Source organism: Micromonospora sp. DT48, from assembly GCF_049844495.1.
Classification (GTDB): Bacteria; Actinomycetota; Actinomycetes; order Mycobacteriales; family Micromonosporaceae; genus Micromonospora.
Genome location: NZ_JBNCLE010000007.1, coordinates 344,405 through 440,678 on the forward strand (window position 1 = coordinate 344,405; position 96,274 = coordinate 440,678).

96 protein-coding genes, 1 tRNA gene and 2 riboswitches (1 of these 99 only partly in view) are annotated in these 96,274 nt (G+C 72.1%); of the genes, 48 read left to right on the forward strand and 49 right to left on the reverse strand.

Annotated features, from left to right (window positions below):
* The 5 genes from ACLQ2S_RS09625 to ACLQ2S_RS09645 all read right to left on the reverse strand — a co-directional run.
* A protein-coding gene (locus ACLQ2S_RS09625; RefSeq protein ID WP_425701535.1) for an FtsX-like permease family protein crosses the window boundary here: on the reverse strand, window positions 1–1,256 show its beginning. It extends 1,426 nt beyond the left edge of the window; only the first 1,256 of its 2,682 coding nucleotides appear in the window; it begins with the start codon at window positions 1,254–1,256; its stop codon lies off the left edge, out of view.
* A 49-nt stretch (window positions 1,257–1,305) separates the two neighbouring features.
* Complete coding sequence (locus tag ACLQ2S_RS09630) at window positions 1,306–4,503, reverse strand: FtsX-like permease family protein (protein WP_425701536.1); 3,198 nt, start codon at window positions 4,501–4,503, stop codon at window positions 1,306–1,308.
* A gap of 107 nt (window positions 4,504–4,610) precedes the next feature.
* Window positions 4,611–5,321 (reverse strand): thymidine kinase, encoded by a 711-nt coding sequence (locus ACLQ2S_RS09635; protein ID WP_425701578.1) that lies wholly within the window; start codon window positions 5,319–5,321, stop codon window positions 4,611–4,613.
* A 122-nt stretch (window positions 5,322–5,443) separates the two neighbouring features.
* On the reverse strand, window positions 5,444–6,838 hold the full coding sequence (locus tag ACLQ2S_RS09640; RefSeq protein ID WP_155216302.1) for an MFS transporter: 1,395 nt from the start codon (window positions 6,836–6,838) through the stop codon (window positions 5,444–5,446).
* Window positions 6,839–6,858: 20 nt separating this feature from the next.
* Window positions 6,859–7,629 (reverse strand): glycerophosphodiester phosphodiesterase, encoded by a 771-nt coding sequence (locus ACLQ2S_RS09645; protein WP_425701537.1) that lies wholly within the window; start codon window positions 7,627–7,629, stop codon window positions 6,859–6,861.
* 392 nt (window positions 7,630–8,021) lie between these two features.
* Here ACLQ2S_RS09645 and ACLQ2S_RS09650 point away from each other — a divergent pair, with 392 nt between their 5' ends.
* Both ACLQ2S_RS09650 and ACLQ2S_RS09655 read left to right on the forward strand, forming a co-directional pair.
* A complete protein-coding gene (locus ACLQ2S_RS09650; RefSeq protein ID WP_425701538.1) occupies window positions 8,022–8,435 on the forward strand; it encodes a hypothetical protein in 414 nt (137 codons plus the stop codon).
* A 1-nt stretch (window position 8,436) separates the two neighbouring features.
* Window positions 8,437–8,880, forward strand: a complete 444-nt coding sequence (locus tag ACLQ2S_RS09655) for a hypothetical protein (protein WP_425701539.1) — start codon at window positions 8,437–8,439, stop codon at window positions 8,878–8,880.
* Window positions 8,881–8,882: 2 nt separating this feature from the next.
* Here the strand turns inward: ACLQ2S_RS09655 and ACLQ2S_RS09660 are convergent, their stop codons facing one another.
* Complete coding sequence (locus tag ACLQ2S_RS09660) at window positions 8,883–9,662, reverse strand: lysophospholipid acyltransferase family protein (protein WP_425701540.1); 780 nt, start codon at window positions 9,660–9,662, stop codon at window positions 8,883–8,885.
* 176 nt (window positions 9,663–9,838) lie between these two features.
* Here ACLQ2S_RS09660 and ACLQ2S_RS09665 point away from each other — a divergent pair, with 176 nt between their 5' ends.
* The 4 genes from ACLQ2S_RS09665 to ACLQ2S_RS09680 all read left to right on the forward strand — a co-directional run bounded on the left by ACLQ2S_RS09665 (window position 9,839) and on the right by ACLQ2S_RS09680 (window position 14,023).
* Window positions 9,839–11,242 (forward strand): cytochrome ubiquinol oxidase subunit I, encoded by a 1,404-nt coding sequence (locus ACLQ2S_RS09665; RefSeq protein WP_309222946.1) that lies wholly within the window; start codon window positions 9,839–9,841, stop codon window positions 11,240–11,242.
* Window positions 11,243–11,257: 15 nt separating this feature from the next.
* The gene (gene cydB / locus ACLQ2S_RS09670; protein WP_309222945.1) at window positions 11,258–12,256 is read left to right on the forward strand and encodes a cytochrome d ubiquinol oxidase subunit II; all 999 of its coding nucleotides are present in this window, start codon (window positions 11,258–11,260) and stop codon (window positions 12,254–12,256) included.
* A 79-nt stretch (window positions 12,257–12,335) separates the two neighbouring features.
* Complete coding sequence (locus tag ACLQ2S_RS09675) at window positions 12,336–12,803, forward strand: OsmC family protein (RefSeq protein WP_425701541.1); 468 nt, start codon at window positions 12,336–12,338, stop codon at window positions 12,801–12,803.
* 53 nt (window positions 12,804–12,856) lie between these two features.
* A complete protein-coding gene (locus ACLQ2S_RS09680; protein WP_425701542.1) occupies window positions 12,857–14,023 on the forward strand; it encodes a GNAT family N-acetyltransferase in 1,167 nt (388 codons plus the stop codon).
* A gap of 50 nt (window positions 14,024–14,073) precedes the next feature.
* Here ACLQ2S_RS09680 and ACLQ2S_RS09685 read toward each other — a convergent pair whose 3' ends face one another.
* Both ACLQ2S_RS09685 and ACLQ2S_RS09690 read right to left on the reverse strand, forming a co-directional pair.
* Window positions 14,074–14,784 (reverse strand): hypothetical protein, encoded by a 711-nt coding sequence (locus ACLQ2S_RS09685; protein ID WP_425701543.1) that lies wholly within the window; start codon window positions 14,782–14,784, stop codon window positions 14,074–14,076.
* Between the two features lie 72 nt (window positions 14,785–14,856).
* Window positions 14,857–15,318, reverse strand: coding sequence for a peroxiredoxin (locus ACLQ2S_RS09690; RefSeq protein ID WP_425701544.1), 462 nt, complete (start codon window positions 15,316–15,318; stop codon window positions 14,857–14,859).
* A gap of 143 nt (window positions 15,319–15,461) precedes the next feature.
* On the opposite strand from ACLQ2S_RS09690, the gene ACLQ2S_RS09695 reads away from it, so the two are divergent.
* The 4 genes from ACLQ2S_RS09695 (at window position 15,462) to ACLQ2S_RS09710 (ending at window position 19,327) form a co-directional block, all read left to right on the forward strand.
* Window positions 15,462–16,190 (forward strand): SDR family NAD(P)-dependent oxidoreductase, encoded by a 729-nt coding sequence (locus tag ACLQ2S_RS09695; protein ID WP_425701545.1) that lies wholly within the window; start codon window positions 15,462–15,464, stop codon window positions 16,188–16,190.
* 142 nt (window positions 16,191–16,332) lie between these two features.
* The gene (locus tag ACLQ2S_RS09700) at window positions 16,333–17,121 is read left to right on the forward strand and encodes a hypothetical protein (RefSeq protein ID WP_425701546.1); all 789 of its coding nucleotides are present in this window, start codon (window positions 16,333–16,335) and stop codon (window positions 17,119–17,121) included.
* A 2-nt stretch (window positions 17,122–17,123) separates the two neighbouring features.
* Window positions 17,124–18,323 (forward strand): FAD-dependent oxidoreductase, encoded by a 1,200-nt coding sequence (locus ACLQ2S_RS09705; protein WP_155216286.1) that lies wholly within the window; start codon window positions 17,124–17,126, stop codon window positions 18,321–18,323.
* Between the two features lie 83 nt (window positions 18,324–18,406).
* Window positions 18,407–19,327, forward strand: coding sequence for an IclR family transcriptional regulator (locus ACLQ2S_RS09710; RefSeq protein ID WP_309222943.1), 921 nt, complete (start codon window positions 18,407–18,409; stop codon window positions 19,325–19,327).
* Here the strand turns inward: ACLQ2S_RS09710 and ACLQ2S_RS09715 are convergent.
* Window positions 19,258–19,878 (reverse strand): cysteine hydrolase family protein, encoded by a 621-nt coding sequence (locus ACLQ2S_RS09715; protein ID WP_155216283.1) that lies wholly within the window; start codon window positions 19,876–19,878, stop codon window positions 19,258–19,260. The two genes, ACLQ2S_RS09710 and ACLQ2S_RS09715, sit on opposite strands and share 70 nt — an antisense overlap.
* Before the next feature lie 172 nt (window positions 19,879–20,050).
* Here ACLQ2S_RS09715 and ACLQ2S_RS09720 point away from each other — a divergent pair, with 172 nt between their 5' ends.
* From ACLQ2S_RS09720 to ACLQ2S_RS09795, 16 genes are all read left to right on the forward strand, one after another.
* Complete coding sequence (locus ACLQ2S_RS09720; RefSeq protein WP_155216281.1) at window positions 20,051–20,836, forward strand: ABC transporter ATP-binding protein; 786 nt, start codon at window positions 20,051–20,053, stop codon at window positions 20,834–20,836.
* A gap of 22 nt (window positions 20,837–20,858) precedes the next feature.
* Entirely contained in the window at window positions 20,859–21,731 is an 873-nt protein-coding gene (locus ACLQ2S_RS09725) for an ABC transporter permease (RefSeq protein WP_309222942.1), read from the forward strand.
* 117 nt (window positions 21,732–21,848) lie between these two features.
* Complete coding sequence (locus tag ACLQ2S_RS09730; RefSeq protein WP_155216279.1) at window positions 21,849–22,922, forward strand: ABC transporter substrate-binding protein; 1,074 nt, start codon at window positions 21,849–21,851, stop codon at window positions 22,920–22,922.
* Complete coding sequence (locus ACLQ2S_RS09735; RefSeq protein WP_155216277.1) at window positions 22,919–24,649, forward strand: thiamine pyrophosphate-dependent enzyme; 1,731 nt, start codon at window positions 22,919–22,921, stop codon at window positions 24,647–24,649. The genes ACLQ2S_RS09730 and ACLQ2S_RS09735 overlap by 4 nt, the downstream gene beginning before the upstream one ends.
* Window positions 24,642–26,066, forward strand: a complete 1,425-nt coding sequence (locus ACLQ2S_RS09740; protein ID WP_155216275.1) for an aldehyde dehydrogenase family protein — start codon at window positions 24,642–24,644, stop codon at window positions 26,064–26,066. The genes ACLQ2S_RS09735 and ACLQ2S_RS09740 overlap by 8 nt, the downstream gene beginning before the upstream one ends.
* Window positions 26,053–27,297, forward strand: coding sequence for an MFS transporter (locus tag ACLQ2S_RS09745; protein ID WP_155216273.1), 1,245 nt, complete (start codon window positions 26,053–26,055; stop codon window positions 27,295–27,297). The genes ACLQ2S_RS09740 and ACLQ2S_RS09745 overlap by 14 nt, the downstream gene beginning before the upstream one ends.
* An 86-nt stretch (window positions 27,298–27,383) precedes the next feature.
* Complete coding sequence (locus ACLQ2S_RS09750) at window positions 27,384–28,595, forward strand: CaiB/BaiF CoA transferase family protein (protein ID WP_155216271.1); 1,212 nt, start codon at window positions 27,384–27,386, stop codon at window positions 28,593–28,595.
* Between the two features lie 39 nt (window positions 28,596–28,634).
* Window positions 28,635–29,486 carry a cyclase family protein gene (locus ACLQ2S_RS09755; RefSeq protein ID WP_155216818.1) on the forward strand — a complete coding sequence of 284 codons (852 nt, stop codon included), beginning with the start codon at window positions 28,635–28,637 and terminating at the stop codon, window positions 29,484–29,486.
* Complete coding sequence (locus ACLQ2S_RS09760) at window positions 29,479–30,903, forward strand: MmgE/PrpD family protein (RefSeq protein WP_425701547.1); 1,425 nt, start codon at window positions 29,479–29,481, stop codon at window positions 30,901–30,903. The genes ACLQ2S_RS09755 and ACLQ2S_RS09760 overlap by 8 nt, the downstream gene beginning before the upstream one ends.
* Before the next feature lie 41 nt (window positions 30,904–30,944).
* Window positions 30,945–32,411 (forward strand): dihydroorotase, encoded by a 1,467-nt coding sequence (locus ACLQ2S_RS09765; protein WP_155216266.1) that lies wholly within the window; start codon window positions 30,945–30,947, stop codon window positions 32,409–32,411.
* Entirely contained in the window at window positions 32,408–33,274 is an 867-nt protein-coding gene (locus ACLQ2S_RS09770) for an HpcH/HpaI aldolase/citrate lyase family protein (RefSeq protein WP_309222941.1), read from the forward strand. The genes ACLQ2S_RS09765 and ACLQ2S_RS09770 overlap by 4 nt, the downstream gene beginning before the upstream one ends.
* A 77-nt stretch (window positions 33,275–33,351) precedes the next feature.
* Window positions 33,352–34,197: an FAD:protein FMN transferase gene (locus tag ACLQ2S_RS09775; protein ID WP_155216264.1), complete on the forward strand. Its 846-nt coding sequence runs from the start codon at window positions 33,352–33,354 to the stop codon at window positions 34,195–34,197.
* Entirely contained in the window at window positions 34,194–34,709 is a 516-nt protein-coding gene (locus ACLQ2S_RS09780) for a flavin reductase family protein (protein WP_155216261.1), read from the forward strand. The genes ACLQ2S_RS09775 and ACLQ2S_RS09780 overlap by 4 nt, the downstream gene beginning before the upstream one ends.
* Before the next feature lie 28 nt (window positions 34,710–34,737).
* Window positions 34,738–35,580, forward strand: coding sequence for an alpha/beta fold hydrolase (locus ACLQ2S_RS09785; RefSeq protein ID WP_425701548.1), 843 nt, complete (start codon window positions 34,738–34,740; stop codon window positions 35,578–35,580).
* Window positions 35,577–36,311: an alpha/beta fold hydrolase gene (locus ACLQ2S_RS09790; protein WP_155216257.1), complete on the forward strand. Its 735-nt coding sequence runs from the start codon at window positions 35,577–35,579 to the stop codon at window positions 36,309–36,311. Before ACLQ2S_RS09785 ends, ACLQ2S_RS09790 begins: the two co-directional genes overlap by 4 nt.
* Window positions 36,308–37,519 carry an LLM class flavin-dependent oxidoreductase gene (locus tag ACLQ2S_RS09795; RefSeq protein ID WP_155216255.1) on the forward strand — a complete coding sequence of 404 codons (1,212 nt, stop codon included), beginning with the start codon at window positions 36,308–36,310 and terminating at the stop codon, window positions 37,517–37,519. The genes ACLQ2S_RS09790 and ACLQ2S_RS09795 overlap by 4 nt, the downstream gene beginning before the upstream one ends.
* A 7-nt stretch (window positions 37,520–37,526) precedes the next feature.
* Here ACLQ2S_RS09795 and ACLQ2S_RS09800 read toward each other — a convergent pair whose 3' ends face one another.
* Window positions 37,527–38,279 (reverse strand): FadR/GntR family transcriptional regulator, encoded by a 753-nt coding sequence (locus tag ACLQ2S_RS09800; RefSeq protein ID WP_425701549.1) that lies wholly within the window; start codon window positions 38,277–38,279, stop codon window positions 37,527–37,529.
* A 123-nt stretch (window positions 38,280–38,402) separates the two neighbouring features.
* Window positions 38,403–38,771: an ArsR/SmtB family transcription factor gene (locus ACLQ2S_RS09805; RefSeq protein WP_425701550.1), complete on the reverse strand. Its 369-nt coding sequence runs from the start codon at window positions 38,769–38,771 to the stop codon at window positions 38,403–38,405.
* Between the two features lie 74 nt (window positions 38,772–38,845).
* Here ACLQ2S_RS09805 and ACLQ2S_RS09810 point away from each other — a divergent pair, with 74 nt between their 5' ends.
* Window positions 38,846–40,159: an FAD-dependent oxidoreductase gene (locus ACLQ2S_RS09810; RefSeq protein ID WP_425701551.1), complete on the forward strand. Its 1,314-nt coding sequence runs from the start codon at window positions 38,846–38,848 to the stop codon at window positions 40,157–40,159.
* A 77-nt stretch (window positions 40,160–40,236) separates the two neighbouring features.
* Here ACLQ2S_RS09810 and ACLQ2S_RS09815 read toward each other — a convergent pair whose 3' ends face one another.
* Window positions 40,237–40,653 carry a hypothetical protein gene (locus ACLQ2S_RS09815; RefSeq protein WP_155216247.1) on the reverse strand — a complete coding sequence of 139 codons (417 nt, stop codon included), beginning with the start codon at window positions 40,651–40,653 and terminating at the stop codon, window positions 40,237–40,239.
* 727 nt (window positions 40,654–41,380) lie between these two features.
* Between ACLQ2S_RS09815 and ACLQ2S_RS09820 the strand changes: the two genes are divergently transcribed.
* Both ACLQ2S_RS09820 and ACLQ2S_RS09825 read left to right on the forward strand, forming a co-directional pair.
* The gene (locus ACLQ2S_RS09820) at window positions 41,381–42,379 is read left to right on the forward strand and encodes a tyrosine-type recombinase/integrase (RefSeq protein WP_425701552.1); all 999 of its coding nucleotides are present in this window, start codon (window positions 41,381–41,383) and stop codon (window positions 42,377–42,379) included.
* Between the two features lie 50 nt (window positions 42,380–42,429).
* Window positions 42,430–42,515: riboswitch (ZMP/ZTP riboswitch) on the forward strand.
* Window positions 42,516–42,538: 23 nt separating this feature from the next.
* The gene (locus ACLQ2S_RS09825; protein ID WP_155216816.1) at window positions 42,539–43,402 is read left to right on the forward strand and encodes a bifunctional 5,10-methylenetetrahydrofolate dehydrogenase/5,10-methenyltetrahydrofolate cyclohydrolase; all 864 of its coding nucleotides are present in this window, start codon (window positions 42,539–42,541) and stop codon (window positions 43,400–43,402) included.
* Here the strand turns inward: ACLQ2S_RS09825 and ACLQ2S_RS09830 are convergent.
* Window positions 43,386–44,165 (reverse strand): endonuclease/exonuclease/phosphatase family protein, encoded by a 780-nt coding sequence (locus ACLQ2S_RS09830; protein WP_309222939.1) that lies wholly within the window; start codon window positions 44,163–44,165, stop codon window positions 43,386–43,388. The two genes, ACLQ2S_RS09825 and ACLQ2S_RS09830, sit on opposite strands and share 17 nt — an antisense overlap.
* Window positions 44,166–44,342: 177 nt before the next feature.
* Between ACLQ2S_RS09830 and ACLQ2S_RS09835 the strand changes: the two genes are divergently transcribed.
* The 3 genes from ACLQ2S_RS09835 to ACLQ2S_RS09845 are packed head-to-tail and all read left to right on the forward strand — an operon-like array spanning window position 44,343 to window position 46,549.
* Window positions 44,343–45,122: a TSUP family transporter gene (locus tag ACLQ2S_RS09835; protein ID WP_309222938.1), complete on the forward strand. Its 780-nt coding sequence runs from the start codon at window positions 44,343–44,345 to the stop codon at window positions 45,120–45,122.
* Between the two features lie 33 nt (window positions 45,123–45,155).
* Window positions 45,156–45,932 carry a GNAT family N-acetyltransferase gene (locus ACLQ2S_RS09840; protein WP_155216244.1) on the forward strand — a complete coding sequence of 259 codons (777 nt, stop codon included), beginning with the start codon at window positions 45,156–45,158 and terminating at the stop codon, window positions 45,930–45,932.
* Window positions 45,933–45,979: 47 nt separating this feature from the next.
* Window positions 45,980–46,549, forward strand: a complete 570-nt coding sequence (locus ACLQ2S_RS09845; RefSeq protein ID WP_425701553.1) for a GNAT family N-acetyltransferase — start codon at window positions 45,980–45,982, stop codon at window positions 46,547–46,549.
* Here the strand turns inward: ACLQ2S_RS09845 and def are convergent.
* Entirely contained in the window at window positions 46,532–47,038 is a 507-nt protein-coding gene (gene def / locus ACLQ2S_RS09850) for a peptide deformylase (protein ID WP_155216240.1), read from the reverse strand. The two genes, ACLQ2S_RS09845 and def, sit on opposite strands and share 18 nt — an antisense overlap.
* A 53-nt stretch (window positions 47,039–47,091) precedes the next feature.
* Window positions 47,092–48,300, reverse strand: a complete 1,209-nt coding sequence (locus ACLQ2S_RS09855) for a chorismate-binding protein (RefSeq protein WP_309222937.1) — start codon at window positions 48,298–48,300, stop codon at window positions 47,092–47,094.
* Between the two features lie 96 nt (window positions 48,301–48,396).
* Between ACLQ2S_RS09855 and ACLQ2S_RS09860 the strand changes: the two genes are divergently transcribed.
* Entirely contained in the window at window positions 48,397–48,597 is a 201-nt protein-coding gene (locus ACLQ2S_RS09860) for a DUF5999 family protein (protein WP_093402410.1), read from the forward strand.
* Between the two features lie 99 nt (window positions 48,598–48,696).
* Here the strand turns inward: ACLQ2S_RS09860 and gcvP are convergent, their stop codons facing one another.
* The 12 genes from gcvP to ACLQ2S_RS09920 form a co-directional block, all read right to left on the reverse strand.
* Window positions 48,697–51,519, reverse strand: a complete 2,823-nt coding sequence (gene gcvP, locus ACLQ2S_RS09865) for an aminomethyl-transferring glycine dehydrogenase (protein ID WP_425701554.1) — start codon at window positions 51,517–51,519, stop codon at window positions 48,697–48,699.
* Window positions 51,520–51,596: 77 nt separating this feature from the next.
* A riboswitch (glycine riboswitch) is annotated at window positions 51,597–51,692 on the reverse strand.
* A gap of 54 nt (window positions 51,693–51,746) precedes the next feature.
* Window positions 51,747–52,607: an NAD-dependent protein deacetylase gene (locus tag ACLQ2S_RS09870; protein WP_425701555.1), complete on the reverse strand. Its 861-nt coding sequence runs from the start codon at window positions 52,605–52,607 to the stop codon at window positions 51,747–51,749.
* Window positions 52,608–52,735: 128 nt separating this feature from the next.
* Window positions 52,736–53,326, reverse strand: coding sequence for a MerR family transcriptional regulator (locus ACLQ2S_RS09875; RefSeq protein ID WP_155216234.1), 591 nt, complete (start codon window positions 53,324–53,326; stop codon window positions 52,736–52,738).
* 204 nt (window positions 53,327–53,530) lie between these two features.
* Window positions 53,531–53,995 carry a bifunctional nuclease family protein gene (locus ACLQ2S_RS09880; RefSeq protein WP_092375678.1) on the reverse strand — a complete coding sequence of 155 codons (465 nt, stop codon included), beginning with the start codon at window positions 53,993–53,995 and terminating at the stop codon, window positions 53,531–53,533.
* Window positions 53,996–54,168: 173 nt separating this feature from the next.
* Complete coding sequence (locus ACLQ2S_RS09885; protein WP_155216232.1) at window positions 54,169–54,873, reverse strand: MerR family transcriptional regulator; 705 nt, start codon at window positions 54,871–54,873, stop codon at window positions 54,169–54,171.
* 50 nt (window positions 54,874–54,923) lie between these two features.
* Window positions 54,924–55,376, reverse strand: coding sequence for an oxoglutarate dehydrogenase inhibitor Odhl (gene odhI / locus ACLQ2S_RS09890; protein WP_093402417.1), 453 nt, complete (start codon window positions 55,374–55,376; stop codon window positions 54,924–54,926).
* Between the two features lie 218 nt (window positions 55,377–55,594).
* Window positions 55,595–55,975 (reverse strand): glycine cleavage system protein GcvH, encoded by a 381-nt coding sequence (gcvH, locus tag ACLQ2S_RS09895; protein ID WP_309222935.1) that lies wholly within the window; start codon window positions 55,973–55,975, stop codon window positions 55,595–55,597.
* Window positions 55,976–56,030: 55 nt separating this feature from the next.
* The gene (locus ACLQ2S_RS09900) at window positions 56,031–56,966 is read right to left on the reverse strand and encodes a DUF881 domain-containing protein (protein ID WP_309222934.1); all 936 of its coding nucleotides are present in this window, start codon (window positions 56,964–56,966) and stop codon (window positions 56,031–56,033) included.
* 9 nt (window positions 56,967–56,975) lie between these two features.
* A complete protein-coding gene (locus tag ACLQ2S_RS09905) occupies window positions 56,976–57,308 on the reverse strand; it encodes a small basic family protein (RefSeq protein ID WP_093402419.1) in 333 nt (110 codons plus the stop codon).
* Window positions 57,305–58,225: a DUF881 domain-containing protein gene (locus ACLQ2S_RS09910; protein ID WP_155216228.1), complete on the reverse strand. Its 921-nt coding sequence runs from the start codon at window positions 58,223–58,225 to the stop codon at window positions 57,305–57,307. The genes ACLQ2S_RS09905 and ACLQ2S_RS09910 overlap by 4 nt, the downstream gene beginning before the upstream one ends.
* Window positions 58,222–58,887, reverse strand: coding sequence for a CDP-alcohol phosphatidyltransferase family protein (locus ACLQ2S_RS09915; RefSeq protein WP_155216226.1), 666 nt, complete (start codon window positions 58,885–58,887; stop codon window positions 58,222–58,224). The genes ACLQ2S_RS09910 and ACLQ2S_RS09915 overlap by 4 nt, the downstream gene beginning before the upstream one ends.
* A gap of 262 nt (window positions 58,888–59,149) precedes the next feature.
* On the reverse strand, window positions 59,150–59,572 hold the full coding sequence (locus tag ACLQ2S_RS09920) for an SAM-dependent methyltransferase (protein ID WP_425701556.1): 423 nt from the start codon (window positions 59,570–59,572) through the stop codon (window positions 59,150–59,152).
* A 229-nt stretch (window positions 59,573–59,801) separates the two neighbouring features.
* Here ACLQ2S_RS09920 and ACLQ2S_RS09925 point away from each other — a divergent pair, with 229 nt between their 5' ends.
* Both ACLQ2S_RS09925 and ACLQ2S_RS09930 read left to right on the forward strand, forming a co-directional pair.
* Window positions 59,802–60,014: a phosphatidylethanolamine-binding protein gene (locus ACLQ2S_RS09925; RefSeq protein ID WP_155216222.1), complete on the forward strand. Its 213-nt coding sequence runs from the start codon at window positions 59,802–59,804 to the stop codon at window positions 60,012–60,014.
* Window positions 60,011–60,475: a hypothetical protein gene (locus ACLQ2S_RS09930; protein ID WP_309222933.1), complete on the forward strand. Its 465-nt coding sequence runs from the start codon at window positions 60,011–60,013 to the stop codon at window positions 60,473–60,475. The genes ACLQ2S_RS09925 and ACLQ2S_RS09930 overlap by 4 nt, the downstream gene beginning before the upstream one ends.
* Before the next feature lie 6 nt (window positions 60,476–60,481).
* Here ACLQ2S_RS09930 and ACLQ2S_RS09935 read toward each other — a convergent pair whose 3' ends face one another.
* Complete coding sequence (locus ACLQ2S_RS09935) at window positions 60,482–60,682, reverse strand: hypothetical protein (RefSeq protein WP_230462423.1); 201 nt, start codon at window positions 60,680–60,682, stop codon at window positions 60,482–60,484.
* A gap of 128 nt (window positions 60,683–60,810) precedes the next feature.
* Between ACLQ2S_RS09935 and ACLQ2S_RS09940 the strand changes: the two genes are divergently transcribed.
* Window positions 60,811–61,458, forward strand: coding sequence for a hypothetical protein (locus ACLQ2S_RS09940; protein ID WP_155216220.1), 648 nt, complete (start codon window positions 60,811–60,813; stop codon window positions 61,456–61,458).
* 6 nt (window positions 61,459–61,464) lie between these two features.
* Here the strand turns inward: ACLQ2S_RS09940 and ACLQ2S_RS09945 are convergent, their stop codons facing one another.
* The 9 genes from ACLQ2S_RS09945 to ACLQ2S_RS09985 all read right to left on the reverse strand — a co-directional run bounded on the left by ACLQ2S_RS09945 (window position 61,465) and on the right by ACLQ2S_RS09985 (window position 71,516).
* Window positions 61,465–61,650 (reverse strand): hypothetical protein, encoded by a 186-nt coding sequence (locus ACLQ2S_RS09945; RefSeq protein ID WP_155216218.1) that lies wholly within the window; start codon window positions 61,648–61,650, stop codon window positions 61,465–61,467.
* Between the two features lie 82 nt (window positions 61,651–61,732).
* Window positions 61,733–61,930, reverse strand: coding sequence for a hypothetical protein (locus ACLQ2S_RS09950; RefSeq protein WP_425701557.1), 198 nt, complete (start codon window positions 61,928–61,930; stop codon window positions 61,733–61,735).
* A 45-nt stretch (window positions 61,931–61,975) separates the two neighbouring features.
* Window positions 61,976–63,730 carry a selenocysteine-specific translation elongation factor gene (gene selB, locus ACLQ2S_RS09955; RefSeq protein WP_425701558.1) on the reverse strand — a complete coding sequence of 585 codons (1,755 nt, stop codon included), beginning with the start codon at window positions 63,728–63,730 and terminating at the stop codon, window positions 61,976–61,978.
* 2 nt (window positions 63,731–63,732) lie between these two features.
* Complete coding sequence (gene selA / locus ACLQ2S_RS09960; protein WP_155216212.1) at window positions 63,733–65,037, reverse strand: L-seryl-tRNA(Sec) selenium transferase; 1,305 nt, start codon at window positions 65,035–65,037, stop codon at window positions 63,733–63,735.
* A gap of 20 nt (window positions 65,038–65,057) precedes the next feature.
* Window positions 65,058–65,153: transfer RNA gene (locus tag ACLQ2S_RS09965), tRNA-Sec, on the reverse strand.
* A 55-nt stretch (window positions 65,154–65,208) separates the two neighbouring features.
* Window positions 65,209–66,228: an NrfD/PsrC family molybdoenzyme membrane anchor subunit gene (gene nrfD / locus ACLQ2S_RS09970; protein ID WP_309222932.1), complete on the reverse strand. Its 1,020-nt coding sequence runs from the start codon at window positions 66,226–66,228 to the stop codon at window positions 65,209–65,211.
* Window positions 66,225–67,259: a 4Fe-4S dicluster domain-containing protein gene (locus ACLQ2S_RS09975; protein ID WP_155216210.1), complete on the reverse strand. Its 1,035-nt coding sequence runs from the start codon at window positions 67,257–67,259 to the stop codon at window positions 66,225–66,227. The genes nrfD and ACLQ2S_RS09975 overlap by 4 nt, the downstream gene beginning before the upstream one ends.
* Entirely contained in the window at window positions 67,259–70,525 is a 3,267-nt protein-coding gene (gene fdh / locus ACLQ2S_RS09980) for a formate dehydrogenase (protein WP_425701579.1), read from the reverse strand. Before fdh ends, ACLQ2S_RS09975 begins: the two co-directional genes overlap by 1 nt.
* 403 nt (window positions 70,526–70,928) lie before the next feature.
* Window positions 70,929–71,516: a hypothetical protein gene (locus ACLQ2S_RS09985; protein ID WP_425701559.1), complete on the reverse strand. Its 588-nt coding sequence runs from the start codon at window positions 71,514–71,516 to the stop codon at window positions 70,929–70,931.
* Between the two features lie 485 nt (window positions 71,517–72,001).
* Between ACLQ2S_RS09985 and ACLQ2S_RS09990 the strand changes: the two genes are divergently transcribed.
* Both ACLQ2S_RS09990 and ACLQ2S_RS09995 read left to right on the forward strand, forming a co-directional pair.
* Entirely contained in the window at window positions 72,002–72,343 is a 342-nt protein-coding gene (locus ACLQ2S_RS09990) for a hypothetical protein (RefSeq protein WP_155222101.1), read from the forward strand.
* Window positions 72,340–73,011 (forward strand): nucleotidyl transferase AbiEii/AbiGii toxin family protein, encoded by a 672-nt coding sequence (locus ACLQ2S_RS09995; RefSeq protein WP_309223920.1) that lies wholly within the window; start codon window positions 72,340–72,342, stop codon window positions 73,009–73,011. Before ACLQ2S_RS09990 ends, ACLQ2S_RS09995 begins: the two co-directional genes overlap by 4 nt.
* Window positions 73,012–73,048: 37 nt before the next feature.
* On the opposite strand, the gene ACLQ2S_RS10000 is transcribed toward ACLQ2S_RS09995, so the two are convergent.
* Both ACLQ2S_RS10000 and ACLQ2S_RS10005 read right to left on the reverse strand, forming a co-directional pair.
* Window positions 73,049–73,951, reverse strand: a complete 903-nt coding sequence (locus ACLQ2S_RS10000) for an SDR family oxidoreductase (RefSeq protein WP_425701560.1) — start codon at window positions 73,949–73,951, stop codon at window positions 73,049–73,051.
* 154 nt (window positions 73,952–74,105) lie between these two features.
* On the reverse strand, window positions 74,106–75,266 hold the full coding sequence (locus ACLQ2S_RS10005; RefSeq protein WP_309223918.1) for a geranylgeranyl reductase family protein: 1,161 nt from the start codon (window positions 75,264–75,266) through the stop codon (window positions 74,106–74,108).
* Window positions 75,267–75,471: 205 nt separating this feature from the next.
* Between ACLQ2S_RS10005 and ACLQ2S_RS10010 the strand changes: the two genes are divergently transcribed.
* Both ACLQ2S_RS10010 and ACLQ2S_RS10015 read left to right on the forward strand, forming a co-directional pair.
* The gene (locus tag ACLQ2S_RS10010; protein WP_155222099.1) at window positions 75,472–75,708 is read left to right on the forward strand and encodes a hypothetical protein; all 237 of its coding nucleotides are present in this window, start codon (window positions 75,472–75,474) and stop codon (window positions 75,706–75,708) included.
* Window positions 75,709–75,742: 34 nt separating this feature from the next.
* Window positions 75,743–77,203, forward strand: a complete 1,461-nt coding sequence (locus tag ACLQ2S_RS10015; RefSeq protein WP_425701561.1) for an MFS transporter — start codon at window positions 75,743–75,745, stop codon at window positions 77,201–77,203.
* Window positions 77,204–77,211: 8 nt separating this feature from the next.
* On the opposite strand, the gene ACLQ2S_RS10020 is transcribed toward ACLQ2S_RS10015, so the two are convergent.
* The 7 genes from ACLQ2S_RS10020 to ACLQ2S_RS10050 all read right to left on the reverse strand — a co-directional run bounded on the left by ACLQ2S_RS10020 (window position 77,212) and on the right by ACLQ2S_RS10050 (window position 83,794).
* Window positions 77,212–77,910, reverse strand: a complete 699-nt coding sequence (locus tag ACLQ2S_RS10020) for a hypothetical protein (RefSeq protein WP_309223917.1) — start codon at window positions 77,908–77,910, stop codon at window positions 77,212–77,214.
* Between the two features lie 221 nt (window positions 77,911–78,131).
* Window positions 78,132–78,803, reverse strand: coding sequence for a DUF3626 domain-containing protein (locus ACLQ2S_RS10025; protein ID WP_425701562.1), 672 nt, complete (start codon window positions 78,801–78,803; stop codon window positions 78,132–78,134).
* Window positions 78,804–78,868: 65 nt separating this feature from the next.
* Window positions 78,869–79,498, reverse strand: a complete 630-nt coding sequence (locus ACLQ2S_RS10030) for an MBL fold metallo-hydrolase (RefSeq protein WP_155222097.1) — start codon at window positions 79,496–79,498, stop codon at window positions 78,869–78,871.
* Entirely contained in the window at window positions 79,498–80,583 is a 1,086-nt protein-coding gene (locus ACLQ2S_RS10035; RefSeq protein ID WP_425701563.1) for an S-(hydroxymethyl)mycothiol dehydrogenase, read from the reverse strand. The genes ACLQ2S_RS10030 and ACLQ2S_RS10035 overlap by 1 nt, the downstream gene beginning before the upstream one ends.
* Window positions 80,584–80,750: 167 nt before the next feature.
* A complete protein-coding gene (locus ACLQ2S_RS10040) occupies window positions 80,751–81,605 on the reverse strand; it encodes an SDR family NAD(P)-dependent oxidoreductase (protein ID WP_155222096.1) in 855 nt (284 codons plus the stop codon).
* Window positions 81,598–83,082, reverse strand: coding sequence for a flavin-containing monooxygenase (locus tag ACLQ2S_RS10045; protein WP_425701564.1), 1,485 nt, complete (start codon window positions 83,080–83,082; stop codon window positions 81,598–81,600). Before ACLQ2S_RS10045 ends, ACLQ2S_RS10040 begins: the two co-directional genes overlap by 8 nt.
* 61 nt (window positions 83,083–83,143) lie before the next feature.
* Window positions 83,144–83,794 carry a phosphotransferase gene (locus tag ACLQ2S_RS10050; RefSeq protein ID WP_425701565.1) on the reverse strand — a complete coding sequence of 217 codons (651 nt, stop codon included), beginning with the start codon at window positions 83,792–83,794 and terminating at the stop codon, window positions 83,144–83,146.
* A gap of 109 nt (window positions 83,795–83,903) precedes the next feature.
* On the opposite strand from ACLQ2S_RS10050, the gene ACLQ2S_RS10055 reads away from it, so the two are divergent.
* The 4 genes from ACLQ2S_RS10055 to ACLQ2S_RS10070 are packed head-to-tail and all read left to right on the forward strand — an operon-like array spanning window position 83,904 to window position 89,945.
* Window positions 83,904–84,548, forward strand: a complete 645-nt coding sequence (locus ACLQ2S_RS10055) for an ATP-binding cassette domain-containing protein (RefSeq protein WP_425701566.1) — start codon at window positions 83,904–83,906, stop codon at window positions 84,546–84,548.
* Complete coding sequence (locus ACLQ2S_RS10060) at window positions 84,545–85,819, forward strand: extracellular solute-binding protein (RefSeq protein ID WP_196222651.1); 1,275 nt, start codon at window positions 84,545–84,547, stop codon at window positions 85,817–85,819. Before ACLQ2S_RS10055 ends, ACLQ2S_RS10060 begins: the two co-directional genes overlap by 4 nt.
* On the forward strand, window positions 85,816–87,579 hold the full coding sequence (locus ACLQ2S_RS10065; protein WP_425701567.1) for an ABC transporter permease subunit: 1,764 nt from the start codon (window positions 85,816–85,818) through the stop codon (window positions 87,577–87,579). Before ACLQ2S_RS10060 ends, ACLQ2S_RS10065 begins: the two co-directional genes overlap by 4 nt.
* Window positions 87,576–89,945: a tetratricopeptide repeat protein gene (locus ACLQ2S_RS10070; RefSeq protein WP_425701568.1), complete on the forward strand. Its 2,370-nt coding sequence runs from the start codon at window positions 87,576–87,578 to the stop codon at window positions 89,943–89,945. Before ACLQ2S_RS10065 ends, ACLQ2S_RS10070 begins: the two co-directional genes overlap by 4 nt.
* Before the next feature lie 81 nt (window positions 89,946–90,026).
* Here the strand turns inward: ACLQ2S_RS10070 and ACLQ2S_RS10075 are convergent, their stop codons facing one another.
* Window positions 90,027–90,569: a MarR family winged helix-turn-helix transcriptional regulator gene (locus ACLQ2S_RS10075; RefSeq protein WP_155222089.1), complete on the reverse strand. Its 543-nt coding sequence runs from the start codon at window positions 90,567–90,569 to the stop codon at window positions 90,027–90,029.
* A 102-nt stretch (window positions 90,570–90,671) separates the two neighbouring features.
* Between ACLQ2S_RS10075 and ACLQ2S_RS10080 the strand changes: the two genes are divergently transcribed.
* From ACLQ2S_RS10080 to ACLQ2S_RS10090, 3 genes are all read left to right on the forward strand, one after another.
* Entirely contained in the window at window positions 90,672–92,261 is a 1,590-nt protein-coding gene (locus tag ACLQ2S_RS10080; protein ID WP_425701569.1) for an LLM class flavin-dependent oxidoreductase, read from the forward strand.
* 163 nt (window positions 92,262–92,424) lie between these two features.
* Complete coding sequence (locus ACLQ2S_RS10085) at window positions 92,425–92,931, forward strand: DUF1772 domain-containing protein (protein WP_425701570.1); 507 nt, start codon at window positions 92,425–92,427, stop codon at window positions 92,929–92,931.
* 112 nt (window positions 92,932–93,043) lie between these two features.
* Window positions 93,044–93,913: a pentapeptide repeat-containing protein gene (locus ACLQ2S_RS10090; RefSeq protein WP_155222087.1), complete on the forward strand. Its 870-nt coding sequence runs from the start codon at window positions 93,044–93,046 to the stop codon at window positions 93,911–93,913.
* 60 nt (window positions 93,914–93,973) lie between these two features.
* On the opposite strand, the gene rnhA is transcribed toward ACLQ2S_RS10090, so the two are convergent.
* A complete protein-coding gene (gene rnhA / locus ACLQ2S_RS10095; protein ID WP_155222086.1) occupies window positions 93,974–94,453 on the reverse strand; it encodes a ribonuclease HI in 480 nt (159 codons plus the stop codon).
* 117 nt (window positions 94,454–94,570) lie between these two features.
* Here rnhA and ACLQ2S_RS10100 point away from each other — a divergent pair, with 117 nt between their 5' ends.
* Entirely contained in the window at window positions 94,571–94,840 is a 270-nt protein-coding gene (locus tag ACLQ2S_RS10100) for a GNAT family N-acetyltransferase (protein ID WP_155222085.1), read from the forward strand.
* On the opposite strand, the gene ACLQ2S_RS10105 is transcribed toward ACLQ2S_RS10100, so the two are convergent.
* Complete coding sequence (locus ACLQ2S_RS10105) at window positions 94,755–96,011, reverse strand: lycopene cyclase family protein (RefSeq protein WP_155222084.1); 1,257 nt, start codon at window positions 96,009–96,011, stop codon at window positions 94,755–94,757. The genes ACLQ2S_RS10100 and ACLQ2S_RS10105 overlap by 86 nt on opposite strands.
* Window positions 96,012–96,274 lie beyond the last annotated feature (263 nt).

Here is a 96,274-nt window from a genome sequence, read left to right on the forward strand (position 1 = left end):
ACGGTCAGCCGCCGCACCGACGGGCGTCGCCAGGCGACGTCGGCGCGCCCACCGACCACCCCGACCCGCCGCTGCGAGTGCATCGCCAGCACCGGCACCACCACGGTGGTCAACACCGCCACCACCAGCACCGGCCACGGGAACGTCCCCTCAGGGCCGGGCACCCTGGTCCCGACGAACCAACCGACCAGCACCGCCAGCGGCTGCACAGGCGCCGACTCGGCCAGGGTCCGCGACCCGATGGCGGTCAACGCGGCACCCCGGGCCCGCAGCAACGCGAACTCGTCACGCCGCCGCAGCACCGTCAACCGGGCGGCCAACAGGATCAGCCCCAACAGGCTGGCGACCAGACCCGCCTGCACCACCGCGAGCAGGGCCTGCACGGCGTGCAACTGGTCGGCGAAGCGCGACAACGCGCCGTCCAGCGACGTCTGCACGGTCGCTCCCGATCCCCACGACATGCGGCGCGCCTCGGCCACCGCCGCCGTCACCGACTCCAGCGTCGCCGACTCCAGCCGCCGCTCGTCGAGGCGGTACCGCCAGCCGCTGACCGTGGACACCCCGGTACCGGCGGCCACGACGTCCACACCGACCCAGTCGGTCACCCCGGCCACCACGTACGGCTCACCGTCCAGCGCCGGGGTCACCGGCTCCAGGGCGTACCCCAGGTCGTCCCAGACCGGGTCGGCGACGTCACGTGGCGCGAACACCCCGACGACCTTTGCGCCCGCCTGCCCGTCCCGCCCGGCGAAGGAGAGCCGCTGCCCGACGCGCAACGACAGCGTCTCGGCCACCGCCGTGGAGACGACCACCTCCGCCGGCCCGCCCGGACGGGTGCCCGGCCACCGCCCGGCGGTCAGTTCGGCCGCCTCCTCGACACCGGTCTGGGCCCGCAGCCCGAACATCTTGCGCGCCCCGCCGTCCATCGGCGGGGCGTCGCCGACGGCGATCAGGTGTTCCTCGTCCAACGACGCCGCGTACCAGCGACGGTCCACCAGGTTCGGCAGCGGCGACGGCAACTCGGCGGCATACCGGTCCAGGTCGGCCTGCCCGGTCGCGGCCGGTGCGGGCCGCTCCACCGCCAACGACACGTCACGAACCAGGTGCGGCAGACCGGCCACGTCCGCGCGCAACCCCCGGTCGGCGTACTCGCCGGTCAGCCGGGGAGCGGCGGTCAGCAGCAGCGCCGCCACCAGTCCCAACACCGCCAGCAGGACCGCCTGCCCGGCGTACGCCCTGATCCGCCTCGCGGTCACTGGATCGGCCTTTCGTTCGCGACTGCGGGACGCGGTGCGCTGCTCACGGTCACTGGTCCTCCCCGGCGCGCAGGTGCGCGGCGGTGAGCCGTCGCCGCACGCTGACCGACACGGCGGCGCTGAACGCCAGGGCCAGCGCCAGCAGCCCGATGCCGGTACCCAGCACCGGCGGCCAGTCGACGCTGAGCAACGGTGGGGGGTCGGGGCGGTCCGCCGAGGCGGTCAGGATCACCAGCGGGGCCATCGTCGCCGCCACGGCGACCCCCACCGCCAGCCCCACCAGCACACCCATGCCGGCCAGGAACGACTGCTCGGCCAGCAGCGACCGGGCCACCAGGCGGTGCCCCGCGCCGAGGGTGTGCAGCACCGCCAGTTCCCGGGCCCGCCGTCGGGCCGTAGCGCTGACGTCCACGGCCACACCCACCGCGGCCAACAGCACGGCGGCGACAGCGGCGACGAAGAGCGCGCCTCGGGCACCCACGCCGAACGGGTCGCGAGCCAACTCGTCGGCGACGTCCTGACGATCCAGCACGGCCAGCTCACCGAGCGCGGCGGCGGCGGTGGCCACCTGTGCCGCCGCACCGGGCCGGGCGGCGACCCACCACTCCTGGGGCGCGCGGACGATGCCCCGCTCGTGGAACAGTCGGTCCCGCAACGACGGCAGGTCGACCAGCAACGCGGCGTCGGCCACATCGCCGGGCAGACCCGCCACCCGGTCCACCACGACGACGTCGACCTCGCCGCCACCCAGGAACAGTCGGGTCTGCGCCCCGACGTCGACGTGCAGCAGGTCCAGCGCCGCACCCGTGGCGACCACCGGTACCCGCTCGGTGCCGGCCGCCGTGGTGACGGCCAGCTGCATGGGGATGTCCCGGACCTGCCAGCCCACCGACACGTCCCGTTCGTAGCGTCCGGCCAGGGTGGTGCCGGAAACCGTCGACGCGGCGGCGGTGCCCGCCCGGTCGACCAGCTGCCACGGGCCGGCCAACTCCACCGGGGTGCCGGTGGTCGAGTCCGGGCTGGCCCGCAGGTTCGACAGCCGCCAGTCGAGGCTCAGCCGGGGGCCGGCGAAGGTGTCGGTGGTGAAACCGGCCAGCCGCCACGGCTCGTCGCCGGCCGGCAGCTCGACGGAGAACCGCAGCGGCTCGCCGTCCCAACCGGTGGTGCCCAAGGTCAGCCGGTGGTATTCCCCACGGGCGTCGGCGAGCACCACGTCGTGGCGGATGCGCGTGCCGTTGTCGACGTCGCTGCGGGTACGCAGCTGGCCGGTCAGTCGCCGGGTGCCCACCGGCAGCAGGGTCTGCGGTGCCTGCGCCCGCGCGGCGGCGAGGCCGCCGAGCAGCCGGTCGGTGGAACCACCGGCCAGGTCGGGACGCAGCCGCAGCACCGAGGTCGCGGCCTCGGCGTCCATCGCCAGCATGGTGGCCGGTTCCACGCCGGAGCCGAGCCGCACCGGCTCCCGCCAGACCGGCAGCACCGATCCGGCTCCCGGCAGGTCGGCGAGTTGGTCGGCGCGGTCGTCGGGGGCGCTGCCCTTGACCTCGGTCAGGCGCAGGTCGGCGCCGACCCGGTGGGCGGCCTGGTCGTCGAGGGACCGTTGTGACGTCCCGGCGAGCGACCAGGCGAGGGTGCCGACCGCCACGGCGAGGGCGAGCAGCAGCACCGGGCCGGCGTGCGGGCGTCGACCGGCCTGCCAGGTGCCGAGCAGGACGCCGGTCCACGGCCTGCGGTCCAGCCAGCGTTCCGCCAGCCGGACCAGCGGCGGCAGCAGCCGCAACGCGAGGACCGCGCCGGCCAGCACACCGATCGTCGGCGCGGCGGCCAGCAGCGGGTCGACGCCCAACTCGCCGCCCCGAGAGCGCGACAGCGGCGAGGAGTACCTGCTGAGCTGGTACCAGCCCAGCAGGGCCAGGCCGACCGGCAGGATGTCCACCCCGGCGCGCTGCACCAGACCGCGCCGGCTCGGGCGGGATCGGCTGGCCAGCTCGGCGACGTAACTGTCGCCCCGGCGCAGGCTCGGGCCGATCATCGCCACGGCGCAGCCGGCGGCGGCGAGCCCGGTCACCAGCCACACCAGCGGGTCGCCCGAGGGCGTCGGGCGGAACGACACGGCGGCGAGTCCGGGCACCCGGTCGGCCAGCCCCAGCAACGCCAGGACGAGCGGCGGGGCCAGCAGCACGGCCGGTAGGACGACCAGGGTGGCCTCCCGGGCGGTCAGCCCGGCAAGCTGCCAGCGGGCCGCGCCCCGCGCCCGCAGCAGCGCGGTCTCGCCCCGCCGGTGCTCGGTGAGCAGGATCGCCACGAGCAGCAGCGCGTACCCGCCGAGCACCACCACCAGCAGCATCGGGGTCACCAGGGCGGAGCGGCCGACCAGGGTGGCCTGTTGCAGGCGGTGCACCAGGGCGACCAGATCACTGCTGGCCACCGCGGACTCGCCGAGCCCGGCCTCGGCCGGGGTGCTGGTGGTGATCCGGTCGGCGGCGTCGGCGAGCCGGTCCAGGGCGTTCGGGCCGACCCCGGCCAGGTCGGGTTCGACCAGCCAGCCCGCGGAGGAGTTGGCCAGGAAGTGGGTGACGAAGTCGTCGCGGGACACCGTCATCGGACCGTAGGTGGCCGCCTGCGGCAGCGAACCGACGGTCGTCTCCGGCGCCAGCCGCCAGTACGCGGCATCCGGGTCGACGGGGGCGAACACGCCCGTCACGACGACCTCGGTGACCGTGCCGCTGAGGCCGTCGGTGATCGGGATGCGGTCACCGACGCCCACCCGCAGGGTCACCGCCGCCACCTCGGCGATCGCGGTCTGCACCGGACGGGCCCCGGCGCTCGGCCACGTGCCGGAGACCAGCCGGGCATGCTCGGGCAGGTCGCCGAGGAACATCACCGACGCGTAGGTGGCTCCACTGCGGTCGGCGACGGCGTCGCCGGTGTCACCACGCAGCTGCCGCCCGGCCGCGTACCCGGCGGTGCTGACCCGAGCCGGCAGACCGGCCAGGTCGGCCGCGACCCGCTCCCGCAACGCACCGTCGCGTTCCCGCAGCGCCTCCTCGGTGCGTCCGGCGGAGGCGCGGACCAGGATCGACCGTTCCTCGGCGGTGGCCGCAGCCAGCACGTTGCGGGTGCCGGAGTCGACGACGTCCCGGTTGTACGCCGCCAGGCCGGTGAGCGCCACGGTGGCCACCAGCGCCACTCCCGTGGCCGCCAGCAGCAGGCCCTTCGTGGCGCGGGCACGCCGCAACACGAACCTCATTCGTCCAGTACCCCCGCTGATGTGCGGGCCGGCGCGGCCCCTGTCTGCTTCCGTCATGCATCAGAAGGGGACGGCGCCGGGGAATGGTTCGCGTGGTGATCGTTTCGTTATTCGGGGCGGGTGCGGGGCGTGGCACCGCGCGGGCCGAGGTCACCGGCACGGTGGTGCCGCCGGCAGAGCACCTGGTAGCGCACGTCGGCGGTGTCGACGGTGTCGCCGATGACGACCTGTTCGCCCTCCCGGGCCACCCGCCCGTCGGCGACGCGGGCGTTGAGCAGACCCTCCCGGCCGCACCAGCAGAGCACCTCGACCTGGATCCGGGCCACCGAGTCGGCGAGTTCGAACAGCCGCTGCGCCGCCGGGAACAGGTGGGAGCGGAAGTCGGTGGCCAGGCCGAAGGCGTACACGTCGACGTCGTAGCTGTCGACCAGGTCGGCCATCTGCTCGACGTGCTCGACCGCGTAGAAGCTGGCCTCGTCACAGATCAGGTAGTCCACGCGTACCCCGTCGGCCCACGCGTCGCGTACCAGCGTGCGCAGGTCCAGCGAGTCGGTCACCTCGATGGCCTCGTGGGCCAGCCCGATGCGGGTGGTCACCTGCGGGCCGAGGGACCGGTCGATGCGGGTGGTGACCAGTCCCCGGCGTCCCTGCCGGGCGTGGTTGTAGTTCATCTGCAGCGCCATCGTGGACTTGCCGCAGTCCATCGGCCCCCAGTAGAACCTCAGCGCGGCGGCGTGCGCCGGTCGCCCGTCCACGCCCCGGGCGGCGACACACCCGGCCGGGTTGTCGCCCTCACCGGGCAGCGGCGTGCGGGCCAGGCAGGTCGGTACGGCATCGTCGGTCGTCACGGACCGGCAGCCTAGTGCGGGGTGCCCGCCGTACGCGCGGCTGGCCCGCCGCTGGTGTCGATCATCGCATCGGCGACGGCGGGCCAGGCGGCTCAGAGCACCCGGGGTGGGGTGTTGCCGGCGGCGATGATGGCCCGGCGCATCGGCACCGCCAGCAGCAGCAGGAAACCGACCACGAAGAAGATCAACAGGGATACCAGGCCGACCCGGTAGGAGTTGGTGAGCTGGAACACCAGCCCGAACGCCAACGGGCCGAGCCAACTGGTGCCCTTGTCGCTGATCTCGTAGAAGCCGTAGTACTCGCCCTCCTTGCCGGCCGGGATCAGCTGGCTGAACAGTGACCTGCTCAGCGCCTGGCTGCCGCCCAGGACCAGACCGATGGCCGCGCCGAGCGCCATGAACGGCAGCGGCGCCTCGGCCGGCAGCCGGAACGCCGCGACGATCACGGCGGTCCACAGCACCAGGCTGAGCAGGACCGTCTTCCAGGCCCCGATCCGCCCGGCCAGGGCACCGAGCCCCAGCGCGCCGCCGAAGGCCAGGAACTGCACCAGCAGGATCGTCACGATCAGGGTGCTCTGGCCCAGCCGCAGTTCCTCGGTGCCGTACTGGCTGGCCAGGGTGATGACGGTCTGGATGCCGTCGTTGTAGACCAGGAACGCCAGCAGGAAGAACAGCGTCAACGGGTACGCCTTGATCTCCCGCAGGGTGCGACCGAGCTGCCGGAACCCGTCGGTGAGCACGTTGCCCCCGCCGCCGGCGGCCAACGCGGCGGCGGTCGGGTGCTCCCGCAGCCAGCGCAGCGGCACCAGCGTGAACGCCGCCCACCACAGCCCGGCCGAGACGATGGACCAGCGGGCCAGATCCAGGGTGCGTTCGGCGGTGCCGTCGCCGAACGACTGCACCGCGACGAGGTTCAACGCCAGCAGCAGACCGCCGCCCAGGTAGCCCAACGCCCAGCCCCGGCTGGATATCGCGTCGCGCTCGTCCGGTCCACCCAGTTGCGGCAGGAACGAGTTGTACACCACGATCGCCGCGCCGAAGCTGATATTGGCGATCATGAACAACGCGCCGCCGAGCAGGTACCGGTCCCCGGTGACGAAGAGCATCCCGATGGTCGCGGCGGCACCGGTGAACGCGGTGGCGGCCAGGAGCCGCTTCTTGTGCAGTGACCGGTCGGCGATCGCGCCGATCACCGGCAGCACGAAGACCGTCAGCAGCACCGACAGGGAGATCAGGTACGGGTAGTAGGAGCCGGCGGCGACCTTGATGCCCAGCGGGTACACGTACCCGACGCACTCGTCCGCGCCGAGTTCACACCCGGCGGCCACCTCCGCGACGCTGGTCAGGAACGGTCCGAGGAAGACCGTGATGACGGTGGTCTGGAAGGCCGAGTTGGCCCAGTCGTAGAAGTACCAGCCGGTGCGTTCGCGTCGGGTGCTTCGCGGTGGTGGGATGTCCTGCGACGCCGGGGTGACCGTCTCGGCCATGGGGTCCTCCGCCCAGGTGTTCAGGCGGCCCAGTGGCCGCGGCTGCGGTAGACGTCGCGCAGCACGCCGACGTGGTCGGTCATGATGCCATCAACTCCAAGATCAAGTAACTCGTGCATCTCGGTGGGTTCGTCGATCGTCCATACGTGCACCTGGAGACCGAGCCGGTGGGCCGTGCGCAGCAGCCGACGGTCCACCACCGGCACCCGGCCGTAGCGCACCGGCAGCTGCGCGGCCACCACCGACGGCGGCAGCCGCAGCGGCCGACCGGTCCACGAGGCCCACCGCAGCCGGGCCACGCCGCGCATGCCGAGACCGGTGGCGACCCGCCCGCCGGTCAACGCCCGCAGCCTGGTCAGCCGGGCGTCGCTGAACGAGGCCAGCAGCACCCGCTCGGCGGCGTCGAGCCGCTCGACCGTGGTCACCGTGGGCGTCACGCCCCGGTCGGACTTGACGTCGATGTTGAACCGCACCTGCGGCCACGCGCCGAGCACCTCGTCCAGGCGGGGCACCACGGCGGAGCCGCCGACGCGTACCGTCGCCAGGTCCGCCCAACGCATCGCGTCCACCCGGCCACGCTGCCCGGTGAGCCGCTCCAGGGTGTCGTCGTGGAACACCACGGCCACCCCGTCACGGGTGCCGTGCACGTCCGTCTCGATGTACCGGTAGCCCAACTCGACCGCCCGGGCGAAGGCCGCCGCGGTGTTCTCGTCGCCGTCGGCGGCGCCGCCGCGATGCGCGAAGGCCAGCGGGGCGGGCGCGTCGAGGTAGGGGTGCGTGGTGGTGGGCACGCGGCGCAGTATGCCCGGCCCCGGTGGCCGCCTGGCGACGGGCCGGAGGAGAACCGAGCCCGTACCTGTTGGTGACTGCCGGATGCCGGACAGTAGTCTTCCCGGTTCCGGCGCGGGCGGCGACGATTCGTCAGTGGTGGCGTGGCTGACTCGCGCACCGCGACGTGGCGACCCGCCCTCGACGCCGACGGTGTTGACCGCCCGCCCCGTGGACGCGTTGCCCGAACGGATTCCGCCGCCGCCCCGCACCACCACTCGTCGCTTCCCGCCCGGGTTCATGGTGCTGCTGGCCGCCACGCTGTCCGCCGGAAGCCCCTGGGGACTCGCCCCTGATCCGGGAGCTGAGCGGCAATCTGCCCCGGACCGATGGTCCGGTCGGGATCGCCTCGACCATGGCCGAGGCAATCCTGCTGGGTCTGACGTGGCTGTCCTGGGGGAGCGCCGACAGCCTCCAGGAGTCGAGCCGCTACGAGCTCACGCAGCACGCCCAGCTGGCGCTGTTCCTGCTGATCGTGCTGGTGATGCTGCGCAGGCTGACCACCGGGGACGCGCCGCCACCGGCGTACCGGATCTTCGGCACGCTCGGTGTCACGGTGGTGGCGGCGCTGCTCGCCACGGTCGGTGGCGCTTTCGTGCACCTGGCCGTCGACAGCGGCAGCTACGTGGGGTCGACGATGCGGGTGGATCTGTTCTACGAACTGGTACGGGCGCTGCTGTGCGGCCTCACCGTCGGTCTGTTGCTGGCGGCGGTGCCGGCTCGGCGGCCCCGGTCCCGGCCGACCGTTCCCGGCCTGGGAGGTAACTGACATGGTGATCCGGCAGGCCACCCCCGAGGAGTCGACGGCGGATCCGGGGGACGCCACGAGCGAGGCGACCCGCTACCTGTGCGTGGCGGCGCACACCGACGACACGTTCGCCGAGGCGGCCCTGGCGGAGGTCTTCGACGACGAACTGCGGGCGGTGGGTCCGGGCGCGCACGCGGTGGGTGGGGCGTTGCGAGCCACGGCGCCGGAGGTGGACGTGCCGGCCCTGGTCACCCAGCTGGTGCAGACGCTCGACCGGCACCGCGACGAGTTGCCGGAGCCGGCCCAGGCGATCGCCGCCGAACTACGTGTTCAGTTGGCCCGCCCGGATCCCGAACCGGCCCGGGTGACGGCCCTGTTGCAGCGTCTGGCGGCGCTGGCCGCCCCGGTGGCACCGGTGGCCACTGCGGTGACCGAGGTGTTGCGGGCGGTACAGCAGGCGACCTGAGGTCAGTCGGTGGCGGATCGGCGTCGGTGCGCGCGTCGGGTGTCGACCGGCCGACTCGGGTCGACGTGGTGGGGCCGGTCGGGTTCGTCCGGGCGCAGCGGGACGAGGGTGTCGGTGAGCGCGTCGATGATCCGGTCGGTGGCCAGCCGGGCCGCGCCGGGCGCGGCGGGGGGCACCTCGGCCAGGTCCACCGGGTCACCGAAGTGCACCCGCACGGTGGGCCGGCGCACCAGGGCGCGGGTGATGCCGCGCAGCATCCCCTTCGGGGCACCGTAGGGCAGCACCTCGTGTGAGCCCCATTGGGCGACCGGGATGACGGGCGCGCCGCTGGTCAGGGCCAGCCGGGCGGTGCCGGTCTTGCCGCGTTCGGGCCACATGCCCGGGTCCAGACCGATGCGGCCCTCCGGATAGACCAGGATCGGCGCGCCGACGGCCACCGCGGCGGCGGCGTCATCCAGGGCCCGGTGCACGCCGCTGGTGCCCCGGTCGACCCGGATGTGCCCGGCGCTGCGCATCGCCGTACCGATCAGCGGGGCGCGGAACAGCCCGCCGGTGGCCATGATCCTGGGTGCCAACCGGCGGGCGCGGCACGCCGCGGCGAGCGCGATCGGGTCGAACGGGCTGATGTGGTTGGCGGCCAGGATCAGCGGCCCGCCACGCAGCCGGGCCGGGATGTCGCCGGTGACCTCAAGGCGGGCCAGCATCCCGACGACGACGCGGGCCAGCAGCAGTGCGACGCGCCAGATCAGCGGCGGACGCCAGGAGGGGTGGGCTGCTTCCATCAGCGGGACATAGTCGCACGGCGGGTGCGGACCTCGGTGGCCAGGGCGGGCCGTACGGCAGAGGTGAGCAGGGTCATTGGTCCCGGGCCGGTTCGGGCCGCCTGCCCCTGCCCGCCCACGTACGACGGGCTGTAGTATTTACTACGCCGTGTAGTACGACTAGCTGGGGGTCGCAGGTGGACGCGTTGGACGTCGCCCGCTGGCAGTTCGGTGTCACCACCGTCTACCACTTTCTCTTCGTCCCGCTGACCATCGGACTGTCCGTCCTGGTCGCCATCCTCCAGACACTCTGGCACCGCACCGGGGACGAGAAATACCTCAAGCTCACCAAGTTCTACGGCAAGCTCTTCCTGATCAACTTCGCCATGGGCGTGGTCACCGGCATCGTGCAGGAGTTCCAGTTCGGCATGAACTGGAGCGACTACTCCCGCTTCGTCGGGGACATCTTCGGCGCACCCCTGGCCATCGAGGCCCTGGTCGCGTTCTTCCTCGAATCCACCTTCATCGGCCTGTGGATCTTCGGGTGGGACCGGCTGCCCGCCCGCCTGCACCTGGCCAGCATCTGGGCCGCCGCCATCGGCACCAACCTGTCGGCGTACTTCATCCTCGCCGCGAACTCGTTCATGCAGAACCCGGTCGGCTACCGCTACAACCCGGAGACCGGCCGGGCGGAACTGACCGACTTCGTCGCCGTGCTGACCAACAAGGTCGCCCTGATCACCTTCCCGCACACCATCGCCGGTGCCTTCCTGGTCGCCGGTTCGCTGCTGGTGGCGGTCGCCCTGTGGCACCTGATCCGCAACCGCGACGGCGCCGACACCCCCGCCTACCGCTTCGCCGCCCGCTTCGGCTCCTGGGTCGTGCTGATCTCCGCCGTGGTCGTGGTCATCACCGGCGACATCCAGGGCAAGATCATGACGCAGGTGCAGCCGATGAAGATGGCCGCCGCCGAGGGCCTCTACTCCACCGAGAGTCCCGCGTCCTTCTCCGTGCTGACCATCGGCAGCCTCGACGGCAGCCGCGAACTGTTCGCCATCAAGATCCCGTACCTGCTGTCCTACCTGGGCACCGGCGACCCCAACGGCACGGTGCACGGCATCAACGACCTCCAGGCCCTCTACAGCGCGCAGTACGGCCCCGGCAGCTACACCCCGATCATCCCGGTCACCTACTGGAGCTTCCGATTCATGATCGGATTCGGGCTGGCCGCCGCCGCCATCGCCCTGCTGGTGCTCTGGAGCCAACGCAAGGGCCGCACCCCCCGCAGCAGGTGGTTGCTCCGCGCCGGCCTGGCCATGCCAGTCCTGCCGTTGCTGGCCAACTCCTTCGGCTGGATCTTCACCGAGATGGGCCGGCAACCCTGGATCGTCTTCGGCGAGATGCTCACCCGCGACGGCGTGTCCCGCAGCGTCTCGCTCACCGAGGTCCTCACCTCGTTCACCGCCTTCACCCTCATCTACGCGGTGCTGGCCGTCATCGAGGTGAAGCTGCTGATCCGCTACGCCAAGGCCGGCGTACCCGACGTCACGCCATCGTCCGAACCCGACGACGCCGAGCGCCCGCTCGCCTTCGCCTACTGACCTGCGGAGCATCCCGTGGAACTGACCACCATCTGGTTTCTCCTCGTCGCCGTGCTGTTCACCGGCTACTTCATCCTCGAGGGCTTCGACTTCGGCGTCGGCATGCTGCTGCCCGTGCTCGGCCGCGACGACCGGGAACGCCGCGTGATGATCAACACCATCGGGCCGGTCTGGGACGGCAACGAGGTCTGGCTGATCACCGCCGGTGGCGCCATGTTCGCCGCCTTCCCCGAGTGGTACGCCACCCTCTTCTCCGGTTTCTACCTGCCCCTGCTGCTCATCCTGCTGGCCCTGATCGCCCGGGGTGTCGCCTTCGAGTACCGCCACAAGCGACCCGAGGCGTCCTGGAAACGGCGCTGGGACACCGCCATCGTGGTCGGCTCCCTGATCCCGGCGATCCTGTGGGGTGTCGCGTTCGCCAACATCCTGCGCGGCGTGCCCCTGGACGCCGAGCACGAGTACGTCGGCGGACTGCTCGACCTGCTGAGCCCGTACGCCCTGCTCGGTGGCGCGACCACCGCGGCGCTGTTCGCCACCCACGGGGCCGTCTTCGTCGCCCTCAAGACCGTCGGCGACATCCGCGGCCGGGCCGCCGCGCTCGCCGTCCGACTGGGCGTGCTCGCCGCGGCACTGGCGGTCGGCTTCCTGGCCTGGACGTTGAACATCCGATCCAGCACGGCCGCCGTCGTGCTCGCCGTCGGTGCCGCGCTCGCCCTGCTCGGCGCTCTCGCGGCCGCCACGGTACGCCGGGAGGGCTGGGCGTTCACCGGCACCGCCGCCGCGATCGGCCTGGCCGTGGCGACGCTGTTCGCCGCGCTGTTCCCGAACGTGCTGCCCTCCACGTTGGACCCGGCCGGCACGCTCACCGCCACCAACGCCGCGTCCACCCCGTACACCCTCACGATCATGACCTGGGTGGCGGTGTTCTTCACCCCGATCGTGTTGGCCTACCAGGGTTGGACGTACTGGGTGTTCCGCAAGCGCATCGGCGTCGCGCACATCCCACGGAACTGACCGCTCGCACGTAAGATCATCCCCGGCTGACACGAATCGACGTCATGTCCGATCGACCCGACGAACCGAAAGAGTGACCATGGCCCGCGAGCACCACTACGCCACCACCGTGACCTGGACCGGCAACCTCGGCACCGGCACCAGCGGCTACCGCGACTACCGTCGCGAGCACGACGTCACCACCGACGGCCGACCGACGATCCAGGGCAGCTCCGATCCCACCTTCCGCGGTGACCCGACCCGCTGGAACCCTGAGCAGCTCCTGCTGGCCTCGCTGTCCCAGTGCCACATGCTCGCCTACCTGCACCTGTGTGCGGACAAGGGCGTCGTCGTCACCGACTACGTCGACCACGCCACCGCCACCATGACCACCGACCACACCGGGAACGGGCACTTCACCGAGGTGATGCTGCGGCCCCAGGTCACCGTCGCCGACCCGGCCAGCGTGGACATCGCCACCGCGTTGCACGACGACGCCCACCACACCTGCTTCATCGCCAACTCGGTGAACTTCCCGGTCCGCCACGACCCCGTCACCACCACCTGACCCACGCGATCAAACTCGGTGGACAGCAGTACCACGGCCGCTATCGTCGGCCGGTGCCCGACGTACGTGAACTCACCCCCGACGATCTGGACGACGCCTGGCAGCTCGGCCGGCTCGCCTTCGGCTACGACCCGCAACCGCCCCCACCACCGGCCACCACCGGCCGCACCGCCTACGGGGCCTTCGACCCGGCGGGACACCTCGTCGGCAAGGCCGTCGACCTGCACGACGAGCAGTGGTGGAGCGGACGCGTGGTACCCGCCGCGGACGTCGCCGGAGTCGCGGTCGCCGCCGAGGCGCGCGGCACCGGCGTCGGCCGTACGCTGCTGACCGCCCTGCTTCGCGGCGCCCGCGACCGGGGCGCCGCGGTCAGTGCGCTGTTTCCCACCACCACCGCCCCCTACCGCGCCTGTGGTTGGGAGGTCACCGGTCAGCTGCGCACCCTCGACCTGCCCACCGCGGGCCTGCCCCGACAGCGACGCGACCCGCAGCTGACCGTACGCGCGGGCACCCCCGCCGACCTGCCCGCCACCACCGAGCTGTACCGACGCGTCGCCTGTCACCGCAACGGCCTGCTCACCCGCACCCAGCGCCGGTTCACCGTCACCGACAAGCTGCCGTACGACGGGCTCACCCTCGTCGAACACGACGGTCACCTGGTCGGTTACGCCGGTTGGAACCGGGGACAAGGCTACGGACCGGACGCGGTGCTCACCGTCGAGGACATCCTCGCCACCACCGCCGCTGCCGCCCGAGCGCTCGTCGGCGTCCTCGCCAGCTGGTACAGCGTCGCCCCGACCCTGCGGCTGACCCTGCTGCCCGGCGACGCGGTCAGCACCCACCTGCCGTTGGAACGCACCCGCGAACACGAACGCCACGCCTGGATGCACCGGCCGGTCGACATCGTCCGGGCCGTACCGGCGCGTGGCTGGCCCGCGCACACCCGTGGCGAGGTCACCTTCGCCCTCACCGACGACCTCGCCGACTGGAACACCGGCACCTGGCAGCTCACCGTCGCCGACGGCCACGCCGACCTGCGCCGCAGCACCGCCGAGGCCGACCTGCACCTGACCGTACGCGGCTTCGCCCGCCTCTACACCGGCACCGCCACCGCCCGCGCGCTGGCCGAAACCGGGCTGCTGCACCACAGCACACCCGACCCGAGCGCACTGGACCTGCTCGCCGCCGGACCCACCGCCCACCTGATCGACTACTTCTGACCATGGCGTGGCCCGACCACGGCGACGATGGTCGGGCCACCGTCGCCGGGTCAGCTCGCTTCGCGCAACTCCGCCAGCCGGGCCTCGATCTCGGCCAGCTCGGCCCGCAACTTCTCCGCCTGGCGCTCGGCCTCGGACCGCTCGGCGGCCAGGATCTGCTCCACCGCCTCGTGCACCCCCGGCACGTCGACCAGCGCCACCATCCGCAGCGCCTCGGCCGGCTTGAGCACGTACGGCTTGGCCAACACCTTGCCACCCTGCTGCGCGGCCACGGTCCACTCGCCGTCGGCGTAGGCCAACGTGACCGTCAGTCCCGCCGGCCCCTTCGGCTTCGCCGCCTTGACCGCCCGCCGCGCGGGCTTCACCTCCGCCTTCGGCTCCACCGTCTCCACCTTCGGTTCCTCCCGACTCGGTTGCTCCTGCGGCCGAGGCTGCGGCACCCGGTCCAACACGAACTCCGGCTCCGCCACCTGCGGCTCGGTCGGGGCCGACTCCACTTTCGACTCCGCCGGTCGACGACCCGCGCCCTTGGGCGCGATCGCCACGTCGGCGGGGGAGAAGGGCAACTCGTCGCGCCCGAACCGCACCACCACGAACTCGTCGGAGGTGGCCGGATCGGTCAGCTCCACGACCTGGCCCAGCTGACCGGCGATCTGACCGGCCGACGCCGTGAACACCACCTTCGGCTTACGCCCGGCGGCCAACGCCTCCCGGATGCCGCGTACCTCGTCCTCGGACAGTCCCTGACCAGCGGCACCCATCGCCCTACCCCATTTCTCGTACACGTGTTCAGCCGCCTGCTTTGATACCAGCCGCCGGCGACAACCCGAAGATCAGCCCCCCAACGCCCGCAACGCCCGGTCGGCGTGCTCGTTCATGTTCAGCTCGCTGCGCACCACCTCGACGACCCGCCGGTCGGTGCCGATCACGAACGTCATCCGCCGCGTGCTCAACGGCCCCAGTGGCAGCCGCCGCCGCACGCCGAACCGGTCCGCCACCGCACCGTCCGGGTCGGACAGCAGCGGGTAGTCGAACCTGTGCTGCCGGGAGAACTCCGCCTGGCGCTGTACCGAGTCCCGGCTGATGCCGACCCGCTGTGCCCCGACGGCCGCGAACTCCGCCGCCAGGTCCCGGAAGTGGCAGCTCTCCGCGGTGCATCCCCGCGTCATCGCGGCCGGGTAGAAGAACAGCACCACCGGCCCGTTCGCCAGGAACTCCGTCAGCCGCCGTGGCCGTCCCGTCTCGTCCGGCAACTCGAAGTCCTCGACCAGGTCCCCGACACCAACACCCGCCATGCCCGCTCCTTCATCGACACCGTCGATCAGGCAGCGTATGCCACGCCCGGTCGGCGGCCGTGTCCTCGCCCACACTCGGCTTCCGTCGCCGTCGGCGACCCCGGTAGCGTCCGCGACACCGACACGGGTCAGGGGGATGGTCGATGGCACCGGTCACCGTCATCACCGGCGGCGGACGCGGCATCGGCGCGGCCACCGCGCGGCGGCTGGCCCACGCGGGCCACCATCTCGTCCTGGGCTACCGCCGCGACCACGCCGCCGCCGACGCCGTCGTGGCCGAGCTGCGCGCCACCGGGGTACGCGCCGTCGCGGTGCCCGCCGACACCCGCGACCCCGACCAGGTCGCCGCCCTGTTCGACGCCGCCGGGGAACTCGGCCCGCTCACCGGCCTGGTCAACAACGCCGGCGTCACCAGCCCGATCGGCCCGCTCGTCGAGTTGCGGCTGGACGACCTGCGCGAGGTGGTCGACGTCAACCTGGTCGGTTATCTGCTCTGCGCCCAGCAGGCCGCCCGCAGGTTGACCTCCGGCGGCGCCATCGTCAACATCTCCTCGGTCGCCGCCACCCTCGGCAGTCCCGGCGAGTACGTCCACTACGCCGCGGTCAAGGCGGGCACCGACGCGCTCACCGTGGGCCTGGCCAAGGAACTGGCCCCGCGTGGTATCCGGGTCAACGGTGTGGCCCCGGGCATCATCCGGACCGACATCCACGCCCTGTCCGGGCAGCCGGACCGGCCGGAGCGGGCCGCCGGCCGGATTCCGCTGGGCCGTCCCGGTGAGCCGGACGAGGTGGCGGCCGCCGTGGCGTGGCTGCTCGGCCCGGACGCCTCCTACACCACCGGCGCGGTGTTGCGCGTCGGCGGCGGTCTCTGAACCGCCCGCTCCCGCTCCCCGCCATCCCCACTGACGTGCGCGGACCCGCCCGTCGGTTGGGTTGACCACGTCCCACCACACCCCCTATCGTTCCAGTACGTCGAACGGCGTACGGCTCAGTCGAACAGTTGATGGGGGTGTCGTGGTCGATACCGCTCTGGGTGTCATCGTCCCGCCGGCCAATCCGACCGTCGAGCCCGAACTGCGCCGCCTGCTGCCACCCCGGCTGCGCTACCACGTGGCCCGCCTGCCGGTCGTCGACGGGTCACTCGCACACCGTTTGGACCGGTACGCCGACCTGCTCGCCGAGACCGCCGCCACCCTACGCGGACTGGGCCTGCACGCCACCTACGTCGCCTGCACCGGCTGCTACTACCGGCCCCGACACCACGACGCCGCACACCTCGACCGCAGCGCCGCCGACCAGCTCGGCAGCCCGGTCTTCGGTGCCGCGAGCGCCGTCGGGCAGGTGCTCGACCGGCTCGCCGTACGGTCGCTGACGCTGGTCTCGCCGTACCCGGACTGGCTCACCGAACAGGCGGCGGCGTTCTGGCGGACGACCGGCCGTACGGTCACCGAGGTGGTGGCCGTACCCGGCACCGGCGCCATCTACGACCTCACCTCGACCACCGTCGGCGACACCGTGCAGCGCGTCCTGGCCGCGCTCGACGCGAGCGCCGCCGACGGCCACGCGGTCCTGCTGACCGGCACCGGCGCACCGAGCCTCGACGTGCTCGACCAGGTGGTGCCCCAGGCGTCCGTGCCGGTGCTCTCCTCGAACCTGGCCGGTGCCTGGCAGTTGCTGCACACCGCCGGGGCCGCACACCTGGCGGCGCAGTCGCCGAGCCCGGCGCTGCGGCACCTGGCCGCCACCGTGGCCGAACCCGCCACGACGCAGATCGCCGGCGGTCCCGCCGGCGGGAAGGAGTGAACGTGCCGCCAAGCCATTCGGTCGAGGCACCGGTCGTCGTCCTCGGCGGCGGCCCGGTGGGCATGGTGACCGCCCTCGCGCTGGCCCGACACGACATCCCCGTGGTCGTCCTGGAACAGGGCCACGACGAGGTGCGCTCGGAGTGGCGCGGCTCGACCGTGCACCCGCCGACGCTCGAACTGCTCGACGAACTGGACCTGGCCGCGCCGGTGCTCAAGGAGGCCGTCCGGGTCCGCCGACTGGACTACCGCGACCTGGAGCTGACCGAGTCGGCGTGTTTCTCCTACGACCTGCTGGAGGGGGAGACCCGCTACCCGTTCCGCTGCCAGTACGAGCAGTACAAGCTGGTCCGGCAGTTGCGTCGCGCGGTCGCCGAGACGCCGAACGTGGACCTGCGGTTCGGGCACGAGGTGGTCGGGCTGCGCCAGGACGACACCCGGGTCGAGCTGGAGGTGGCCGTCGACGGTGAGCGGCGGAGCGTGGCGTGCCGGTGGGCGGTGGCCGCCGACGGGGCGCACAGCATCGCCCGCAAGCTGCTCGACGTGCCGTTCCCCGGCTTCACGTACCCGTCGCTGAGCCTGGTGGTGGCCACGCCGTTCCGGTTCGAGGAGGCGGTGCCCGATCTGGGCGAGGTCGGCTACTGGTCCGGCCCCCGTGGCCGGTTCTCGCTGATCCGCACCCCGGACATCTGGCGGGCCGCGCTGTCCACCACCACCGGGGTCGACGACGAACCACCGACCGGCATCCACCCGGACTTCCTGGCCGCCGTGGAGCTGCTGCTGAAGTCACCGACCCCGCCGGAGGGGCTACTGCCGCTGCACCAGCACCAGATGTACCGCAGCCACCAGCGGTTGGCCGACTCCTTCCGGATCGGTCGGGTCCTGCTGGCCGGCGACGCCGCCCACCTGAGCAGCACCACCGGCGGCATGGGACTGAACTCCGGCATCCACGACGCGATGGCCGTGGCCGCCGCGTTGGCCGAGTCCGACCAGGACACCGCGACCACCGCGTACGCGCAACGGCGGCGTTCGATCGCCGAGCGCTTCGTCCAGCCGGCCACCACCGAGAACCGCACCTCGGCGGACGCGGTGGACCTGGCCGGACGCCGGGAACGGTTGCTGCGGTTGCGAGCCGTCGCCGAGGACGCCGAGCAGGCCCGTGCGTACCTGCGGCGGGTCAGTATGCTCGGGATCCAGCACTAGGCGACGCATGCCGGTGCCCACCCGCGAAGTGCCGCCCGACGGCACGCACGAGAGGTCACGGTCGAATGGAGTCAGCGGTGCCGGTGAGTGAGCCAACGGACGGCCACCGTTACACCGCGAGCGGCCTGGGACGCGCGCTCGCCGTGATCGACCTGCTCGCCGAACGCAGCCCGGAGATGGTCGGTGTGTCCACCGTCGCGCGGGACCTGAGCCTGCCCAAGGCGGTGGCCCACCGCATCCTCAAGGAGCTGACCGCCAACCAGTTCGTCACCTTCGACGAGGGCACCCGGCGGTACCGGCTGGGGCCGGGCGCGCTGGCCGCGGGCCTGGCCGCGCTGCGCGCCGTCGACGTGCAGGCCACCACCAACCGGCACATGCGACGGCTGGTGGAGATCACCGGTGAGACGGCGACGCTGTCGATGCGGCAGGGTTGGGTGCGCGTCTACACCGACCAGGTGCTCTCCCCGCACGAGATCCGGATGTCGGTCACGCTCGGCTCCCGGCACTCCCTGGTCGCCGGCTCGTCGTCCAAGGCGATCCTGGCGGCGCTGCCCGACGCCGAGGTGGCCGAGTACCTGAACACGCACGAGTTGGTGTCGGTGACGCCGGCGACCATCACCTCGATCGAGCGGCTCTGGGAGGACCTGCGCACGGTGCGTCGGCAGGGCTACGCGGTCAGCCGGGGGGAGCGGCAGGCGGGAGCGGCGAGCGTGGCGGCGGCCATCCGGCTCGCCTCCGGCGAGGTCTACGGGTCGTTGTCGCTGTGCGGCCCGCAGGACCGCTTCTCGTCACGGTTGCTGGCCGAGTACGGCGAACTGGTGGCCGACGCGGCCCGTCAGGTCAGCGCCGAGCTGGGCTACCAGCCCGCCGTGGGACAGGGCGACGGCGCACCGGCGGAGACCGTGCCACCGGTGCGCCGTCGCGGTGCCCGCCGTCAGCCCACCGCCTCGACGGCCGACCAGGCCGACAGGAGCGCGGTCGAGGTCGTGGCCTCGCAGAAGTAGAAACCGAGGTTGCGGATCGCCGGCTCGGCCAGGTCCGGGCGGGTCCAGCCGAGCATGTCCGTCGGCAGGGTGACGGCCAGGTCGGCCATGTACGCCTCGCGTACGGTCGAGTCGACGCAGACGTTGGCCGCCGTGCCGACCACCACCACGTGGTCGCGTTCGTGTGCCCGCAACATGTTGTGCAGGGGTGTGCCGACGAAGGCGCTGTAGCGCGTCTTCTCCAGGTGGCAGTCGCCCGGCGCGGGACGCAGCCCGTCGGCGAGTTCGGCCCCCCAGGAGCCCGCCGCGCACACGCTGAGCGGGCTGCGGCCCATCGCCTCGGCGCGGGCCCGCCGGGCCGGTGAGACGAGCTGGCCGTGGGCGGCCTGTCGGACCCAGACGATGAGGCAACCGGCGGCCCTGGCCGGGTCGAGGAAGCCTGGTAGCCGGCGGGCCAGGGCGGCGTTGACCTCGACGTCGGCACCGAGCGCCGCCATCGCTCCAGCCGGGGAGCAGAAGTCGTTCTGCATGTCGATGACCAGCACCGCAGTCCGCTTCGGTGGATAGTTCATGACGTTTCCTCCCGAATTGGGGGATTGATCCTAATCGATGATATGAAGTCGGGTCCTACAGGCCATTGACCTTGCCGGAGACCATAGCTTACGTTCGCACCAACAGAACGGCGTACTGCACAAGCGAACAATCTCGCGGTTAACGCGGGCCGGTCGGTGACAGGGGTAGCCCATGAGTGCGATCAAAGTGGAGGGCGTCAGCAAGGTCTTCGCCGGCGCCGGCGGGCAGTCGATGCTCGCGCTGAGCGATGTCTCGCTCGACATCGCCGACGGTGAGTTCGTCGTGCTGCTCGGACCCTCCGGCTGCGGAAAGACCACCCTGCTGCGCATCATCGGCCAGCTGGAGAGCCCCACCGTCGGTCGGGTGAGCCTGGACCACGGCAACAACGGCGACCGCCCCCTGGGGTTCGTCTTCCAGGAGGCCACCCTGATGCCCTGGCGGTCCACCGCCGCCAACGTGGCCCTGCCGCTGGAGATGGCCGGCGTACCCCGCCGGGAACGCACCGAGCGGGTCCGCGAGATGCTCGAACTGGTCGGCCTGCCGGAGACCGAGGGCAAGTACCCGCACCAACTGTCCGGCGGTATGCGTCAGCGGGTCTCCATCGCCCGGGCGTTGGCGCACGACCCGCAGGTGTTGCTCATGGACGAACCGTTCGGCGCGCTCGACGCGCAGACCCGCGACATGATGAACGCCGAGCTGCAACGCATCTGGCTGGAGAACCGCAAGACGGTCGTCTTCGTGACCCACTCCGTCTCCGAGGCGGTCTTCCTCGCCGACCGCATCGTGATGCTGGGGACCAAGCCCGGCCACATCCACTCCATCACCGAGGTGACGCTGCCCCGGCCGCGCACCGTCGACATGACCGAGTCCGCCGAGTTCCGCCATCTCGCCGCCGAGCTGCGTCGCCAGATCGGCGCGGTGCAGGACACCGACAACCGATCCGCCGTCTCGGCCTGACCGTACCTCGAGGTGCCGCACAGTGACTGCCACTAAAGAGCGCCGCCCGGCGTCGACACCATCCACCGACGAGCTGCTGCGGCCCCCGCCACCGACCTGGTCGCAGCGACTCCGCAACAACCGCTGGCTGTCCTTCTACACCAGCCCTCTGCTGATCGCGTTGTTCCTCGTGGCGTGGAAGATCTACGTCGAGGTCACCGATCTGTCCCGGTTCGTGCTGCCGCCACCGGAGGCGGTGTTCAAGGCGTTCGCCGCGCAGATCACCGACCCGTTCGTCTGGCAGACCCACATCTGGACGACCTTCTACGAGGTCATGATGGGTCTGGCGCTGGCGATCGTGCTGGGCGTCGGGCTCGGTCTGATGATCGGCAAGTCGCCGCTGTTCGACCGGATCGTCCGACCGTTCATCGTCGGCACCCAGGTGGTGCCGAAGGTCGCCCTGGTACCGCTGTTCATCCTCTGGCTCGGCTTCGGCCCCTCGTCCAAGGTGGTCATCGCCGCGCTGCTGGCCTTCTTCCCCCTGCTGATCAACACCTCGTTCGGCGTCCGCTCGGTGCCGGGCTCCATGCACGACCTGATGACGACGCTCAAGGCGTCCCGGTGGGAACGGTTCTGGCGGGCCGACCTGCCGTACACGATGCCGTTCATCCTCGCCGGCATGGAACTGGCGGTCGTCCAGGCGACCATCGGCGCGATCGTCGGTGAGTACCTCGGCGGCGACCAGGGCCTCGGCCGCTACGCGGTCAACCTGCAGAACAACCTCCAGGTCGACAAGCTGTTCGGCGCCATCCTCATCATGGCGTTGTTCGGGTTCACCCTCTACAGCATCGTCACCGGCGCCCGCCGGTTGCTGATCCCCTGGCACGAATCCGTGCAGCCGCGCCGCCGACCCTGACGGGCGGCCCGGCCCCCCTGCCACAACCCCACACACGACCTGGTCGGTGCCGCGTCGCGGCACTGGCGGACCCCTCCTTGCCCTCATCCGTCCGTTACTCACCCCCGGGAGTCTTCCGTGACACGTAACCCCTCCAACGGCGCGCCGGTCTCCCGGCGCTCACTGCTCCGGCTCGGTGCCACCGCGGGTCTGCTGCTGCCCAGCGCCGGCGGCATGACCCTGATGCTCAGCGGCTGCGGCAGCGACGACGACCAGGTCAACGCCGACGGCAGCCTCTCCGGCTCGTACATGACCGCCTCCGGCATGACGTTGAGCTTCGTGGAGACGATGGTCGCCAAGGAGCGCGGCTTCTTCGCCGAGCACGGCCTCAACCTCGACATCAAGGGCGGGCAGGGCACCGCCACCGCCATCCAGGCGGTGCTCGGCGGCTCGGCCGACCTCACCCGCGCCAACGGCATCAACGCGATCATCGCGGTGGCCAACGAGGACGCCCCGTTCGTCAGCATCGCCAGCGTGCGGCAGAAGTCGCAGTTCGAGGTGGTGTCGCTGCCCGACGACCCGATCCGTAACCCGGCCCAGCTCGCCGGACGCACCTGCGGCATCGTCTCCACCGGCGGCGCCACCGAGAACCTGCTCGACGTCATGCTGATCAACGCGGGCATCGACCCCAAGTCGGTGAAGCGGCCGGTCACCGGCGTCGGCACCGCCGCGTACGAGTTGGCGCGCCGGGGCGAGGTCGACGCCTGGGTCTGCGTGAACACCGACCGGGCCACCATCCAGAAGGAGATCGGCGAGGTCGTCTTCTTCAGCACCGACGAGTACGCCCCGATGCCCTCGGACTCGTACAACACCAGCCTCAAGATGGTCGAGTCGGACAGTGACATGCCGGTGCGCTTCCTCGCCGGGGTGCTCAAGGCCATCGACTACGCCAGCAAGGAGGAGAACTGGGGTCAGGTCATCGACGACCTGCGTAAGTACAACCCGGAGGCGGACCCGGAGCAGGCTCGTGCCGAGCTGCCGCTGCTGGTGGAGAGCTGGCTCGCCGCCGGCCCGGAGAACGCCCTGCAGATGAACGAGCAGACCTGGCTGTCCGGTCAGGAGAGCCTGGTCAAGGCCAAGCTGGTCAACTCCGCCGCGCCGATCGAGAAGCTGATCTACCCGGACTACCTCGCCCGCGCGAGGGAGCTGTGACGGCCGACCCGGCCGCCGTGGGTGGGGCCGCCGCGATCCTGGCGGCGGCCTCGGCCAGCGGCGTACGGCGGCTCTGGTTCACCAGCGGCTCCGAGCTGACCTCCTTCCAGGAGGCCAACGCCCAGGCCCGGCACAAGGGCGAGCCGACCCCGGAGATCGTCACCTGCCCACACGAGCACGTCGCGTTGACCGCGGCGATGGGCGAGACCATGGTCTCGGGTGGACCGTCCATGACCGCCGCCCACGCCGACCTCGGACTGCTGCACCACGGCGGCGCGATCCACAACGCGATGTGGGGCGACCACCCCATCATGATCATGTCGGGGTATCCGCCGACCCGTGAGCAGTCGCGCACCTCACCGGTGTTCTGGAAACAGCAACGCTGGGACCAGGGCGCGATCGTGCGCCAGTACGTCAAGTGGGACTACAAGCTGTCCGCGCTCGACGACGCCGGTCTGGTCGTGGCGCGCGGCCTGCAGGTCGCCCTGGCCCCCCGGTGTGGCCCCGTCTACCTGGCGATGCCCGAGGAGGTGGGTCGTCACCCGGTGCCCGGCCGCGACCGGGTGCCCAGCGCGCAGGCGCTCGGGGTGCCGACCCTCGGCCCGGGTGACCCGGGCGTGGTCAGCGAGGTGGCCCGCCGCCTGCGGACCGCCCGGCGACCGGTCGTGGTCACCGACCGGGTCGGCGTGAACCCCCGCGCGGTGCAGCTGCTCGCCGAACTCGCCGACACCCTGGGCGTGGAGGTACGCGCCTCCCGCTACCGGGTGAACCTGCCCGACGACAACCCGTGGCACGCCACGGCGCCGCTGGACCAGTACGACGTCGTCGTCGTGCTCGACCATCCGGTGCCGTGGATGCCGGCCGTGGAGAAGCCGAGCGACGAGGCGTGGATCGGCTGGGTCGGCCCCGACCCGATCGAGAGCCGGGTCCCGCTGTACGAGTTGCGGGCCGACGCCCGCACCACCGCCGACCCGGCGATGTTCCTGGAGGCGCTGCTGGGCGAGGTCGGCTCCGGTGACGCCGACGCGGTCCGGCAGCGTCGGCAGCGGCCACCGGGGGTCGGCGACAGACGGCACACCGCCGGCCCGGCACCGGCCGGCGGTGTGCCCACCCCCGCGCTGATCGCGGCGGCGCTGGACGCGCACCTGCACCCCGACGATCTGCTCACCTGGGAGGTGTTCGACACCACGGCGGTGCGTCGCACGAAGCCGGGCACCCTGTTCGAGAAGGGTGGCTCCAGCCTCGGCTGGTCGGTCGCGGCGGCCACCGGCGCCAGTATGGCCGCCGGTGGCGCGCACGCGGTCGCGGTGACCGGCGACGGCTCCTACCTGTTCGGCTCACCGGACTCGTGCCTGTGGTTGCAGCAGCAGCACGACGCGCCGGTGGTCACCGTCGTGGTGAACAACGGTGGCTACCGCACCGGCACCACCACCCTGGCGGCGCACTATCCGGACGGGCTGGCCGTCGCCGAGCCCACGGTGATCGGCGGCCACCTCACCCCGTCGCCGGACTTCGCCGCGCACGCCCGCGCGCAGGGCTGCTACGGCGAGCGGGTGGTACGCGCCGCCGACCTGTCCGCCGCCCTGGACCGGGCCCGCACCGCGGTCCAGCGCGACCGGGTACCGGCCGTGCTGGACGTCTGGGTGCCCGAACACCTCACCGGGTCGATGGACCCGGGCCGCCGGGCGCGCACCCCGGCCACCGACGAAGGGACGAGTGATGGCTGAGGTCGTCTCCCCGATCGACGCCCGGGTGTTGGCCCGGGTGGCACCGGCCACGCCGGAGGAGGTGCACGCCGCGGTCCGCGCGGCGCGCTCCGCCCAACCGGCCTGGGCCCGCCGCACCGGCGGTGAACGCGGCCGGATCCTGCACGCGGTCGCCGACCTCATCGAGGCCGCCGTGGAGGAACTGGCCGAGATCGAGACCCGCAACACCGGCAAGATCCTCAGCGACACCCGGCGGGAGGTGCGTCGGGCGGCCGGCAGCTTCCGCTACTACGCCGGCTGGGCCGAGCAGGTACGCGGTGAGACGATCCCGGTCAGCGCCGACTACCACACCTACACGGTGCCGGAGCCGCACGGTGTGGTGGCCGGGGTCATCCCGTGGAACGTGCCGTTCTTCTTCGCCGCCAAGAAGATCGCTCCGGCGCTCGCCTTCGGCAACGCCTGCCTGCTCAAGCCGGCGGAGGAGACCCCGCTGACCGCGCTGCGGCTGGCCGGGCTGCTGGCCGCCGCGGGCGTACCCGAGGATCTGGTGCGGGTGTTGCCGGGCGGCCGGGAGACCGGCGCGGCGCTGGTGTCGCATCCGGACGTGGACCTGATCGTGTTCACCGGTCACCACGACACCGGCAAGGCGATCGCCCGCGCGGCGGCGGAGCACCTGACCCCGGTCGCCCTGGAGTTGGGGGGCAAGTCGCCGCAGGTCGTCTTCGGCGACGCCGACCTGGACCGGGCGGTCGACGCGGTGGTGCTGGGTGTCTTCGCCTCCTGCGGCCAGATGTGCATCGCCGGTTCCCGGCTGGTGGTGCACGAGTCGGTCTACGACGAGGTCCTGGACCGGGTGGCGGAGCGGGTACGCCGGTTGCGTGTGGGTGACCCGTTCGACCAGGACACCGACCTGGGTCCGCAGATCACCTCGGCGCAGCGGGACAAGACGGCGCAGTTCATCGCCGAGTCCCGGGACGCCGGTCGGCTGGTCGCGCAGGCCGCCCTGCCGGACGACGAGCGGCTGCGGGACGGCTTCTACGTGCCGCCGACGGTGTTCGACCGGTTGGACGCGCAGGCGCGGCTGCTGCGGGAGGAGGTCTTCGGCCCGGTGTTGGCGGTGTCGTCGTTCCGCGACGACGCCGAGGCGCTGCGGCTGGCCGACGACACCGACTTCGGGCTCGCCGCCGGGGTGTGGACCGCCGACATCGCCCGGGCACACCGTTTCGCCGGGCAGGTACGCGCCGGCACGGTGTGGATCAACACGTACCGGGTGTTGTCGGATCTGGTGCCCTTCGGTGGGGTGGGTCTGTCCGGGTACGGGCGGGAGAACGGCACCGAGGCGGCCCGCCTGTACCTGCGTCCGAAGTCGGTGTGGACGTCGCTGGCCGCCGGCACGCCGCAGGGGTACGGCCTGGGTGGTGCGGGTGCGGCAGGCTGACCGCCCGCCCGACACGCCGGTCGAGGAGGCCGGTCGCGGTGCGCTCGCGTTGCTGCGGGACCGCCGTTTCGGCCCGTACTTCTTCGGGTCGCTGGCCTCCAACACCGGCACCTGGTTCCAGAACGTCGCGGCGATCCTGACCATCTTCGCGTTGACCCGCTCCGCCTTCATGGTGGGGCTGGTCACCGCGTTGCAGTTCGCGATGCAGTTGGTGCTGGCTCCGGTGATCGGGGCGGTGGCCGACCGGGTCGACCGACGGTTGCTGATCATCGTCGGGCAGACGGTGGGTGGGACCGCCGCCGCGGTGCTCGCGGTCCTGGCGTTGCTGGACACGCTCAACGCGCCGCTGCTGCTGACGTTCGTGGGACTGTCCGGTGTGGGTCAGGCGGTCACCGGTCCGGCGGCCCAGGCGTTGGTGCCGAACATCGTCGGACGCGCCGACGTGCCGCAGGCCATCGCGTTGCACTCGCTGACGTTCAACCTGTCCCGCGCGATCGGTCCGGTGGCCGGGGCGGCCACGTACGCGGTGGCCGGCGCCGGTGCCGCGTTCGCCGTCAACGCCGCCAGTTTCCTGGTGTTCGCGCTGGCGTTGGCGGGTGTGCGGCTGCCCCGCACCCGGCCCGCGGACGGTCGGCGGGGCCGACTGGGGGTGCTCGGCGGCGTCGCCTACGTCCGGCACCGTCCGGTGCTGGTGCGCTGTCTGGTGGCGGTGGCGCTGATCGGGTTGGCGATGGAGCCGATCAACACCCTGTCGCCGTTGTTCGCCGAGGGTTTCGGCGGCGGTGAGCTGATGGTGGGCATCTTCATCACCTGTTTCGGGCTCGGGTCGGCGTTGGTCGCCGGTTGGGTCGGCAGGTTGCGGCGGCTGATGGGCAGTGGTCGTACCGGCGCGGTCGGGGTGGCCGCGCTCGGCGTCGGGATGGCGGTGTTGGCGGCCAGTCCGGGGCCGGTGGTGGCCACGGTGGGCATCGCCGTCGGCGGGGCGGGTTACCTGCTGGCGGTCAGCGACGTCAACGCCACCATGCAGCAGGGCCTGGCCGACGCGGTGCGGGGCCGGGTGATGGCGCTGTGGTCGATGTGTTTCCTGGGCATCCGTCCGGCGGCGGCGATCCTGCACGGCTGGCTGGGTGACGCCTTCTCCGCGCGGACCGGCGCGCTCGTGGCGGTGGTGGCCTCGGTGGCCGCCGCGCTGGTGCTGCGCGGTCGACGGGCCGCGCGGATGGGCAGGTGACGGTCTGCGTACCTGCGTTGACCTCGCACCAGAGAACAAACTATTCTGCTGAGCGAAACACCGTTCGCATGATGCGAACGAAATGAATGGGGGCTCCCGTGCACGACGGACCGCTGACCGGCCTGCGCGTCATCGACGCCTCGACGATCCTGGCCGGCCCGCTGTGCTGCCAGATCCTCGGCGACTTCGGTGCCGACGTCATCAAGGTCGAACACCCCGTCGCCGGGGACAGCATGCGCGGACACGGCCACGCCAAGGACGGCGTACCGCTGTGGTGGAAGGAGATCTCCCGCAACAAGCGCACGCTCGGTCTCAAGCTGTCCACACCGGAAGGCGCCGACCTGCTGTGCCGTCTGGCCGCCACCGCCGACGTGCTGGTGGAGAACTTCCGCCCCGGCACCCTGGAACGGTGGGGGATCGGCCCCGACAAGCTCCTGGAGATCAACCCGGCGCTGGTGATCGTCCGCATCTCCGGCTTCGGCCAACAGGGCCCCTACGCGCACCGGCCCGGCTTCGGCACCCTCGCCGAGGCGATGAGCGGCTTCGCCCACCTCACCGGCGACGAGAACGGCCCTCCGACCCTGCCGGCGTTCGGCCTGGCCGACAGCATCTGCGGCATCGCCGCCTCCTCGGCCACCATGGTCGCGCTGTGGGCCCGCGAGAAGAACGGCGGCAAGGGACAGGTCGTCGACCTCAGCCTGCTCGAACCGATCATGATGGCGGTCGGTCCCGGACCCACCGTCTACGACCAGCTCGGCGTGATCGGCCACCGCCACGGCAACCGTTCCACCAACAACGCCCCCCGCAACACCTACCGCACCCGCGACGGCTCCTGGGTGGCCATCTCCACCAGCGCCCAGTCCATCGCCGAACGGGTGCTGCGTCTCGTCGGACATCCCGAGGTCGTCGACGAACCGTGGTTCGCCTCCGGACGCGAGCGTGCCGAACACGCCGACCTGCTCGACTCCTACGTCGGCGGGTGGATCGCCGAACGCACCCGCGAGGAGGTCATCCGGGCCTTCGACGCCGCCGGCGCCGCCGTCGCCCCCGTCTACGACGCCCGCGACATCGTCACCGACGAACACGTCCGCGCCGCCGAGATGCTCGTCGACGTCCCCGACCCCGACCTCGGTCGGGTCCTGATGCACAACGTCCTGTGGCGGATGTCCGAGAACCCCGGTCGGATCCGCTTCACCGGCCGGGCCCTCGGCGCCGACACCGACGATCTCCTCGTCAACGAACTCGGCTGCACCCCCACCACCGTCGCCGACCTGCGCTCCCGGGAGATCGTGGCCTGACGGCCCGCACCACCAAAGGTAAGGAATGCCGTGACCACCATGAACACCACCACCAGCCCGACGAGCCGGACGCAGACGCTGCTGGCCGCCCTCTCCGCCGGAACCCGGGTGTACGACCTGGGTCGCCGGCTGAGCATCGGCATGCCCCAGTCGCCGAACCATCCGCCGTTCTGGCACGCCCTGCCGCGTCGGCACGGCGACGCGGTCCGCGCCGACGGCGGCTCCGCCGCCAACGACATCATCACCATGGGCACCCACGTCGGCACCCACATCGACGCCTTCTCCCACGTCTCCCACGACGGTCGCCTCCACGACGGCTCCGACGCCGCCGCCGCCGGACGCGGTGGACGCTTCACCGAACTGGGCGCCCACACCATCGCCCCGATGGTGCGCCGTGGAGTGCTGCTCGACGTGCCGGCCGCCCTCGGCACCCCCGACGGCTGCCCGGCGGGCTACGAGATCACCCCGCAGGACCTGACCCGCACCGTCGACCGGCAGGGCACCCCGCTGAACCCGGGCGACGTGGCGCTGATCCGCAGCGGCTGGGGACGCCACTTCGACGACCCGGACCGCACCCGCTTCGTCGGGCACCACACCGGCGTACCCGGCGTCGGTGAGGCCGGCGCCACCTGGCTGGCCGACCAGCGGGTCCACGCCGCCGGGGCGGACACCATCGCCTTCGAGTGCCTGCGTCCCGGCGCCGGACACAGCGTCCTGCCCGCACACCGGGTGCTGCTGGTCGAACGCGGCGTCTACATCATCGAGACGATGGCGCTGGAGGAACTGGCCGCCGCCGCAGTGCACGAGTTCCTGTTCGTGCTCTCACCGCTGGCCATCTTCGGGGCCACCGGCTCGCCGGTACGCCCGCTGGCGGTGGTCGTCGATGAGTGAACCGACCCTCGCCGAACAGCTCGCCGCGTTCGCCGACCACGCCCGCACCGAGGCCCTGCCCGACCCGGTCGCCACCAGCGTGCGCCAGCGGGTCCTGGACATCCTCGGCCTGTGCGTCGCCGCGCACCGGCTACCGACCAGCCAGGCGGCCCTGGCCCACGTCGCCGACCAGGGTGGACGCGCCCAGGCTTACGTCGTCGGGCTGCCCGACGCGGTGCCCGCGGCGCAGGCCGCGTTCGGCAACGGCGTGCTGGCCCACTCCCTCGACTACGACGACACCCACCTGCCCTCGGTGCTGCACCCCAGCGCCGCGGTGGTGCCGGCCGCCCTGGCCGCCGCGCAGGCCGCCGGCGCCGACGGCGTCGCGCTCACCACCGCCGTCGCGGTCGGCATCGAGGTCACCGTCCGGCTGGGCATGGCCGGCTACGACCCGACGCTGAACAACTCGGTGTTCTTCGAACACGGCCAGCACGCCACCTCCATCTGCGGGGCGATGGGCGCCGCCGTGGCCGCCGGGATGCTGACCGGCCTGGACGCCGACGGCCTGCGCGACGTGCTCGGCGTGACCGCCTCGATGGCCGCCGGGGTGATCGAGGCCAACCGCACCGGCGGCACCGTCAAACGGCTGCACTGCGGCTGGGCCGCGCACAGCGCCGTCACCGCCGCCGACCTGGTGCGGCGCGGCTTCACCGGGCCACCGACCGTGCTGGAGGGCCGGTTCGGCTTCTTCACCGCCTTCCTGCGCGGCGAGGCCGACCACGACCAGGTCACCGACGGCCTCGGTCGACGGTGGACGGTGCCGGACATCTTCTTCAAGCCGTACCCGGCCAACCACTTCACCCACGCCGCCATCGACGCCGGTCTGGCGCTGCGCGCGCAGGGCGTGCCGGTCGACCGGATCGACCACATCGAACTGCGGGTACCCGCCGCGGTGATCCGCACCATCGGACAGCCCATCGACACCAAACGCACCCCGGAAACCGGCTACCAGGCCCAGTTCAGCGGCCCGTACGCGGTGGTCGCCGGGCTGCTCGGCGGCGGTGGACTGGGCCTCGGCCTGGGCGACTTCACCGACGAGTTGGCCCGCGACCCGGCACGCCGGGCCCTGATGGCCCGGGTGGACGTGGTCCCCGACGACGAGTGCAACAAGATCTTCCCCTACCAGTTCCCGGCCGTGGTGTCGGTACGCACCGACGACGGCCGGACGTGGCGCGAAGAGGTCCTGACCAACCGTGGTGGCCCGCAACGACCCCTGTCCGACGCGGAACTGGCGATGAAGTTCCGCGACAACGTCGCCGGTCGCCTCGACCCGCACACCGCCGACGAGACGGTCGCCGCGGTCCTCGGCCTCGCCGACGTCACCGACGTGGCCGACCTGATGCGCCCGTTGACCCGACTGCGGACCGCCACCGACTGACCCGCCCACGACCCGTCGCCCGCCGACCTCAGGAGCCCATCATGCAACCCTTCGATCTCGTAGTGCGCAACGTCCGCGTGGTGCGACACGACCAGGCGGAGCCGTCGACGCTGGACATCGGCGTACGCGACGGCCGGGTGGCCCGGCTCGCCCCGAACATCCCCGCCACCGACGCGACCACCGTCGTCGACGGCGGCGGCAAGCTCGCCTTCCCCGGCGTCGTCGACGCCCACCAGCACTGGGGCATCTACCACCCGCTCGCCGAGGACACCAGCACCGAGAGCCGCGCCTGCGCGCAGGGCGGTGTCACCTCCGCCATCAACTACATCCGCACCGGCCAGTACTACCTCAACCGGGGCGGACCCTACGGCGAGTTCTTCCCCGAGGTACTTGCCGCCACCGACCAGAGCTCCTACGTCGACTACGCCTTCCACGTGGCGCCGATGACCACCGAGCACATCGACGAGATCCCCGACCTGGTCCGCGAACACGGCATCACCTCGTTCAAGATCTTCATGTTCTACGGTGGCCACGGCCTGCACGGACGCTCCAGCGACCAGAGCTCCTTCCTGATGATCCCGCCCGACGCCCGCTACGACTACGCGCACTTCGAGTTCGTCATGCGCGGCGTGCAGGCCGCCCGCGAACAGTTCCCCGAACTGGCCGACCAGATCTCCCTGTCGCTGCACTGCGAGACCGCGGAGATCATGTCTGCGTACACCCGGATGGTCGAACAGGACGGCTCGCTGACCGGCCTGGCCGCCTACAGCGCCTCCCGCCCACCACACTCCGAAGGGCTGGCGGTCAGCATCGCCGCCTACCTGGCGCACGAGACCGGCCTGCCCACCATCAACCTGCTGCACCTGTCCTCGGCCAAGGCCGTCGACGCGGCGATCCGCATGGCCCGGGCGTTCCCGCACGTCGACTTCCGCCGCGAGGTCACCATCGGCCACCTGCTGGCCGACATCGACACCGCCTACGGCCTCGGCGGCAAGGTCAACCCGCCGTTGCGCCCCCGCGAGGACGTCGAGGCGCTCTGGGCCCACCTGCTCGACGGCCAACTCGACTGGGTCGTCAGCGACCACGCCTGCTGCCGCGCCGAGGTCAAGTTCGGCGACCCCGCCGACGACATCTTCGTCGCCAAGTCCGGCTTCGGCGGCGCCGAGTACCTGCTGCCCGGCCTGATCAGCGAGGGCGCCAAACGTGGCCTGTCCTACGCCCGGGTCGCCGAGCTGACCTCGTGGGCACCGGCCCGCCGCTTCGGCCTGGCCACCAAGGGCGCCATCGCCGAGGGCCTGGACGCCGACTTCTGCCTGGTCGAGGACGACCACACCTGGACGGTACGCGCCGACGATTCGCTCTCGACCCAGGAGTACACGCCGTTCGAGGGCATGGAGCTGACCGCCCGGGTCACCGACACGTTCCTGCGCGGCGAGCAGATCCTGCGCGACGGCACCGTCGTCGGCCAGCCACGCGGCCGGTACCTGTCCCGCCCGACGCGCCCGTGACCGCCTCCGTCACGGCCGCCCGCAGCTACCTCTACGTGCCGGGGGACCAGCCGGACAAACTTGCCCGGGCGGCGAGCCGCGGCGCCGACGCCTGCATCCTCGACCTGGAGGACGCGGTCGCGGCGGCGAACAAGCCCGCCGCCCGGGACACCGTCGCCACGTTCCTCGCCGACGCGCCCACCGGCTGCCAATGGTGGGTACGCGTCAACGCCGACACCCCGGACGTCGACATCACCGCGGTGGCCGGCGCGCACCTGACCGGCGTGGTGGTACCCAAGGCCGACGTCGACCTGCTGGCGCGGGTGGACCGCCTGCTCGGCGACGCCGAACGCGCCCACCGGCTACCGGCCGGTGCGCTGGTGGTGTTCGCCCTGCTGGAAACCGCCGGCGGGGTGTGGCGCGCCGACGCCGTGGCCGCCGCCGGCCGGGTGGTGCGCCTCGGCCTGGGCGAGGCCGACCTGGCCGCCGAACTGCGCCTGCAACCCGGACCGGACAAGGCCGAACTGTGGCCGCTGCGATCCCGTGTGGTGCTCGCCGCGGCCGCCGCCGGTCTCGCCCCACCGGTCGGCCCGACCGAGACGACCCTGCGCGACCCGGACCGGCTGGAGCAGACCAGCCGCCTGTTGCTGCGGCAGGGCTTCCGAGGCCGCACCGCGATCCACCCCGCCCAGGTGCCGGTGGTCAACCGGGTGTTCGCGCCGACCGACGAGGAGGTGGCCGCCGCCCGCGACGTCGTCGACCGGCTGGCCGACGCCGAACGGCACGGTTCCGGCGTGGCGGTCACCGGCGACGGCCGGTTCATCGACGCGGCGGTCGCGCGCAGCGCCCGGGAGATCCTCGACCGGGCCGCCGTGGACGGCTGACCAGCCAGGCGGCGCCCTCCCACCGCTAAACATGATAATGTTTAGCATGTTAGTGCTGGTGGTGAAGGGAGGTACCCATGACCGTCGCCGCCACCCTGCACCGCCACACCTGCCAGGTCTTCACCTGCGAGGTGACCCTCGCCAGCCACGGACCACCCCGCACACCGTTCGCCGAGGTGGAACGCCGACTGGCCGACCTGGACCGACGCTTCTCCCGCTTCCGCCCCGACAGCGAACTGTCCCGCCTCAACGCCGCCGCCGGCCGCTGGCACGACATCTCCACCGACCTGCACGCCCTGCTCCGCCACGCCCTCGACGTGGCCACCGCCAGCGACGACCTGGTCAACGTGGCGGTCCTGCCCCGGCTACGCGCCGCCGGCTACACCCACTCCTGGGCCACCGGCACCCCACCCACCCCACCGACGACCGCCCCACCGGCACCGGTGCCACCACTGCACACCGTGCTGCGGCTGCGCCCGCACGCCGCCCGACTCGCCCCCGGACACCACATCGACCTCGGTGCCCTCGCCAAAGGACGCTGGGCCGACGACGTGACCACCTGGCTCGGACCCAACTCCGCCGCCAGCATCGGGGGAGACGTGGCCTGCCGCGGCCCCGGCCCCCACGGCGACGGCTGGCCCATCGGCCTACCCGACGGCCACACCCTGCTGGTACGCGACGGCGGCGTCGCCACCAGCGGCACCGGCAAACGACGCTGGGGCACCGACTGCCACCACCTCATCGACCCCCGCACCGGACACCCCGCCACCTCCGACATCACCCAGGCCACCGTCCTGGCCCGCACCGGCACCAGCGCCGACTGGATCGCCACCGCCATCGTCGTCGGCGGCCAACCAGCAGCCGACCGACTCGCCACCCGCACCGACGTCCACCACCTCTGGCTGACCGGGACACCCCGATGACCCACACCGGCACCGACCGCCTGGTCGAAACCGCCCGCTTCCGCGCCGCCTACCGACAGGTCCCCGCCGCCGTGGCGGTCCTGCTCGTACCCGGCGGACCAGCCGGCATCACCGGCCTCACCTGCACCTCCGCCACCTCACTGTCCGGCAGCCCACCCATGGCCATGCTCGCCGTCGACCACAAGACCAACCTCGCACCACTGGCCCAGAAGGCCGGCCACTTCAGCATCAACTACCTCGCCGCCGACCGCGCCGGATGGGCACGAGCCTTCGCCGGCCGCAACCGACACCTCGACGACCTCGCCGCCGCCGTCGTACCCGGCCACACCCGCGTACCCACCCTCGCCACCGGCACCACCGCCGTCCTCGAATGCCGCACCACCGCCGTACACCCCGGCGGAGACCACTGGATCCTCTGCGGCGAGGTCCTCCACGCCCGCGCCCAACCAGACGCGCCACCCCTGCTCTACCTCAACGGCCGCTACGGCACCTTCCACCCCCACGACCACTGACGCCCCCCACCCAGGAGGCAGCCCGGACATGGACCCACGCCCACACACCGTCAACGCCGGCGGCTTCACCACCCGCTACTGGGAAAGCACCCCACCCGACACCCCCCGAGGCACCATCGTCCTCGTCCACGACGGCGCCTTCGGCGGCGACGCCATCAGCAGCTGGGCACACGTCATGCCGCTGCTCGCCCGACACCACCGGGTCCTCGCCCCCGACCTGCTCGGCTACGGCGACACCGACAAGGCCGTCTACCTCGACCGATCCCCGTACGCCTTCCGCACCACCCACCTCGCCGCGTTCTGCGCAGCCGTCGGCGTCGACACCGCACACTTCATCGGCCAGTCCTTCGGCGGATCACTGCTGCTACGAGCCGTGGCGACCACCACCCCCGCTCTGCCCGCCCGCACCGTCGTGAGCATCTGCGGCACCGGCGGCCCATGGCGCACCGAGAAAGGCATCACCGAACTCGGCCGCTACGACGGCACCGAAGAAGACATGCGCCGCCTCGTCACCACCATGGTCGACGACTATCCCGGCCTCGACGACACCATCCGCGCCCGCTACGCCAACACCCGCAAACCCGGCCACGTCACCGCCTGCCTGGCGGCCCGGCTACGCCACCCCACCATGGCCGCCCCCACCAGCGACGACACCTGGCCCGCCCCGCTCCGCCACAGCCCGATCCCCGTACACGTCGTCGAAGGCACCCGCGACGACCTGCTCCAACCCGGCTGGAGCCACCACTTCGACGACCTCGCACCCCACATCCACAGCCACCGCATGAACGCCCGACACGCCCCCAACCTCGACCAACCCGACACCCTCACCGACCTGCTGCTCACCTTCCTCACCACCCGGACCACACCATGAACAGCCTGCTGTTCCTCCACGACGCCGACGTCCTACCCGGACCCGTCGGCGCGCTGCGCCCACTCGCCCACGACCTCCACGTCGACGTGCCCCGCCACCCCGGCTTCGGCACCGACCTCGACGAAGCCGCCACCGCATGGGACAGCGTCGGCGACCTCGCCCAGCACTACCTCACCACCACCGACGACACCCCACGCCACCTCGCCGGAGCCGGCTTCGGCGGCTGGATCGCCCTGGAGATGGCGGTACGCGCACCCCACCGCTTCACCACCCTGACCCTCGTCTCCCCGTACGGCGTCAAACTCTCCGGCCCCACCGAACCCGACTTCGCCGACATCCTGCTCCTCGACCCCACCGAAATCGTCGAACTCGGCTGGGCCGACCCCACCACCTGCCACGACCTACGGATGCCCGGCTACCCCGCCGGCCTGCCCGACAGCGACTACGAACGCGCCTTCGCCGACCGGGCCGCCCTGGCCCGATACGCCTGGAAACCCTTCCTGCACGACCCCCGCCTGCGCCGATGGCTCCACCTCATCACCATCCCCACCCTCGTCATCGCCGGCAGCCACAACCGCCTCGTCCCACCCCGACACAGCGCCGCCCTGGCCGACCTGCTCCCGGCCGCCCGCTACGTCGAACTGCCACACACCGGGCACTACCCCTACCTGGAACGCCCCGACGAATTCCACCGGCTGGTCCGGTCCTTCCTGAAGGGAGAGACCCGATGAGGCTCTACCACTTCACCGAGATGCCGTACCCCTTCGTGCCCCCCGAGGCCGAACACGCCCACCGGGGACTCAAATACTTCATGCCCAACCGCTACTACGACCCGGTCCTCGGCCACCAGCTCTACCAGCGCTACCTCGACGAGTACGAACTCGCCGACGAACTCGGCTTCGACCTGATGGTCAACGAACACCACCAGTCCGCCTCCACCCTCCAGGTCTCCGCCACCCTCAGCGCCGCCTCCGTGGTGCACCGCACCCGCCGCGGCCGGGTACTCGTCCTCGGCACCCCACTACCGCACCGGGAAAGCCCCATCCGCGTCGCCGAGGAGATCGCCTACCTCGACGCCGTCAGCGGCGGACGCATCGACTGCGGCTTCGTCCGAGGAGTCCAGGGGGAGACCTTCCCCTCCAACCAGAACCCCGTCCACAACATGGACATGTTCATCGAGGCACACGACCTCATCACCCAGGCCTGGACCCGCGACGACGTCTTCTCCTGGGAAGGCACCCACTACCACTACCGCTACGTCAGCGTCTGGCCACGCCCCTACCAGCGGCCCCACCCACCCATCTGGATCAGCGGCACCTCCACCCGCCTGGTCGAATGGACCGCCCGACACGGCTACACCCTGTGCAACCTGCTCGGCACCTACGACGACACCGCCACCTCGTTCCGGCTCTACCGCCGCACCGCCACCGCCGCCGGACACCCCGAACCCGGACCCGACCGGTTCGCCTACATGGCCCTGTGCCACGTCGCACCCACCGAACAACAGGCCCGCGACATCGGCCGCAAACTCATGTACTACCTCAAGCCCGGCCGACTCCGCCTCGGCGCGGCCAGCCCACCCGGCTACTTCCCACCCGCCTCCGCCGTCGCCGCCCTCCAGGGCCGACTCGGCGCCGTACGCCGCATGAGCTACGAGGACCTCATCGACGCGGGCATCCTGCTCGTCGGCACCCCCGACCAGGTCACCGCACAGATCCGCCGCCTCTACGAACACACCGGCGCCGGACACCTCATCCTGATGAACCACGCCGGTGACATGACCAGCAACGAGGTACGCGACCACCTCACCCTGTTCGCCCGCGAGGTCATGCCCGCCGTCACCCCCCTCGGCACCGACTGGCGCGATCAGGACACCACCTGGCGCGTCGACCGCGACCACACCCCGGTGCGCGCCGTACTCTCCAGCGCCCTGTCCTGACCGGGGCTCACCACCAACCCACCACCTCGTCCTGCACACCGGCGTAGTCCCGCTCCAGATGAGCCGCCAACGCCACCATGTGCTCCCGCATCAACCGTTCCGCCTCAGCCCCGTCACCGGCCACGATCGCCGCCGCCACCGCCTCATGCTCCCGCCGCACCTCCTCCCACCGTTCCGGCCGCCGCTCCGCGGCCACCACCCGCTCGGTGTAGATCTCCTTCAACGCCCGCCCGAACAGGTCCAACACCCCGTTGCCCGACAACCCCGCCAGCACCCCGTGGAACCGCTGCATCACCGCCAGATAACTGGCCTCGTCACGTTCCTCCAGGCTGCGGTGCTCCCGCATCGACTCCGCCAACTCCCGCAGCCGCCCCGCGTCGCGCCGCTCGGCCGCCAACCGGGCCATCAACGGCTCCATGATCACGCGCGCCTCGACCAGCTCACCGAACCTGGTCCGCCCCATCTGCATGAACAACGCCATCGTCCGACCGAACGTGTGCGGGTCCACCGACCCCACCACCGGCCCACCACCACGACCCGGCCGTACCCGCACCAGACCGCTGGTCTCCAGGATGCGCAACGCCTCCCGCAACGTGCCGCGACTGACCCCGTACCCCTGCACCATCTGCGCCTCGGTCGGCAGGGCCGCGCCCGCCGACAAGCCCTGCTCGACGATGTCCGCCAGGATCTGCCGCGCCACCAGCTCACTCATCTTCGCCGCACGCTGACGGAACCGCGGAACCGGCTGCTGATCGGGCATGACCCGATCCTACGGTGTCACGATCTTGACCAGCCGGTACGCGATCGAAGCGCCCGCTCCCGGTCCCTCGGCGGCCGCCGCAGCGACGGCCGAGGGGAGGGGAGTGGTCGACACCGCACGGCGTCAGACCCGCGAGACGGGAACCGACTCCACCGACAGCAAGCCGGCGAGCTGACGCAGGACCTCCCGGCGCGCCCGGTAGTAGACCCAGGTGCCCCGCCGTTGCGCATCCACCAGACCCGCCTCGCGCAGCGTCTTGAGGTGATGCGAGATCGTCGGCCCGGTCAGGTCGAACTCCGGCGTCAGATCACACACGCACACCTCCCCACCCTCGGCGGAAGCGATCATCGACATCAGGCGCAGCCGCACCGGATCACCGAGGGCCTTGAACGCAGGAGCGAGCGCCGCAGCCGTCTCGCCCGAGACCCGGCGCTGAACCAGCGGGGGACAGCACGGCGCGGCGGCGCCGAAAGGCACCTCTTGATTCGACATGCCTCTAGGTTGACGCCCCTCTAAACAATGTGCAAGCCTCTGATTCGATACACATCAAGACAGAGGAGTTTTCGATGAGCACCCCCGAAACGTCGCCCATCGTGGTGATCGGCGCAGGTCCGGTCGGCCTGGCCGCCGCCGCCCACCTACACGAACGTGGGCTGCCCTTCCTCGTCCTGGAAGCCGGGCACACCGCCGGCGCGGCCGTACGACAGTGGGGACACGTACGCCTGTTCTCACCATGGCGCTACAACATCGACCCCGCCGCACGCCGACTACTCGACGACGCCGGCTGGATCATCCCCGCCGAGGACACCCTGCCCACCGGCACGCAACTGGCCACCGACTACCTCCAGCCCCTCGCGGAACTGCCGCAGCTCAAACCCCACCTGCGCTACGGCGCCCGGGTCACGGCCATCAGCCGCCTCGGCATGGACCGGCTCCGCACCGCCGGCCGCGAGCACACACCGTTCCTGATCCGCCTCACCGACGGCGAAGACCTGCTCGCCCGAGCCGTCATCGACGCCTCCGGCACCTGGGGCACCCCCAACGTCCTCGGCGCCTGCGGCCTGCCCGCACGAGGGGAGAAGGACCTCGGCGCGCACCTCGACCACGCCCTACCGGACGTGCTCGACACCGACCGCGACCGGTTCGCCGACCAACACACCCTGGTCGTGGGCGCCGGCCACTCGGCCGCGAACACCCTGCTCGCCCTGACCGAGCTGGCCACCACGGCACCGGACACCAAGGTGACCTGGGCGATCCGCTCGGCCAGCCCGACCCGCACCTACGGCGGCGGCGACGCCGACGCCCTACCCGCCCGTGGCGCGCTCGGCACCCGACTCCGCGAGCACGTGGACGCCGGTCGGATCCGCCTGCTCACCGGCTTCTCCGTGCACGCGCTCCACCCGGCGCACGGCAAGATCGCCGTCCTCGTCCGGCACGTCGACGGCGGGGAGGAGTCGATCGTGGTGGACCGGGTCGTCGCCGCCACCGGATTCCGCCCCGACCACTCGATCACCACCGAGCTGCGACTGGACCTCGATCCGATCCTGGGCGCCACCCGCGCCCTCGCACCGCTGATCGATCCGAACAAGCACTCCTGCGGCACCGTGCCACCACACGGCGTCGACGAACTCGCCCACCCGGAGGTCGGCTACTACGCCGTCGGCATGAAGAGCTACGGCCGCGCACCGACCTTCCTGATGGCCACCGGGTACGAGCAGGTCCGCTCCGTCGTCGCCGCCCTCGCCGGAGACTGGGAGGCCGCCCGCGACGTCCAGCTCGACCTGCCCGCCACCGGGGTCTGCAGCAGCAACCCCACCGGCACCACCGACAGCTGCTGCGAACCGACCCCGGTGGAGGCGACCGGTGGCTGCTGCGGCTAGACCAAGCCGAGAGCACGCAGTGCTGTGCAGAACCTCCGCAGCCAACAGAATCGGGGTTTGTTGCTGAGACGGCGCACTTACCGCTGAGGTAGAAGATTCCCGTGACAGTCGCGCAGCATCTCGTCCCTGCTGCTTCCGGTGAGGTACGGAAGCACCCGCCGTAATGCCTCGGCCTGGGAGCGGAGAGATTTCTGCAAGGCATGATTGGTCAGCGCTCCGGTCGACACGTCCTGCGCCGGCCCGACTCCGCTGCTCACATACAGGCAGGTGACCCGTGCGCGGAGGCTCAGCCCCGCCACGGTGCCGCATACCATCGTGTTCACCTCTTTGAAGTGTCTGCCCTGCAGGATTTCGACGGACAACCCAGGGGAGTGGAAGAAGATCGCGTCCTCCGTCACTTCCGGGCCAGTGAATCCCGGTTCACTCAACAAGAAGCGGTAGTACTCTTCCACGCATTCGCCGAATAGTTTCCGCTTTTTATCGATCTTGCCCACCGGTCAGTTCCCTGCCTGCTGGCACGCATCTCGTCCTGGCAAATGCCGCCACCGCCGTAGATTGCCGCCACCGCCGTAGACAGGTCTCAGCCATGCGACGGCTCCTGAGGTCAGAGGATCGGCGTCGTTCATCATGATGTACGCACGGCGGATCGGGCACCTCCGCCGACCCGACCGCGCACGGAGTTCTGCGCGTGGGCGGCTCGATCCACCGCCCGTTGCGGGCGTGGGGAGACAGGTCCAAAGCGGCCCACGGCTCGCGTAAGTGCCGACAGCACCAGCCCGACAGCACCAGCTCGACCAGGACTTCCAGCCGGGATCACGAAGATTCGATAATGTGCATTATGTCAAGTTAACCGGATTGAGCCCTGCCCCGACCGCTCGGGGACCCGCTCGCGGGCGGTCGGTGACCTCGCTGGTGTCAACCGTCCCGGCACGGCCGGGCGCGCTCTGGAAGTTCCCGGTCGGCGTGGGCGATGACCCGGGTCGGCGGCGCACCGTTGGCGATCAGGCCTTCCGTGCGTCACCGACCAGTGGCGTCGTAGCCATGGACGAACGCGCCGTGCGGGGTCGTCCGGATGCGTGCGCCGGTCTGCGCGCCGGTGACGACCAGCCGAGCGGTGCACGCTCGGCGAGCACCGCCTCCGGGCCAGTGCTCTCGAACGAGTCGCCGAACCGCTCCCCTCCCACCGGGCATCGAACGCGAAATTCATGCATAATATCCCTTATGCATGACAAAAAGGACGGTTCGGTGGCCGTCCTGATCGAGGAGTTCCTGACCGCCCGGGCGACCCGCAAGCCCTCCCCGCACACCCAGGCGGCCTACCGGCGGGACCTGACCGCGCTCGCCGCGCTCGCCGCCGAGCTGTCCTCCCCTCCCCTGTCCCTCGCCGACCTGCCGGTCACCGCCCTGTCCCCCAGGCTGATGCGGGCGGCGTTCGCCCGGTTCGCCGCCGGTAGGGCGGCCAGCTCCGTCGGTCGGGCCTGGTCCACCTGGAACGGTTTCTTCTCGTTCCTGGTCGCCGAGCAGGTGGTGCCCGGCAATCCGATGCCGGCGGTGGGGCGTCCCCGCACTCCCCTGCCGACGCCCAAGCCGTTGCGGGGCGAGGACACCCCGGAGCACCTGCTCGCCTCGGCCGCGCGAGCCGAGGGTCGGCAGCGGGATCCGTGGCCGGAGCGGGACGTCGCGGTGTTGGCGTTGGCGCTGTGCGCGGGGTTGCGCCTGTCGGAGTTGTTGGCGTTGCGGGTCGGGTCGCTGGGTGGTCGGCCCGGTGAGCGGCGGCTGGAGGTGACCGGTAAGGGTGGGCGTCCCCGGGTGTTGCCGGTCGAGCCGGATCTGGACGCGGTGCTGGCGAGCTATCTGGACAGTCGGGCCCGCCGGTTCGGTTCGCGTACGGTGCGGCCGGTGTCGCCGCTGCTGGTGGATCGTCGCGGTGAGCCGCTGCGCCGGGGTGGTCTGCAGTATCTGGTGGAGTCCTGTTATCGGCGGGCCGGGATCGCTGACCGGGTGCCGCGTGGGGCGCGGCTGCACGCGCTGCGGCACACGTTCGCGACTCGGTTGGCCGAGGACGGCGCCGGGGCGGCGGAGATCATGCGGCTGTTGGGGCACGCGTCGTTGGCGTCGTCGCAGACGTACATCGAGGTGACGTCGGGGCAGCAGCGGGAGGCGGTGCGGGCCAACCGTACGTACCGGGCGTTGGCCGGGCTGCTGTCGGCACGGAATTGAGCGGGCGCGGGTTTCTGGTGTGTCGCTTGCCGGGCGGCGGTGTGGCAGGCTGTCCGTGACGCGACTGGCGGCATCGGGGATGGGATCGACCATCGGGAAGCTTCGTCGTGGAGGGTCGTCCGCCTGGGCCCGCCACGGGCGAGGTGAGCCATGTCGACGATGACGAGTGCCCGGTTGTTGCCGGGTGTCCCGGTGGCGGAGGCGATTCTGGCCGAGGTGGCCGAGGGTGTGGCCGAGTTGCGGGCGGTCGGGGTGACTCCGACGTTGGCGACGGTGCTGGTGGGTGACGACGAGGCCAGTGCCGGCTACATCCGGATCAAGCAGCGGCAGGCGGCGGAGCTGGGTTTCGCGTCGCCGCACGTGCGGTTGCCGGTGTCGGCGTCGCAGGCTGACGTGCACGCGGTGCTGGCCGACTTCAACACCGATCCGGGGGTGCACGGGGTGTTGTTGCAGTATCCGGTCCCCGCTGGTCTGGACTATGACCGGGCGTTGCAGACCATCGATCCGGATTCGGATGTGGACGGGATGCATCCGGTGAACATGGGGCGGCTGGCGTTGGGGTTGCCGGGGCCGCTGCCGTGCACTCCGGCGGCGATCGAGGAGTTGTTGGCCTACCACGGGGTGCCGGTGGCCGGCCGTGAGGTGGTGATCCTGGGGCGTGGGGCGACGTTGGGGCGGCCGTTGGCGATGTTGCTGGCGCAGAAGCGGGCGACGGCCAATGCGGCGGTGACGGTGGTGCACACCGGGGTGGCGGATTGGCCGCGTTACACGCGTCGGGCGGAGATCCTGGTGGCGGCGGCCGGGGTGCCGGGCATCGTACGGCCGGAGCATGTGCGGCCGGGCGCGGTGGTGATCGGTGGTGGGGTGCGGTACGCGGGGCGGCGGTTGTTGCCGGATGTGGACGAGTCGGTGGCGCGGGTGGCGGGGGCGGTCACGCCGAGGGTCGGTGGGGTGGGGCCGGTGACGGTGGCGATGTTGTTCCGCAACGCGTTGCGGGCTGCCCGGTCTAGCCGAGGTCGATGACCAGGGGCCGGTGGTCGGAGATGGTCGACGGTGGGGTGGCGACGGCGGTGACGGCGGGCAGTGCGGCGAGGCCGTGTCGGTCGGCGAGGATGTGGTCGAGTTGGACGCGGGGTTGGGCTGCCGGGTAGGTCGGTCGGCGGGCCAGTGGGTGCCAGCCGGAGACGGCCCGGGTGGCCCAGGCGGGCAGGTTGAGGTCGCCGAGCAGGATGCGTGGGGCGGGCAGGGCGCGTAGGGCGCGGATGACCTGGCGGAGTTGGCGGACGTTCCAGCCGGCGACGAAGGACAGGTGGGTGGCGGCGACGGTCACCTGGCCGTGGGGGGTGTTCAGGACGGCGGCGAGGACGACGCGGGGTTCGTCGCGGAGCAGGATGAGGCCGCCGCCGGGGCCGGGCACGTAGACCGGGGAGCGTACCGGGGCGGGGTGTAGTCGGGTGACCTGCCAGCTGGTGACCGGGTGGCGGGAGATCAGTCCGACGCCGTAGCAGGGTTCGCCGTGGCCGTCGTCGTCGTGGGTGAGGGGGCGGAACACTTCGCCGGGGGTGCCGACGACGGCGGCGGCGAATCGGTGTTCGGGTGCGTCGAGGGCTTGGGCGGCGATGGCGGTCTGGTCGAGGTTGCCGCTGCGGGACTGGTCGCGGTCGACTTCTTGAAGGGCGAGGATGTCGGCGTCGAGGGCGCCCACCGCGGCGGTGAGCCGGGCCGGGTCGACCAGGCCGTCGGTGAGGGATCGGCCGTGCAGGAGGTTGAACGTGGCCAGGCGCACGCTGTCACCTTAGCCACGTTGTGGGAGGGTTGCCCGATGCTGCGGGTGTTGTGCTGTTCGATGCTGGTGTTCGTGGCGGTGGCCGGGGTGGGGGTCTGGGTGCGGCGTCGTCGGGGCCGGTGAGGCTGGCCACAGCTGTCGGCGTGGGCGGGTCGCTGGTGGGAAGAATGCCTGGTCGTGGAGTTGGAGCCGACGACCGTGGTGACCCTGCTGACGGTGGCCGCCCTGGCGGGGTGGGTGGACGCGGTGGTGGGTGGTGGTGGGTTGCTGCTGTTGCCGGCGTTGCTGGTGGCGGCCCCGGGGATGCCGCCGGCGACTGCGTTGGGTACGAACAAGTTGGCGGCGATCGCTGGTACGTCGACGGCGGCGGTGACGTTCGCCCGCCGTACGAAGATCGACTGGCCGGTGGCGGGTCCGGCGGCGGCGTTGGCGGTGGTGTGTGCGGGGGCGGGTGCGGCGCTGGCCGGGGCGGTGCCTCCGGCGGCGTACCGGCCGGTGCTGCTGGTGGTGTTGGTGTCGGTGGCGCTGTTCGTGGTGCTGCGGCCGAGCCTGGGGGTGTTGGCGGTGCCGCATCGGCGGACCCGGGGGCGGGTGGCGGTGGCGGTGCTGGTGGCCGGGGTGGGTATCGCCGCCTACGACGGGTTGATCGGTCCGGGTACGGGCACGTTCCTGGTGTTGGCGTTCACCGCGCTGGTGGGGGCGGATTTCCTGCACGGTTCGGCGATGGCGAAGGTGGTCAACGCGGGTACGAACGCGGGCGCGTTGGTGGTGTTCGCGGTGAACGGGCATGTGTGGTGGCTGTTGGGCGCGGCGATGGCGGTGTGCAACATCGCGGGGGCGATGGTGGGGGCGCGGATGGCGGTGCGTCGTGGTGCCGGGTTCGTGCGGGTGGTGCTGCTGCTGGTGGTGGTGGCGTTGGTGGCGAGGCTCGGCTACGACCAGTGGCTGGCCGGTTGAGGGTGGGCTGGTCGATCGTGTGACGATCGACGGATGCTGGTACGCGCGGAACACGATCGCAGCGTGTTGGCGGGGCTGCTGGGCAAGGATCCGCAGTTGCACGCCTACGAGTTGGGTGATCTGGACGAGTTCTTCTGGCCGTACACCTCGTGGTTTCGTCGGGGTGATGCGGTGGCGTTGCTGTATCACGGGGCGCGGCCACCGACGTTGGTGGCGTTGGCGGGGCCGGAGGGTCTCGCCGAGGTGGCCGCGCTGTTGGGTGAGGTGGCGCCGGTGTTGCCGGCGCGGTTGTGGGCGCATCTGTCCCCCGGGTTGGACGCCGCGTTGGCGGGCGTGTTCCGGGTGGCGTCGGCGGGGGTGCATCTGAAGATGGCGTTGACGCGTGCGGACCGGTTGGCGGCGGTGGAGGCCGCCGGGGAGGTGCTCGGTCGGGCGCATCTGCCGGCGTTGCGTGAGCTGTACGAGGTGGCGTATCCGGGTAACTGGTTCGACGCCCGGATGGTCGACACGGGCCGGTATGTGGGTGTGTGGGCCGGTGGCGGGTTGGTGGCGGTGGCGGGGGTGCATGTGTACTCCCCCACCTATCGGGTGGCGGCGTTGGGGAATGTGACGACGCATCCGGCGTGGCGTGGGCGGGGGTTGGCCGCGGCGGCGGTGGCGCGGCTGTGTGGGTTGCTGCGGTCCGAGGTGGAGCATGTGACGTTGAACGTGAAGGCGGACAATGTCGCGGCGGTGCGGCTGTATGAGCGGTTGGGTTTCCTTCGGGTCGCCGACTACGAGGAGTTCGACCTGAGCGCGGTCGGCGGGTGACGGTTTTTCGGTCGCGTCGGCGCGGCGGTGGTGGGCAGAATGCGCGGATGACTCAGGCGACGTTGCGGACCGCCCGGCTTTCGCTGGTGCCGTTGGCGGATGAGCACCTGGACGGTGAGATCGCGTTGGACGCGGACCCGGAGGTGATGCGTTTTCTGGGGCCGGTGTGTTCGGCTGAGCAGGTTCGCCGGTCGCATCGGCGACGGTTGGCGTTGGCCGAGCAGGCGCCGGGGTTGGGGTTCTGGGCTGGTCTGGTCGATGGTGAGTTCGTCGGCTGGTGGTTGTTGGAGCCGCCGCGGCGTGCCGACCAGGGGCCGGTGGAGGGTCAGGCCGAGTTGGGTTACCGGTTGGCGCGTAAGTGGTGGCGGCGTGGGTTGGGCAGCGAGGGGGCCCGGGAGTTGATCCGGCACGGTTTCGTCGACCTGGGGCTGGGGCGGATCTTCGCGGAGACGATGGCGGTGAACGTGGCGTCGCGGGCGACGATGGCGGCGGTGGGGATGCGCCATGTGCGGACCTTCCACCAGTCGTGGCCGGATCCGCTGCCCGGCACGGAGCACGGTGAGGTGGAGTACGAGATCACCCGGCAGCAGTGGGAGGAGTCAGCGGCGGCGGGGTGAGTCGAAGCGTCCGGCGCGGATCTCCCGCAGGGCGCGGCGGCGGACCTCGCCTCGCAGGGCGTCGACGTAGAGCCGGCCGTGCAGGTGGTCGGTTTCGTGTTGCAGGGCGCGGGCGAGGAAGCCGCTGCCGGCGATGGTCAACGGTTCGCCGTGTTGGTCGAAGCCGTGGGCGGTGGCGTGCAGGGCGCGGGGGGTCGGGAAGTAGAGGCCGGGGATGGACAGGCAGCCCTCGTCGTCGTCCTGGAGTTCGTCGGACAGTTCGAGCGTGGGGTTGACCATGTGGCCGCGGTGGCCGTCGGCGTCGTAGACGAAGACCTGGACGTTGACGCCGATCTGGGGGGCGGCGACCCCGGCGCGGCCGGGTGCGCCGAGCAGGGTGTCCATCAGGTCGGTGACCAGCGTACGCAGTTCCGCGTCGAAGCTGGTGACCGCTTCGCTGGGGGTGCGTAGCACCGGGTCGCCGATGATTCGGATGTCCCGCATGGTCATGTCGGCAAGGCTATCGGGTCGACGGTGTCGGGTGCGGGACCGGCGGTGTGTGCTCAGGTGAGGGCGGCGCGTACCGGGGTGGTCTTGGCGGCGGCTTCGGCGACTTCGGCGTCCGGGTCGCTGTCCCAGGTGATGCCGCCGCCGGCCCACACGTGCACGGCGGTGCCGTCGACGGCGGCGGTGCGGATGGTCAGGCCGAGGTCGAGGTGGTCGGGGCCGACCCAGCCGAGGGCGCCCATGCCGGCGCCTCGGCCGACGGGTTCCAGGGCGGCGATGTGGTCCAGGGCGGCCAGTTTGGGTGCGCCGGTGACCGAGCCGCCGGGGCACACGGCGCGTAGCAGGTCGGCCAGGCCGAGTCCGTCGGCGATGTCGGCGCGGATGGTGGATTCGGCCTGCCACAGGTCACACCAGCGGCGTACGGCGAACAGGTCGTCGACGCGGACGCTGCCGGTGCGGGCGACGCGGGCCAGGTCGTTGCGTTCCAGGTCGACGATCATGATGTGTTCGGCGCGTTCCTTGGCGGAGGTGAGCAGGTCGACGCGGCCGGCGGTGGTGGCGGGGCGGGTGCCTTTGATGGGGCGGGTGGTGAGGGTGCGGTGGCGTAGTTCGATGAGGGTTTCGGGGCTGGCGCAGCCGATGGCCCAGCCGGGTCCGGTGAGCACGCCGCCGTAGCGGGCTCCGGGTAGGTGGCCGAGGCGGGTCAGGGCGGGCAGCGGGTCGCCGGTGTAGGGGGCGCTGGCGTGTCCGACGAGGTTGACCTGGTAGACGTCGCCGTGGCCGATGGCTCGGCGGATCGCGGTGACGGCCTCGGCGTGTTGGCGGGGGCTCCAGCTCTCGGTCCAGGGGCCGTGCCACCAGGGTGGTGGTGGCAGCCGGTGGTGGGTGGGTGGGTCGGTGTGTTCGTAGACGACGACGGCGACCTCGGGCAGGTCGGCGGGGTTGGGTGCGCCGGGTGCGCCGCCGGCGAGGACGGCTCCGGCGGCGGCGGAGACGTAGAGGGCGGCCCCGCAGATGCCGTGGGGGTGGGGGCGTGCGGGGCGGCTCTGGTCCGTCGGGTGCAGGCCGTGGTCGGCGAGGAACTGTTCGACGTGTGTGGCGGGGTCGCCGCCGTCGGCGGGGCGCCACTGCCAGCGGGCGTGTTCGGTGAGTCGGCCACGGCATGCGGCGGGAACGCCGGGTGGATCGACAACCATCCGTGGGAGCGCTTCCACGACGTCTGGGCGGTTCATGCTCATCCGTTCAGCGGATTTCCCACGCACCACGCGGACAACTGGTCGATGCGGCGCGCTTCCGCTTGGTACTGTGCGTCACTGGTCATGTGAACCATGACACAGTGCCCCCACAGTCCGGAGAACCCGATGTGCCAGCACCAACCCACCTGCCCCTCCGCCGAAGCGACCGACCGGGAAGCCGCCAGGGTCATCGCCTGCTTCCGTGAACAGGGCTGGAGCCTGCTCTGCAACGGAGTCATCGTCTTCGAGGACACCGGCGAACTGCTGCCCGACGGCAGCAGCATCGCACCGCACCGAGGCCCCGCCCGACACGCACTCGCCGCCTGACCCGACATCACGATCCGTCACGACGTCTTCCCGCGCCGACCCAGGCTAACCTCCCCGACGGAGGCCGCCGCGACCAGGTCGGCGCGGTACCGACCCCGGTCAGCTCTCGTACGCCTGCGGTGACGGGCACGAGCAGACCAGGTTCCGGTCGCCGTACCCGCCGTCGACCCGACGCACCGGCGGCCAGTACTTCCCCACCCGGTTCACCCCGGCCGGCCACCCACCCACCGACCTCGGATACGGGTGCGACCAGTCGTCACCGCCGACCATCGCCGCCGTGTGCGGCGCGTTGCGCAGCGGATTGTCCCCGGCCGGCCACTGGCCGGAACCCACCATGTCGATCTCCGCCCGGATCGCGATCATCGCATCGCAGAACCGGTCCAACTCGGCCAGGTCCTCACTCTCCGTCGGCTCCACCATCAACGTCCCCGCCACCGGGAACGACATCGTCGGCGCGTGGAACCCGTAGTCGATGAGCCGCTTGGCCACATCGTCGACACTCACCCCGGTCGCCTTCGTCAACGGCCGCAGATCCAGGATGCACTCGTGCGCGACGAGACCCTTGTTGCCCGCATACAGCACCGGGAAGTGATCCCGCAGCCGCGCCGCCACATAGTTCGCCGCCAACACCGCCACCCCGGTCGCCCGAGCCAACCCGTCGGCACCCATCATCCGCAGATACGCCCACGGAATCGGCAGGATCCCCGCCGACCCGTACCGGGCCGCCGCGATCGCCGGCCGCCCGTCGACCGGCACCCCAGCCGGATCACCCGGCAGGAACGGCGCCAGATGCGCCCGCACCGCCACCGGACCCACCCCCGGCCCGCCACCACCGTGCGGAATGCAGAACGTCTTGTGCAGGTTCAGATGCGACACGTCCGCCCCGAACCGGCCCGGCCGGGCGAACCCCACCAACGCGTTGAGGTTCGCCCCGTCGACATACACCTGCCCACCCGCGTCGTGCACCTTCGCGCACAACGAGGCGATACCCGTCTCGTACACCCCGTGCGTCGACGGATACGTCACCATGATCGCCGCCAGGGAGTCCCGATGCGCGTCGATCTTCGCGTCCAGGTCCACCAGGTCGACGTTGCCGTCGGCGTCGCAGCCGACCACCACCACCCGCATCCCGGCCATCACCGCGCTGGCCGCGTTGGTGCCATGCGCCGACGACGGAATCAGACACACGTCCCGATGCCGCTCACCCCGACTGCGATGCCAGGCACGGATCGCCAACAGCCCCGCCAACTCCCCCTGCGACCCCGCGTTGGGTTGCACACTCACCGCGTCGTAGCCGGTGACCTCCGCCAGCCACCCCTCCAACTCGGCGACCAACTCCCGGTAGCCGACGGTCTGCTCCGCCGGAGCCAACGGATGGATGTGCGCGAACTCCGGCCAGCTCACCGGCTCCATCTCCGCGGTGGCGTTCAGCTTCATCGTGCACGACCCCAACGGGATCATGCCCCGGTCCAGGGCGTAGTCGAAGTCCGCCAGACGACGCAGGTACCGCAGCATCGCCGTCTCCGACCGGTGCGTACGGAACACCGGATGGGTCAGGAAGTCACCGGTGCGGGCCAACCCCGCCGGCAACCCCTCGGGCACCTCACCGTCGACCCCGTCGACCCCGAACGCCGCCCACACCGCCGCCAGATGCTCCGCCGTGGTCGTCTCGTCGCAGGACACCCCCACCCGGTCGGCGTCGACCAGCCGCAGGTTCACCCCACGCTGACGCGCCTGCGCCACCACCCGCTCGGCCCGCCCCGGCACCCGCGCCACCACCGTGTCGAAGAACGCCACATCGGCGACCTCGACCCCACCGGCGCGCAACCCGGCCGCCAACCGGGCCGCCGACCGGTGGGTACGCGCCGCGATCTCCCGCAGCCCGTCCGGGCCGTGGTAGACGGCGTACATGCCGGCCATCACCGCCAGCAACACCTGCGCGGTGCAGATGTTGCTGGTCGCCCGCTCCCGCCGGATGTGCTGCTCACGGGTCTGCAACGCCAACCGGTACGCCGGAGCGCCGTCGGCATCCCGGGACACCCCGACCAGCCGGCCCGGCAACATCCGCTCCAACCCCGCCCGCACCGCCAGATAACCGGCGTGCGGCCCACCGAAGCCCATCGGCACCCCGAACCGTTGGGTGGTGCCGACCGCGATGTCCGCGCCGATCTCCCCCGGCGGCCGCAACAACGTCAACGCCAGCAGATCCGCCGCCACCGTCACCTGCGCACCCACCGCGTGGGCGGCCTCGACCAGCGGCGCATGGTCACGCACCGCCCCACTCGCCCCCGGATACTGCAGGTGCAGACCGAAGAACTCCGCCGGCAACGGCTCCACATCCACGTCGAGCACCCGCACCTCGACACCCAGCGGCTCAGCCCGCCCGGCGATCACCGCGATGGTCTGCGGCAGCGTGTCCGCGTCGACCACGTACACCCGGCTGCCGGTCTTCGACGCCCGCCGCGCCAACGTCATCGCCTCCGCCGCCGCGGTGGCCTCATCCAGCATCGACGCGTTCGCGGTGCCCAACCCGGTCAGGTCGGACACCATCGTCTGGAAGTTCAGCAACGCCTCCAGCCGCCCCTGGCTGATCTCCGGCTGATACGGCGTGTACGCCGTGTACCAGGCCGGGTTCTCCAACACGTTGCGACGGATCACCGCCGGCGTGTACGTGCCGTAATACCCCAACCCGATCATCGACACGGCCACCGTGTTACGGCCCGCCAACGCCCGCAGCTGCGCCAACGCCTCCTGCTCGGAAGCCGGCGGCGGCAGATCCAACCGGCCGTGCCAGCGGATCACCTCAGGGATCGCCGCATCCATCAACTCGTCGATCGAGGCGTACCCGACGGCGTCCAACATGCGGCGCTCGTCGTCCGGGCCGGGACCGATGTGACGGTCAGCGAACTGCTCTGTGCTCATGGGCGCTCCAGCGAGAGGCGGGGGTCGACAGGTCGGCCCTCCCCCTCTGTCACACCCCACGGGCGCTCCACAGTGCCTGACCCGACGCGGTCCTTCTGCCTGAGAGGTTCCGGGGAGGATTTGCCCCTTCGGCGCCGCCCGTACTGCCAGGCGGTCTCTCCCACGTCGGTGTTACCGGCACGATCAACGCTACCAGCGGCCCCGACGCCCCGCAGCGAAGCCCCTGGTCACCCGCGCACAGCGGGCGACACCACCGGTGCGAGGGCACCGAGTAGCCGGTCGGCCACCGCCGGCAACAGCCGCCCCAACGGAGCGTCCACCCGCAGACACGCGTACCCGTCACCACGCGTCGGCCCCTGGTTGACGATCACCACCGGCACGCCCCGCCGCGCCGCCCGCACCACGAACCGACGCCCCGACATCACCGTCAACGACGACCCCAACACCAGCAGCAACCGGGCCCGCTCCACCATCGCGAAGCACGACTGCACCCGCGCCGCCGGCACCGTCTCACCGAAGAACACCACATCGGGCTTGAGTAACCCGCCGCAAGCCAGGCAGTCGACCGTACGGAACGCCGCGACCTGCTCCTCCGCCAACGCCACGTCACCGTCCGGGTTGACCGCGACCGCCTGCCCACCGAACCCGGGATTGGCCGCCCGCAGCCGCCCGTCCAACTCCGCCCGAGACGTCCGACCCCCACACCCCAGGCACACCACCACGTCGAGCCGCCCGTGCAGCTCCGTCACCGCCCGGCTACCCGCAGCCGAGTGCAACCCGTCGACGTTCTGCGTGATGATCCCGCTGACCAGCCCCGCCTGCTGCAGGCGCGCCACCGCGTGATGCCCCGAGTTGGGCGTCGCCCGAGCGATCAACCGCCACCCCAGATGACTACGCGCCCAGTAGCGTCGACGCGCCACCGGGTCCGCCACGAACATCTGGTACGTCATCGGCGTGTGCCGGCGAGCGACCCCACTCGGCCCGCGATAGTCGGGAATGCCCGACTCGGTGGACAACCCGGCGCCGCTGAGGACCACCACCTCACCGGCGGCCACCAGGCCCGCCAACGGCTCGACCAGCTCCTGCACCCACCCATCGTGCCCCAGCCCCACCGTCGACGACGACCGCCCTTGGCGGTGACCCACCCCACCACCAGCGGGGTGTCGGGGCACCTCAACGGACGCGTGACCTCACCGGAGCGCCACAGTGGAACAGCTCAACCCGCCCGCCGCCGGGCCCGCCGCGCCGCCAACTCGTCGGCCACCGCACCACCCTCGACAACCTCCGGCGACCCCTGCTCGGCCGACACCGCCGCCGGCTCCGCCGGAAGATGCGACAACGAACCCTGGATCTCCTTGAACGCGCCACCGATCGCGATGCCGAACACCCCCTGGCCGCCCTGCAACAGGTCGACCACCTCCTCCGGCGAACGACACTCGTACACCGTCGTCCCATCGGAGATCAACGTGATGCCGGCCAGATCGTCCACCCCACGCGACCGCAACGCCTCGATCGCCTTCCGGATGTTCTGCAACGACACCCCGGCGTCCAGCAGCCGCTTCACCACCTTCAACACCACCAGGTCGCGAAACGAATACAACCGCTGCGTACCGGAACCCGACGCGTCACGCACACTCGGCACCACCAGCGACGTACGCGCCCAGTAATCCAACTGGCGGTAGCTGATCCCCACCGCGTGGCAGGCCGTCACACCCCGATACCCCACCGCACCGTCACTGTCAGTTGCCGACCCGGGCATCCCACCCGGCTCACCCGACACCGCATCGGAATTTCGCGGCTCGTACATCCGGACAACCTCCCCGTCCGTGCGGTGACACCCCGTTTCCGGAACGCGCACCCCTCGACACGGCAACCCTATAGCGACCGCCAGGAGTTACCACGGAGAAACCGTCGCGACACGCCGCGCAACGACAGCGATAACCGTCACCATCACCGACAGTCACCGCCCGCGCGGCGGCAGAAACACCACCGACACCGGCACAGCCGGCACTCAGCCGGCGAAATCCTCCGGGCGCACCTGCTCCAAGAACTCCCGGAACTTCTCCACCTCGTCCTCCTGCTCGTCGGGAATCACGATCCCCGCCTCACTGAGGACCTGCTCCGCACAACGAATCGGCGCACCAACCCGCAACGCCAAAGCGATCGAATCACTCGGCCGAGCCGAGACCCGCACCCCATCACCGATCAACAGATCAGCGAAGAACACGTTCTCCTTCAACTCGGTGATCTCCACCGCCTGCAACGGCGCCTTCAACGCCGCCAACACATCCCGCAGAAGATCATGGGTCAACGGACGCGCCGGCTTGACACCCTGCTGCTCGTAAGCGATCGCCGTCGCCTCGACCGCGCCGATCCAAATCGGCAGATAGCGGTCACCCTCGACCTCCCTGAGCAGGACGATCGGCTGGTTGCTCGGCAACTCCACCCGAACCCCGACCACGCTCAGCTCGCGCACCGCCGCCTCCGTGTCGTTGTCACCTACGCCGCACCGCGCCCTTCTCTGCACGGTACACGGACCGCGACACGGCCGTCTCACGCGCTACACGCACCCACGCCCGCGCCAGAAGAGGGGTTACCCCCGCAAGCCTACGCCACTCACCACACCGCCGATCAGCACGCAACCGCACCTCACCGCCCCAACGTCGAGCGCAAACCCACCCGCACCAACGCCGCGTGCAACTGCTGCGACAACGCCACCAACTCCCGCGCCGTCTCCGCCGCCCGCGCCCGCGCCGCCGGATCACTCTGCCGCGCCAACGGCGCCACCAACTGCTCGAACAAGCCGACCTCACGATCCGCCGCCGTCCGGTAACCCCGCAGATGACGCGGCTGGAACCCGTACGCCGCCAGACCCGCCACCGCCCGCGCGATGATCAACGCATCGCCGTCATACCACCCCGGCGGATCCGACACCACCAACCCGAGCCGCTCCAACTCGCCCAACGTCGACTCGTCCAACCCGCTGCGCGCCACCAGCTCGGTGCGATCCAACCGGACCTGCGCCGACTCACCCGACGACACCGCGTCACGACCCGGCACCTCACCATCGGGCCCCACCGCCACCAACGCCGGCCGCGACCACTCCGGCGCCGCACCGTCATCGGCGTCCCACCGCGCCAACTGCTCCCGGATCACCCGCAACGGCAGATACTGGTCCCGCTGCGCGGTCAGCACAAACCGCAACCGCGCCACATCATCCCAGCTGTACTTCCGGTAACCCGCCGCCGTACGTTGCGGCTCCACCAGGCCCTCGGCCTCGAGAAACCGCAACTTCGAAATCGTCACGTCGGGAAAATCCGCCCGCAGCTGAGCCAGCACCTCGCCGATACTCATCAACGGCTGGGCGCCACCCGCCCCGGACGGCCTGGAGGCCGCAGGCTCGTTCACCCCCGGCCGGCCTCACCCTCCGGGCGCGGACCGGCGATGAACACCACCCGGAACTTGCCGATCTGCACCTCGTCACCGTTGCTCAACGTCGCCGCCTCGACCCGCTCCCGGTTCACGTACGTGCCGTTCAAACTGCCCACGTCCCGCACCGTGAACGTCCCACCATCCCGGTGGAACTCCGCGTGCCGCCGCGACACCGTCACATCATCAAGGAAGATGTCACTGTCCGGATGCCGCCCACTGGTCGTCACATCATGATCCAACAGGAACCGGGCACCCGCGTTCGGCCCCCGCCGGACCACCAGCAGCGCCATCCCCGGCGGCAGCGAACCAGACATCCGGCTCGGCACCACATCGGTGTCCGGGCCCTCCAGCGCTTCCTCGAGCGAACCGAGATTGAGCGTCGACGTGACGTCGAGCGGGGGGAACTCGTCGCCTGGGCGAGTCATGGGGACCACCTCACGGAATCTGTTTCGGTCGGCGTCGGGAGACGGCGGGTCTGGCCGCCGGGCTCTCATCCACCCGGCGGCTGGCTCTCCGTGCCCCTGAAGGCTGTCCGCGACGCTCAACTAATGGGTTCTCGGTCGACTGGGCGAGCCTAGCCAGCGCCGAAAAGCAGGGCAACCGGACGCGCGGCAGACACCGCCACGCCCACACAGCAAAACGATCAGCTCTCGGTCAACTCGCGGTACGCGTCCGCACTCAACAACCCGTCCACCGCCGCCGGATCCGACACGGTGAGCTCCACCAACCAACCCGCCCCGTACGGATCACCATTGATCACCTCAGGGGTGTCGACCAGCGCCTCATTGCGCGCCGACACCGTACCCGCCACCGGGGCGTAGAGCTCCGACACACTCTTGGTCGACTCGATCTCACCCAACGACTCACCGGCCGCCACCGTCGCACCCACCTCCGGCAACTGCACATACACGATGTCGCCGAGAGCATCCTGCGCGAAATGGGTCACCCCCACCCGGACGGCCCCACCGTCCGCAGCGGCCACCCACTCATGCTCGGCGGTGTAACGCAGGTCCTCAGGAATCACCAGCAGCGTCCTCATCCATCGCGACACCGGACGACCGGTGCCGGCCCACCGACCTTCAGGAGACCGGACGGGCATGTTCCAGCGGGCGGGGCTTGTGCAGCGCCGAGACCTCGGCAACCTCACGATCCTCAACGATCACGTTACCGCCGTCGCCGGCCACCGACGCGACCACCCCACCAGGAATGTTCAGCGCCGTACGCATCGTCGCCGGATCACCCAACACCGTGATCGTGTACGGACCCGTCAACCGCCGCCCGTCCACCACCAACGACCCGTTCTCCCCGTCCAGGAAGTACGTCGACGCCACGATCCGCACCGTCGCCCGATCACCACCGGAGATCTGCATCGCCTCGGCCCCGGCACCCCGCAACTCCTGCACCGCGTCCAGCACCCGCATCGCCGAGATCGGCTTCGCCGCACCCGCCTCGAACCGCACCGTCAAACCCGGACCACGCGCCGGCAACGTCCCCGCCAGGATCCCCAACTCGTCCGCCCGCCGGGTCGCCTCCTCCAACGCCGCCTGACGCCCCTGCTCACCCGAACGCAACTGCCGCTGGCTCTCCTCCAGCGCCGCGATGTCCTGCCGCAACCGGATCTCCCGCGCCTCCAGGTCATACAGGATCCGGACCAGGTCCTCCTGCCGCGCCGCCGTCAACGACGAATCCGTCGACGTCGTCTTCAACTGCACCACCAGGGTGAAACCCAACAGACCCAGCAGCACGCCGATCATCACCGTGGCCGAACTGAGCCGCCGCCACGGCGACACCGTCGCCGCCGGCTGCGCCACCGCGGCGACCCCCTCAGCGGGCTCCCCCGACGCAGCCTCGTCCTCGTCCGGACCCGGCGGACTCCCCTGCGGCGACAACGGACTCAACTCGTCCGGATCAGGCGCGTCCGGACGAGGATCCGGCTCCCCCGCAGGGCCGTCCGGCCGCGCCGGACCCGCCGGCTGCGGCCAACCCGTACCCGTCTGCGTGTGCTCGTCACTCACGGCACAAACCTACGCCCGGAACAGGTGCCGACGGATCGCCGCCACGTTCCCGAAGATGCGAACACCCAACACGACCACCACACCGGTGGACAACTGACCGCCCACCCCCAACTGGTCACCCAGATACACGATCAGCGCGGCGACCAGCACGTTCGAGATGAACGACACCACGAACTGCTTGTCGTCGAAGATGCGGTCCAGCTTCGCCCGGACCCCACCGAACACCGCGTCCAACGCGGCCACCACCGCGATCGGCAGATACGGCTGCAACGCCGCCGGCACCGTGGGATCCAGCCACAGCCCGAGCAGCACCCCGGCCAACAGGGCCAGCACCGCGATCATCGACCACCTCCGGAGGGACTGGGGGACGTACCCGAGCCGGACGACTCACCACCGCCCGACGGCGACACACTCGGACTCACCGCGGCTTCCGCGTAGCGTAGCCGCGGCTCCGGAGCAGCAGGCAGGGTGAGGTCATCGGCGTCACGCACCGCGAACGACAACCCGTTCACCTTCGCCACCTTCCGCATCGTCAACGCGCTGTAGCTCGACTCGTAGCGCTTGCGCATCCCACGCGGCCCGATCGCGGCCACCTCGTACGGCCCGGTCACCGGACGGAAATCCACCAGGATCGCCTTACCCGCGGACCGGATCGTCGACGTCGACGTCAACCGCTGCCCGTTGATCGCGATCGCCTCCGCACCGGCACCCCACAGATCGTTGGCCACGCTCTGCAGATCGAGGTAGATCACCTGCGCCGGGCCGACATCACCACCGTTGAGCGAACCCTGCCCACCCGGGCCGTCCGCCAACTCCACCACCACACCGTCACCGTGCACCCGCCCCAGCCCGGTGCTCGCCTCCAACTCCCGCAACCGGGCCGCGCGGGAACCACCCAACGCGGCCTCCCGCTGCCGGTTGACCTCCTCGCGCAACTCGTCGGCCCGCGCCGACAAGGCGTCGGTCTCACCCTGCCGCTGCTTGATCTGCGCCACCAGCCCCGACCGGGCCTGCGCCCGCCCCGGCTCCTCGGCCACCGTCTGCCGATAGGCCACCGCGAACAGGAAGCCGAGCAGCACGATGACCACCAGGCCGACCGGCCCCACCGACCAGCCGGAGCGGGCCGGCTGGCCGGTCTTCGCCCGCCGGGCCGCCGCGTCGGCATAACCCGGATCCAACGGATTGCTGAACAGCTCGGTGAGGAAGTCCGGGGTGAAGCCACGCCCCACGCGCCGGCCCTGACCGGGATCGTCGCTCATGCCGCCGCTCCTTGCCGACCGCGCACCGCTTGCACCAGCTGCCGGGCCTGGACCACGTACAGCGCGCCGGCGACCCAGTAGAGCGCCAGCCCCCACCAGGCCAGCGCCCAGCCCATCGCGCCGGCCACCGCCGTTGCCGACGGCACCACCGTGGCCAGCAACAGGATCGGGAAGGCGGCCAACAGCAGGAAGGTCGCCGTCTTGCCGACGTAGTGCACCGGCGGCGGCCCGTATCCGTGCCGTCGCAGCACCCCGAGCGAGCCCAGCAGCAGCAGTTCCCGGGCCAGCAGCGCGGCGGTGAACTGCCAGGGCACCACCTCACGGGCGGTGAACGCGACGAGGGTGGCGAGGATGTAGAGCCGGTCGGCGAGGGGGTCGAGCAACTCGCCCAGCCGACTGACCTGTCCCAGCCGCCGGGCGATCCAGCCGTCCACCCAGTCGCTGGTGCCACCGACGGTCAACACCACGATCGCGGCGACGTCGGCACGGGCCACCAGGAGCAGGTAGAGGAAGAGCGGGACACCGAGTAGACGGAGGAAGCTGATCAGGTTCGGCCAGGTGAGCACCCGGCCGTCACCCGCACGGGCCTGCGGTTGCTCCGCCCGACCCGACACCGAACCTCCTCCGCGACGCGCTCGGGCGCCGCAGCCCCCATCCGCCATGTGGCGTCGTACGCGTTGTCCAGCCGGCTGACGCCGGCACCCCCTGTGCTCCCCTGCGGGAGCGATCCCCTGACCCGTCGTCCATCGTCGATGATCACGGGCCGGGTCGAACGCGCTGCCACTATAACGGGTCGCTTTCGTGCTTTCGCTGCCCAGCGGGCTCGTGGCGGATGTCGGTCAGTGCGTCTGTGACGGGCGTCACCACGTGTAGGGCATCCTAGGATAATGGTGTGGGGTTGGGTCGGTTGAAGGGGCTCCGTGCTCACCCGGCCGAACGCACCGCCACCGCACCGTGGAAGGCGTCCGGCACCTGCGCCGGCTCGCCCTCGGGCCGCCAGTGGGGCACCGGCACGATCCCGTCCGGGGTGGGCGTCCACCGACCGAGCAACGGGACGCACGCGGCGGGCGGTCGCATCCGAAACGTCGGGCCCATCATCGCCACCTCGTGCACGTTGCCCATCGTCGGCACCCCGGCGCCGAACACCAGGAACCCGTCCACCCCGGTGGCGGCGATCGCGCGTACGGCACGGCCGAGAAAGGCGCGCAGCTCCCGGAAGACCGGAGCGCACGGGCCGTACGCCTGCTCGAAGGCGTGGGCGGCGGCCACGTCCACCGGATGGTGGTGCGCCCCGCCGAGCCAGAAGTCGATCATCCGGGCGGTACTCGGCTGCTCAGGCTCCACCATCGGCGACGTTCCTCCCAGGCGCTCTCCGAAAGGGTAGCGATGGGACCGGCTGGGCGGTATCACCCCGCCGGTCACGGCGGCCGGTGACCGGTCGGCGCGGTTGACGGCGGTCCAGGCGGGTAGACGGGCCGCGTACGCCACCGGTGATGACCAAAGACGGGTACCGACGCCACCGGCGAACACCAGGAGGGGTACCGACGCCACCGGCGACGACCAGGAGGAGACCACGATGCCAGGACCTCGCCCCGGCAGTAACGCCTACGACAAGCAACGCGCCCGCCTGCGCAACGCCATCGACGGCTCGGGCCGACGCACACCGGACCAGAAGGCCGACGACGCGGCCAACCGGATTCTGCAGGAGGAACAGGGCCGACGCGGCATCGTGCGGGGCGACCGCACCTACGGCCCGAAGGGCAACCGCGAGCCCGGAGATCCGAAGTGAGGGCGGCCGACCTGGCCGACGGCCTCATCGCCGGGGCCGTCGGCACGACCGCGCTGAACGTGGTCACCTATCTGGACATGACGGCTCGGGCCAGGCCGGCCAGCCAGACACCGGAGCGCAGCGCCGGAAGACTGGCCCAGGTCGGCCACGTGTCCCTGGGGCCACCGGAGCAGGCGGACAACCGACGCTCCGGCCTGGGCGCCCTGATGGGCTACGGGCTCGGCGCTGCGGCCACGGTCGGTTTCGCGCTGCTGGCCCGAGGCCGCCGACAGCCGGTGCTGCGGGCTTCGATGCTGCTCGGTGGCGGTCTGATGACCCTGGCGGACGGGTCGCTGACCCTGCTCGGGGTCACCGACCCGCGCACCTGGCGGCGCGCCGACTGGATCGCCGACATCGTCCCGCACCTCGCCTACGGGTTGGCTGCCGCAGCCACCTGGAACTGGCTGCGGCAGCCGGATTAGGGCCGGTCAGGAGTCGCTGTCGTCCTCGGCCACCGGTCGACCGCTGGGACCGTACGGTGACACCTGCCCGTGCGGCACCGGACGCCCGGCGTCGCCCCGCGACGAGCCACGGTGGCCGGGATGGCCCGCCGGATCGGGGCCCTTGTTGTCCTGGCTGGTCCCGCCGAGGGCGTTGCGCCGGAACTCCTGCTGCTGCGGGTTCGTCACAGTCCTCTCCCTTCGCCGGTACGCGGCACGACACCGCGCTCAACCTGCGGCTTACCCGCCGCCGTCGCCGGCATTCCGAGTCACCCACGGCGAGGGCTATCCGGGCCGCTGCTGGGTACTCCCCGAGGATGGGTGACCAACGGACGCTGGCGCGGACCCTGCTGACCCGCCGCACGTACGCCGAGGAGGCCGGCATCACGCTGGCCGACCGACCGGCTCCGCTGTACCAGTTGCTGGTGCTGGCCACCCTGCTCAGCACCCGGATCCGCGCGTCGGTGGCCGTGGCGGCGGCCCGGGAACTCTTCGCGGCCGGGCTGCGTACCCCGCAGGCCATGGAGGCGGCGAGCTGGCAGGAACGGGTCGACGCGTTGGGGCGTGGCCACTACCGCCGCTACGACGAGCGGACCGCGACGATGCTCGGCTCCGGTGCCCGACTCTGCCTGGACCGCTGGCACGGCGACCTGCGTCGGCTGCACCGGGAGGCGGACGGCGATCCGGGTCAGCTGCGTCGGCTGCTCACCGCGTTCCCCGGGATCGGACCGACCGGCGCGGACATCTTCCTGCGGGAGGTGCAGCAGGTCTGGCCGGACGTGCGCCCGTACGTCGACCAGCGGGCGGTGGCCGGCGCGCGGCGACTCGGGCTGCCCACCACGACGGACCGGCTGGCCGAACTCGTCGACGACGCCGACTTCGGCCGACTCGCCTCCACGCTGGTCCGGGTCGCCCTCGGCGAGGAGTCGGCCGGGCAGATCAGCCGTGCCGTGGCCGCCCGCTGAGGGTGGTCACTTCGCCGCGTCACCACCGGGTTTGGTCAGGTGCCACACCAGCAGCGCCGCCAGCAGCGCCAACACCACCAGCCCGCCGGAGAGGCCGCGCCCCTCCTCCGCGGAACGGCCGGTGGTGCCGAAGTAGATCACGGCGAGGCCGGCCAGCGCCGCCACCACCTTCCGGGTACCTCGGTCCTTCACAGGGGCACCGTACGGACGGCGACGGTGCCGGCCCGCGGTTACCGGTCCTCGTCCCCTCGATCGGGTGACCTCAGCCGCCCGCTCAGTCGACTTCCAGGTCGTCGAGGGAGATCTTGTGACTCATCAGCCACCGGGCCAGCGCCGCCATGCCGAACAGCCACAACGGCGCGGACTCGGTGGTGCCGTTGGTCGCGTAGATGGCGAACCGCAGATCCGGCGCACGGTACGCCTCGATCCGCCACCTGTGCTGCCGGTCCCGCCAGATCGCGGAGGGATCCATGCCGTCACGGTAGGTGCCCGGCGTGGCCGCCGGGCGGCGATGTGCTCAATCCACCACCACCCGCGCGTCGTCGGGGAGTCGACGGGTGAGTCCGCGCTGGTCCAGCAGTTCCAACAGCGGCACCGCCACCCGGCGGGTGGTGTCCAACGCCTGCCGGGCGGCGCTGAGCGTGAACGGCTGCGGCAGCCCGGTCAGCACCCGCACCGCCTGCTGCGGCGCGCCCGGCAGCAGCACCACGTTCCCGGTCAGCCTCAGCAACGCCCCGGCCCGCACCGCCGCACCGATCTCGCGGGTGCCGAGCCCGACGGCCGCGAGCCGGTCGGCGGCGGGGGCACGGAACGGATGCGCCGCGAAGTCCTCACTCACCAGGGCCACCGCGCGGGCCACCGGCTCGGGCAACGACGCCGTGCCGGGGGCCACGACCCGACCGGCGGCCAGCCGCAACGGTGGTCGGACCAGGGCTTCGACCAGGGCCCGGTCGGGCAGGTCCAGCTGGCGGCGCAGGTGCTCGACCGGAGCGCCCGGGGCCAGCGGATTCGTGCGGGCGTACTCGGTGACGGCGCGGGTGAGCCGGTCGCCGAGCCGCTGCCAGTGGTGCGGGTCGGCCAGCCAGTCCCCGGCCACCGGGTCGACCGTCACCGGCACGCCCGCCGTGACCAGGTCGGTGACCCGGGCCAGCCCTCGACGGCGCAGCTCACCGGCGGCGTCGGGGCGACCGTCCAGGGTGGCCAGCACCGCCGCCCGGGCCGCAGCGGCGCCCCGACGGGTCAGCGGCGGCGGCACCACGTCCAGCACGGTCACCCCACCGGCGACGTAGCGGCGGCCCGGATCGCGCAGCACCGCCCGGTCCCCCACCAGCAGCGGTAACGCCCGGCCCAGCCGGAGCCGGGCGGTGTCCGCGCCCAGTGGGCGGACCCGCACCGGCACCGCGGCCGAACCGATGTGCAGCGTCAACGTCAGCGGCAGCTCGGCCACCGGCACCCCGGTCAGTCGCACGTCGACCACGTCGGTGACACGGAACCGGCCGGGGGTGAGCAGGGCGTCACCACGACCGATCCGCTCCCGGGCCACACCGCGCAGGTTCACCGCCACCCGGGCCACCGGCACCGCCTCGCCGCACCCGACACCGAGCCGGTGCAGGCCCCGGATCCGCACCGGCTCGTCGCTGCCGGCCAGCTCCAGTTCGTCGCCGACCCGCAGCCGACCGGCACCGAGGGTGCCGGTGACCACGGTGCCGCTGCCCCGGACCGTGAAACACCTGTCGATCCAGAACCGGACCGCGCCGTCTGGCGCCGGGGCGGGCATCCGGTCGGCCAACCGGTCCAACGCGGCCCGCAACTGCGGCAGGCCCGCGCCGGTGACGGCGCTGACCGTCACCGCCTCCACGTCACGCAGCGGGGTCGCCGCCAGCTCCGCGCGCGCCTCGGCCAGGGCCTCCGCCGGATCAGCCAGGTCCGCGCGGGTCACCACCAGCAGGCCGTACCCGACGCCGAGCGCGTCCAGGGCGGCGAGATGCTCGGCCGACTGCGGCATCCAGCCCGCGTCGGCCGCCACCACCATGACCGCGGCCGGGACCGGGCCCACCCCGGCCAGCATGTTCGACACGAACCGCTCGTGCCCGGGCACGTCGACGAACGCGACGGTACGACCTGACGGCAGCGCCGTCCAGGCGAACCCGAGGTCGATGGTCATGCCCCGGCGGTGTTCCTCCGCCCAGCGGTCCGGTTCCATCCCGGTCAGCGCCCGCACCAGCGTGGACTTGCCGTGGTCGACGTGCCCGGCCGTGGCCACCACCAGCATGGTCAGTCGTCCTCCGGCACGGCCAGCACCGCGAGGCGTACGAGATCGTCGGCTTGTTCCGGCACGCAACGCAGGTCGAGCAGCAGCCGGCCCCGAACCACCCGCCCCAGCACCGGCGGGTCACCGACGCGCAGCGGACCCGCGTACCGTTCGGGCAGGCTCAACGCCCACGAGTCCAGCTCGACCCCGGGCGCGCCGCCACCACCGACCACCGCCACGGACGGCACCACCTCGACCTTGCGGCCGTCGGCGGTCAGCGCCTCCCGCAGCCGTTCGGTCCGCTCGCGCAGCACCGCCCCGTCGGCGTGCAACGCCCGGCGGGTGGGCGTGGCCGGATCAGCGAGCGTCCCCGCCAGGGCGGCCAGGGTCAGCTTGTCCACCCGCAGCGCCCGCGCGAGCGGGTGTCGGCGCAGCCGCTGGACCAGGTCGGCGGTGCCGAGCAGCAGCCCGGCCTGCGGGCCACCGAGCAGCTTGTCGCCGCTGGCGGTGACCAGCGCCGCCCCGGCCCGCAGCGTGCTGGCGGCATCCGGTTCGTCCGGCAGCAGCGGATCGGGAGCCAGCAGCCCGGAACCGATGTCGGCGACGACCGGCACACCGAGCCCGGCCAGCCGCCGCACCGGCACCGCCGAGGTGAAGCCGGTGACCCGGAAGTTGGACGGGTGCACCTTCAACACGAAGCCGGTACGCGGCCCGACCGCCGCGGCGTAGTCGGCGAGGGTGGTCCGGTTGGTGGTGCCGACCTCCCGCAGCCGGGCACCGGTGCTGGTGAGCAGATCGGGCAGCCGGAACCCGTCACCGATCTCCACCAACTCGCCCCGACTGACCACGATCTCCGCGTCGGCGGCGAGCGCGGTGGCCGCCAGCACCAGCGCGGCGGCCCCGTTGTTGACCACGTGCACCGCCTCGGCGTCCGGTACGGCGGCGGCCAGGGCATCCAACGCGTCACGCCCACGGCGGGCCCGCCGCCCGGTGCCCAGATCCAACTCGACGTCGGTGTACCCGGCGGCGGCGGTCACCGCGGCCAGCGCCGCCGGGGAGAGTGCGGCCCGCCCCAGGTTGGTGTGCAGCACCACCCCGGTGGCGTTGAGCACGACCCGGGGCACCGGCGACGGCAACGCGGCCAACGCGGCGTCGCGTACCTCGGCGGGGTCGATCTCACCCCGACGGGCCCGTTCCTGGGCCTGGCGTACCGCGCTGCGCACCCGGTCACGGCCGACGGCGGCGGCGGCCGCGACCAGCGGCGGCTCGGCCAACAGCACGTCGGTACGCGGCACCCGGCGTCGCGGGTCCGCGCCGCCGTCGCTCATCAGGTCATCTCCTCGTAGCCTGGCGGAGACGGACGGGAATCGAACCCGCCTGGCCCGGATCCCGGACCACACCGGTTTTGAAGACCGGGAGGGGCACCAGCCGCCTGAACGCCTCCACCGGCCATTGGATCACAGTCGGGCGGCGGGTGTGCGGCCGAGCCGACACCCCGGCTACCGGTCGGACTCGGCCGCCCGCCGGTCGAGGCGTTCCCGCTGCGGCACCACCGTGTACTTCGGATCGCGGGCCGAGGCGACCCCGGCCTGGAAGACACCGAAGCGGGTCGCGACCGACGCGGCCAGCAACGCGGCACCGGAGAGCGCCGACACCAGTCGGCTCCGCCGACCCAGCACCGCCCCGGCCACCCCGGCGACGGTCAGTGCCCGCCCGGCCCGCAGCAGAGCACCGGCCCGACCACTCCGGTAGGGCTCGCTCAGCAGGCCGAGGCGGTTCTCCAACCGGTGCGCGCCGAACAGTTCCAGCCCGGCACCGGCCACCGCCATCCGCCGCGCCGGTCCCGCCTCGGCCGCCGGCACGGCGAGCAGGCCGACTCCCGCGCCGCTGGCCAACGCGCTGCCCGCGAAGACGAACGGCAGGTCGGCGTACGCCTCGTGCCAGGAGGGCACGGCGGTGTCGGCCAGCAGCACCGCCGTGTACGTGCCCAGGGCCGGTGCGAGCGCCGCGGCGGTCAGCCCGGCGGCCCGCCCCGTCGGCGGCAACACCCGGCGGGCCAGCCCGAGCGGGCCCCTAGTGGGCAGCAGCGACGCCGCCTCGGCCACCGCGGCCAACCCGGCGGCCGGACCGTACGCGGTGAGGACCCAGGTGCCCATCGACATCGGCGAGGTCGGTTTCGCCACCCGCAACATGTGGTGGAACCGCTCCGGCCGCCCCAGGTCCTTGACCAGCAGCCCGGCGCTGGCGGTGATCGCGGCCAGCGCGGCGACCCGCCCGGCACGGCGGACCCGGGGCCGCCCGGTGACCTGCCCGCCCGCCGCCAGCAACGACGAACCGGCGGCCACCCCACCGGTGAACAGGTAGGCGGCGATCTCCCAGGTCCACACCGGCGGCTTCAGGATCGGTCGGCCGTAGTAGGAGGTGAACTCCGCCGGTGGCACGGCCAGTTCCTCACCGCCGCGACGCCCGGCTCGGAAACGGCGGAACCGGTCCCCGACGGCCGCCCGGTCCGGGTTCACCGCCGACCGCCGAGGAACGCACCGACCGCCGCCGCCGTCATGGCCAACGCAGCCAGCCCCGCCCGCCGCCACATCGCCGGCAGATCCGTGGTGGTGACCTGCGGATCCGGTGGCAGGCCGTACACCTCCGGCTCGTCGAGCAGCAGGAAGAACGCGCCGTCACCGCCGACACCGTCGTTCGGGTCGTGGCCGTAGAGCCGGGCCTGCGACTCCCCCCGCGCCCGCAACGTGTCGACCCGCGCGGCGGCCCGTTCCCGCAGCTCGTCGAGGGGGCCGTACTGGATGGACTCGGTCGGGCACGCCTGGGCGCACGCCGGGGTCAGCCCGGCGCCGATCCGGTCGTAGCAGAGCGTGCACTTCCACGCCCGCCCGTCCCCGACCCGCCGGTCGATCACCCCGTACGGGCAGGCCGACACGCAGTAACCGCAGCCGTTGCAGATGTCCTCCTGCACCACCACGGTGCCGAACTCGGTGCGGAACAGCGCCCCGGTCGGGCAGACGTCGAGGCAACCGGCCCGGGTGCAGTGCTTACACACGTCCGACATCATCAGCCAGCGGAAGTCACCGCGCCCCTCGGCGCTGCCGGTGCGCCCGGGTGGCCCGGCCGCCGGCATGCCGAGGAACTCGGGCGCCCGGGCGGCGTCCGGGCGACCGGGCAGCAGGCCCGGCTCGGTGCCGGTCGCCGTGGTGGTGCCGGCGGCGCAGGACGTGCCGGTCGGGTGTTCCGCGACCGGGGACGAGCCGTCACCGGCGGGGCGGTGCTGTTCGACGAAGGCGACGTGCCGCCAGGAGTTCGCCGTCAACGCGCCGGTGTTGTCGTAGGACATGCCGAGCAGGTCCAGCCCGGAGGTAGGCACCCCGTTCCACTCCTTGCAGGCGACCTCGCACGCCTTACAGCCGATGCAGACGCTGGTGTCGGTGAAGAAACCCATCCTCGGCGGCGCGTCGACCCAGCCGGCGGCGGTCGCCGGATCAGCCGCCCCGGCCGTCGACGGCGCGGGGACGGCGGGCCGGCCGCGCGAATCGACCATCAGCTGTTCCTCTCTGCGTCGCCGGTGGACTCGACCGGCACGCCGGGGGTGACCGCCGGCGGCAGGACACCCGGCACGATGCCGGCCCGGGTGCGGTAATCCTGCACGAGATCACGCAGCGCCGCGCCGGTGGGCCGACGCCCCGGCCGCACGTCACAGGTGCCGACCTTGCTCTCCTGGATCAGGACGTTCGGGTCCAGGGTGATGCCGAACAGGTCGTTGGCCGAGTCCCCGGTGACCAGCCCCTCGAAGCCGAAGTGGTACGGCAACCACACCTGGTGGATCACCCGACCGTCCACCGTCAGCGGCACCAGCCGATCGGTGACCAGCACCCGGGCCTCGATCGCCGCGCGGGCGCTGATCAGGTGCGCCCACCCGAGGTGGGTCAACCCGGCCAGCGCCGCCAGGTCCGGGGATACCTCCACGAACATCTCCGGCTGCAACTCCGCCAACGGCGCGACGGTGCGGCTCATCGCGCCCGCGGTGTGGTGCTCGGTGAGCCGGCTGACCGTGAACACGTACGGGAAGACCTGGTCGTGCTGCTGCGGCGGGCTCGGATTCGTCGAGTTCACCGGGTCGGCGTACATCTTGCGGGTCGGGTTGGCCTGCTGCCCGTAGAGCGGGTTACGCACCGGCGACTCGGCCGGCTCGTAGTGCGTCGGCAGCGGGCCGTCCAACACCCCGCTGGGCGCGTACAGCCAGCCCTTGCCATCTGCCTGCATGATGAACGGGTCGTCCCCGGCCAGCGCGGCCGGGCCGGTGGCCCCCTCCGGTGGCCGGTACGACGGCGGTTTCGTCACCTCGAAGTCCGGCACGTCGTGACCGGTCCACCGGCCGGCCTCGGCGTCCCACCAGACGTAGCGTTTGCGCTCACTCCACGGGCGGCCCTGCGGGTCGGCGGAGGCCCGGTTGTAGAGCATCCGCCGGTTCGCCGGCCAGGCCCAGCCCCACTCGGCGGCCACCCAGTCCTGCTCGTGACCGGGCCGACGGCGGGCCGCCTGGTTCACCCCGTCGGCGTACACCCCGGTGTAGATCCAGCAACCGATCGCGGTCGTGCCGTCGTCGCGGGCCTGGGTGAACGTCGATAACGGGGCACCGCTGGTCGTGTCGAACCCGTTGATCTCCCGCAGCACCGCCTCGGCATCCGGCTCGGCGTGTCGGCCGTGCGTGGGATAGTCCCAGGTCAGATCCAGCAACGCGCGGTCACGTGGGCGGGTCGAGCCGGCCAGCTTCTCCCGCAGCCGGCGCCCCAGGTGGTAGAAGAACCACAGCTCGGAGCGGGCGTCGCCGGGCGGCTCCACGGCCTTCTCCCGCCACTGCACCAACCGCTGGGTCTGGGTGAACGTGCCTTCCTTCTCCACGTGGGAGGCGGCCGGCAGGAAGAACACCTCGGTGGCGCACTCCTGCGGCACGATCTCCCCGGTGGCGACCTCGGGGCCACGCTGCCAGAACGTCGCACTTTCGATCATGAAGAGGTCGCGTACCACCAGCCAGTCGAGGTTGGCCATGCCCAACCGCTGGGCCCGGCCGTGCGCCGAACCGACCGCCGGGTTCTGCCCGAGCAGGAAGTAACCCTTCACCTTGCCGTCGATCATGTTCAGCACCTGCTGGTAGGTGCCGTGGTCGCCGGTCATCCGGGGCAGGTGGCCGTAGCAGAAGTCGTTCTCCTCGGTCGCCGCGTCACCCCAGTACGCCTTCAGCAGGCTGGCGGCGTAGGCGCGGGCGTTACCCCAGAACCCCTTCTGGCCGGGATGCCGGATGCTGTCCACCCAGGCGTCGAAGTCGGGATGCTTGGCGTGGTGCGGCATCGGCAGATAGCCGGGCAGCAGGTTGAACAGGGTCGGAATGTCGGTGGAGCCCTGGATGCTGGCGTGCCCGCGCAACGCCATCACCCCACCGCCGGGACGCCCCATGTTGCCCAGCAGCAGTTGGATGATCGCCCCGGTGCGGATGTACTGCACCCCGACGGTGTGCTGGGTCCACCCGACCGAGTAGATCAGGCAGCCGGTCCGTTCCCGCCCGGAGTTCTCCGTCCAGGCGCGCGCCAGCTCCAGGAACTTCTCCTGCGGCACGCCGCAGACGCGTTCCACCATCTCCGGCGTGTAGCGGGCGAAGTGCCGCTTGAGGATCTGGTACACGCAACGCGGATGCCGCAGCGTCTCGTCCCGCAGCGGATGACCGTCGATCGGAGCGCCGTGCGACTCGTGCCGCAGCCCGGCCGCAGCGTCGCGCTCCTCGGCCGTGGAGCCACCGCCGGAGTCCCGCTCGTGGCCCGCGTACTGCCAACTGTCCTGCACGTAGCTGGCGGTGGCCGGGTCGAAACCGGAGAAGAACCCGTCGCTCTCCTCGGCGTCGACGAAGTCCTCGCTGATGATCGTCGCGGCGTTGGTGTACGCCAGCACGTACTCCCGGAAGTCCAACTCGTTGGTGAGGATGTAGTTCACCACCGCGCCCAGCAACGCGATGTCGGTGCCCGCCCGGATCGGCAGGTGCGCGTCAGCGACCGCGCTGGTACGCGTGAAGCGCGGATCGATGTGGAAGACCTTGGCCCCGCGCCGTTTCGCCTCCATCACCCACTGGAAGCCCACCGGATGAGCCTCGGCCATGTTGGAGCCCTGGATGACGATGACGTCGGCGTTCGCCACGTCCTGCTGAAAGTCCGTCGCGCCACCGCGACCGAAGCTGGCCCCCAGACCGGGGACGGTGGCGGAGTGTCAAATACGGGCCTGGTTCTCGATCTGAAGCGCCCCCATCGCGGTGAACAGCTTCTTGATGAGGTAGTTCTCCTCGTTGTCCAGGGTGGCCCCACCCAGGCTGGCGATCCCCAGCGTGCGGTTCAGGGGCCGACCCTCGGCATCGACGTCCTCCCACGTCTCGTCCCGGGCGGCGAGCACCCGGTCGGCGATCATGTCGAGCGCGGTGTCGAGGTCCAGGTCCTCCCACTCGGTGCCGTACGGCCGCCGGTAGCGGACCTTGGTCTGCCGCAGCGGGCTGGTGACCAGGCTCCGACTGGCAGCGCCCTTCGGGCAGAGCCGCCCTCGCGAGATGGGGCTGTCCGGGTCGCCCTCGATCTGCGTGACCTGGCCGTCGGTGACGAAGACCCGCTGCCCGCAGCCGACCGCACAGTAGGGGCAGACGGACCTGGCGACCCGGTCGGCGTCCTCCGTGCGGGGGGTCAGCTCGGCGCTGCGGGTCGAGCGCGCCGCCGCGCCCCGGCCCAGCGGGTCGGTGCCGGTGAGTTGCCGGTAGACCGGCCAGCCCAGCATCACGTCCCGCAGTCCCACGCTCGACACCTCCCGATGTCGACCTTAGGACAGCGCGCCGGGATCGGCGACCCGCCTACCGGAACCGCACAGAACGCCGCCCCCGGCCCGAGATCGGGCCGGGGGCGGCGAGGGTGCCGGTGTGCAGGTCGCCTCTCGGCGAGTGGCGCGACGCGGCTCCAGCCGAACGGTATTCCGCGAAGGCAATTTAGGTGAGGCCCGGGGACACTGGATCACACCGACACCCGAGTCAACAGGTTACCCGCTTCGCTTCTTCCTACCCCTGTCGTGATCGCCGCCACAGTCGCGGCCGGGTGGTATGCCGCTGGCCGGCACCCTGGGTGGGGTGCCGGCCAGCGGTTTGTTCCCCCTGTCGAGGAAAGTCTTCGATTGTTCAGAGCAGGGATCAGGCGTTCCAGTGCTCGGCGACCAGGTCGGCGGCCTGCTGTTCCCACTGGGCGTAGTGGTCCGGGTAGGCCGACACCTGCACGGTCTGCGCGGCCTTGGTCAGGGGCATGTCCTGCCAGCCGTCGACCTGCTTGAGGCCCTTGAGGAACGCCAGGGTCGAGTACTCCGGGTCGGTGATCTGCTCGACCGTGCCCCAACCACTGGACGGACGCTGCTGGAACAGACCCTGCGAGTCATGGTCGTTGCGGTCACCCAGATGACCCAGGTTCTCCAACTTCGACTCCTGCAACGCCGTCGCGATCGCCACCACCGCAGCCCGCTCGTCCATACCGGCCTTCTTCGTCGCCGCGATGATCGCCTTCACGTTCCCCACCTGCTCATCGTTCAGGTCGACATGCGACTGACCCGCCGGAGCACCATGCGGCAACAGCTTGCCGGTGTCCGGCTTCTCAGCCTGGACGGCGGCGATGGGGTTCGCCGAGGAGAACGCCTCGGTGGCGGCGTGGTTGAGCGGGCCGGCAGCGAGTCCGGCGGCGGCGGTGAGGCCGGCGATTCCGAGGATGCTCTTGCGCAGCATGGTGTTCATGGGGGATCTCCTTCGCGTTCGGGGGTGAGCGTCGCCTCCGTGGGGGGCGGGCGACGCAGACGCCGTCAGGCGGCGGAAAGAACGTGGTGCGTACACCGGCCGGAGGGGGTGGGCCGGTAGGGCGCGTGGGGCGCGGCCACATCACGCGCCGGGACCATGTACAACGACTGACCGGGGCCGGTCATTCCCGGATCTCACCGCCCGTGGCGGCGGCCGGTCGGGCCCTCCTTGGTCAGCCACCCATTACAACGCCCGCCACCCCCCGCAGATTCCACCCACCGCCACCCGAAACCGGACACCCCGACACACAAGGTGATCAACCACCCACGAGGCCAGGGTGTGGCCTGCCGAACCCGGCGCAGGGATCAGGCCTGACCGCCCGGAGCCGGGCACGGCAGGCCACACCCCCACGGCCACGCCCCACGAATCACGCCCGAGGCAGGTCATCGGCACGAGCCGAGCCGATCTGGGGTTACCCTGACAGCATGCAGGCGGTCTCCCCCACCTCGACCGGCGTGGCGCACCTGGCCCGACCCGGTCGTCCCGCCGTGGTAGCCCGGACACTCACCGAACTGCGTGGCCCCACCCGAGGGGTGGTCGAGTTGCCGGTGCGGCTGATGTGGTGCGCCGACCGCGCCTTCGACCTCGCCGACCCCGACCAGTTGCTCTGGCTGTACGAGAACGTGCTGCGCGAGACCGCGCGCCTCGACGACCTGCGGCAGCTGGTGAACGGGCGGACACTGCGCCGGGTGTGGAAACGGCTCAACCTGCCCCGGGGCGTGCGACTGGCGTGGGAGAGCCGACACCAGAGTCTCCGGTCGGCGTGACCGGGGCATCCCCGCACGCGCATCCACACGAGTTCTACCGCGAGGTTGCCCGGATCGCGTTGACCGTCGCCGGACCGTACCGCTTCGTGCTCGGTGGTGGCGTGGCCTGGGCGGCGCACGGCCTGGTCACCCGCCCCACCGAGGACGTCGACCTCTTCGCCGACGTGGAGGGCGCCGCCGCGGCGGCGGCGGCCGACGTTCGGACCGCACTGGAACGCGCCGGGTTCGAGGTGGCCGACGCCGACCCGGACAGCGACCTCGGTGACCTCTTCGACGGTTTCGACCGGGATCTACGGGACTTCGTCGTCACCCGGGACGACCGGCAGATCCGCCTCAGTCTGGCCCGTCTCGACCGGCACCGCAGCCCGGTGGTGATGGACCTCGGGCCGGTGATGGACGTCCGAGACCTCATCGCGAACAAGACCGCCGCCCTGGTCAACCGCCGCGAGGTGCGCGACTACATCGACGTGGCCTCCGCCCTGGCCCACCGGTCGGTGGCCGAGCTGCTGGATCTCGCCCGGCAGCTCGATCCTGCCGTCGACGACGAGGACGTCCGGGCGGCGGGCCGCTATCTCGACCGGATCCCGGACCACCGGTTCACCCGCTATGGCCTCGACCCCGCCGACATCGGCCAGGTCCGGCGACGCCTGGCGGACTGGCCCCGCTGACCCGCGTCGGGTCGGCGGGGCCGCGCCTGCGCTCCCATCACTTGGTGAAACGCCCGCCGGTGACGCCCAGGATCTCGCCGGTGATGTAGCTGGACTCCTGCGAGGCGAAGAAGACGTACGCGGGCGCCAGCTCCGCCGGCTGACCGGGCCGACCGATCGGGGTGTCGGTGCCGAACTGCTCGACCTTCTCCGGCGGCATGGTCGCCGGGATCAGCGGAGTCCAGATCGGCCCCGGAGCCACCGCGTTGACCCGGATGCCCCGGTCGACCAGGTCGGCGGCGAGCGCCTTGGTGAAGTTCGCGATGCCCGCCTTGGTGGTGGCGTAGTCGAGCAGCTGCGGCGACGGGTCGAAAGCCTGGATCGAGGACGTGTTGATGATCGTGGACCCGTCGCCCAGGTGTGGCAACGCCGCCTTGCACAGCCAGAACATCGCGTACAGGTTGGTCTTGAACACCCGGTCGAACTGCTCGGTGCTGATGCCGGCGATGCCCTTGTCCTGCGCCATCTGGTACGCGGCGTTGTTCACCAGGATGTCGATGCCGCCCAGGTCACTGACCGCTCGCTCGATCAGCGTCGTGCAGTGGTGCTCGTCGGCGATGTCACCCTGGACCGCGACACCCTTGCGGCCTGCGGCCTCGATGAGTCGTACCGTCTCCCGGGCGTCCGCCTCCTCTCCGTCACCGAGGTAGGAGATCAGGATGTCGGCCCCCTCCCGGGCGTACGCGATGGCGACCGCCCGGCCGATACCCGAGTCACCACCGGTGATCACCGCCTTCTTGCCGTCGAGCTTGCCGGTCCCCCGGTAGGAGTCCTCTCCGTGGTCGGGCTTCGGCGACATCGCACCGGTCCGCCCCGGCGGGCTCTGCTGCTGGCTCGGCTGCCCGGACCGCTGGCCGAACTGCTCGGTCGGGTCCTGCTGGGTGTGCTGCGTCTCGCTCACGGGGTCTCCTCGCCGGGCGGGTGGAATGCGGTCCCGCTAGGCCCTACCCGGGCCGCCCGGGGCGAAACGCCGGGCGGCTGCGGCTCGGCGGTGCGGCTCACCTCGCGTAATGCATCCTAGGATCCTGGATCACCCGGTGATCCAGGATCCGGTGTCAGCGGGCGGCTCGGGCCGGGACCGCCCTCCGTGGGCCCGGCAGCCGCTCGGCCAGGGCCAGCGCGGCCCGGACGGAGGGCCGCCCGACCAACTCGTCGAAGTCGGCCCGCCCGAGGCAGAACCGGGTGAACGCGCGCCAGCCCGGCGCGGTGGCCAGCAGCGTGTGGCAGACCCCGGGCCGCCGGGAGAAGACGTCGAGCAGCCGATGCCCGGCGCGCATGGCCGGGACCAGACGCTCGCTCACCGACCGTTCGTAGCCGCCGAGATCGGCGGCGGCCACCGCCGCACCGGCCAGCTCACCGGAGCGCAGCGCGTAACTGATCCCCTCCCGGGTCCAGGGCTCCAGCAGACCGGCCGCGTCACCGGCGACCAGCATCCGCCCCCGGCGCAGCGGTGAGTCGTCGGCCCGGCAGCGGGTCAGGTGACCCGAGTCGTGCGTCGGCGACACGTGGGCCAGCCCGAGGCGGTCGACGAACCGGGCCAGGTACCGCCGGGTCCGCTCCCCCTCACCCCGGCCGGCGATCACCCCGACGGTGAGCCGATCGCCCTTCGGGAAGACCCAGGCGTACGAGCCGGGCAGCGGACCCCAGTCGAGCAGCGCGCGCCGCCGCCACCGAGCCTGCTCGGCCGGGGACACCGGCAGTTCCAGCTCCAGCCCCAGATCCACCTGGCGGTGACGCACTCCGACGTGCCGGGCGCTCACCCCGGAGGAGCCGTCGGCACCGATGACGGTACGGGCCAGGAGCACCTCACCGTCGGCCAGCCGCACCCGTACGACGTCGGGGTCCTGCTCCACCGAGCGGACCGTCGCCCGCTGACGCAGCTCGGCACCGGCGGACACCGCGGCGGCGCGCAACCGGTCGTCGAACTCCTCCCGGCGCACCATGCTCACCAACGGACCACCAGCATGCCGTCGGGTGAATCCGCCGCGCCCGTCGAGGGTGAAGGTGATCCGGTCCACCAGGTCGTGGGCGGGTACCTCGATCCGTCCGGCGAGCGCCGCCAGTGAGGTGCCGATCAGGCCGCCACCGCAGGTCTTGTACCTCGGATGCGCGGCACGCTCGACGACCAGCGTGCGGACCCCGCGCCGGGCGGCGACGTAGGCGGCGGAGAGCCCGGCGGGGCCCCCGCCGATCACCACGAGTTCCCAGACGTTCACGGATGCAGGGTAGAGCAGCCCATTCGGGCGCGAGGCCCACCGACTCCGGGCGCCAGCGGCGGGTCACGTCAGTCGTCCGCGACCGGATGGCCACCGGCTCCGTCGGCCGCCGCACCGCTGCCGGGCAGGCATTTTTCCCGCCGCGCCGGGTAAGCGCCCGCCGCAGACCGCCTGCCGCAGGCGGACGAGGCGCGAGGAGGACACCATGCAACAGGTGCGGCTGTCGGACATCGAGGCACGGGTGTACGACGCGGTGGCGGCCCTGGAGGCCCGCGGCCAGGTCCCCTACCCGGATATGATCGCCCAGGAGTGCGGCCTGACCGAGGAGCAACTGCAGACTCCGCTGCACCTGCTGACCGAGAAGAACCTGCTGCACCGGGAGGACTCGCCGATGGCCGGGCTCGACTTCGGCCCCCGCTTCTGCGCGCAGCAGTTGGCGTGATGGTGCGCCCGGCGGCCCGACGCGGGATCGTCGGTTGACCGCAGGTTCGGCGGAGCCCGGGGCGCTGAACGACAGGCGTCGCTGGCAGGCCCTCGGGGTCGGCTTGGTCGCGGCGTTCATGACGCTGCTCGACATCAGCATCGTCAACGTCGCGCTGCCCTCCCTGGAGCGCGCCCTGCGGGCCGATTCCAGCGACCTGCAATGGGTGCTGTCCGGCTACGCCCTCACCTTCGGGCTGGTCCTGGTGCCGGCGGGACGCTTCGGCGACGTCCGAGGGCGACGCAACGCGTTCGTCTTCGGCATCGCCCTGTTCACGCTGACCAGCGCGATGGCCGGAGTCGCCCAGTCCCCCGGCTGGCTGATCGCCGCCCGACTGCTCCAGGGCGCCGCCGCCGGTGTGGTGAACCCGCAGGTGACCGGCCTCATCCAGCAACTGTTCGCCGGGCCCGAGCGGGCCCGGCCCTTCGGGTGGCTCGGCGCCACCATCGGCATCTCCACCGCGGTCGGTCCGCTGCTCGGCGGCCTGCTGATCGCCGCAGGCGGCGCGGAACACGGCTGGCGGTGGGTCTTCTTCGTCAACGTGCCGGTGGGGATCGTCGCGGTGCTGCTCGGCTGGCGGTTGCTGCCCGGTCGGGTCACCCCACGTGACCGGCGACGCCGGTTCGACCCGGTCGGCGTACTGCTGCTCGGCGTCGGGGTCACCCTCGTGCTGCTGCCGCTGGTGCAGCACGAACAGTGGCACGGCGCGACGAAGTGGCTGCTGCTGCCCGTCGGCCTGGCGGTCCTCGCCGGTTTCGTCGGCTGGGAGCGACGGTACGCCCGGACCGGCCCACCACTGTTCGACGTGGGCCTGTTCCGCATCCGGTCGTACCGTCTCGGCTCGGCGATCGCGCTGCTCTACTTCGGCGGGTTCACCGCGATATTCTTCATCTTCACCCTCTACCTGCAGAACGGGCGTGGCTACAGCGCCCTGGTCGCCGGTGCGGCGATCACCCCGTTCGCGCTGGGCTCGGCCGTCGCGTCCGCCGTCGGCGGACGGCTGGTCAACCGGTACGGCCGCCCGCTGGTCGCCACCGGCCTGGTCGCGGTGGTGACCGGTCTCGGCCTCGCCGCGCTGGCCATCGAGCTGGTGCCGCAGGCTCCGGTGCCCTGGGTGACCGCGTTGCCGCTGCTGCTCGCCGGGCTCGGCAGCGGTCTGGTGATCGCGCCCAACCAGACGTTGACCCTGTCCGCCGTACCGGTCCCGCAGGCCGGCAGCGGTGCCGGGATGTTGCAGACCGGGCAGCGGATCGGTTCGGCCGCCGGGATCGCGGTGGTGGGTGCGGCCTTCTTCGCGGCGCTGGGCGACGGCACGGACGCCTGGTCACGGGCGTTCGAACGGTCGCTGCTTACCTCGGCGGCGATCATCACGCTGGCCCTGGTGGTGGCCGGCGTCGACATCGTCGGAAACCACCGCGGCCGGCCCCGCGGACGGGACCGGCCGGTGGATCACTGACGTCGGTGTCACCAGAGCTGCGAGACGATGTCCGCCGCCTGCTCCTCCCACTGCGCGTAGTGGAACGGGTAGGCCGACACCTGCACCGTCTGCGCGGCCGTGGTCAGCGGCATATCCCGCCAGCCGCCGACGTTCTTCAGGGCCTCGAAGAAGACGGTCGAGGAGTACTCGGGGTCGGTGATCTGCTCCACGCTGCCCCATCCGGTGGACGGACGCTGCTGGAACAGGCCCTGCGAGTCGTGGTCGTTCCACGCGCCCAGGTGGCCGAGGTTGTAGAGCTTCGACTCCTGCAACGCGGTGGCGATGCCGATCACCGCGCCCCGCTCGCCCACACCGGTGCGCTTGGCCACCTCGATGATGGTCTTGGCGTTGTCCCGCTGGGCCTTGTCCAGCGGGATGCGCGACTGGGCACCCTGCACACCGTGCGGGATGAGCTCGCCGCGGGTCGGCTTGCCGGCGTCCGGCTTGTCGGTACGACCGGCGGTGGTCAGCCCGGACTCCGCCGGGACGTCGGCGCTGGTACGGCCGGTCGCCCGGTCGATCGCCGCGACCGCGCCGGAGTGCGGCCCGGTGGTGATCGGTGCCGCCACGGCGGTGGGGCCGACGGCGAGTCCGGCGAGGGCGGTCACGCCCACCACGCTGAGCGCGGTCTTCCGGTTCGGGATCGTCGCGATGGCCGGGAGCCATCGAGTGAAGTCCAGCTTCACGATGGTTGCCCTTTCGATCGGGTACGAGCCGCTCGGGGCTGAGCCGCTCTCGGGGGACACAGGCGCGGCCGGTCGAGGTTTGCCAGCCGGCGCTCTGGGGGACACAACCCGGCTGGCATGTCCGCCATTCCGGAAATGCGGCGGTGGCGGTCGGCTGCGACCCAGGTCACCGTGCAGACCGCCGAGGTGACTCCGGTCGGGCACGAAACGGGCAACGGGTGCTAAACCTCGTACGGAACGCCGAAGCGCACCAGGACGTGCCAGAGCTGCTTGAGCTGCTGCAACGTGTCCGCTGCCGGACCCCGATCGGTCCATCGCCCCGGCTCGGTCACCACGGACGCCGCGGCCCGCCCGATCAGCGCGGCGTGCAACGGCTCCCCCGACCGCGCGAACTCGCCGAAGCAGAACGTGGTCCGGGTCAGCACCTCGGGACACAGCCGCAGGTGGCAGGAGCCGAACCGGGGACAGGCCCCGTCGGGATGGTCGAGCAGGTTCAGGCCGCCGTACTTCGGCCGCTGTGCCGGGCCGACACCCGGACGCTGGTAGGCACCGCCGAACAGGCGTTCCTCCCAGCGGTCACGGTCCCCGCCCGGGTACGCGGTGAGGCCACCGTTGGAGATCCGCGTCTCGAACTGGCTGCGGTAGACCCCCTCGGTGGCGAGCGCCTCGGCGACCGTGCGGCCGTCGGCGCGCAGCCGGTCCGGATGGAAGTTGAGGGTGACCCGCCCCTGCCGACCGATCGCCCCGACGAGCCGCTCCGGTTCGAGGCGTACGCCGGTGCCGGCCAGCGCCCGCCCGACGACGGCCAGCGCGGCGGCACGGTCGCGCAGTGCCACCGTGCGCACGTGGCGCAGTGCCGCACGTTGCGCGGCGGTCAGCGTCGGGTCGGACATGCCGGCAGTGTCGTGGGGACCGTCCCGCCCGCGCATCCCGGTTTCGGCGGACGGCCGACCCGCTCTCAGTGGCCCCGGGCGAGCCACTGCGGCAGTTGGGGTGCCTCCGCCCCGATGGTGGTGCTGTCGCCGTGTCCGGTGTGCACCACGGTCTCCGGCGGCAGGGTGAGCAGCCGGTCCCGGATCGAGTCGACGATGGTGTCGAAATCGCTGTACGAGCGACCGGTGGCACCCGGGCCACCGGCGAACAGGGTGTCACCGGTGAAGACCACCCCCAACTCGGGGGCGTACAGGCAACACGCGCCGGGGCTGTGACCGGGCGTGTGCAGCACGGTCAGCGTGGTTCCACCCACCTCGATGAGCTGGCTGTCGTCCAGCGTGCCGCCCGGCGGTTCGTCGGGATGGACCAGGTCCCACAGCACCCGGTCGGCGGGGTGCAACAGCACCGGGGCACCGGTGGCCCGGGACAGTCGCGGGGCGACCCGGACGTGGTCGTCGTGGGCGTGCGTGGCGACGATCGCGGTGACCCGCCGCCCGCCGACCACCTGGAGGATGGCGTTGACGTCGTGCGGGGCGTCGATGACGACGCACTCGGTGTCGTCGCCGACGACCCAGACGTTGTTGTCGACGTCGAAGGTCTGACCGTCGAGGGAGAAGGTGCCGGACGTGACCGTGTGGTCGATGTGGGCGACCATCAGAAGACCACCACCGACCGGAGCACGTCGCCGCGGTGCATCCGGGCGAACGCCTCCTCCACCCCGTCCAGGCTGATCTCCTCGGTGACGAAGGCGTCCAGGTCGAGCCGGCCCTGCAGGTACAGCTCGGTGAGCATCGGGAAGTCGCGGCTGGGCAGGCAGTCGCCGTACCAGCTGGACTTGAGCGCCCCGCCCCGGCCGAAGACGTCCAGCAGCGGCAACTCGACGCGCATCTCGGGGGTGGGTACGCCGACCAGCACCACGGTGCCGGCGAGGTCGCGGGCGTAGAAGGCCTGCTTCCAGGTCTCCGGACGGCCGACCGCGTCGATCACCACGTCGGCGCCGAAGCCACCGGTGGCGGCCTGGATCTCCGCCACCGGGTCCGCCTCGGAGGCGTTGACGGTGTGGGTGGCGCCGAACCTGCGGGCCCAGTCGAGCTTGCGAGAGTCGGTGTCCACCGCGACGATCGTCGTCGCTCCGGCCAGGGCCGCGCCGGCGATCGCCGCGTCGCCGACACCGCCGCAGCCGATCACCGCCACCGAGTCGCCCCGGGTCACCCCGCCGGTGTTCATCGCCGCACCGAGGCCCGCCATCACCCCGCAGCCGAGCAGCCCGACAGCGGCCGGTCGGGCCGCCGGGTCCACCTTGGTGCACTGGCCCGCGTGGACCAGGGTCTTCTCGGCGAACGCGCCGATGCCCAGCGCCGGGGACAGTTCGGTGCCGTCGGTCAGGGTCATCTTCCGGGCGGCGTTGTGGGTGGCGAAGCAGTACCACGGGCGACCCCGTCGGCAGGCCCGGCACGTCCCGCAGACGGCGCGCCAGTTGAGCACCACGAAGTCACCGGGCGCGACGTCGTCCACCCCCTCGCCGACCTGTTCGACGACGCCGGCGGCCTCGTGGCCGAGCAGGAACGGATAGTCGTCGTTGATGCCGCCCTCGCGGTAGTGCAGGTCGGTGTGGCAGACCCCGCACGACTGCACCCGGACCACCGCCTCACCCGGACCGGGGTCGGGCACCACGATCTCGGTCACCTCGACGGGCGCGCCCTTGCTGCGGGAGATGACTCCCCGTACCTGCTGGCTCACGTTGTCCTCCTACTCCGCGCCGGCGCGCCCTGTCGTCGGCTGCCACGTTCGCCTCCGCAGGCGAACCTACCGCCGCGACGGCGGATCGGCACCGCTTCCACCGGCGGGCCACGCGACGACACTCCCATCGGGTCGCCCGGGTGGCATGCCGGCTGCGGCGCTCACACTCACACCGGGGTGCGGGCCCGCCGGGCGTCGGCGCGGTTGACGGCGGCGGCCAGGAGGCGGCCGTGGCCGGTCGGCGCGATCCGGGCCAGCAGGTCCAGCAGCCGTGCCGACCAGCCGACCAGCACGCGCCCCCGCCGCCGGGTCACACCGCGCAGGATGGTCTCGGCGGCGACCGCCGGGTCGATGGTGAGCAGCCGCTCGAACCGCTGCCGGCCCGCCTCGTACTCGGCCCGGTCGACACCGCTGCCCACCCGCGCGTCGCGGGCGATGCCGGTCCGGACGCCACCGGGATGCACGCAGGTGACGCCGATGCCGTCGACGGCGAGTTCGTGCCGCAACGCCTCGGTGAAGCCGCGTACCGCGAACTTGCTGGCCGCGTAGGCGACCTGGCCGGGCGGGGCGATCAAACCGAACAGGCTGGAGATGGTGACCAGGTGTGCGCCGGGTTCGGCCCGCAGCGCCGGCAACAACGCGTGGGTCAGCTGCGCCACGGCCCGGAAGTTGACGTCGACGACCCAGCCGAACTCGGCCAGGGTCACCTCGTCGAACCGGCCGCCCAACGCCACCCCGGCGTTGTTGACCAGCAGCCGGATCCGGGGGTGCCGCGCGACGATCCGGTCGGCGAGCGCCCCGGTGGCCGCCGCGTCGGCCAGGTCGACCTGGTGGGTCCACACCTGCCGGTCGGGATGCTCGGCCCGGATCGCGGCGGCCACCGTCGCCAGCCCGTCGGCGTCCCGGTCCAGGAGCACCAGCTCGGCACCCCGGCGGGCCAGGGCGTGGGCCAACGCGGCGCCGATACCGCCGGCGGCACCGGTGACCACCGCCACCCCGCCGGTGACGGTGAACCTACGCATCGACAGGACTCCTTCGCGCTGAGCCGGCCCGGTCGAACCGGAGGTCGGCGTCGGGTAGCCGCCCGTACCGCAGGGACAGCAGGTCACGTAGGTAGTTCTGGTGCACCCGCCAGGGGCCCCGGGTGCCCATCCGGGGCAGTCGTCCGACGCCGCGCCGCACGTACCCGGAGGTGAGGCCGATCAGCGGCGGACGCGGGCCCGGCGGCGGGGCGACCGGGGTGACGATCCGGGTTCCGGTGCGGTCCAGATGGCGCAGCAGCCGACACACGTAACCGGCCACCAGGTCGGCCTTGAGGGTCCACGAGGCGTTGGTGTAGCCGATGGTCATGGCGAAGTTGGGCACCCCGGAGAGCATCATCCCCCGATAGGCGACGCACTCCGGCAGCTCGACGTCGACCCCGTCCACCCGCAGGGTGATGCCGCCGAGGGCGAGCAGGTCCAGCCCGGTGGCGGTGACCACCACGTCGGCGGGCAACTCCCGACCCGAGGCGAGCCGGATGCCTCCGGCGGTGAAGGTGTCCACGGTGTCGGTGACCACCTCGGCCCGCCCGTCGGACAACACCGCGAACAGGTCGCCGTCGGGGACCACACACAGCCGCTGGTCCCACGGGTCGTAGCGGGGCGTGAAGTGGCGGTCGACGTCGTAACCGGCGGGGAGCCGCCGCGCCGCGTCCCGGCGCAGCAGCCCGCGTACCAGCCGGGGGGCACGCCGACTGAGCTGGTAGGTGGCCGTGGCGAGCAGGACGTTCTTCCAACGCACGCTCCGGTGCGCCAGGCGCGCCGGCAGCAGCCGCCGCAGGGCGTCGGCGAGGCGGTCGCGGGAGGACAGCGTCAGCAGGTACGCGGGTGACCGTTGCAGCATGGTCACCCGGGCGGCCTGCCGGGCCAATGCCGGCACCAGCGTCACGGCGGTGGCACCGCTGCCGATCACCACCACCCGACGGCCGGTCAGGTCGAGGTCGGCGGGCCAGTGCTGCGGGTGCACGATCCGGCCGGTGAACTGTTCCTGGCCGGTGAAGTGCGGCGTGTGGCCGGCGTCGTACCGGTAGTAGCCGGTGCAGGCGTACAGGAAGGAGCAGGTCAGCACGACGGTGTCGGCGCTGTCCGCGCGCTGGACGTGTACCGTCCACCGGGCCAGCCGGCTGTCCCACTCGGCCCGCTGGACCCGGTGCCGCAACCGGATGTGCCGGGTGACGTCGTACTCGTCGGCGGTCCGCCGCAGGTAGTCGCGGATGGTCGCGCCATCGGCGAGGCTCTTCGGGGCGGTCCACGGCGCGAACGAATAGCCGAGGGTGAACATGTCCGAATCCGACCGGACGCCCGGGTAGCGGAACAGGTCCCAGGTGCCCCCGATCGCGTCGCGCGCCTCGACCACCGCGTAGCTCTTGCCCGGGTGGCGACGCCGCAGGTGACAGGCGGCGCCGATGCCGGACAGGCCCGCGCCGACGATGAGCACGTCGACATGGTCTGAGGTCATCTCGTCTCCTGCCCGCGTACCGATGTCGGCAGCCTATCCCGCTGCCGTCCCGGGCTCCTCGTCACGAGGTGAGCAGGGCCACCGCCTGGTCCAGCAGGGCCAACTCGGTCGGGGTCTGGGTGGGGTTGGCGCGGCGGATGGCCACGGCGTCGGCGACGAGCGGGGCGGCGTGGTCGCACAGCGCGTGCCGGTAGGCGCGCTGCATCTCGTCGGCGGCCGCGGCCATCGGTTGGTCCGGGTCGACCGCGACCTGGGCGAGGATCAGGGCGGTCATCGCCACGTCCAGTCCGGGCGGACCGTGCCGGACGTTGCGCCAGTCGACCAGCACCGCCCCGTCCGGGTCGAGCAGGACATTGTCCGGATGCACGTCCATGTGCAGGATGCGCTCGCCGCCGTGGGCGCCGGGCAGCGGCGCGACGGCGTGCAGCCGACGGTGCAGCCCGGCGAGGATGTCGGCGGCCGGCACCACCTCGATCGTGCCCGACACCAGCGCCTGGAGCATCGTCGGGCCGGGTACCCGCTGCATGACCAGGTCCGCGCCGTCGGCCCGGTGCACCCGGGGCACCGGAAAACCGGCGGCGTGCAGATGGGACATGAACCGGGCTTCCTCGGTGACGTCGGTGCCGTCCCGGTAGCGGCGCAGCACCCGGCCGCCGTCGAGGGCGTAGACGTCGGCGTCGCGGCCGGATGCGAAGGGTGTCGACGCTGTCATGGACAGCACCGTAACCGGGCGCTGCGACGGCCACGGTGGACGGCGGGTGGGGCACCGAGCGTGGTGCCGCTGTGACAATCTGGGAGGACGACGGGGGTCATCGGAGGTGATGGTCACGTTACGCACGCTCGACCTCGTTGCCGTGCCGGAGATGTCGCCGCTCGACATCGACGTGGCTGTCGGCGCGGCGGTCGCCCTGGTGGTTCCGCCGCCGACGGCCACCGCCGTGGCCCGGGTGGTGGCCGGGCTGGCCGCGCCGGTCAGCGGGCGGATCCTGGTCGGCGGCCGCGACGTCACCGACCTGCCGGCGTTGCGCCGCCGCATCGGGTACGTCCCGGCCGGCAGCGCCCTGCTGCCCCACCTCACCGTCGGGCGCAACATCTCCTACGGTCAGCGCCGTCGGCGAGGGGTACGCGAGGTCGCCGAAGGCTGGGCGGCAACCCTGGTCGAACGGCTCGAACTCACCCCGACGCTGGGGCTGCGTCCGCACCAGCTGTCCGAGGCACAACGGTTCCGGGTGGCGCTCGCCCGGGCCATGGCCTGCCTGCCCGAGGTGCTCGTGGTCGACCTGCCCGCCCCGGTCGACGGGGTGCAGCTGCCGGAGCTGCTCGACCGTACGTCCCCTCCGGACGGCCCCGGCGTGACGGTGCTGCTCTGCTCGGCCGACGAGGAGGCCCTCGCCGGTGTCGACCGCCGGGTGACGCCCGCCGACGACACGCCGCCCGACCCGGTCCGGTCGGCGGTGCGGTCGTGACCACGGTCAGCCGTCGCACGCTGCTGCGCGCGGCGGCGACGACCGCCGCCACCGCCACGGTCGGCGGCTGCGGTCAGGGGCGTCGGTCGGTGCAGGTGGCGGTCGTCTGGGCCGGTGGCGAGCTGGCCCGGTTCCGTCAGGTGGTCGCCGACTACCCGACGAGCGTGCAGGTCATCGGGGTGGGCAACGACATCGACGCGTTCCTGACCGCGCGCCGTGCCGCCGGTACCAGCCCCGACGTGGCGATCCTGCCCCGCCCCGGCCTGGTCGTCGAGTACGCCCGGCGGGGCTGGCTCAGCGAGGTGTCCCCGGCGGCGAGTTACACCGCCCCGGGCGGCATGGCCGACCTGCTCGACGTCGACCGACGCCGTTACGGCGTCTGGGTCAAGGCCGCCCACAAGTCGCTGTTCTGGCACTTCCCGTCGATGTTGGACGAACCGCCGAGATCCTGGGACGCGCTGGTGTGGTTGACCCGCCGACTCGGCGCACGGCACCGGGCGGGTGCCGGCCCGGCCCCGTTGGCCATCGGCGCCGCCGACGGTTGGGTGCTCACCGACTGGTTCGAGAACGTGCTCGCCGACGTCGCCGGGGCAGACCTGTACGCGGCGTTGGCCCGTGGCGAGGCCGACTGGCGGGGCCCGTCCGTGGCGTACGCGCTGGACCGCCTGGCCGAGTTGTGGAGTGTGGACGGTGCCTTCCCGGGCGGCGGGCGGCGGGCCCTGCTCACCCAGTTCGAGGAGTCGATCATCCAGGTGGTGCACCACCGCGAGGCCGTCATGGTGTTCGAGGCCGACTTCGTCGACGCGGTGGTCGACCGGTTCCGCCAGGGCTCCGAGCCGCTGGTCACCTTCCGCTTCCCCGGCGCCCGGGTGACCGAGCAGCCGCTGATCGTCGGTGGCGACGCGGCGGTGGCGTTCACCGGATCTCCCGGCGGCGCGGACCTGGTGCACTGGCTCAGCCAGGCGACGACGTTCCGGCCCTGGCTGGACGCCGGCGGCTACCTGTCCCCCAACCTCGCCGTGCCGGTGGACAGCTACCGTGACCCGCTGCGCCGGCGGCTCGCCGACGAACTGCGCACCGCCGACACCGTGCGGTTCGACCTCTCCGACCAGCTGCCCGGCACCTTCACCGGCACCGACGGGGTGGGGATCTGGCGGATCATGCAGGACTTCTTCATGAACGTGACCGGCGGGATGCCCGCCCGGGAGGCGATCCGCCAGGCGACCGGCCAGCTCGCCGAGGCGGCCCGGACGGCGGGAGGTGGCCGGTGAGTCGGGGTCCGCTGCTGGGCGAGCTGGCGGTGCTCGACGACGTCGGTCCGCCCCGGCGCGGCCGGGCCTACCCGGCGGCCGGTGTCGGCTGGGCGTTGTTGGCACCGGCGGTGCTGCTGCTCGGCGGTCTGCTGGCCTGGCCGGTGCTGCGTACGCTGCACGCCAGCGTCACCACCGACGGCCGCTGGGTCGGCGCCGAGCACTACCGGGCCGCGCTCGCCGCGCCCGGCACCGCCGCGGTGATCGGGCGCACCCTGCTGTGGGCGCTGCTGGTGCCGATGGTGGTCACGGTCCTGGGCTACCTGCTCGCCGCCGCCTCCCGGCGCTCCCAGGAGGGCTGGCTGGTCCGGCTCATCCTGATGGTGCCGACCGCGTTGCCGCTGGTGGTCACCGGGGTGACCTTCCGGCTGCTCTACGACCCCGACCCGAGGCGCGGACCGGTCACCCTGCTGCTGACCTGGGTGACCGGGCGCGACCCGGAGCAGTTGCCGCAGGTGCTCGGGCCGGACCTGGTCACCGTGGCGGTGATGTCGGCGTTCGTGTGGGCGTGGGCCGGGCTGGCGATGCTGGTGTTCCGGGCCGCCCTCGACGCGGTGCCGACCGACCTGGCCGACGCGGTGCGGGCCTTCGGTGGCAGTCGCCGCGACGTGCTGTGGGACGCGCAGTGGCGACCGCTGCTGCTGCGTACCGTCGCGGTGGTCTTCGCCCTGGTCGCCGTGGGCACCAGCCGCACCTTCGACCTGATCCTGGTGATGACACCCGGCTCGGTGCGGGACGAGGCGGCGGTGCTCTCGTTGCGGATCTGGCAGACCTCCGGTGCGACGACCACCGGTGAGGGTGCCGCCCTGGGCGTCGTGTGGCTGATCGCGGTGGCCGCCGGCATGCTGGTGGTGGCCCTGTTCGTCCGGCAGGCGTGGCCGCCGCCGCAGCGACCGGCCGGTGGCACCGGCACCGCACCGCCACCGCGACGGCTGGTCCGGTTGCTCGCCGCCGGCGCGGCGCTCGCCTGGCTGCTGCCGCTGGGGGTGTTGGCGGCCACCTCGTTGCAGAGCCCGGTGCGGGCGGCCACCGAGGGTTGGTGGGCCAGCCCGCCGGGCCTGGACTCCTACCGGGCCGTGCTCACCGGCCCGGAGCTGTGGCGCAGCCTCGGTTTCACGTTGGCGCTGGCCACCGTCGTCACCGTCGCGGTGCTGGGCATCGCGCTGCTCGCCGCGTACCCGCTGGCCTGGCTGACCGGACCGGCCGCGCAGGCCACCGGGCTGGTGCTCACCGTCGCGGTGGTGGTACCGGTGCAGGTGATCGCCGGCCCGGTCAACGAGGTGCTCGGGCTGGTGCTCTCCTCCGGCACAGCCCGAGGGGTCGCCCTGGTGCACATCGCCCTCGGTGTGCCGTTCGCGGTGCTGGTGCTGCGCAACTCCTTCGCCGACCTGCCCGCCGAGCAGGTCCGTGCCGCCCGGATCGGTGAGCGGCACTGGTGGGGCACGCTGCGCCGGCTGGCCCGGCACAACCGGACCGCGCTGGTGGCGGTGGCGGTGCTGGAGTTCGTGCAGGTGTGGAACGACCTGGTGGTGGGTCTGCTGTTCAGCGGGCCGGGTACGACGCCGCTCGGGTTGTTCCTCGCCGGGCAGACCCGTGGCTTCGTGGCCGGTAGCGGCACGCTCGCCGCCGGGTGCGTGCTCGCCTCGATCCTGCCGGTGCTGGTGTTCGTGCTGGCCCGCAAGCGCGTGGTCGCCGGTCTGGTCGCCGGGGGTGTGCGGTGACCGGGTCGCCGTCGCGTCGGCCTCGGCTGCTCAGCGCGTTGCTGGCCGTCGGCGGGGTGGTCGGTGCCGGGGCCAGCGCCGTGCTCGGCAACATCACCGGCAATCTGCTCTCCGAGTTGTCGCTGACCGTCCTCGGCTCGGCCAGCGTGGGGCTGGCGGCGATCGGGGTGGTCGCCTCCTTCGTGGTGGAGTGGCGGCGGCGTCGCGAGCAGCTACCGGCGGGCGAGGAGGCCGACACCCAGGCGAGCAGCAACGCGCCGACCCTGCCGTGGCCGGCCGGGTACACCGGCCGCCGGGGCCAGGCGGAGGCGGTGGTGGCGCTGCTCGCCCCGGAGCACGCGGTGGCGGTGGTGGGCCGGCGGGCCGTGGGCACGTCCTGGTGTGCCGTCCAGGCGGCGAACCTGAGCCGCGCGGACTTCCCCGACGGGCAGTACTACCTCGACGTGCGCCGGGGTGGGCGGGCCCGGTCGCCCCGGGAGGTGCTGGCCGCGCTGGCCCGCATCGTCGGCACCGGCGCGCCCCGGTCCGGCCGACCGGACGACCTGGCCGACGCCGCCGACGAGCTGATCGGGCAGTTGGACGGCCGCAAGGTGCTGCTGGTAGTCGACAACGTGGACTATCCGGCGCAGGTCCGGCCGCTGCTGCCACCCACCGCCCGGACCTGTCGGCTGTTGTTGGCCGGCACCGGCCGACTCGCCGCGCTCGACGGGGTGATGGCGTACTGGCTGGACGAACCGGACGTCGACGACGCGGTGGAGATGTTCGCCGACGCCGGCGCGGCCACCGCCGTACCCCGCCCGCACCGCCCGGACCCGCGTTCCGACCCGGCGGTACGCGACATCGTGGAGCTGTGTGGGCGGCAGCCACGGGTGGTCACCGAGTTGGGACGACGCAGCGCACAACACGGCTGGCGGCACGACGACGTGCTGCGCGCGCTGCGTCGTGCCGCCGACACGCCGCCGCATCAACGGGTGGCAGTCTCCCCGGTGACGGGCCTGGTCACCGCCCGGGACACCGCGTACCACGCGCTCAGCGGGGAGGCTCGGCGACTGTGGCGGCTGCTGTCGCTGAGCCGGGTGCCGCTGGACCGGTCCACCATCGCCGCGCTCGCCAATCGCCGACCGCACCGGGTCGCCGCCCTGCTGGACGAGTTGGCCGACGGCGCCTTCGTCGTCGGCGCGCCCGGCGACCGGTACGAGGTCCGTCCGCTGCTCGCCGGATTCGCCCGGATGCACCTGCGGGAGGCAGAGCCGGTGCACCGTCGGGTCACCGTGCAGGCGCGGTTGACCCGGCACCTGGCCCGCCGGGCCGAGCAACAGGTGGCGGCCCTGGCCACCGGCGCGCTCGACCGCGATCACCGACTCCCCGACGACGACCCGTACGGCTGGTTCGACCTGCATCAGGAGTTGCTGCTGGCGGTGGTGAAGGTGCCGGCCGGAGCGGTGGAGTCGTTGCCGCGCCGGGTGCGGGACTGGTGGTTCCGGCTGGCCGTGGCGTTGTGTGGATGGCTCGCCCACACCGAGCGGCTCGACGAGTGGGAGGACGTCTGCCGGACGGTGCTGGCGAACCCGACCGCCCAGGACCGGCCGGAGATCGCCGGCTGGGCCCACAACGAACTGGGGGTGCTGCGACGCCGCCGACACGACCCGTACGGCGCGGTGGCCGCGCTCAGCCTGGCGGTCGCCGGGCAGGGCCGTCGGGGCACCGCCCAGGCACGGATGAATCTCGGGCTGGCCCTGCTCGACCTCGGTCGCATCGACGAGGCGGTGGAGCATCTGGAGCTGTCCCGGCGGCACCGGGCCGGTTCCGACCGGGCCGGGCAGGCGCTCAGCGATCTCGGGCTGGGGGCGGCGAGGTTGGCCCGCCACGACCTGGAGAGCGCACACGACCTGCTGGTACGCGCGGCGAACTCGTTCCGTTCGCTCGGCGACGCCCGGGGCTACGCGGCGGCGTTGACCAACCTGGTGCTGGTCCACACGGCGATGGGCGAGCACCTCGACGCGGCGCAGGCGTGGCGGGCCGCGCTGCGCGAGTACGAGTCGCTGGGTGACCCGACCAATCGGGCGGTGGCGCTGCTCAATGCCGGGGTGGCGCTGCTGGGCGTGGCTCCGGGACAGGCCCAGCAGGCATACGACCTGCTGACGGAGAGCCGGCGGCTGCGCGAGGGCGGCCGTCCGGACGCCGGGCTGGGCCGGACGCTGCTGCATCTGGGCGACGCGGTCGCGGCGCTGGGCCGTCCCGAGGAGGCCCGGCGGCACTGGGCGGACGCGGCGGCGATCTGCGAGGTGGCCGGCGACGAGGACGGCCAGCAGGCCGCCGACGCCCGCCTGTGCGGTGAACGGTCTACCGAGCCGCGCCGAGGATGACCCGGGCCGCCCAGGCGGTACGCCTCGTGTCCAGGTGTACCGCCTGGGTGGCCGTCCCGGTCACGGCATCCCGGGGACGCGCTACGTCAGGTCCGCGCCGGGCTTCGCCCTCCGGCGTGCCCGGGTCGGCGGCCGTTCCACCGCCGCCTCGGCCACCTGGCACAGGTCGGTGAGCGGGTCGACGGCCTGCGCCGCGCAGGCCACCTGCCGCAGCAGGGTCCGCAGGGTGCCGGCCTGCTCCGGCGACAGCTCCCGCAGCAGGCGCGACTCGACCGCCTCGAGCGCCGTCCGGCGCTGCCGCGCGGCCTCGCGCCCGGCCTCGGTGAGGGTGACCAGGCGGCTGCGCCGGTCCGCCGGATCGGGTCGGCGGACCACCAGTCCGTCCCGTTCCAGGTCGTCGATCAGATACGTCAGCACGGTGCGGTCGATGCCCAACTCCTCGGCGATCGCGCCCTGGTTGCGCGCGGGTTCCCGGTCGGCCGAGGTGAGCACCTGGTATCCGCGGGGTCCGCCGGGCAGGTCACCGACGGCGTGGTCGGCGGCGCGGATGTAGGCGCGGAAGACGACACCGAGCATCCAACCGAGATCGTCGTTGATCGGATCGCTGGCCTGGGCACCGCTCATCACCCCACGATAGCGTACGTCACAGATTTTCTTGGGCAATGATGTTCTGCACGACATAACATTTTCCTGTGGCAACCCCGCCGCAGGACCGAGAGGACGCCGATGAGCGACTACGGGCACCCGCTGACCTTCGGGTCGTTTCTCACCCCCGGCAACGCCGACCCGACCCGGCCGGTCGAGTTGGCCATGCTCTCCGAGCAGGTCGGGCTCGACCTGGTGACGTTCCAGGACCATCCGTACCAGCCCGCGTTCCTGGACACCTGGACACTGCTGAGCTTCGTCGCCGCGCGCACCGAACGGGTCCGCCTCTCCGCCAACGTCACCAACCTGCCGTTGCGCCCGCCCGCCGTGCTCGCCCGGAGCGTGGCCAGCCTCGACCTGCTCAGCGGCGGCCGGATGGAACTCGGCCTCGGGGCGGGCGCGTTCTGGGACGCGATCGAGGCGATGGGAGGCCGTCGCCTCTCCCCCGGTCAGGGGGTACGCGCCCTGGAGGAGGCGATCGAGATCATCCGCCAGATCTGGGACGTCGACGCCCGGGGCGGTGTCCGGGTCGAGGGTGAGTTCCACCGCGCGGTCGGCGCGAAGCGCGGGCCCGCCCCGGCCCACGACGTGGGCATCTGGCTCGGCGCGTACAAGCCGCGCATGCTCGCGTTGACCGGACGCCGCGCCGACGGCTGGCTGCCCTCGCTGGCCTACCTGCAACCCGGCGACCTGGCCCGGGGCAACGCCATCATCGACGAGGCCGCCGCCGAGGCGGGCCGGTCCCCCGCCGACGTACGCCGGCTGCTCAACATCAACGGACGGTTCGCGGCCACCGGGCGGGGCCCGTTGCACGGCCCGACCGAGCAGTGGGCCGAGGAACTGGCCGACCTGGCCCTGACCGAGGGGATCAGCACGTTCATCCTCGGTAGCGACGACCCGGACGACCTGCGGCGCTTCGCCGCCGAGGTGGCACCGGCCACCCGGGAACTGGTCGCCGCCGAGCGCGCCACCCCGCCGTCCGGCACCGCGACCGCCCAGGCCAGCGGCGCGCCCCCTCGGGCCAGCGACGCCGGGGGTACGCCCGCCGCCACGCCGACCCGGGTCGCCGCTTCCGCGTTGGCCGTGGTTCCCACGCCGGACGACGGCGTACGCCGCAGCGACGTGCGGGTGTGGGACGAGGCGGCCCGCCCGGCCGGACCGGCCCCCGACCCCCAGCGCACCTACACCGCCCACGAGCAGGCCGGTGCGCAGCACCTGATCGACGTGCACGACGGCCTGCGCGCCGAACTGGCCCAGATCCACGACCTGATCGAGCAGGTCGCGGCCGGTCTGATCGACGTGGGTACGGCCCGGTCGCACATCAACACGATGACCATGCGGCAGAACAAGTGGACGCTGGGCACCTACTGCGAGTCGTACTGCCGGATCGTGACCACCCACCACACCATCGAGGACCGGTCGCTCTTTCCCCACCTGCGGCGGGCCGACCCACGGCTCAAGCCGGTCATCGACCGCCTCGAGGAGGAACACCACGCCATCCACGACGTGCTGGAGGGCGTCGACCGCGCGCTGGTCGCCTTCGTGGCCACCCCGGACGGCATGGCCGAGCTGCGGGCCGCAGTGGACCTGCTCAGCGACACCCTGCTGTCGCATCTGTCGTACGAGGAACGGGAACTCGTCGAGCCCATCGCCCGCCTCGGCGCTCACTAGCCGTTCCGTCGCTCACGGACGTGCCGAAACCTCCATCGCGTACGTCGAGAGGCGACCCGCATTCGCGTCGCCAGACGGCAGCTGCCCCACCGTCGCCGACCTAGCGTTCGTAGCGCAACGGACCGACCGCGCCCGGCCGGGCGCCGAACCGGTAGGAGGACCGGTGTCTCGCAGCAGACTGGTCTGGATCGGCCTGGTCGCGCTGACCTGGGCGGCAATGATGTCGTTCGGGGGCGTGGCGGCCGAGACCGTGATGCTCTACCCGAACATCTTCCACGACGCTCCGGCCTCGCTGGAACGCGCCCGCGAGTTCCTGACCATCAGCGGCCCGAGCGACTACTTTCCACCACTGGGTGCCTCGGTGGTGCTGCTCGGCATCGCCGCCACGGTGCTCACCTGGCGAGAGCGCCGGCTGCGGTGGTGGGTCGTCGCCGCGACCGGGGTCTTCGTCGCGTGCGAGTTCCTGTTCTCGGTCGTCTTCTTCTGGCCCCGCAACGAGATCATGTTCGTCGACCCGGTCGGCACCCACTCACCGCAGTACCTGCGCCAGGTGGCCGAGGAGTTCGTCGCCGGGCACCGGGTGCGGCTCGTCGGTGGCGCGGTGACCGCCGCGCTGGCCTTCACGGCACTGCTGCGTTGGGCTCGCCGCGACGCGACACGCGGTCGTTGAGCCGGAACGGCACGGCACCGGGGCAGGTGGCCCGGTGCCGCGCCCGTCGGGGCGTACCGTGACGCGGTGACCGGCTGCCACACCGGTCGAACCGGCGAGGAGGGAAGACCGGATGCCGCAGGAGCCCCGACTGGCGGGCGCCGACGGGCTGCGGGCCGACTGTGCCCGCTGCGTCGGCCTGTGCTGCGTCGCTCCCGCGTTCGCCGCGTCAGCCGACTTCGCCCTCGACAAGCCGGCCGGGCAGCCCTGCCGCAACCTGCGGGCGGACTTCGGCTGCGCCATCCACGCCGAGCTACGCGAACGGGGCTTTCCCGGCTGCACCGTCTTCGACTGCTTCGGTGCCGGTCAGCGGGTCACCCAGGTCACCTTCGGTGGGCGGGACTGGCGCGAGGAGCCACGGCACGCCCAAGCGATGTTCGACGTCTTCGCGGTGATGCGACCCCTGCACGAGCTGCTCTGGTATCTGACCGAGTCTCTCCGGCTACGTCCACCGGCCGACCTGCGGGCGGAGTTGACAGCCGCACTGGTCGAGACCGAACGGCTCGCCGGTGAAAGCCCGGAGACGTTGCTCGCCCTCGACGTCGACGCGCACCGGGCCACGGTCAACGCGCTGCTGTCGCGTACCGCCGATCTGGCCCGCGCTCGCGGCGGAGCCGGCGCCGACCTGCGCGGGGCCGCACTGGTCGGCCGCGACCTGCGGCGCACCATCCTGCGCGGAGCCAACCTCCGGGGCGCCACGCTGATCGGGGCCGACCTCCGCGGAGTGGATCTCACCCGGGCCGACCTCACCGGCGCGGATCTACGCGGGGCGGACGTGCGTGGCGCCGACCTGTCCGACGCCCTCCTCCTGCACCAGTCACAGGTCGACGCCGCCCGAGGCGATTCACGGACCCGGCTGCCACGGCGGATCACGAGCCCGGCCCACTGGTCGCACCTGCCGCTCACCCCGGCCAGGCCGGTACGGCGCGGCCGACGTCGCTGACCGGGGCGAGATCGCCTACGGCGGCCGAGCACCGGCGGACGCCGCCCGACGGACCTCGGGTCAGCGACCACCGGGCACGGCGGCGGCCCGCGCCTCGTTCATGCCCTGGTTGGCCAACGCGTCAGCTCGCTCGTTCTCCGGGTGCCCGTTGTGGCCCTTGACCCACAGCCAGGTGACCTGGTGCCGGGCGCAGGCCCGCTCCAGGCGCTGCCACAGGTCGGCGTTCTTGACCGGCTGCTTCGCGGCGGTCAGCCAACCGTTGCGTTTCCAGGACGCCAGCCAGCTGGTGATGCCGTTGCGCACGTACGTGCTGTCGGTGTGCAGCTCGACGGTGACCGGACGGGTCAGGGCCTCCAGCGCCTCGATGGCGGCGGTCAGCTCCATCCGGTTGTTGGTGGTCGCACCGGCCTCCCCACCACACAGCTCGCGCTCGTGGGAGCCGTAACGCAACACCGCGCCCCAGCCACCCGGGCCCGGGTTGCCGCTACACGCCCCGTCGGTCCAGATCCGCACCAGCCGGCCGGCCGTCTCGTCCACCATGGCGGCAAACCCTACCGTCCGCTGCCCCCCGGCCGACCGGACGCCGCACTAGGGTCGGCGGAGTGAGTGGAGTCGTGACCGGTCGCCAGATGGTGCTCCGCGCGGCGGAGCCGGGCATTGCTGGCCCACCTGGCGAGCCTGGCCGTGGAGCGCGGCTGCGCCCGCCTGGAGTGGTGGGTGCTGCGTACCAACGATCCGGCGCTGCGCTTCTACCGGCGGCTGCACGCACGCACCGTCGACGAGATCGACGTGCTCCGGTTGGAAGGGCACACCTGCGGGCGCTCGCCGCCGACCGGTCGGATCACTGACCTGAGCCGTCGGTGCCCGATGACTCGGAGTCGACGACCGCCGGCGGCACCACCCACGCCGGGCGGCGGGCCGGCGTGATCCGGTCACGGATCCGCGCCGCCGCGTCGGCGACGGTGGCGGTGACCATCGGTCGGAGCCGGGTGGAACGCATCACCGCCAGGTCCTCGACGACGCTGGTGTGCCCGTCGAGGAAACGCAGCACCCGGGGGGCCGGGTTACGGGCGAAGAGACGACCGAAGAAGTCCGGCCCGTCGACCAGGTTGGCGTCCAACGCCCGCAGGGCGACCGCGTCCATCCACCGGTGGCGGCGGGGGTAGGCGGGTGCGGGCACCGGTGGCCGACCGGAGGCAACGGCCCGGGCGACCTGGTCGGCCTGCCGGTACATCGCCGAGAAGGTGAAGCCGGTCGAGGGACGGGTGGCGCCGCCGGCCGTGCCGAGCCGTACCACCCGGGGGGACGGTCGGGCCACGAACGGGCCGTCGGTCATCGGGATGACGCCGTTCTCGACCTCGGACACCGTCAGGCGTGCCGGATCGAGACCGAGCAGGTCCCGGTATCCGGTCAACGCCGCGTCGTACGCCGCGCCGGTCAGCAGGCCGGGCGAGAACTCGGTGTACTCGACGAGCGCGTACCGGCTGTCGACGGGCAGCACGTAGCCGAAGGAGACCCCCCGCGTCGGCTGCGGGGTGCGGAAATCCATCAGCACCGCGCGGTCCGGGTCGAAGACCGGCCGGTCGGCCGTCAACCACCACCCCCGAAAATGCTGCAACCAGTTGGTACGCCCCGGCCGACGTGGTGCGGTCGGCCGGGAGTCCAGCAGCCAGCGGGCCCGCAACAGCAACCGGCCGTCGACGGCGTGCACCAGCACCCGGTCCCCGTCGTCGTCGACGCGCCCGGCGGCGGCGGGGATCCGGAGCGCGTCCAGGCGACGCTCCGCCTCGGCGGCCCGCTGGTAGATCGGGCCGGAGCGCAGCATCGCGTACCGCAGGGGTGCCAGGTCCAGCGCGTGGCGGGCGTCCGGCCCGACCACCTCGACGCGTGACCAGCTGGCGCTGAGCAGGTCGTCCAGGTCGTTGCCGGGCTCGTCCCAGAACGCCCAGGTGCGGTCCTGCCCGCGTCGGTGCACCGGGTCGACGACGGCGACCCGCAGATCGCGTACGCGATGCCGATCCAACGCGGCCAACACCAGCGATGCCGCGCCACCCCCGCCCACCAGGGCGAGGTCGACGTCAACGGGCGGGCTGTCCATCCGATCACGCTGTCACATGTCGTCGCTGCTCACCCGGGCAGGGGCAGGTCAGCGCGACGCAGGAACCGGACATGCCGCTGGCCGGCACCCTGGGTCGGGTGCCGGCCAGCGGTTTGTTCCCCCTGTAGAGGAAAGTCTTCGATTGTTCGAGCAGGGATCAGGCGTTTGTTCGAGCAGGGATCAGGCGTTCCAGTGCTCGGCGACCAGGTCGGCGGCCTGCTGTTCCCACTGGGCGTAGTGGTCCGGGTAGGCCGACACCTGCA

Bases quoted from the DNA above. Each gene is read 5' to 3' on its own strand.
- ACLQ2S_RS10090 (WP_155222087.1), top strand. From the start codon at position 93,044: ATGCCGCAGGAGCCCCGACTGGCGGGCGCCGACGGGCTGCGGGCCGAC.
- ACLQ2S_RS10075 (WP_155222089.1), bottom strand. From the start codon at position 90,569: ATGAGCGGTGCCCAGGCCAGCGATCCGATCAACGACGATCTCGGTTGG.
- ACLQ2S_RS09755 (WP_155216818.1), top strand. From the start codon at position 28,635: ATGAACACCACCACCAGCCCGACGAGCCGGACGCAGACGCTGCTGGCC.
- ACLQ2S_RS09840 (WP_155216244.1), top strand. From the start codon at position 45,156: ATGCTGGTACGCGCGGAACACGATCGCAGCGTGTTGGCGGGGCTGCTG.
- ACLQ2S_RS09695 (WP_425701545.1), top strand. From the start codon at position 15,462: ATGGCACCGGTCACCGTCATCACCGGCGGCGGACGCGGCATCGGCGCG.
- ACLQ2S_RS09810 (WP_425701551.1), top strand. From the start codon at position 38,846: ATGAGCACCCCCGAAACGTCGCCCATCGTGGTGATCGGCGCAGGTCCG.
- ACLQ2S_RS10030 (WP_155222097.1), bottom strand. From the start codon at position 79,498: ATGGTCGCCCACATCGACCACACGGTCACGTCCGGCACCTTCTCCCTC.
- ACLQ2S_RS09765 (WP_155216266.1), top strand. From the start codon at position 30,945: ATGCAACCCTTCGATCTCGTAGTGCGCAACGTCCGCGTGGTGCGACAC.
- ACLQ2S_RS09795 (WP_155216255.1), top strand. From the start codon at position 36,308: ATGAGGCTCTACCACTTCACCGAGATGCCGTACCCCTTCGTGCCCCCC.
- ACLQ2S_RS09760 (WP_425701547.1), top strand. From the start codon at position 29,479: ATGAGTGAACCGACCCTCGCCGAACAGCTCGCCGCGTTCGCCGACCAC.
- ACLQ2S_RS10055 (WP_425701566.1), top strand. From the start codon at position 83,904: ATGGTCACGTTACGCACGCTCGACCTCGTTGCCGTGCCGGAGATGTCG.
- ACLQ2S_RS09775 (WP_155216264.1), top strand. From the start codon at position 33,352: ATGACCGTCGCCGCCACCCTGCACCGCCACACCTGCCAGGTCTTCACC.
- ACLQ2S_RS09740 (WP_155216275.1), top strand. From the start codon at position 24,642: ATGGCTGAGGTCGTCTCCCCGATCGACGCCCGGGTGTTGGCCCGGGTG.
- ACLQ2S_RS09875 (WP_155216234.1), bottom strand. From the start codon at position 53,326: ATGTACGAGCCGCGAAATTCCGATGCGGTGTCGGGTGAGCCGGGTGGG.
- ACLQ2S_RS10105 (WP_155222084.1), bottom strand. From the start codon at position 96,011: ATGGACAGCCCGCCCGTTGACGTCGACCTCGCCCTGGTGGGCGGGGGT.
- ACLQ2S_RS09920 (WP_425701556.1), bottom strand. From the start codon at position 59,572: ATGGTGGAGCCTGAGCAGCCGAGTACCGCCCGGATGATCGACTTCTGG.
- ACLQ2S_RS09985 (WP_425701559.1), bottom strand. From the start codon at position 71,516: ATGAACACCATGCTGCGCAAGAGCATCCTCGGAATCGCCGGCCTCACC.
- ACLQ2S_RS09910 (WP_155216228.1), bottom strand. From the start codon at position 58,225: ATGAGCGACGATCCCGGTCAGGGCCGGCGCGTGGGGCGTGGCTTCACC.
- ACLQ2S_RS09660 (WP_425701540.1), bottom strand. From the start codon at position 9,662: ATGGAAGCAGCCCACCCCTCCTGGCGTCCGCCGCTGATCTGGCGCGTC.
- gcvP (WP_425701554.1), bottom strand. From the start codon at position 51,519: ATGAGCACAGAGCAGTTCGCTGACCGTCACATCGGTCCCGGCCCGGAC.
- ACLQ2S_RS09790 (WP_155216257.1), top strand. From the start codon at position 35,577: ATGAACAGCCTGCTGTTCCTCCACGACGCCGACGTCCTACCCGGACCC.
- ACLQ2S_RS09650 (WP_425701538.1), top strand. From the start codon at position 8,022: ATGGCCGAGGCAATCCTGCTGGGTCTGACGTGGCTGTCCTGGGGGAGC.
- ACLQ2S_RS09785 (WP_425701548.1), top strand. From the start codon at position 34,738: ATGGACCCACGCCCACACACCGTCAACGCCGGCGGCTTCACCACCCGC.
- ACLQ2S_RS09715 (WP_155216283.1), bottom strand. From the start codon at position 19,878: ATGAACTATCCACCGAAGCGGACTGCGGTGCTGGTCATCGACATGCAG.
- ACLQ2S_RS09885 (WP_155216232.1), bottom strand. From the start codon at position 54,873: ATGAGTATCGGCGAGGTGCTGGCTCAGCTGCGGGCGGATTTTCCCGAC.
- ACLQ2S_RS10010 (WP_155222099.1), top strand. From the start codon at position 75,472: ATGCAACAGGTGCGGCTGTCGGACATCGAGGCACGGGTGTACGACGCG.
- ACLQ2S_RS09675 (WP_425701541.1), top strand. From the start codon at position 12,336: ATGGCCCGCGAGCACCACTACGCCACCACCGTGACCTGGACCGGCAAC.
- ACLQ2S_RS09860 (WP_093402410.1), top strand. From the start codon at position 48,397: ATGTGCCAGCACCAACCCACCTGCCCCTCCGCCGAAGCGACCGACCGG.
- ACLQ2S_RS09655 (WP_425701539.1), top strand. From the start codon at position 8,437: ATGGTGATCCGGCAGGCCACCCCCGAGGAGTCGACGGCGGATCCGGGG.
- ACLQ2S_RS09640 (WP_155216302.1), bottom strand. From the start codon at position 6,838: ATGGCCGAGACGGTCACCCCGGCGTCGCAGGACATCCCACCACCGCGA.
- ACLQ2S_RS09805 (WP_425701550.1), bottom strand. From the start codon at position 38,771: ATGTCGAATCAAGAGGTGCCTTTCGGCGCCGCCGCGCCGTGCTGTCCC.
- selB (WP_425701558.1), bottom strand. From the start codon at position 63,730: ATGCTGGTGGTGGCCACGGCCGGGCACGTCGACCACGGCAAGTCCACG.
- odhI (WP_093402417.1), bottom strand. From the start codon at position 55,376: ATGACTCGCCCAGGCGACGAGTTCCCCCCGCTCGACGTCACGTCGACG.
- ACLQ2S_RS09915 (WP_155216226.1), bottom strand. From the start codon at position 58,887: ATGGCGGATGGGGGCTGCGGCGCCCGAGCGCGTCGCGGAGGAGGTTCG.
- ACLQ2S_RS09690 (WP_425701544.1), bottom strand. From the start codon at position 15,318: ATGGCGGGTGTTGGTGTCGGGGACCTGGTCGAGGACTTCGAGTTGCCG.
- ACLQ2S_RS09845 (WP_425701553.1), top strand. From the start codon at position 45,980: ATGACTCAGGCGACGTTGCGGACCGCCCGGCTTTCGCTGGTGCCGTTG.
- ACLQ2S_RS09950 (WP_425701557.1), bottom strand. From the start codon at position 61,930: ATGGATCCCTCCGCGATCTGGCGGGACCGGCAGCACAGGTGGCGGATC.
- selA (WP_155216212.1), bottom strand. From the start codon at position 65,037: ATGAGCGACGGCGGCGCGGACCCGCGACGCCGGGTGCCGCGTACCGAC.
- ACLQ2S_RS09990 (WP_155222101.1), top strand. From the start codon at position 72,002: ATGCAGGCGGTCTCCCCCACCTCGACCGGCGTGGCGCACCTGGCCCGA.
- ACLQ2S_RS09750 (WP_155216271.1), top strand. From the start codon at position 27,384: ATGGGGGCTCCCGTGCACGACGGACCGCTGACCGGCCTGCGCGTCATC.
- ACLQ2S_RS09825 (WP_155216816.1), top strand. From the start codon at position 42,539: ATGACGAGTGCCCGGTTGTTGCCGGGTGTCCCGGTGGCGGAGGCGATT.
- ACLQ2S_RS09800 (WP_425701549.1), bottom strand. From the start codon at position 38,279: ATGCCCGATCAGCAGCCGGTTCCGCGGTTCCGTCAGCGTGCGGCGAAG.
- ACLQ2S_RS10025 (WP_425701562.1), bottom strand. From the start codon at position 78,803: ATGTCCGACCCGACGCTGACCGCCGCGCAACGTGCGGCACTGCGCCAC.
- ACLQ2S_RS10080 (WP_425701569.1), top strand. From the start codon at position 90,672: ATGAGCGACTACGGGCACCCGCTGACCTTCGGGTCGTTTCTCACCCCC.
- ACLQ2S_RS09630 (WP_425701536.1), bottom strand. From the start codon at position 4,503: ATGAGGTTCGTGTTGCGGCGTGCCCGCGCCACGAAGGGCCTGCTGCTG.
- ACLQ2S_RS09975 (WP_155216210.1), bottom strand. From the start codon at position 67,259: ATGGTCGATTCGCGCGGCCGGCCCGCCGTCCCCGCGCCGTCGACGGCC.
- ACLQ2S_RS09820 (WP_425701552.1), top strand. From the start codon at position 41,381: ATGCATGACAAAAAGGACGGTTCGGTGGCCGTCCTGATCGAGGAGTTC.
- ACLQ2S_RS09905 (WP_093402419.1), bottom strand. From the start codon at position 57,308: ATGATCGCGGTGCTGGCCCTGTTGGCCGGGGTGCTGCTCGGGCTGTGG.
- ACLQ2S_RS09780 (WP_155216261.1), top strand. From the start codon at position 34,194: ATGACCCACACCGGCACCGACCGCCTGGTCGAAACCGCCCGCTTCCGC.
- ACLQ2S_RS09720 (WP_155216281.1), top strand. From the start codon at position 20,051: ATGAGTGCGATCAAAGTGGAGGGCGTCAGCAAGGTCTTCGCCGGCGCC.
- def (WP_155216240.1), bottom strand. From the start codon at position 47,038: ATGACCATGCGGGACATCCGAATCATCGGCGACCCGGTGCTACGCACC.
- ACLQ2S_RS10040 (WP_155222096.1), bottom strand. From the start codon at position 81,605: ATGCGTAGGTTCACCGTCACCGGCGGGGTGGCGGTGGTCACCGGTGCC.
- ACLQ2S_RS09940 (WP_155216220.1), top strand. From the start codon at position 60,811: ATGGGTGACCAACGGACGCTGGCGCGGACCCTGCTGACCCGCCGCACG.
- ACLQ2S_RS10045 (WP_425701564.1), bottom strand. From the start codon at position 83,082: ATGACCTCAGACCATGTCGACGTGCTCATCGTCGGCGCGGGCCTGTCC.
- ACLQ2S_RS10050 (WP_425701565.1), bottom strand. From the start codon at position 83,794: ATGACAGCGTCGACACCCTTCGCATCCGGCCGCGACGCCGACGTCTAC.
- rnhA (WP_155222086.1), bottom strand. From the start codon at position 94,453: ATGGTGGACGAGACGGCCGGCCGGCTGGTGCGGATCTGGACCGACGGG.
- ACLQ2S_RS09925 (WP_155216222.1), top strand. From the start codon at position 59,802: ATGCCAGGACCTCGCCCCGGCAGTAACGCCTACGACAAGCAACGCGCC.
- ACLQ2S_RS09685 (WP_425701543.1), bottom strand. From the start codon at position 14,784: ATGGGTGCCGCTGGTCAGGGACTGTCCGAGGACGAGGTACGCGGCATC.